Origin of the sequence: Streptococcus constellatus (genome assembly GCF_902167705.1) — a bacterium.
Classification (GTDB): Bacteria; Bacillota; Bacilli; order Lactobacillales; family Streptococcaceae; genus Streptococcus; species Streptococcus constellatus_A.
Genome location: NZ_CABHMZ010000021.1, coordinates 1 through 113,889 on the forward strand (window position 1 = coordinate 1; position 113,889 = coordinate 113,889).

The 113,889-nt window shown below is 39.1% G+C and carries 107 protein-coding genes, 9 pseudogenes, 1 CRISPR repeat array and 1 riboswitch; of the genes and pseudogenes, 102 read left to right on the plus strand and 14 right to left on the minus strand.

The annotated features are described in order from the left end of the window. Window positions 1-142 precede the first annotated feature (142 nt). Window positions 143-676: a DUF402 domain-containing protein gene (locus tag FQ204_RS05940; RefSeq protein WP_144210050.1), complete on the minus strand. Its 534-nt coding sequence runs from the start codon at window positions 674-676 to the stop codon at window positions 143-145. Between the two features lie 86 nt (window positions 677-762). Then, window positions 763-1,539: a recombination regulator RecX gene (recX, locus tag FQ204_RS05945; protein ID WP_144209847.1), complete on the minus strand. Its 777-nt coding sequence runs from the start codon at window positions 1,537-1,539 to the stop codon at window positions 763-765. 37 nt (window positions 1,540-1,576) lie between these two features. Here recX and rlmD point away from each other — a divergent pair, with 37 nt between their 5' ends. Next, window positions 1,577-2,935 (plus strand): 23S rRNA (uracil(1939)-C(5))-methyltransferase RlmD, encoded by a 1,359-nt coding sequence (rlmD, locus tag FQ204_RS05950; protein WP_144209850.1) that lies wholly within the window; start codon window positions 1,577-1,579, stop codon window positions 2,933-2,935. 1 nt (window position 2,936) lies between these two features. Then, window positions 2,937-3,266, plus strand: a pseudogene (locus FQ204_RS10700) (hypothetical protein); the annotation flags it as partial. 312 nt (window positions 3,267-3,578) lie between these two features. Here the strand turns inward: FQ204_RS10700 and FQ204_RS05965 are convergent. Next, window positions 3,579-4,511, minus strand: a complete 933-nt coding sequence (locus FQ204_RS05965) for a nitronate monooxygenase (protein WP_144209856.1) — start codon at window positions 4,509-4,511, stop codon at window positions 3,579-3,581. 309 nt (window positions 4,512-4,820) lie between these two features. On the opposite strand from FQ204_RS05965, the gene FQ204_RS05970 reads away from it, so the two are divergent. The 39 genes and pseudogenes from FQ204_RS05970 to cas2 all read left to right on the plus strand — a co-directional run bounded on the left by FQ204_RS05970 (window position 4,821) and on the right by cas2 (window position 42,821). Then, a complete protein-coding gene (locus tag FQ204_RS05970) occupies window positions 4,821-5,054 on the plus strand; it encodes a DUF1858 domain-containing protein (protein ID WP_003025778.1) in 234 nt (77 codons plus the stop codon). Further along, window positions 5,054-6,418 (plus strand): DUF438 domain-containing protein, encoded by a 1,365-nt coding sequence (locus tag FQ204_RS05975; protein ID WP_144209859.1) that lies wholly within the window; start codon window positions 5,054-5,056, stop codon window positions 6,416-6,418. The genes FQ204_RS05970 and FQ204_RS05975 overlap by 1 nt, the downstream gene beginning before the upstream one ends. 10 nt (window positions 6,419-6,428) lie before the next feature. Further along, on the plus strand, window positions 6,429-6,683 hold the full coding sequence (locus FQ204_RS05980; RefSeq protein WP_003036340.1) for a DUF1912 family protein: 255 nt from the start codon (window positions 6,429-6,431) through the stop codon (window positions 6,681-6,683). Between the two features lie 336 nt (window positions 6,684-7,019). Next, complete coding sequence (locus tag FQ204_RS05985; RefSeq protein ID WP_144209862.1) at window positions 7,020-7,604, plus strand: GNAT family N-acetyltransferase; 585 nt, start codon at window positions 7,020-7,022, stop codon at window positions 7,602-7,604. A 112-nt stretch (window positions 7,605-7,716) separates the two neighbouring features. Further along, entirely contained in the window at window positions 7,717-9,051 is a 1,335-nt protein-coding gene (locus FQ204_RS05990) for an ABC transporter permease (protein ID WP_144209865.1), read from the plus strand. Window positions 9,052-9,077: 26 nt separating this feature from the next. Continuing rightward, window positions 9,078-11,726, plus strand: coding sequence for a valine--tRNA ligase (locus tag FQ204_RS05995; protein WP_144209868.1), 2,649 nt, complete (start codon window positions 9,078-9,080; stop codon window positions 11,724-11,726). 196 nt (window positions 11,727-11,922) lie between these two features. Next, window positions 11,923-14,322, plus strand: a complete 2,400-nt coding sequence (cas3, locus tag FQ204_RS06000) for a CRISPR-associated helicase Cas3' (protein ID WP_144209871.1) — start codon at window positions 11,923-11,925, stop codon at window positions 14,320-14,322. 241 nt (window positions 14,323-14,563) lie between these two features. Continuing rightward, on the plus strand, window positions 14,564-15,301 hold the full coding sequence (gene cas5c, locus FQ204_RS06005) for a type I-C CRISPR-associated protein Cas5c (protein WP_186286688.1): 738 nt from the start codon (window positions 14,564-14,566) through the stop codon (window positions 15,299-15,301). Further along, window positions 15,301-17,181, plus strand: coding sequence for a type I-C CRISPR-associated protein Cas8c/Csd1 (gene cas8c, locus FQ204_RS06010; RefSeq protein WP_144209877.1), 1,881 nt, complete (start codon window positions 15,301-15,303; stop codon window positions 17,179-17,181). Before cas5c ends, cas8c begins: the two co-directional genes overlap by 1 nt. A gap of 264 nt (window positions 17,182-17,445) precedes the next feature. After that, window positions 17,446-20,490 (plus strand): annotated as a pseudogene (locus FQ204_RS06015) (SrtB-anchored collagen-binding adhesin). Between the two features lie 235 nt (window positions 20,491-20,725). Further along, complete coding sequence (locus FQ204_RS06025; RefSeq protein WP_080821326.1) at window positions 20,726-21,052, plus strand: YdcP family protein; 327 nt, start codon at window positions 20,726-20,728, stop codon at window positions 21,050-21,052. Window positions 21,053-21,067: 15 nt separating this feature from the next. Next, window positions 21,068-21,451 carry a YdcP family protein gene (locus FQ204_RS06030; protein WP_144209880.1) on the plus strand — a complete coding sequence of 128 codons (384 nt, stop codon included), beginning with the start codon at window positions 21,068-21,070 and terminating at the stop codon, window positions 21,449-21,451. 96 nt (window positions 21,452-21,547) lie between these two features. Beyond that, complete coding sequence (locus FQ204_RS06035) at window positions 21,548-22,006, plus strand: VOC family protein (protein WP_095905707.1); 459 nt, start codon at window positions 21,548-21,550, stop codon at window positions 22,004-22,006. 90 nt (window positions 22,007-22,096) lie between these two features. After that, entirely contained in the window at window positions 22,097-23,491 is a 1,395-nt protein-coding gene (locus FQ204_RS06040) for an FtsK/SpoIIIE domain-containing protein (protein WP_144209884.1), read from the plus strand. A 183-nt stretch (window positions 23,492-23,674) separates the two neighbouring features. After that, a complete protein-coding gene (gene mobT, locus FQ204_RS06050) occupies window positions 23,675-24,871 on the plus strand; it encodes a MobT family relaxase (protein WP_105309501.1) in 1,197 nt (398 codons plus the stop codon). Between the two features lie 12 nt (window positions 24,872-24,883). Next, a complete protein-coding gene (locus FQ204_RS06055; protein ID WP_021739068.1) occupies window positions 24,884-25,018 on the plus strand; it encodes a DUF3789 domain-containing protein in 135 nt (44 codons plus the stop codon). Then, entirely contained in the window at window positions 25,019-25,240 is a 222-nt protein-coding gene (locus FQ204_RS06060) for a hypothetical protein (RefSeq protein ID WP_002323342.1), read from the plus strand. It abuts the gene before it with no gap. An 86-nt stretch (window positions 25,241-25,326) separates the two neighbouring features. Further along, window positions 25,327-25,569: a DUF3781 domain-containing protein gene (locus FQ204_RS06065; RefSeq protein WP_002347257.1), complete on the plus strand. Its 243-nt coding sequence runs from the start codon at window positions 25,327-25,329 to the stop codon at window positions 25,567-25,569. Then, a complete protein-coding gene (locus FQ204_RS06070; protein WP_002347256.1) occupies window positions 25,566-26,036 on the plus strand; it encodes a GyrI-like domain-containing protein in 471 nt (156 codons plus the stop codon). The genes FQ204_RS06065 and FQ204_RS06070 overlap by 4 nt, the downstream gene beginning before the upstream one ends. Before the next feature lie 200 nt (window positions 26,037-26,236). Beyond that, complete coding sequence (locus FQ204_RS06075; protein ID WP_105309505.1) at window positions 26,237-26,863, plus strand: alpha/beta fold hydrolase; 627 nt, start codon at window positions 26,237-26,239, stop codon at window positions 26,861-26,863. A gap of 88 nt (window positions 26,864-26,951) precedes the next feature. After that, window positions 26,952-27,248, plus strand: a complete 297-nt coding sequence (locus FQ204_RS06080; RefSeq protein WP_144210053.1) for a conjugal transfer protein — start codon at window positions 26,952-26,954, stop codon at window positions 27,246-27,248. Continuing rightward, window positions 27,167-27,670, plus strand: coding sequence for an antirestriction protein ArdA (locus FQ204_RS06085; RefSeq protein ID WP_105309507.1), 504 nt, complete (start codon window positions 27,167-27,169; stop codon window positions 27,668-27,670). The genes FQ204_RS06080 and FQ204_RS06085 overlap by 82 nt, the downstream gene beginning before the upstream one ends. 17 nt (window positions 27,671-27,687) lie before the next feature. Beyond that, on the plus strand, window positions 27,688-28,191 hold the full coding sequence (locus FQ204_RS06090) for an antirestriction protein ArdA (RefSeq protein WP_002323345.1): 504 nt from the start codon (window positions 27,688-27,690) through the stop codon (window positions 28,189-28,191). 118 nt (window positions 28,192-28,309) lie between these two features. Further along, on the plus strand, window positions 28,310-28,708 hold the full coding sequence (locus FQ204_RS06095) for a conjugal transfer protein (protein WP_003061368.1): 399 nt from the start codon (window positions 28,310-28,312) through the stop codon (window positions 28,706-28,708). After that, window positions 28,686-31,136: an ATP-binding protein gene (locus tag FQ204_RS06100; protein WP_144209887.1), complete on the plus strand. Its 2,451-nt coding sequence runs from the start codon at window positions 28,686-28,688 to the stop codon at window positions 31,134-31,136. The genes FQ204_RS06095 and FQ204_RS06100 overlap by 23 nt, the downstream gene beginning before the upstream one ends. After that, on the plus strand, window positions 31,136-33,346 hold the full coding sequence (locus FQ204_RS06105; protein WP_144209890.1) for a CD3337/EF1877 family mobilome membrane protein: 2,211 nt from the start codon (window positions 31,136-31,138) through the stop codon (window positions 33,344-33,346). The genes FQ204_RS06100 and FQ204_RS06105 overlap by 1 nt, the downstream gene beginning before the upstream one ends. Next, window positions 33,343-34,350, plus strand: a complete 1,008-nt coding sequence (locus FQ204_RS06110) for a lysozyme family protein (protein WP_144209893.1) — start codon at window positions 33,343-33,345, stop codon at window positions 34,348-34,350. The genes FQ204_RS06105 and FQ204_RS06110 overlap by 4 nt, the downstream gene beginning before the upstream one ends. A gap of 15 nt (window positions 34,351-34,365) precedes the next feature. Continuing rightward, a complete protein-coding gene (locus FQ204_RS06115; protein ID WP_117576206.1) occupies window positions 34,366-35,268 on the plus strand; it encodes a conjugal transfer protein in 903 nt (300 codons plus the stop codon). Window positions 35,269-35,377: 109 nt separating this feature from the next. After that, window positions 35,378-35,965, plus strand: coding sequence for a TetR/AcrR family transcriptional regulator (locus FQ204_RS06120; protein ID WP_117576205.1), 588 nt, complete (start codon window positions 35,378-35,380; stop codon window positions 35,963-35,965). Beyond that, window positions 35,966-36,745 carry an alpha/beta hydrolase gene (locus tag FQ204_RS06125; protein WP_117576204.1) on the plus strand — a complete coding sequence of 260 codons (780 nt, stop codon included), beginning with the start codon at window positions 35,966-35,968 and terminating at the stop codon, window positions 36,743-36,745. Further along, window positions 36,742-36,966, plus strand: coding sequence for a hypothetical protein (locus tag FQ204_RS06130; protein ID WP_117576203.1), 225 nt, complete (start codon window positions 36,742-36,744; stop codon window positions 36,964-36,966). The genes FQ204_RS06125 and FQ204_RS06130 overlap by 4 nt, the downstream gene beginning before the upstream one ends. A gap of 279 nt (window positions 36,967-37,245) precedes the next feature. Continuing rightward, window positions 37,246-37,674 carry an RNA polymerase sigma factor gene (locus FQ204_RS06135; RefSeq protein WP_008787630.1) on the plus strand — a complete coding sequence of 143 codons (429 nt, stop codon included), beginning with the start codon at window positions 37,246-37,248 and terminating at the stop codon, window positions 37,672-37,674. Continuing rightward, entirely contained in the window at window positions 37,664-37,906 is a 243-nt protein-coding gene (locus tag FQ204_RS06140; protein ID WP_008787631.1) for a helix-turn-helix domain-containing protein, read from the plus strand. Before FQ204_RS06135 ends, FQ204_RS06140 begins: the two co-directional genes overlap by 11 nt. A 375-nt stretch (window positions 37,907-38,281) precedes the next feature. Further along, the gene (locus FQ204_RS06150; RefSeq protein ID WP_004613735.1) at window positions 38,282-38,485 is read left to right on the plus strand and encodes an excisionase; all 204 of its coding nucleotides are present in this window, start codon (window positions 38,282-38,284) and stop codon (window positions 38,483-38,485) included. A 77-nt stretch (window positions 38,486-38,562) separates the two neighbouring features. Beyond that, window positions 38,563-39,753, plus strand: a complete 1,191-nt coding sequence (locus FQ204_RS06155; RefSeq protein ID WP_144209896.1) for a tyrosine-type recombinase/integrase — start codon at window positions 38,563-38,565, stop codon at window positions 39,751-39,753. A 220-nt stretch (window positions 39,754-39,973) separates the two neighbouring features. Then, window positions 39,974-40,822 carry a type I-C CRISPR-associated protein Cas7/Csd2 gene (gene cas7c / locus FQ204_RS06160; RefSeq protein WP_144209899.1) on the plus strand — a complete coding sequence of 283 codons (849 nt, stop codon included), beginning with the start codon at window positions 39,974-39,976 and terminating at the stop codon, window positions 40,820-40,822. A 1-nt stretch (window position 40,823) separates the two neighbouring features. Next, a pseudogene (gene cas4 / locus FQ204_RS06165) lies at window positions 40,824-41,495 on the plus strand (CRISPR-associated protein Cas4). Continuing rightward, on the plus strand, window positions 41,492-42,517 hold the full coding sequence (gene cas1c / locus FQ204_RS06170; protein WP_144209904.1) for a type I-C CRISPR-associated endonuclease Cas1c: 1,026 nt from the start codon (window positions 41,492-41,494) through the stop codon (window positions 42,515-42,517). Before cas4 ends, cas1c begins: the two are co-directional and overlap by 4 nt. A gap of 10 nt (window positions 42,518-42,527) precedes the next feature. After that, on the plus strand, window positions 42,528-42,821 hold the full coding sequence (cas2, locus tag FQ204_RS06175; protein WP_144209906.1) for a CRISPR-associated endonuclease Cas2: 294 nt from the start codon (window positions 42,528-42,530) through the stop codon (window positions 42,819-42,821). A gap of 146 nt (window positions 42,822-42,967) precedes the next feature. Further along, window positions 42,968-43,866: a CRISPR direct-repeat array (repeat unit 32 nt; unit sequence GTCGCACCCTTCGCGGGTGCGTGGATTGAAAT). A gap of 390 nt (window positions 43,867-44,256) precedes the next feature. Here the strand turns inward: cas2 and cysK are convergent. Both cysK and FQ204_RS06190 read right to left on the minus strand, forming a co-directional pair. Continuing rightward, window positions 44,257-45,186 carry a cysteine synthase A gene (gene cysK, locus FQ204_RS06185; protein ID WP_144209911.1) on the minus strand — a complete coding sequence of 310 codons (930 nt, stop codon included), beginning with the start codon at window positions 45,184-45,186 and terminating at the stop codon, window positions 44,257-44,259. Between the two features lie 99 nt (window positions 45,187-45,285). Next, window positions 45,286-45,921, minus strand: coding sequence for a YigZ family protein (locus FQ204_RS06190; RefSeq protein ID WP_144209914.1), 636 nt, complete (start codon window positions 45,919-45,921; stop codon window positions 45,286-45,288). Between the two features lie 56 nt (window positions 45,922-45,977). Between FQ204_RS06190 and FQ204_RS06195 the strand changes: the two genes are divergently transcribed. The 10 genes and pseudogenes from FQ204_RS06195 (at window position 45,978) to trpB (ending at window position 54,738) form a co-directional block, all read left to right on the plus strand. Further along, window positions 45,978-47,279 (plus strand): DEAD/DEAH box helicase, encoded by a 1,302-nt coding sequence (locus FQ204_RS06195; protein ID WP_144209917.1) that lies wholly within the window; start codon window positions 45,978-45,980, stop codon window positions 47,277-47,279. Continuing rightward, window positions 47,276-47,940, plus strand: a pseudogene (locus FQ204_RS06200) (ComF family protein). The gene FQ204_RS06195 and the pseudogene FQ204_RS06200 overlap by 4 nt, the downstream one beginning before the upstream one ends. Before the next feature lie 81 nt (window positions 47,941-48,021). Further along, a complete protein-coding gene (gene hpf, locus FQ204_RS06205) occupies window positions 48,022-48,564 on the plus strand; it encodes a ribosome hibernation-promoting factor, HPF/YfiA family (protein WP_144209920.1) in 543 nt (180 codons plus the stop codon). A 187-nt stretch (window positions 48,565-48,751) separates the two neighbouring features. Then, window positions 48,752-49,300 carry a 16S rRNA (guanine(966)-N(2))-methyltransferase RsmD gene (gene rsmD, locus FQ204_RS06210; RefSeq protein ID WP_186286692.1) on the plus strand — a complete coding sequence of 183 codons (549 nt, stop codon included), beginning with the start codon at window positions 48,752-48,754 and terminating at the stop codon, window positions 49,298-49,300. Continuing rightward, window positions 49,290-49,787: a pantetheine-phosphate adenylyltransferase gene (coaD, locus tag FQ204_RS06215; RefSeq protein ID WP_144209926.1), complete on the plus strand. Its 498-nt coding sequence runs from the start codon at window positions 49,290-49,292 to the stop codon at window positions 49,785-49,787. The genes rsmD and coaD overlap by 11 nt, the downstream gene beginning before the upstream one ends. Further along, window positions 49,768-50,823 carry a SepM family pheromone-processing serine protease gene (locus tag FQ204_RS06220; RefSeq protein ID WP_144209929.1) on the plus strand — a complete coding sequence of 352 codons (1,056 nt, stop codon included), beginning with the start codon at window positions 49,768-49,770 and terminating at the stop codon, window positions 50,821-50,823. The genes coaD and FQ204_RS06220 overlap by 20 nt, the downstream gene beginning before the upstream one ends. Before the next feature lie 138 nt (window positions 50,824-50,961). After that, a complete protein-coding gene (locus tag FQ204_RS06225; protein ID WP_144209932.1) occupies window positions 50,962-51,519 on the plus strand; it encodes a YutD family protein in 558 nt (185 codons plus the stop codon). A 33-nt stretch (window positions 51,520-51,552) separates the two neighbouring features. Further along, entirely contained in the window at window positions 51,553-52,635 is a 1,083-nt protein-coding gene (gene rlmN, locus FQ204_RS06230) for a 23S rRNA (adenine(2503)-C(2))-methyltransferase RlmN (RefSeq protein ID WP_144209935.1), read from the plus strand. Beyond that, window positions 52,628-53,158, plus strand: a complete 531-nt coding sequence (locus FQ204_RS06235) for a VanZ family protein (protein ID WP_144209938.1) — start codon at window positions 52,628-52,630, stop codon at window positions 53,156-53,158. Before rlmN ends, FQ204_RS06235 begins: the two co-directional genes overlap by 8 nt. Before the next feature lie 383 nt (window positions 53,159-53,541). Then, a complete protein-coding gene (gene trpB, locus FQ204_RS06240; RefSeq protein ID WP_144209940.1) occupies window positions 53,542-54,738 on the plus strand; it encodes a tryptophan synthase subunit beta in 1,197 nt (398 codons plus the stop codon). Window positions 54,739-54,907: 169 nt separating this feature from the next. On the opposite strand, the gene FQ204_RS06245 is transcribed toward trpB, so the two are convergent. Continuing rightward, window positions 54,908-55,567 (minus strand): prepilin peptidase, encoded by a 660-nt coding sequence (locus FQ204_RS06245; RefSeq protein WP_144209941.1) that lies wholly within the window; start codon window positions 55,565-55,567, stop codon window positions 54,908-54,910. Between the two features lie 150 nt (window positions 55,568-55,717). Here FQ204_RS06245 and FQ204_RS06250 point away from each other — a divergent pair, with 150 nt between their 5' ends. The 3 genes from FQ204_RS06250 (at window position 55,718) to FQ204_RS06265 (ending at window position 57,107) form a co-directional block, all read left to right on the plus strand. After that, window positions 55,718-56,245: a Dps family protein gene (locus tag FQ204_RS06250; RefSeq protein ID WP_144209943.1), complete on the plus strand. Its 528-nt coding sequence runs from the start codon at window positions 55,718-55,720 to the stop codon at window positions 56,243-56,245. A gap of 263 nt (window positions 56,246-56,508) precedes the next feature. Further along, complete coding sequence (locus FQ204_RS06260; RefSeq protein WP_144209945.1) at window positions 56,509-56,733, plus strand: YqgQ family protein; 225 nt, start codon at window positions 56,509-56,511, stop codon at window positions 56,731-56,733. Next, window positions 56,727-57,107 (plus strand): rhodanese-like domain-containing protein, encoded by a 381-nt coding sequence (locus FQ204_RS06265; RefSeq protein ID WP_144209947.1) that lies wholly within the window; start codon window positions 56,727-56,729, stop codon window positions 57,105-57,107. The genes FQ204_RS06260 and FQ204_RS06265 overlap by 7 nt, the downstream gene beginning before the upstream one ends. A 21-nt stretch (window positions 57,108-57,128) precedes the next feature. Here FQ204_RS06265 and FQ204_RS06270 read toward each other — a convergent pair whose 3' ends face one another. Then, window positions 57,129-57,854 (minus strand): 16S rRNA pseudouridine(516) synthase, encoded by a 726-nt coding sequence (locus FQ204_RS06270; RefSeq protein WP_144209949.1) that lies wholly within the window; start codon window positions 57,852-57,854, stop codon window positions 57,129-57,131. Between the two features lie 176 nt (window positions 57,855-58,030). Between FQ204_RS06270 and typA the strand changes: the two genes are divergently transcribed. The 15 genes and pseudogenes from typA (at window position 58,031) to ileS (ending at window position 72,697) form a co-directional block, all read left to right on the plus strand. Next, on the plus strand, window positions 58,031-59,872 hold the full coding sequence (gene typA, locus FQ204_RS06275; protein ID WP_144209951.1) for a translational GTPase TypA: 1,842 nt from the start codon (window positions 58,031-58,033) through the stop codon (window positions 59,870-59,872). 60 nt (window positions 59,873-59,932) lie between these two features. Further along, window positions 59,933-60,217 (plus strand): DUF3165 family protein, encoded by a 285-nt coding sequence (locus tag FQ204_RS06280; protein WP_144209953.1) that lies wholly within the window; start codon window positions 59,933-59,935, stop codon window positions 60,215-60,217. A gap of 73 nt (window positions 60,218-60,290) precedes the next feature. Beyond that, window positions 60,291-61,643, plus strand: coding sequence for a UDP-N-acetylmuramoyl-L-alanine--D-glutamate ligase (gene murD, locus FQ204_RS06285; RefSeq protein ID WP_144209955.1), 1,353 nt, complete (start codon window positions 60,291-60,293; stop codon window positions 61,641-61,643). A 1-nt stretch (window position 61,644) separates the two neighbouring features. After that, window positions 61,645-62,715, plus strand: coding sequence for a UDP-N-acetylglucosamine--N-acetylmuramyl-(pentapeptide) pyrophosphoryl-undecaprenol N-acetylglucosamine transferase (locus FQ204_RS06290; protein ID WP_144209957.1), 1,071 nt, complete (start codon window positions 61,645-61,647; stop codon window positions 62,713-62,715). Next, window positions 62,712-63,767 (plus strand): cell division protein FtsQ/DivIB, encoded by a 1,056-nt coding sequence (locus FQ204_RS06295; RefSeq protein WP_144209959.1) that lies wholly within the window; start codon window positions 62,712-62,714, stop codon window positions 63,765-63,767. The genes FQ204_RS06290 and FQ204_RS06295 overlap by 4 nt, the downstream gene beginning before the upstream one ends. Before the next feature lie 122 nt (window positions 63,768-63,889). Next, a pseudogene (gene ftsA / locus FQ204_RS06300) lies at window positions 63,890-65,090 on the plus strand (cell division protein FtsA); the annotation flags it as partial. Beyond that, window positions 65,075-65,275: pseudogene (locus FQ204_RS10765) on the plus strand (cell division protein FtsA C-terminal domain-containing protein); the annotation flags it as partial. The pseudogenes ftsA and FQ204_RS10765, both read left to right, overlap by 16 nt. An 18-nt stretch (window positions 65,276-65,293) precedes the next feature. Continuing rightward, on the plus strand, window positions 65,294-66,568 hold the full coding sequence (gene ftsZ, locus FQ204_RS06305) for a cell division protein FtsZ (protein WP_144209963.1): 1,275 nt from the start codon (window positions 65,294-65,296) through the stop codon (window positions 66,566-66,568). Window position 66,569: 1 nt separating this feature from the next. Then, a complete protein-coding gene (locus FQ204_RS06310) occupies window positions 66,570-67,241 on the plus strand; it encodes a YggS family pyridoxal phosphate-dependent enzyme (RefSeq protein WP_144209965.1) in 672 nt (223 codons plus the stop codon). 9 nt (window positions 67,242-67,250) lie between these two features. Continuing rightward, a pseudogene (locus tag FQ204_RS10770) lies at window positions 67,251-67,334 on the plus strand (cell division protein SepF); the annotation flags it as partial. A 96-nt stretch (window positions 67,335-67,430) separates the two neighbouring features. Further along, a pseudogene (locus FQ204_RS06315) lies at window positions 67,431-67,796 on the plus strand (cell division protein SepF); the annotation flags it as partial. 4 nt (window positions 67,797-67,800) lie between these two features. Next, window positions 67,801-68,064, plus strand: coding sequence for a YggT family protein (locus tag FQ204_RS06320; protein WP_144209969.1), 264 nt, complete (start codon window positions 67,801-67,803; stop codon window positions 68,062-68,064). Window positions 68,065-68,068: 4 nt separating this feature from the next. After that, window positions 68,069-68,860: an RNA-binding protein gene (locus FQ204_RS06325; protein WP_144209971.1), complete on the plus strand. Its 792-nt coding sequence runs from the start codon at window positions 68,069-68,071 to the stop codon at window positions 68,858-68,860. Window positions 68,861-68,869: 9 nt separating this feature from the next. After that, on the plus strand, window positions 68,870-69,643 hold the full coding sequence (locus FQ204_RS06330) for a DivIVA domain-containing protein (protein WP_144209973.1): 774 nt from the start codon (window positions 68,870-68,872) through the stop codon (window positions 69,641-69,643). Between the two features lie 261 nt (window positions 69,644-69,904). Beyond that, entirely contained in the window at window positions 69,905-72,697 is a 2,793-nt protein-coding gene (gene ileS / locus FQ204_RS06335; protein ID WP_144209974.1) for an isoleucine--tRNA ligase, read from the plus strand. A gap of 236 nt (window positions 72,698-72,933) precedes the next feature. Here the strand turns inward: ileS and FQ204_RS06340 are convergent, their stop codons facing one another. Then, a complete protein-coding gene (locus FQ204_RS06340; protein WP_144209976.1) occupies window positions 72,934-73,347 on the minus strand; it encodes a MarR family winged helix-turn-helix transcriptional regulator in 414 nt (137 codons plus the stop codon). Between the two features lie 63 nt (window positions 73,348-73,410). Here FQ204_RS06340 and FQ204_RS06345 point away from each other — a divergent pair, with 63 nt between their 5' ends. Further along, the gene (locus FQ204_RS06345; RefSeq protein ID WP_144209978.1) at window positions 73,411-73,860 is read left to right on the plus strand and encodes a GNAT family N-acetyltransferase; all 450 of its coding nucleotides are present in this window, start codon (window positions 73,411-73,413) and stop codon (window positions 73,858-73,860) included. A gap of 114 nt (window positions 73,861-73,974) precedes the next feature. Further along, window positions 73,975-75,099: an AI-2E family transporter gene (locus tag FQ204_RS06350; RefSeq protein WP_144209980.1), complete on the plus strand. Its 1,125-nt coding sequence runs from the start codon at window positions 73,975-73,977 to the stop codon at window positions 75,097-75,099. A 392-nt stretch (window positions 75,100-75,491) separates the two neighbouring features. On the opposite strand, the gene FQ204_RS06355 is transcribed toward FQ204_RS06350, so the two are convergent. After that, window positions 75,492-75,698, minus strand: a complete 207-nt coding sequence (locus FQ204_RS06355; protein ID WP_144209982.1) for a hypothetical protein — start codon at window positions 75,696-75,698, stop codon at window positions 75,492-75,494. Window positions 75,699-76,559: 861 nt separating this feature from the next. Between FQ204_RS06355 and FQ204_RS06360 the strand changes: the two genes are divergently transcribed. Together FQ204_RS06360 and FQ204_RS06365 are read left to right on the plus strand one after the other, a co-directional pair. After that, on the plus strand, window positions 76,560-78,206 hold the full coding sequence (locus FQ204_RS06360) for a phosphoenolpyruvate carboxykinase (ATP) (protein WP_144209985.1): 1,647 nt from the start codon (window positions 76,560-76,562) through the stop codon (window positions 78,204-78,206). A 112-nt stretch (window positions 78,207-78,318) separates the two neighbouring features. After that, window positions 78,319-79,659, plus strand: coding sequence for a hemolysin family protein (locus tag FQ204_RS06365; RefSeq protein WP_144209987.1), 1,341 nt, complete (start codon window positions 78,319-78,321; stop codon window positions 79,657-79,659). 29 nt (window positions 79,660-79,688) lie between these two features. On the opposite strand, the gene treR is transcribed toward FQ204_RS06365, so the two are convergent. Continuing rightward, window positions 79,689-80,402 (minus strand): trehalose operon repressor, encoded by a 714-nt coding sequence (treR, locus tag FQ204_RS06370; protein WP_144209989.1) that lies wholly within the window; start codon window positions 80,400-80,402, stop codon window positions 79,689-79,691. Window positions 80,403-80,580: 178 nt separating this feature from the next. Between treR and treP the strand changes: the two genes are divergently transcribed. The 7 genes from treP (at window position 80,581) to FQ204_RS06405 (ending at window position 88,671) form a co-directional block, all read left to right on the plus strand. Further along, complete coding sequence (treP, locus tag FQ204_RS06375) at window positions 80,581-82,593, plus strand: PTS system trehalose-specific EIIBC component (protein ID WP_144209991.1); 2,013 nt, start codon at window positions 80,581-80,583, stop codon at window positions 82,591-82,593. A 175-nt stretch (window positions 82,594-82,768) separates the two neighbouring features. After that, on the plus strand, window positions 82,769-84,400 hold the full coding sequence (gene treC, locus FQ204_RS06380) for an alpha,alpha-phosphotrehalase (RefSeq protein ID WP_144209993.1): 1,632 nt from the start codon (window positions 82,769-82,771) through the stop codon (window positions 84,398-84,400). 294 nt (window positions 84,401-84,694) lie between these two features. Continuing rightward, on the plus strand, window positions 84,695-85,492 hold the full coding sequence (gene pflA / locus FQ204_RS06385) for a pyruvate formate-lyase-activating protein (protein ID WP_144209995.1): 798 nt from the start codon (window positions 84,695-84,697) through the stop codon (window positions 85,490-85,492). 141 nt (window positions 85,493-85,633) lie between these two features. After that, window positions 85,634-86,569: a manganese-dependent inorganic pyrophosphatase gene (locus FQ204_RS06390; protein WP_144209997.1), complete on the plus strand. Its 936-nt coding sequence runs from the start codon at window positions 85,634-85,636 to the stop codon at window positions 86,567-86,569. A gap of 49 nt (window positions 86,570-86,618) precedes the next feature. Beyond that, entirely contained in the window at window positions 86,619-87,131 is a 513-nt protein-coding gene (locus FQ204_RS06395) for a YiiX/YebB-like N1pC/P60 family cysteine hydrolase (protein WP_144209999.1), read from the plus strand. Further along, entirely contained in the window at window positions 87,124-87,792 is a 669-nt protein-coding gene (locus FQ204_RS06400) for a DUF1803 domain-containing protein (protein WP_144210001.1), read from the plus strand. The genes FQ204_RS06395 and FQ204_RS06400 overlap by 8 nt, the downstream gene beginning before the upstream one ends. A gap of 120 nt (window positions 87,793-87,912) precedes the next feature. Further along, window positions 87,913-88,671 carry a CPBP family intramembrane glutamic endopeptidase gene (locus FQ204_RS06405; protein WP_144210003.1) on the plus strand — a complete coding sequence of 253 codons (759 nt, stop codon included), beginning with the start codon at window positions 87,913-87,915 and terminating at the stop codon, window positions 88,669-88,671. A 115-nt stretch (window positions 88,672-88,786) separates the two neighbouring features. Here the strand turns inward: FQ204_RS06405 and FQ204_RS06410 are convergent, their stop codons facing one another. Next, window positions 88,787-90,232 carry a UDP-N-acetylmuramoyl-L-alanyl-D-glutamate--L-lysine ligase gene (locus FQ204_RS06410; RefSeq protein ID WP_144210005.1) on the minus strand — a complete coding sequence of 482 codons (1,446 nt, stop codon included), beginning with the start codon at window positions 90,230-90,232 and terminating at the stop codon, window positions 88,787-88,789. 85 nt (window positions 90,233-90,317) lie between these two features. On the opposite strand from FQ204_RS06410, the gene FQ204_RS06415 reads away from it, so the two are divergent. From FQ204_RS06415 to FQ204_RS06480, 13 genes are all read left to right on the plus strand, one after another. After that, the gene (locus FQ204_RS06415) at window positions 90,318-91,946 is read left to right on the plus strand and encodes a polysaccharide biosynthesis protein (RefSeq protein WP_144210007.1); all 1,629 of its coding nucleotides are present in this window, start codon (window positions 90,318-90,320) and stop codon (window positions 91,944-91,946) included. A 228-nt stretch (window positions 91,947-92,174) separates the two neighbouring features. After that, a complete protein-coding gene (locus FQ204_RS06420; protein ID WP_144210009.1) occupies window positions 92,175-93,269 on the plus strand; it encodes a cystathionine gamma-synthase in 1,095 nt (364 codons plus the stop codon). A 1-nt stretch (window position 93,270) separates the two neighbouring features. Then, window positions 93,271-94,437 carry a MalY/PatB family protein gene (locus FQ204_RS06425; protein WP_144210011.1) on the plus strand — a complete coding sequence of 389 codons (1,167 nt, stop codon included), beginning with the start codon at window positions 93,271-93,273 and terminating at the stop codon, window positions 94,435-94,437. 69 nt (window positions 94,438-94,506) lie between these two features. After that, window positions 94,507-94,659, plus strand: a riboswitch (M-box (ykoK) riboswitch). 263 nt (window positions 94,660-94,922) lie between these two features. After that, the gene (gene mgtA, locus FQ204_RS06430) at window positions 94,923-97,577 is read left to right on the plus strand and encodes a magnesium-translocating P-type ATPase (RefSeq protein ID WP_144210013.1); all 2,655 of its coding nucleotides are present in this window, start codon (window positions 94,923-94,925) and stop codon (window positions 97,575-97,577) included. 97 nt (window positions 97,578-97,674) lie between these two features. After that, window positions 97,675-98,304 carry a uracil phosphoribosyltransferase gene (gene upp / locus FQ204_RS06440; protein ID WP_003025639.1) on the plus strand — a complete coding sequence of 210 codons (630 nt, stop codon included), beginning with the start codon at window positions 97,675-97,677 and terminating at the stop codon, window positions 98,302-98,304. 88 nt (window positions 98,305-98,392) lie between these two features. Then, on the plus strand, window positions 98,393-99,007 hold the full coding sequence (locus tag FQ204_RS06445) for an ATP-dependent Clp protease proteolytic subunit (protein WP_225791046.1): 615 nt from the start codon (window positions 98,393-98,395) through the stop codon (window positions 99,005-99,007). A gap of 91 nt (window positions 99,008-99,098) precedes the next feature. Beyond that, window positions 99,099-99,368, plus strand: a complete 270-nt coding sequence (locus tag FQ204_RS06450; RefSeq protein WP_144210018.1) for a DUF2129 domain-containing protein — start codon at window positions 99,099-99,101, stop codon at window positions 99,366-99,368. Window positions 99,369-99,450: 82 nt separating this feature from the next. After that, window positions 99,451-100,614, plus strand: a complete 1,164-nt coding sequence (locus FQ204_RS06455; protein WP_144210020.1) for an ABC transporter substrate-binding protein — start codon at window positions 99,451-99,453, stop codon at window positions 100,612-100,614. Between the two features lie 394 nt (window positions 100,615-101,008). Continuing rightward, on the plus strand, window positions 101,009-101,878 hold the full coding sequence (locus tag FQ204_RS06460; RefSeq protein WP_024052038.1) for a branched-chain amino acid ABC transporter permease: 870 nt from the start codon (window positions 101,009-101,011) through the stop codon (window positions 101,876-101,878). A gap of 3 nt (window positions 101,879-101,881) precedes the next feature. Further along, a complete protein-coding gene (locus FQ204_RS06465; protein WP_144210022.1) occupies window positions 101,882-102,832 on the plus strand; it encodes a branched-chain amino acid ABC transporter permease in 951 nt (316 codons plus the stop codon). Next, a complete protein-coding gene (locus tag FQ204_RS06470) occupies window positions 102,832-103,596 on the plus strand; it encodes an ABC transporter ATP-binding protein (protein WP_144210024.1) in 765 nt (254 codons plus the stop codon). The genes FQ204_RS06465 and FQ204_RS06470 overlap by 1 nt, the downstream gene beginning before the upstream one ends. Then, window positions 103,596-104,306, plus strand: coding sequence for an ABC transporter ATP-binding protein (locus tag FQ204_RS06475; RefSeq protein WP_049533463.1), 711 nt, complete (start codon window positions 103,596-103,598; stop codon window positions 104,304-104,306). The genes FQ204_RS06470 and FQ204_RS06475 overlap by 1 nt, the downstream gene beginning before the upstream one ends. A gap of 146 nt (window positions 104,307-104,452) precedes the next feature. Beyond that, a complete protein-coding gene (locus tag FQ204_RS06480; protein ID WP_144210026.1) occupies window positions 104,453-105,109 on the plus strand; it encodes a CBS domain-containing protein in 657 nt (218 codons plus the stop codon). A gap of 63 nt (window positions 105,110-105,172) precedes the next feature. On the opposite strand, the gene FQ204_RS06485 is transcribed toward FQ204_RS06480, so the two are convergent. Continuing rightward, window positions 105,173-106,036, minus strand: coding sequence for a YitT family protein (locus FQ204_RS06485; protein WP_144210028.1), 864 nt, complete (start codon window positions 106,034-106,036; stop codon window positions 105,173-105,175). Between the two features lie 152 nt (window positions 106,037-106,188). Here FQ204_RS06485 and tmk point away from each other — a divergent pair, with 152 nt between their 5' ends. The 7 genes from tmk (at window position 106,189) to nth (ending at window position 110,776) form a co-directional block, all read left to right on the plus strand. After that, entirely contained in the window at window positions 106,189-106,827 is a 639-nt protein-coding gene (tmk, locus tag FQ204_RS06490) for a dTMP kinase (RefSeq protein ID WP_144210030.1), read from the plus strand. Continuing rightward, a complete protein-coding gene (locus FQ204_RS06495) occupies window positions 106,824-107,717 on the plus strand; it encodes a DNA polymerase III subunit delta' (protein ID WP_144210032.1) in 894 nt (297 codons plus the stop codon). The genes tmk and FQ204_RS06495 overlap by 4 nt, the downstream gene beginning before the upstream one ends. A gap of 34 nt (window positions 107,718-107,751) precedes the next feature. Next, window positions 107,752-108,069 carry a DNA replication initiation control protein YabA gene (gene yabA, locus FQ204_RS06500; RefSeq protein ID WP_144210034.1) on the plus strand — a complete coding sequence of 106 codons (318 nt, stop codon included), beginning with the start codon at window positions 107,752-107,754 and terminating at the stop codon, window positions 108,067-108,069. A 2-nt stretch (window positions 108,070-108,071) separates the two neighbouring features. Next, complete coding sequence (gene rsmI, locus FQ204_RS06505; protein WP_144210036.1) at window positions 108,072-108,938, plus strand: 16S rRNA (cytidine(1402)-2'-O)-methyltransferase; 867 nt, start codon at window positions 108,072-108,074, stop codon at window positions 108,936-108,938. A gap of 2 nt (window positions 108,939-108,940) precedes the next feature. After that, window positions 108,941-109,447, plus strand: coding sequence for a methylated-DNA--[protein]-cysteine S-methyltransferase (locus FQ204_RS06510; protein ID WP_144210038.1), 507 nt, complete (start codon window positions 108,941-108,943; stop codon window positions 109,445-109,447). Between the two features lie 19 nt (window positions 109,448-109,466). Continuing rightward, the gene (locus FQ204_RS06515) at window positions 109,467-109,820 is read left to right on the plus strand and encodes an arsenate reductase family protein (protein ID WP_144210040.1); all 354 of its coding nucleotides are present in this window, start codon (window positions 109,467-109,469) and stop codon (window positions 109,818-109,820) included. A gap of 332 nt (window positions 109,821-110,152) precedes the next feature. Next, window positions 110,153-110,776, plus strand: a complete 624-nt coding sequence (nth, locus tag FQ204_RS06520) for an endonuclease III (RefSeq protein ID WP_144210042.1) — start codon at window positions 110,153-110,155, stop codon at window positions 110,774-110,776. Window positions 110,777-110,882: 106 nt separating this feature from the next. Here nth and FQ204_RS06525 read toward each other — a convergent pair whose 3' ends face one another. Beyond that, window positions 110,883-111,476 carry a helix-turn-helix domain-containing protein gene (locus tag FQ204_RS06525; protein ID WP_144210044.1) on the minus strand — a complete coding sequence of 198 codons (594 nt, stop codon included), beginning with the start codon at window positions 111,474-111,476 and terminating at the stop codon, window positions 110,883-110,885. A 273-nt stretch (window positions 111,477-111,749) separates the two neighbouring features. Next, complete coding sequence (locus tag FQ204_RS06530) at window positions 111,750-112,577, minus strand: exodeoxyribonuclease III (protein WP_144210046.1); 828 nt, start codon at window positions 112,575-112,577, stop codon at window positions 111,750-111,752. A gap of 141 nt (window positions 112,578-112,718) precedes the next feature. On the opposite strand from FQ204_RS06530, the gene FQ204_RS06535 reads away from it, so the two are divergent. Together FQ204_RS06535 and FQ204_RS06540 are read left to right on the plus strand one after the other, a co-directional pair. Beyond that, complete coding sequence (locus FQ204_RS06535; protein ID WP_144210048.1) at window positions 112,719-113,171, plus strand: DUF3290 domain-containing protein; 453 nt, start codon at window positions 112,719-112,721, stop codon at window positions 113,169-113,171. Beyond that, a pseudogene (locus FQ204_RS06540) lies at window positions 113,168-113,800 on the plus strand (DUF421 domain-containing protein). The gene FQ204_RS06535 and the pseudogene FQ204_RS06540 overlap by 4 nt, the downstream one beginning before the upstream one ends. Window positions 113,801-113,889: the final 89 nt, after the last annotated feature.

Genomic DNA, 113,889 nt, shown 5'->3' on the forward strand with positions numbered 1-113,889 from the left:
ATGGGAGTAGCTCATAGTTTTTCCTCGGGTTCTGTTTGTGTGGTTACTTACAGTTTACACCAATGAAACGCTATGAGTTTTTTTGTTGAACTATATTTTACAATTTATCACATAAAAAAGGACCAGAGGTCCCTTGGCAACTTTAGCGATTCTTTAGCTCTACATAACGTTTGTACCAAATATTGACATAGGCGGGTGAAAAAGGCCCGCGCTCATTGTTAGTCCAATCTACTAAGATTTTCACATTCTCCTTGAGGATGTAATCTAAATCATTGGAATAGTTCATCTGCCGTTTGTGGCGCTCGTATTCATCTACATCAAGCAATCGCTTTTCACCATTAGTAAAGACTTTGACATCTAAATCGTAGTCTATGTATTTCAACGCTTCTGCATCAAGATAATATGGACTGGCTAGATTGCAATAGTAGGAAATTCCATTTTCGCGAATCATAGCGATAATATTAAACCAATATTTTTTATGAAAATAGACAATAGCTGGCTCACGTGTCACCCAACGTCGACCGTCACTTTCTGTGACCAAGGTGTGGTCGTTAACACCAATAATGGCATTTTCTGTTGTTTTTAGTACCATGGTGTCGCGCCAAGTGCGGTGCAGACTCCCATTATGCTTATAACTTTGAATTGTAATAAAGTCGCCTTCTTTTGGAAGCTTCATCATCTACCAACTTTCTACAATTTATCAGGTTATCGCTTTTATTGTAACATATTTTCATGAAAAAACATAAATAAACCTTACATTTTTTATAGATATTCTTTGAGAGCGCTCGCAATATCGGAGAAATCATAGCCTTTGCGTGCGAGTGCTTGGGTGAGCCGTTGTTTTAAATCATAGCCATCGTATTTTTTGGAATACTTGCGGTATTGTTTGTCTAATTCTTTGTAAAGCAATTCTTGTTGATTTTCTTCATCATCTTCTATCGTGAGGCTTTGGTACGCCACTTTTGCTTCTTCATAGGAAAAACCTTTATTGATGAGCTGTTGTAAGATTTTATCGTGAAGCGCTTTGGTTGGGAGCTTCCCTTGATATTTTTTGAGTAATTTCTGAGCAACTTTTTCTGCTAGGTTTGTAAAATCATGTTGACCTAGCTCATCATCAATGATAGAAGCAGCAATTCCTTTTTGCATTAACTTTTGCTTGAGTGCATACGCACCTTTGTCTCCAGATAAGAGATTAGCATTGATAGCAGCATGGACATATTTGGAATCATCTAGCCAGTTGTCCTTTTTTAAGCTGTCAATAACATGAGCAATCGTTCCCTCTTCAATGTCATGCTTGCGCAAATAATCATTGACTTCTTTTACAGTTCGTTGCTTGAAAGAAAGATGATATAGTGCCAAATTTTTTCCATAAGAAAATTGAGCATATTCTTGAATTTCTGTTAGCTCTTGCTCAGTAATATTCATGCCTTTTGACAACATAAAATGAACAATGGTATCTTCGGTGATATACAGTTTTTCCGTCTCATCCAACTCTAAGAGATAAAGCCGCTTTTTCTTTTCAATTTTTGTAATTTTCATGATTCTATTATACCTCAAAATATGGTAAGATAGGCTTATGAATCTGAAAGTGAAACAAAAAATCCCCTTGAAAATCAAAAAAATGGGAATCAACGGGGAAGGGATTGGATTTTATAAAAAGACATTGGTCTTTGTACCAGGTGCTTTAAAAGGTGAGGATATTTTTTGTCAAATCACGACGGTTAAGCGCAATTTTGTCGAAGCAAAGCTGTTGACGATTAACAAGCGCTCCAAATATCGAGTAGAGCCTCCTTGTGAGATTTATGAAAAATGCGGGGGCTGCCAGATTATGCACTTGCATTATGACAAACAGTTAGAATTTAAGGCGGACTTGTTGCGGCAGGCTTTGAAAAAATTTGCACCTCAAGGTTATGAAAACTACGAGATTCGTCCAACGATTGGTATGCAAGAGCCTCAATATTATCGAGCGAAGTTGCAGTTTCAAACACGGAAATTTAAGGGAGATGTAAAAGCGGGTCTTTATGCGCAGAATTCTCATTATTTAATTTCTTTGAAAAACTGTCTGGTTCAAGATAAAGTCACACAGAAAATCATCAATAAAGTGGCTCTCCTTTTGGGAAAGTACAATTTTCCTATCTATGATGAGCGAAAAAATGCCGGTGTTCGGACAGTCATGATTCGCCGAGCTCGGAAAACAGGTCAGGTGCAGATGATTTTTGTCACGGGAAAGAAGTTGGACTTTTCTCCAATCATTCGCGATTTGTCAGCAGAATTTCCAGAGTTGGAAACAGTGGCGGTCAATTACCATACGACAAAATCAAGTGAAATATATGGAGACAAGACGGAGATCATCTGGGGAAAAGATACCATTCAGGAAGGTGTTTTGGATTACGAGTTTTCCTTATCGCCTAGGGCTTTTTACCAGCTCAATCCAGAGCAAACAGAGGTGCTTTACAGTGAAGCAGTTAAGGCTCTGGATGTCGATTCAGAGGATTGTCTGATTGATGCTTATTGTGGTGTGGGAACGATTGGCTTTGCTTTTGCTAAAAAAGTAAAGTCTCTTCGTGGCATGGATATTATACCAGAAGCTATTGAGGATGCTAAGCGAAATGCCAAGAAAATGGGGTTTGCCAATGCTCATTATGAGGCTGGGACTGCTGAAAGCATTATTCCTCGCTGGTACAAGGAAGGCTATCGAGCAGATGCCTTGATTGTGGATCCGCCACGGACTGGCTTAGATGATAAGCTGCTTGAAACGGTTGTTCGTTATGCACCGAAGAAAATGGTTTATGTCTCCTGTAATGTCTCTACTCTAGCTAGAGATTTGGTGCAATTGAGCAAGGTCTACGATGTTCATTATATTCAATCTGTGGATATGTTTCCACACACAGCCAGGACCGAGGCTGTAGTGAAGTTGATAAGGAAAGAGGATTAGAATGGATATTTGGGAAAAAATGTATGAAGAAGCCAAGAAGCTCTATGATCCGCATGAGGTATCGCCTTTTGTGTACGCTAATCATGTTGTAGCAGCTATTGAAGCAGAGGATGGAAAGATTTATACTGGCTTTTGCTTTGCTCCAACAGCTTGAGGGCTGTTGGAGGTTGCGGATAAAATCAACGAAGTTGATATCAATAAATCTGGTGTTTTTCATCTCTGCGCTGAAAGGGCAGCAGCTTTTAATATGTATCAGTATTCTGGACAGACAAAAATTAAAAGAGTATTGGCTTTTCGTGATAAACCGCCTTATGGCGGAGGCAAGAACGTGCTGAAAACGACGGAAAATAATATAAAGTACTTTTACTGTATGTTAGAATAATATACAAGGCACCTCCTAACAACGAAAGTTCAAAGAATCAGGATGTAAAAATTGCAAAGAAGGTATCCTGTAGCAATGCTATTGATATTTTATAGCGTTTGGTAAATGGGATAGAATGACTTGCTCATGACTGAGTCTAGTTTGAGGCAGATGACAAATAGACGACAGAAGTTGAGCAACTAAAATGAAACGCAAATATTTTTAACTACTTCAGCAATAGAAAAAACTTGTAGAAATCATTTTCTACAAGTTTTTTCTATTTTACAAGGAAATCTCTGTGTTTTCCAGTACTTTTTGTGCATCTGAGACGATTGTTTCAATGATTTCTTTGCATGGTCGGATTTCTTTTATCATACCAGCAATTTGACCGCACATCATGGAGCCGTTTTTGGTATCTCCGTCATATACAGCTTTTGAGAGAGCTCCAATAGTAATCTCTTCCAGTTCCTCACGGCTAGTACCTTTATTTTCAAGTTCTATATAATGATCTGTCATTTCGTTTCGGATACAACGAACGGGTGCACCGCTTCTCCTGCCTGTGACAGCTGTATCTGTATCATTTGCCTTGATAACTGCTTCTTTATAGCTAGTAGCGATTGGGCATTCTTCTGACGCGAGAAATACCGTACCAAGCTGAGCTCCTTGTGCGCCTAAAACGAAAGCAGCAGCAAGTCCACGACCGTCTGCAATACCTCCTGCACCAATCACGGGAATATCAACCGCATCAGCGATTTGTGGCAGCAAAGCCATGGTATTGGTGTTACCGATATGACCACCTGCTTCAGCTCCTTCAGCGATAATAGCGTCAACACCTAATTCCTGCATTTTTTTAGCATGTTTCACGCTGGCAATGACCGGAATAACCTTGATACCTGCTTCTTTGAGAGCGGGCAGAATGAATTTAGGGGTGCCAGCACCAGTTGTCACAACAGGAACTTTTTCTTCGATGATAACATTCACAAGCTCTTCAACGTTTTTCAGCATCAGCATCACGTTAACAGCGAATGGTTTGTCTGTGAGTTTGCGTAACTCACGAATTTCTTTGCGCAATTGTTCACCAGTCATACCACCTGAGGCAATAATCCCCAAGCCACCCGCTTCTGAAACAGCAGCAGCCAACTGATAGTGAGAAATTTGCGCCATAGCACCTTGAAAAATTGGATATTTGATGTTTAGTAAAGTTGTAATAGACATAATATCTCCTTAGTCCTGTTTTTGAAATTATTATATCACGATTATAAAAGCGTTTTCAAATCCGTGGTTTAATAAATTTTCTTTTGTTTGTGAAATATTTTGCTTTGAAAAGAGGGGTTATCAATTATTTTACTTGTGAAAAACACAGAATCATTTTATTATAACAATTACTTATACTATATTAAAAATAGTTATAGATGCTTGATTCAGAAAAATGGAATGAGGCAAAGATAAGGAACGTGTTGATTTTGCTTAGAAAGCAACTGCTTTTTGTGTTATAATAATAGAAAAATGTTCATGAGGTGAAGTATGGACAATATCATTGATGTATCCATTCCTGTGGCAGAAGTAGTGGACAAGCACCCAGAAGTGTTAGAAATTTTGGTGGAACTGGGTTTTAAACCGCTTGCCAATCCAATCATGCGCAATACGGTTGGTCGCAAGGTGTCGTTAAAACAAGGTTCTAAGTTAGAGGGAACCCCTATGGATAAAATTGTCATGACATTGGAAGCAAATGGCTATGAAGTGGTGGGGCTAGACTAATGGCAGATGAACGAATTGAGATTTTAAAATCTATTTTGCTGGATTTGCATCATGGTGCAACAGCAGAAGAGGTTCAAGAGCAGTTTAACAAGCATTTTACAGGCGTTTCGGCTATTGAAATCAGCCTTATGGAGCACGAACTGATGAACTCGGATACGGGTGTAACCTTTGAGGATGTTATGTCGCTTTGCAATGTTCATGCGAATCTTTTTAAGGGAGCGGTGAAAAATGTAGAAGTGGCTGACACAGATCATCCAGGACATCCAGTTCAAATTTTTAAGCAGGAAAATCTGGCTCTGAGAGCGGCTCTGTTGCGGATTCGGCGTCTCCTTGATACCTATGCTCAAACAGATGATGCAGAAATGAGGACAGAGTTAGAAAAGGGACTGATGCGCCAGCTGGGCTTGGTCGGTCAATTTGACATTCATTATCAGCGCAAGGAAGAACTGATGTTTCCGATTATGGAGAGATATGGTCACGATTCACCACCCAAGGTTATGTGGGGCGTGGACGACCAGATTCGAGAGCTTTTTCAGGAAGCAAAGACTGCTGCTGAAGATTTATCCAACCTAGGTATTGAGCAAGTTCGAGCAATATTTGAAAATTTTGCGGCTGAGTTTGAAGCGATGATTTTTAAGGAAGAATCCATCTTGCTTATGATCTTGCTGGAAACATTCACACAGGACGATTGGCTGAAAATTGCAGAAGAAAGTGATGCTTACGGCTATGCAATTATCAAGCCGACTGAGAAGTGGGTACCAGCTCGTCAATCATTCACGGAGGCAGAAAAAGAGGCTGCTGAGAAGACTGGAAGTGAAGCGGCAGCCAGTGATGAGTTGGTGTCAGATGATACTATTCAGCAAGTCATTGAGACACCTGATGGACAGGTCACCATTTCCTTTAAGCCAAAAAAGAAAAAGGCAGAAAACAATTTTGATCGACAGACCCAACAGCCATTTGGACATGGCTATTTGTCAGTGGAAGAGGCAAATCTAATCTTGAATCATCTGCCGATGGAGATTACTTTTGTCAATAAGGAAGATATTTTCCAATACTACAATGACAGCGTGCCAGCAGACGAGATGATTTTCAAGCGGACGCCGAGTCAAGTGGGGCGCAATGTCGAGTTGTGCCACCCGCCTAAGTTTTTGGAGAAAGTTCGCTTTATTTTTAAGGAATTGCGTGAAGGCAAGCGAGACAAGTTTGTTATGTGGTTCAAGTCTGAGTCGCGGGATAAATTTGTTCATGTAACGTATGCGGCAGTAAGAGATGAAGCAGGAGAATTTCAAGGTGTGTTAGAATATGTCCAAGATATTCAGCCTTTCCGTGATATTGAAGAAGATTTCTACCGAGGAGTAGATTAGAAGGAATATGATGACGTACGAACAGGAATTTTTAAAGGATTTTGAAGCTTGGGTCAAAACTCAAGTGGCAATCAACGAAATGGCTCTTCAAGAAAGCCAGAAAGTTTATGAAGAAGACCAAGATGAACGCGCTAAGGAAGCTGCGATTCGTTATGAGAGCCGTCTGGATGCTTATCAGTTTTTATTGGGGAAATTTGCCAACTATCAAGAGGGCAAGGGATTTCATGACCTACCAGACGGACTTTTTGGGCAGAGAAATTATTGATTTTCTCTAGAAAACATGTTAAACTAAATGCATTAGAGGTGTTTTGAATCCCATTTGTCACAGAAAGCGGCACTGCTGAGAAATCCGCACAAATGTCAAAACTGGTTGCTAAGGCTAAAAATGAAATAATGGTGTCTTTTTGTTTACTTTTAGGACTAGGCAACGAGTTGCGGGCTGTACTGGCGTACGCCTAAGCGAGCTAACGACGTAATAGAAGATAAACAAGAAGGCTAGAGCTGCGGGCATCTGCCCGAAATTGGGTGGTACCGCGGAGAGATTCGTCCCTGTCATGTATGGCAGGGACGAATTTTTATAATCGGAATGGGGAGAGGAATTATGATAAATATTTTAGGTCAAATTGAAGACAATAAACTTCCTGATATTGAGACAGAACGGTTGTATTTGCGCCAACGTCTAGTCTCAGATGCTAAAGAGATTTTTGCTTATGCGAGCTTGCCAGAAGTAACTTGGCCAGCTGTTTTTCCACCTGCGGAAAGCGTGGAAGAAGAGGAAAATTATCTCGAAAACATTATGCCAAAGCGCTGGATTGAGCAAAAAATACCGTCTGGTTATGGTATCTGTTTAAAAGGGACAAATAAAGTCATTGGCTCAATTGATTTTAATAATCGCTATGCTGATGATGTTCTTGAAATGGGCTATTTGCTTCACCCAGATTATTGGGGGCAAGGGATTGTGACAGAAGCTGCGCGTGCGCTGTTGGAAGTTGGCTTCACCCTACTCAATCTCCACAAAATCGAAATTGAATGTTATGGATACAACAAAGCAAGCCAGCGTATTGCTGAAAAACTTGGTTTCACCCTCGAATCTCGCATTCGTGACCGCAAAGATGCACAAGGACAACGTTGTGATTTATTGCGTTATGGATTACTGAGGAGTGAGTGGGAGACACAGAAAAAATAAATGAAACTGTGTAAACTTGCATAAGTTAAAATTTGATAACTTGTAAAAAATGTTATTACAAATTGAACTGTTCGGAAAAATCGAATAGTTCAGTAAGAAGGGGGAAAATAGAATGAAAAGAATAGTTTTATACATATTAGCGTTACTGCCTCTTCTTTCAATAGTTTCTTTGTTGCTATTAGCTATTTTGCTTTTTCCGATAACTTTACTTCCAAATAATATTTTACCAGTTGCTCCTATATATATTGTTGAACTTATTTTAGGAATACTACTGGGTTTATATGGATTTAGATTAAGAAGATTGCAAATAGATAATAAACTTCAAATTATCTATTGGATTCTTTTAGGAGTATCAGCTGGAGTGCTGTTACTTTTGAAATATAGATTAATTATTTTATTTCAGCCGATTTTACCTATAGTTTACCTTGCTTTATTTGAGCAAAGATTTCAAGCCATTAAGAAATTTTTTCAAAAAAGTATAGGCGTGTTTGCTTTTTTTAATCTGTTTGACACACTTTTTATTGGTTTATGTTTTTTGATAAAAAATAATGTAAATTATATAGAAAACGTTTTAAGTAGTTTTTTTGAAATTTTTAACGAACTTCATCTATCTCAAAAAGTTTTTGAGACTACTGTCATAATTTTAATAAGCCTATTGTTGTTCATATTTTTACCATTATTAAAAGGAAGTATATCTGTTTGGATTTATAAAAGACAAAATGAAATTTCTGTACAATCAGGGAAGGTACTTTGGAATTCCTATCTAGAGGCATATTTTGGTTCGACGATATCTGTTTTAATGTATCTTAGCTTATTACTACAAGTAAATGATTTATCTTTTAGTACAGTATTTACTCTTTTTTTACCTATGTCAATAAATATTTACTTTTGGATGCAAGTGTATGAAAATATAAACAGAGGTGGAGAAGACAAAGAATCGGAGATATCAAAATGGACATTAATTGGCACAGCGCTATTCATATTGTTTCTTTTAGAGCAAATTGAAAGTGATTTGATTGGAATTTTTACGTGGTTCTTGCCTATTTTCATACCAAGTTTCATTGGTGGCATAAATTTACAACAATCACGAGAAAAATACTCCAAATTTACCAAGACTCTAAAGCTGAAAAAGCATTTACACTGGCTACAGATAGTGAGTTTTAATACACTATTTATATTAAATGTATTATCATCATTATTTACAAAAAAAATAATAAAGAACAATGAAATTGTAGAAATCAATATACTAAAAGATGCAATTGCAAATGCTATTAATTATATGTTGAGTATGATAAATAAATCCACTTCGCCTAATTTTGTTTCTAATATCTTAGCTACTACTATAATAATAGTTTTTTCGTATTCACTTGCACAATGGATGAGTAAAAAAATAATTAAACGTTTGAAAAGTTATTATTTAGATTCGTCAAAAGGATATTTCAATTAATGAAGTTTATAAAAGGAGAAAAACACATGTCAAAACAACTTTCACCAAAATACAATCCAGCTGAGGTTGAGGCTGGACGTTATCAAAAATGGCTTAATGAGGATGTTTTTAAGCCTTCAGGAGATCAAAAGGCCAAGCCTTATTCTATCGTGATTCCACCGCCAAATGTGACGGGGAAATTGCACCTTGGTCACGCTTGGGACACAACCTTGCAGGATATTATCATCCGTCAGAAGCGTATGCAGGGCTTTGATACCCTTTGGCTTCCTGGTATGGACCATGCGGGTATCGCTACACAAGCTAAAGTTGAGGCGCGACTTGCTGAAGATGGTATCTCACGCTATGACCTCGGTCGTGAAAAATTCTTAGATAAGGTCTGGGAATGGAAAGACGAGTATGCTACCACTATCAAGGAGCAATGGGGTAAAATGGGACTTTCTGTCGATTACTCTCGTGAACGTTTCACCCTTGATGAAGGTTTGTCAAAAGCGGTTCGTAAAGTCTTTGTTGAACTTTACAAAAAAGGCTGGATTTACCGCGGTGAATTTATCATCAACTGGGATCCAAAAGCTCGTACAGCTCTTTCTGATATCGAAGTTATCCACAAAGATGTTGAAGGAGCTTTCTACCACATGAATTACGTGTTGGAAGATGGTTCACGTGCCCTTGAGGTAGCAACAACTCGACCTGAAACTATGTTTGGAGATACGGCTGTCGCTGTCAATCCAGAAGATCCTCGCTACAAAGACTTGATTGGTAAAAATGTTATCCTGCCAATTGTCAATAAAGCTATTCCAATCGTGGCTGACGAACACGCTGACCCTGAATTTGGTACTGGTGTGGTTAAAATCACTCCAGCCCACGACCCTAATGACTTCCTTGTTGGTCAGCGTCATAATCTTCCTCAAGTTAATGTCATGAATGATGACGGTACAATGAACGAACTCGCTGGTGAATTTGCTGGTATGGACCGCTTTGAAGCTCGCAAAGCTGTCGTTAAAAAATTGGAAGAAATCGGTGCGCTTGTTAACATTGAAAAAATGACACACTCTGTTGGTCATTCAGAACGTACGGGTGTTATGGTTGAACCACGTTTGTCAACACAATGGTTCGTTAAAATGGATCAATTAGCTAAAAATGCTATTGCCAATCAAGACACTGATGACGAAGTGAAATTCTACCCGCCACGTTTCAACGATACTTTCCTTCAATGGATGGAAAATGTTCACGACTGGGTTATCTCTCGTCAGCTCTGGTGGGGGCACCAAATTCCTGCTTGGTACAATGCTGAAGGTGACATGTACGTTGGTGAAGAAGCTCCAGAAGGTGACGGATGGACTCAAGATGAAGATGTGCTTGACACTTGGTTCAGTTCAGCTCTGTGGCCATTCTCAACAATGGGTTGGCCTGATGTGGACAATGAAGACTTCAAACGTTACTTCCCAACATCAACATTGGTAACTGGTTACGATATCATCTTCTTCTGGGTATCACGCATGATTTTCCAATCATTGGAATTCACAGGACGTCGTCCATTTGAAAACGTACTTATCCACGGTCTTATCCGTGACGAACAAGGGCGTAAAATGTCTAAATCACTTGGTAACGGTATTGACCCAATGGATGTCATCGAGAAATACGGTGCCGATGCCCTTCGTTGGTTCTTATCAAACGGTTCTGCACCAGGTCAAGACATTCGTTTTTCTTACGAAAAAATGGATGCCGCTTGGAACTTCATTAACAAAATCTGGAACATCTCTCGTTACATCTTGATGAACAATGAAGGGTTGACACTTGACCAAGCTAGCGCAAATGTTGACAAAGTTGTTGCTGGTACGGCTGGTAACGTAACTGACCGCTGGATTCTTCACAACTTGAATGAAACAATTGCCAAAGTTACTGAAAACTTTGATAAATTTGAATTCGGTGTGGCTGGTCATATTCTTTACAACTTCATCTGGGATGAATTTGCGGATTGGTACGTTGAATTGACCAAAGAAGTGCTTTACAGCGACAACGAAGATGAAAAAGTGATTACTCGCTCAGTTCTGCTTTACACACTTGATAAGATTCTTCGTTTGCTTCACCCAATCATGCCATTTGTGACGGAAGAAATCTTTGAACAAATTTCTGAAGGTTCAATCGTAACCGCTGAATACCCAACTGTTAACCCAGCCTTTGAAAACGAAGCTGCGCATAAAGGCGTTGAAAGCCTGAAGGACCTGATTCGTGCTGTCCGTAACGCACGTAGTGAAGTGAATGTTGCTCCAAGCAAACCAATTACACTTCTTGTGAAAACAAGCGACAGAGAATTAGAAGCATTCTTCAACGCCAATGTGAACTATATCAAACGCTTTACAAATCCAGAGCATTTGGAAATTGCTTCTGACATTGAGGCGCCAGAATTAGCTATGTCCAGCATCATCACAGGCGCAGAAATCTATCTGCCTCTCGCTGACTTGCTCAATGTTGAAGAAGAATTAGCTCGCCTTGACAAAGAACTTGCCAAGTGGCAGAAAGAATTGGATATAGTTGCCAAGAAACTCAGCAACGAAAAATTCGTCGCCAACGCTAAACCAGAAGTCGTCGACAAAGAACGCGACAAACAAGCCGACTACCAAGCTAAGTATGATGCGACAAAAGAACGGATTGAAGAGATGAGGAAATTGAGCTAGAGGGCTAAAATTACTTGATGCATGAAAACACAGTCGAAAGACTGTGTTTTTATATGGTTATAATATTTGAAAGGGGCGGTGTATTCTTAATAATATATAACAACCCAAAAATGTATCCGTTTTCAAGAGCATAAAAATATGTTATAATATTATTAAAATTATTCTAGAAAGTAATTTTTGAAAGGATGGTACTAGGGTGATTTTAGCGCATTATGAACGTGAAACAGATAAAAAACAGTCATTGGAAGAACATTCCTTTAATGTAGCTAACAAGGCAAAGAAGGCTGCTTCAATTATTGGGCAAGGCGATGTACTTTTCTTGTTAGGTCTCTATCATGATCTAGGGAAGGCAGATCAACTTTTTCAAAAAAAGTTAAAAGAACAACCAAGCTTACACGTTGATCATTCTTATGCAGGGGCAAAATATTTATATAATAAAATTCAAATGCAGCTGTCTACAAAAGGAGTTGATAAGGCGGCACGCATACAATTCAATGATATTATTGCTTATGTTATTGCTGCTCATCATGGAATGTTTGATATTTATTATTATGACGAAGAAGCGGAGTTATACACGTATAATAAGCTCAGAAATCGTATCGCAAGACCGATGACAGACTATCATTTTAACAGTGACGTTACTGATTATACCCTCTTTTTAGAAGAAAAATTGAAAGAGTATGGTTATCATGATTTAGATGATTTGATTTTAAAATCCTTTGAAAATTACCAACAAGTTATATCAAAATTAGATTGTCGGGATGATAGTGAAGAAGCTTATTATCAATCATGCCTCGTGCGACTATATTTATCCTTACTAAAGAATGCTGATATTCTTGACACAATCAATGCTTATGAGCTACTTGTCAATCCTATAAAACAAGAAGAAAAAATAAAATTAAATAAATTCTATCTAAAATCTATTGAGCAAAAATATCGTAGTTTTAGTCATCCAACGAGTAAACTTAATGTCATTCGTACACAAATTAGTGAACGCGTTAAAAGTAGGGGAGAAAATGATTCGGCGGGTATATATCGCCTAGATTTACCTACTGGTGCTGGTAAGACGAATCTTAGTATGAGATATGCTTTTCATCAATTAGTGGATCAAAATAAATCAAGATTTTTCTACATTACACCGTTTTTATCTGTCCTAGAGCAGAACGCTGCTGAAATTAGGAAAATAACTGGTGATGTAGGTATATTGGAGCACCATTCAAATGTTATCCGACAGACTGATGACAGCGATGAAAAAGAAACATTGATGTCTGAGTATCTGATTGATAGTTGGGATAGTCAAGTTGTTTTGACATCAATGGTACAATTTTTTCAAACCTTATTTAAAACAAAATCGTCTAACATTAGACGTTTTTCAAGTCTTATTGACAGCGTCTTAATTTTAGATGAAGTGCAGTCTTTGCCCATTGAAGTGACGACTTTATTCAATCTAACGATGAATTTTTTAAATAAAGTCATGAATACGACAGTTATTCTATGTACAGCTACGCAACCGGCTTACGATTCTAGCGAAATTACTCATAGACTATCTTATGGTGGGAAAAATGGAGAAAGTACGGATATTGTTGATTTAACCGTTGAAGAAAGAGAAGTCTTTTCAAGAACAGAACTTAGAAAATTTGATGAGAACAACCAAAAGTCAAAACTTTCAGATTTAGTAGATTTTGTCTTGGGAAATGATGAATCCATTCTTGCAATTTTCAATACCAAAAAGACAGTTGATAAATTTTATACTCTACTTGAAGAACTGACAGATAGACCAATCTATCAGCTTTCGACAAATATGTGTGCGCAGCACAGGTTGGATATTATTTCAGAAATTAAGAAACAATTAGCGGATGGTGTGCCTATTATTTGTATTAGTACGCAACTGATAGAAGCAGGAGTTGACGTTGACTTTAATCGTGTCATTCGTTCCTATGCTGGAATCGATTCGATTGTGCAAGCCAGTGGACGTTGTAATCGTGAAGGCAAACGTGATAAGGGTCAGGTAACTTTAGTTAATCTGACAAATGAAGAAGAAAATACTTCACGGCTTAAAGAAATAAAAGCCAAGAAAGAGTCAACAGAATATATTCTACATAAAATTTCATCGCCTATTGACGTTTCGACTTTAAATCGAGATTTCTTTGAATACTATTATGCAAACAACAAAAATTCAATGGATTATCCTTTGGAACATGATGGTGAATCAGTTTATGATTATTTAAGTGATAACTCATATCAATATAGAAAAAAATTTAAAGGAAAGTTAAAACAAGCCTTTAAGACAGCAGGTTCAAAAATGAATCTGATAAACAATGATAGTATAGGAGTGCTGGTTCCTTATGGAGATGCGATTGAAAAATTATATATATTAGAAGAATTATGTGAATCCGACTACCCGTCAGTAGAAGACTATCAAACAATAAAATCTCTTTTGAAAGAATTGCAACCCTATACTGTAAATATCCGAGAACATGATCCGATACTTGAAGCGACAAAATCATATCTTCATGGTCAAATTCTTATACTGTCTGACTGTTATTATGATGAGAAAAAGGGAATCGCGTTGGAAACAGGAAGTTTTCTGCTATAAATTTAAATGAAAACAGGCCAACGAAAGTCAGTAGAGGACTTTGTTGACCTGCAATTCATCTTACAAAAACACTAAATATAATTTCAATCCGCATAGATACTACTATGATGGTTAGATTATATCAAAACTATTTAATATAATCAACATTTAATAAAACACTATATATAGAAAAAAATATTTGACTTTTAGAAATTCAAGTGTTAAGATAGAATTATAAAATAACAAGAAGGAGGTTTTGACCTTGTACAGATCGAGAAATTTCTATGCAAGGATTCGCGGAGATAGGGCTCTTTTTACGAATCCGGCAACTAAAGGCGGCAGTGAAAGATCGTCATATTCGGTTCCTACACGGCAAGCTTTGCAGGGGATTGTTGATGGTATTTACCACAAGCCGACATTTACAAATATCGTCACTGAAGTGAAGGTTGTCAATCAAATCCAGACAGAGCTGCATGGTGTTCGTGCGTTGTTACATGATTATAGTGCTGATCTGAGTTACGTGTCTTATTTGAGCAATGTTGAATACCTTGTGAAATTCCATTTCATTTGGAATGAGAATCGTAAAGATTTGATACAAGATAGATTGCCTAATAAGCATGAAGCCATTATGGAACGATCTATTCGCAAAGGGGGGCGACGCGATATTTTCCTTGGTACAAGAGAGTGCTTAGGTTTAGTTGATGAAATCAGTCAAGAAGAGTATGAAACTACCCCTTCTTACTATGATGGAGTTATGATTGATCTAGGTATCATGTTCCATTCTTTTGCCTACCCGACAGATAAAGCTACGCCGCTGAAATCTTATTTTACTAAGACAGTGATGGAAAATGGGGTGATTAAGTTTAAGGCTCAGTCAGAGTGTGAGATTGTCAACACCTTGTCTAGTTACGCATTCAAAACACCTAATCAGATTAAATCAGTGGACAAAGAATACGCAGAATACAAAAAATATGAAGCTATGGAGAAAGGGGAAAGCTAATGGATTTTTTTACTTCTCTCTTAAAAGCCTATGAAAAAGCAGAAGAAATTGATTTGGTTGATCAACAAAAAGGTGAAAATGACCCTGTTTTGCTACCGATTTATCATACCAGTTTGAAATCCAATGGTAAAAATATCATTTCGGTTAAATTGGATGCAGACGGTAGCTTTTATAAGGCAGAGTTCATGAGAATGGCTCAAACCATTATTTTTCCTGTGACAGCAGACTCTGTCGCTCGTTCTGGCAGTAATCCAGCACCTCACCCTCTTGTAGACAAGTTTTCTTATTATGTTTCGGAAGTAAATCAAACACAGTATGATACTTTTCATGAACAATTGAATAACTGGGTTGACTATTGTGAAGAAGGTGAAGTCAAAAATTTTTTGACAAAAATTCAGCAGTTTATCATCCAGCCAGACTTTCTAAATAAGATTCTTCAGTCTTTATTTGGCGAGTATTACAAAAGAGAGGCTTTACAAATTACATATTTAGATTCTGATCAAAAAGAAAAAACGATTGATTTATCTGCTTATTTCTTAGAGTTTTCAATTGAAAAATTTCATGGATTTAAGAATGAATCGGTAACTACTTACAAAGATTTACATCAATCATTTATCTCATTTATAGAAGCTAACTGGGAAAATTTAGGCACTTGTAATATTAGTGGACGAACGGAACAGATTACAAATAAACACAGAGGACTAATGGGAAATGCTAAAATCATTTCGGTTAGTAATAAAGGAGAAGCCTATAAAGGGCGCTTCAAGGAACGAGAAGATGTCTTTAGTGTTGGCTATGAGACCTCTGAAAAAATTCATCTGATGATAAAATACCTATTAGAAAATAAAAATAGCAGTGCTTGGTTAGGTTCGTCACAATATTTGATTAATTGGTTTAGCGATGATTTAGCAAACGAGAGTCAATTGGATATTGTTAAGCCGATGTTTGATGATTTATTTGAAGATGATGAAGACGAAGAAGAAAATACGTTTTTAATTAAACCGAATGAAGAAAATAAGCAAATAGGTTCTTCGTTTATCAAAGGGCAAAAATTATTTGGTAATGATGCTACATATTACATTGCCATATTGAATAAAACGAGTAATGGTCGAATTGCTTTAAAATATTTCCGTCAAATTCAAGTTTCTCAATTATTGAAAAATCTTGAAATATGGCAGGAGCACTATTCTTGGGAAGCAAGAACTAAAATAGGAAACTATAACTTAAAAACACCGTCCTTTAATGAAATCATCAATGCTGCCTATGGCGTGGATAGAGAACGTTATTTAGAGTTAGATAATGATAGTTTCCGAAGTGACCAATATCAGCAGTTAGTAACAGCTTTAATTGATGGACGACCGCTACCAAATACAATTGTTAAGAAATTAGAGGCTAATATTAAACAGCGTCAGAAATATCCTAAACATTGGTATCAAGTACAACAAGTGAGTTTAGCGGTTTTACATAAACAAAACGGAAAGGAGTTTACACCGATGTTAGACCATACAGAAACAGATCGTTCTTATCTATTTGGAAGATTGTTAGCAATTTATGAATTAATTGAGGCACAACGGTATAAAATAGATGGTGGCAGTCAAGATAGAATTACTAATGCAGAACGTTATTGGAATGCTTATACAGGTCAACCAGCCAAGATGATGATCCATCTGGAAAATAAAGTGAAACCTTATGAGGAAGTTTTGAAGCAGAATAGACCTGGTATCTGGCACAAATTAGAGAAAGAAAGAGAAGAAATTATCCAATTATTGACACCGAAATATAACCATAAGGATTTCACAAAGCAATTGGATTATCAATTTATTTTTGGTTACTATGCTGAAAAGCAATTCTTTTATACAAAAAACACAATAAAAATCTGATTATCCGCTAAAACACAGTATCTATCAGCATTTTCAAGGAAACAAACACATCAATTTACTACTTATTTACTACTAACGAATGAGCCTTGATACGCAAGTTTTCCTAGATATGCAAAGATATGGTACAGCACATCAGTATTGAAACAAGAAAAAATTGAATAACTTATAGACTATGGAACGCCTAAAATGACGTTCCTTTTCTATTTCCAGCCGTTCTTATTGGACGGCTATTTTATTACTCAAAATGAAAGGAGCATTAGATTTATGAAAAAGACATGGAAACGATTGTGTACGGGCTTCTTAGCTCTTGCGACTGTCGTTACTGCTTTACCGACTACACCCGTTCATGCAGAAAGTAAGCAATACTGGACGGAGTCAAAAGAGCGTGTCGGTATCGTTGAAAAAGTAATGAATGACGGTTCGATTGGTTCTACCTTTAATGAGGGACATTTGACCGTTGAGGGCGAGGACGCTTACTGTATTGACATCAACACAGACTTTAAGAATGGTTACAAGACCAGAGCTGACGCAAGCTCACGCATGAGTACCGACCAGATAAGCGACGTTGCCTTATCTATCGAATATGTAAAACAGTACACAGACAGCCACAGCGGAATAAGCAAAAATCACGCTTACCTTTTAAGACAGATTGTAGTCTGGCAGAGATTAAGCGTACATCTTGGCTGGCAATGTGATAACGTGCGAGCTTCTTATGATGAAATTCCAAAGGCTACGCAGGACGAAGTTTTCTCTGGTGCAAAAGCCTTTGTCAAAGAGAATAAAGGACGCTATGAATGTGGCGGTTATATCTACTCTGGCGAGGGGCAGGAATTAGGGCAATTCTGGGCGAAACTGAATGTTGGAAATACGAAACTGCAAAAGGTTTCCAGTAATACCAGCATTACAGACGGTAACGGGAATTACTCTATTGCAGGTGCGACCTATGGTGTCTTTTCTGATAAGGACTGCACGAAATAGCTTGCCACCCTTACGACTGATGAAAACGGAGATACAGATATTGCAGAGGTAAAAGCAGGGACAGTTTATATCAAGGAATTATCCGCACCAGCAGGATATAAAGTGGATAAAACAGTCTATCCATTGACAATCAAAGCTGGCGAAACAGCAACCTTGAACGTATCAGATACACCGAAAGTAACGGACACTTTGATTGAGCTTTTCAAGATTGATATGGAAACACAGAAAGACAATCCGCAAGGGAACGCTTCTTTAGCAGGTGCGGAATTTACATGGAAGTATTATGCAGGCTTCTATAATAAAGACAATCTCCCTGCCGAAGCTACTCGTACATGGGTTACAAAGACAATCGCTGAAACAGACAGCGACGGGACAACTCACTACATCACAAAATTAGCGGACGCATACAAGGTATCTGGCGACAGCTTCTATATGCAGGACGGCAAGTCGGTTCTTCCACTTGGAACGCTAACCGTAGAAGAAACAAAAGCTCCAAACGGTTACTTGTTAGACGGTGCGTATATGCAGGCTGGCGATAAGTCCGAACAGATTAAGGACTTATATGTAACACAGATTACCGAGGACGGCGACCTTGCCGTATTGACGGGAAGTAACCATTTTTCCGTATCAGATAAAGTTATCCGTGGCGGTGTGAAAATTCAGAAACGAGATTTAGAAACGGGCGATACCAAACCACAAGGAAGTGCCACTTTGAAAGATACTGCCTTTGACATCATTTCCTTAAATGATCATTCTGTATTGGTTGAGGGCAAGCTCTATAAGAAAAATGAAGTCGTAAAAACTATTCGTACAGACATTGAGGGTATCGCTTCTACTTCTGCCGACCTTTTACCTTATGGAAAATTCCGTATTGTTGAGAGTGAAGCTCCCGACGGTTACTTAACTGACGGTGCAAAACCGATTGACTTTGCAATCACAGAAAATGGAAAAATCGTGGACTTAACCGACGAAGCTCATTCTATCTACAATCAGATTAAGCGTGGAGATATTGAGGGTGTAAAAATCGGTGCAGGCACACATAAGCGTCTTGCTGATGTTCCCTTTAGGATCACAAGCAAGACGACGGGAGAAAATCATATTGTTGTAACTGATGATAACGGGCAGTTCTCCACTTCTGCCGACTGGGCTTCTCACAAGCATAATACTAACGCAGGCAAGACCAGTGAGGACGGTGTGTGGTTTGGGACTTCTGAACCAGACGACAGCAAGGGTGCATTACCTTATGATACCTACATCATTGAAGAATTACGCTCTGAAAGCAACAAAGGTTTTGAACTTATCCCACCTTTTGAAATCGTGGTATCAAGAAATAATCTTGTGATTGATTTAGGAACGCTGACTGATGAATACGAAAAAGAAATCTCTATTCATACCACAGCGACCAGCAAAGACGGCGAAAAGACTATCCTTGCAGGAAAAGAGGTTACAATCGTTGATACTGTCAAATTGGACGGACTTACAAAAGGCACAAAATACCAGTTAAAAGGCTGGCAGATGTTAAAGGAAGAAAACGCTGAGCTTATCATTGACGGAAAGCGTGTAGAAAATGACTATACTTTTATCGCTGATGATGAGGAAATGAAAATAGAAATTACATATACATTCAATGCGTCCGAGCTTGGCGGTAAAAATCTGGTAACATTCGAGGAATTATACGATTTGAGCAATCCAGACGAACCCGTGAAAGTTGCGGAACATAAGGACATTGAGGACGACGGGCAGACGGTACTTATCACAGAGCGTATCATCAAGATACATACAACCGCTACCGATAAGGACGGCAACAAAGAGATTGAAGCAGGAAAAGACGTTACAATCATTGATACCGTAACCTTAGAGGGCTTAGAAGTCGGTACACAGTACAAACTTGTGGGCTGGCAGATGTTGAAAGAAGAAAATGCAGAGCTTCTTATCAATGGAAAGCGTGTAGAAAGTGATTATACGTTTACCGCTGACAGCGAAACTATGAAAGTGGAAGTTGCCTTTACCTTTGACGCTACTTCTCTTGACGGCAAACAGCTTGTAACTTTTGAAGAATTGTACGATTTAAGCAATCCAGACGAGCCGAAGAAAGTTACCGAGCATAAGGATATTGAGGATAAGGGACAGACGATTGCCTTTAAGGAAAAACCAGAAGAACCAGAGAAACCCGAAACACCACAGACACCAGAAAAGCCTAGCAGACCGAGCGACAGTCCCAAAACGGGCGATAACACCAACCTTTACGGACTGCTTGCACTTCTTATGACTTCTGGTGCTGGACTGGCAGGTATCTTCTTCTATAAACGCCGTAAAATGAAGAAATCATAAGGCGGTAACAGTATGAGAAAAGGAAAATCACGCTCTCCGCTGATAACGTATCGGAAGACTTCCGCTTATTCTGGCTTGTCTGCCAACAACCTGCAAGAACACGGATAGTCAAGGGTGCGAAGCATTGATTTTACCCTTTACTATCTGTGGGATTGCTGGTACTTTCCAAACCGCCAGAATAAGAAATCACAATCAAAAAACTTATCAAATATAGAAAGAAACGAGGTAAAACAATATGGAAATGAAATATGTCGTGCCAAATATGGCACAGTCTTTTGGAACTCTTGAATTTGCAGGCGAAAGCGAGCCTATCTTTGAAAGGGATAAAAACAACCGCAAGGTTATAGCCAGACGAAGCTATAACCTTTATTCTGACATACAGAAAGGCGAAAATGTTGTGGTGGAAATTCCCGTGCAGGCTGGCGAAAAGCATTTCAAGTATGAGCAGAAAGTAAAACTTGTCAATCCGAAGTTATACGGCAGAGGTTACGCAATCGGGGATATGGGACATACCGATTATGTGTTAGTTGCTGATGATATTGTAGCAGTTGAAGAAAAGTAAAGGAGTGAAGAATTTATGAGATTATCAAACGGGTTTGTTATTGACAAAGAGAAAACATTTGGAGAATTAAAATTTACAGCGGTGCGTGATGTGTTCTTGCAGAACGAGGACGGAACACCGAGTACACAGCTTAAAAAGCGTATCTATGATTTGAAGTGCAGTCTGCATGGTGGAATTATCCCCGTGTCTGTACCGCCAGAAGTACCGTTAAGGGAATTTCCGTACAATGCAGTCGTGGAACTTGTCAATCCCGTAGCCGATACTGTATCACGAAAAACCTATACGGGTGCAGATGTGGACTGGTATGTAAAGGCAGAGGATATTGTATTGAAGAATAAAGTCAACCAGAACGCAGGCAGTTCACAAAACTCTACACCGCAGGGACAGCCGAAAAAATAGGATTGCTGAATAGATTTTCATTGTAGCGGATATATGGAACTGTTATAATATGGATATGAAGAAATGAACAAATTGAAACTTATGGAGGTAACGGAAATGAAATTAAAAAATCCTATGCTGGTGGTAACAGATATAGACAAATCAGTTGAGTTTTATAAAAAGGTTTTCGGGCTTCATGTGATTATGGATTTTGGAGCAAATAAAACTTTAACGGGCGGTTTGGCTTTGCAGACAGTTGAAACATATAAAGATTTTATCGGGAAAAGCGATATTTCTTTTGGTGGCAATAACTTTGAAATTTACTTTGAAGAAGATAATTTTGATGAATTTGCGGATAAGCTGAAAGAATGTGATGTTGAATATGTCCACCCTATTGTAGAACATTCATGGGGACAGCGTGTTGTTCGTTTCTATGACCCAGATAAACATATTATCGAAGTTGGCGAGAACATGAAAATAGTATGCAAGCGTTTCTTAAACAGTGGAATGACACCAGAACAAGTAGCAGAACGCATGGACGTACCTATGAAATTTGTCAATGCCTGTATGCGTTAAATCCCAGTTTGACAATTTCATATCCTCACACAAAGCAGTTAGTCTTAGGATTGACTGCTTTTTTCGTACCCAGAAAGGAGTGATTGATTTATGCGTATGATTTGGAACAAAGGACACCGTATCAGAGCCAGCGACAAGCACCTTGTCTATCACTTTTCCATAGGGACGCTTCTGTTTGTATTCGTAGCGGTTCTCCTGCTACTGAATATCAAACAGCTCATACGTACCGATTGGGAGCATTTCAGCTTGTTAGAGAATGGCTTGACGCTTTCCCCTTACAACTTCATAACCATACTGGTAGCGATTGGTGTTTGTGCATTGGTCGCTTTTCTGTATTACCGTTTCTGTTACGACGATTTCAAGAAGCTCCTGCACCGTCAAAAGCTGGCAAGAATGATACTGGAAAATAAGTGGTATGAAGCCGATACTGTACAAGACAGCGGTTTTTTTACTGACCTGCAAAGCAGATCAAGGGAAAAAATCGTCTGGTTTCCAAAGATTTATTATCAAATGGAAAAAGGACTGCTTCATATCCGCTGTGAAATTACGCTGGGGAAATATCAAGACCAGCTTTTACGGTTAGAGGATAAATTGGAAAGTGGCTTGTATTGTGAGCTGACCGACAAGACCCTGCATGACGGCTATATCGAATATACTCTGCTTTATGATATGATAGCGAACCGCATTACCATTGATGAAGTACGGGCAGAAAATGGCTGTCTAAAGCTGATGAAAAATCTTGTCTGGGAATATGACGCACTCCCCCACGCTCTGATTGCTGGTGGGACTGGTGGCGGTAAAACCTATTTTCTGCTGACGCTCATTGAAGCCTTACTGCATACCAACGCTGTCCTTTATATCTTAGACCCGAAAAACGGTGACCTTGCAGACTTAGGGACAGTTATGGGAAATGTGTATCATACCAAAGAAGAAATGATAGATTGCGTCCATGCCTTTTATGAGGGCATGGTACAGCGAAGTGAGGAAATGAAACGACACCCGAACTATAAGACTGGCGAAAACTATGCCTATCTGGGACTGCCACCCTGCTTTCTTATCTTTGATGAATATGTAGCATTTTTTGAAATGCTGGGGACGAAAGAAAGCGTAAGCCTGCTTAGCCAGTTAAAGAAAATCGTTATGTTAGGGCGACAAGCAGGATATTTCCTTATCGTTGCCTGCCAGCGTCCAGACGCAAAGTATTTCTCGGACGGTATCAGAGATAACTTCAATTTCCGTGTGGGACTTGGGCGTATCAGTGAATTAGGTTACGGTATGCTGTTCGGTTCAGATGTGAAAAAGCAGTTTTTTCAGAAGCGTATCAAGGGGCGTGGCTATTGTGATGTGGGAACAAGCGTCATAAGTGAATTTTACACGCCTTTAGTCCCAAAAGGACATGATTTTTTGCAGACTATCGGCTCTCTTGCACAAGCAAGGCAGGACGGGACGGCGACGTGCGAAGCGAAAGGCGACGGCACGGACTAGCCGTTGCTGGTGTGGCGTTAGCCACGCCAGCAGGTAAAACCCCTCGGTATCTAACAGAGGGGTACGTTTGCAAATAGACAATAGACAAAAAACATAGGAAACATAAGGCTTCTGGCATGGTTTCCTAGCAAAAATCGGCTGTGAAGTTGCCTTAAAAAACTTCACACTTTACAGATTGGGGGTATGGTTCTGAATGAAGAACAATGGATAAAAGAATTACGGGAGAAACGGATTGCTTACGGTATCTCACAAGGCAGGCTGGCGGTGGCTTCTGGTATCACAAGGGAATATCTCAACAAGATAGAAAGCGGAAAAATGAAGCCGTCAAAGGAACTTCTGGAAACTCTGCATAAAGAACTGGCAAGGTTCAATCCAGAAGCACCGCTTACCATGCTGTTTGATTATGTGAAAATTCGTTTTCCCACGCTGGATATACAGCACATCATCAAAGATATATTAAAACTGAATATCAATTATATGCTCCATGAAGATTACGGGCGTTACAGTTATACGGAGCATTATTCTTTAGGGGACATCTTTATCTATACGTCGGCTGACGAAGAAAAAGGTGTCCTTTTAGAGTTAAAGGGGCGTGGTTGCCGACAGTTTGAAAGTTACCTGCTGGCACAGCAACGAAGCTGGTATGACTTTCTCATGGACGCATTGGTAGACGGTGGCGTGATGAAGCGTATCGACCTTGCTATCAACGACCATACGGGCATTTTGGATATTCCAGAGCTTGCGGAAAAATGCAGGAAACGGGAATATATCGGAAAGTCCAGAAGTTATAAGTTTTACCAGTCGGGCGAGCTTATCAAGCACAGAGAGGACGACAGAGAATATATGGGACGTACCCTTTATCTTGGGTCGCTGAAATCAGATGTGTATTTTTGTATCTATGAAAAGGACTATGAGCAGTATATCAAGTTAGGGACACCGCTTGAAGAAGCCGACATTATCAACCGTTTTGAGATACGGCTTAGAAATGAACGTGCCTATTATGCAGTACGAGATTTGCTGACCTATTATGACGCAGAGCAGACCGCCTTTTCTATCATCAACCAGTATGTGCGGTTTGTTGATGAAGAACCAGACAAGCGAAAAAATGACTGGAAACTCAATGACCGCTGGGCTTGGTTTATCGGCGATAACAGACAGAGTTTGAAGCTGACGACAAAGCCAGAGCCTTATACCTTAGACCGCACGTTGCGTTGGGTACAAAGGCAGGTAGCACCGACCTTGAAAATGCTGAAAAGGATTGATAAAGGAAACGGCACAGACTACATGGAAACAATCGAACAGCAGGCAAAGCTCACAGAAAAGCATGAAATGATAATCAAACAGCAGACGACCCCTGCAAAAGATTTAGTAGAAAGTTAGGAGTGATAAAAAATGTGGGAATTAGTAAAAGACTTCCTGCTGGTATCTATGGGAATGGGTATCGGCGTGGTCTTGATGTGTATGTTAAGCGTCGGCAAAGAAGCCGACTATAAAATGAAACAATTAAGAGAAAGTGAGGACAATTAAATGAATTTCGGGCAAAATTTGTATCAATGGTTTTTATCAAACGCACAGAGCTTAGTGCTTATGGCGATTGTGGTTATCGGTATCTACTTAGGTTTCAAGCGTGAGTTTTCCAAACTTATCGGCTTCTTGGTAGTTGCCTTGATTGCTGTCGGTTTGGTATTCAACGCTGGCGGTGTGAAAGATGTACTGTTAGAGCTGTTCAATAAGATTATCGGTGCATAAAATTTTATTGTGGTGCTGATATGAGAATGATATAATTGGGATATGAAATATACAAATAAATCTGTTGAAAAATGAGGTGTCAAAATATGGCAAATGAATTACTGGAAAACTTGGATAGACTTCATACAACTGAACTTGGCGTTATTAGAATTAAAAAGAACTTATCTTTGAATGTAGAAAACGTGATTGAATGGTGCAAAGAAAAAATCAGTCTTTCTAATGCAGAAATTATAAGAAAAGGGAAAAACTGGTACATAACGATTGATAATTGTATCATTACAATAAATGCGTACAGTTATACCATTATCACTGCTCACAAAGTAAAATGATGAATTATTCTATAAGAGAATTAGACGCATTTTCAGTTATTGGGCAGGAAGTAGAGCTTACGAATTACCAAAAAAGGAATATTCAGATTAGTACGCAGTTTTGGAGAAAGTTTAACAGTAATTTGAAGAAATCATATCTTTCACAATCGGGAAATTGGGTAAAATATGCTTTTATGGAACGGAGAAATGGAAAACTTTATTATTTCTGTTCTATACCAAAGCGAACTATTATTCCAGACAACTTTCTGTATAAAGAAATACCGTCTTATAAGTATTTGGTCATGGAGCATATCGGTGCTATGGAAAAAATATATGAAACTTATGGAAAAATTTATCAGGAAATTATTCCTAATACACCATATACCCCTATAAAAAATATTATCCTGCACTTTGAAAAATATGATTACCGTTTCCATTGGAATAGAGATAATTCAGTTATTGAAATTTGGATACCTATTCAAGATTAAAAACAATTTTATATCCCCACACACAAAGCAGTTAGTTTTAGGATTGACTGCTTTTTTCTTATCAAAATTTCAGATTGGAGTGATGAAATGGTGTCTGTTAGAGCTGTTCAATAAGATTATCGGTGCATAGAATTTTATTGTGGTGCTGATATGAGAATGTTATAATGTGGATATGAAACACAGTATCTAGGAGTGATGAAATGAAATATATAATGCTTCATGGTTTGGGACAATCTTCTGAAAGTTGGAGTGATACCGTAAAAGTATTCAATGATGATTTTGAAGTTTTATGCCCTAATTTATCAGATTGGCTTTCTGGGAAAACACCATGTTATGATACATTGTATCGGACATTGGAAACATACTGTGAACAGTTTGAAGAACCGCTAAATATTTGTGGACTTTCTTTAGGTGGTATTCTTGCTATGCAGTATGCGATAGAACACCCAGAAAAAATGAACTCATTAGTGTTAATAGGCACACAATATGAAATGCCAAAGTATCTGTTAAAAATGCAAAATCTGATATTCCGTATTATGCCTTGTTCAGCATTTGAAAAAATGGGCTTTCAGAAAACAGATTTTATCAATCTATGCAAATCTATGACAGAACTTAATTTTAAACATGAACTGAAAAAAATATCATGTTCGGTACTTGTTGTCTGTGGCGATAAGGATAAGATAAATAAAAAAGCTTCTTTAGAATTGCAACAACAGATAGAAAACGCAGAAATAGCTATTATTGAAAATGCAGGACATGAAGTAAATACAGATACGCCAACACTACTAGGGCAAAAGTTAAATGTATTTTTCAAACAATATGTCTGATAAACAATTTCATATCCATACACACAAAGCAGTTAGTCTTAGGATTGACTGCTTTTTTCTTACCAAAATTTCAGATTGGAGTGATGAAATGAGCGATATTTTTAAGGATATGCAGGCAAACGTCGGCTGTGAATACATTTCCGACCTGCCCTCTTACAAGCGTAAGGTATGGCATGAAATGAAACGACTGAACCCTGCCGACTATGAAGAAAGACAGTTAGAAGATTTTTCTAAATATGTGTTTGGTATGTCGTACCAGACCTTAAAAGATGTGATGAAACAACAGAAAGGACGTGAGGAACAATGCAGGAAACAAGGGTGCTGGTGGAAACGAGAGGAACAACTGGCGAAGAAACAACATCATACTGGTTCGACCTACCGATAGATGTTGCCGAGTTTGAAGAAAAGTTAGGTATCGGTGCAGAAAGTCAAGATTATCGTATTATCGAAAAGGTGTTGCCTTATGCTGATGAAGTCCACGAACACACCAGCGTGTACCAGCTCAACGAATTAGATTTTATGTACCGCCAGCTTTCAAGTGATATGCAGGAAGAATATGTATCACTACTTACGGTGTATGAAAATTTAGAAGCACTTTATATTTGCAGAAATGTGATTACGGTTTATCCCGACTGCAAAAGCATGATAGATGTTGCAAGGCAAAAGCTGATGAACGACCCGACGTTCAAGCATTTATCCGAGGACTGTCAAGAATACTATTTTGACTTTGAAGCCTACGCCTCTCACTTGCAGGAACACGGGAAATTTTTAGTAACGGAACACGGTATCTTTGAACTGCCAGAGTAGGAAATGAGGTGGTGCTTATGATTGATGATATGGCGGTTTACATTGCTAATCTTGGCAAATACAATGAGGGCTATTTAGTCGGTGCTTGGTTCACGTTTCCTATTGACGAGGAAGATGTGAAAGAAAAAATCGGCTTGAATGAACAATATGAGGAATACGCTATCCATGATACCGATAACTTCCCCATTGCGATTGGCGAGTATGTTTCCATTGAAGAACTCAATGAGATGTATGAAATGATAGAGGAACTTCCCGACTATATCGTAGAGTGTCTGGACGAATTTATCAGCCACTACGGGACGCTGGAAGAAGTCGTGGAACACAAGGACGATATTTATTATTATCCCGACTGTGAAACTATGACAGACGTTGCCTACTACTACATAGACGAATTGCAGGCACTTGGCGACATTCCACCCAGCTTACAGAACTACATTGACTATGAAGCCTACGGGCGAGATTTGGATATGGGTGGTTGCTTTATTGAAACAAGCCGAGGTATGTGCGAGATACCATATTAACGCTGGAAGATCAGCGACAAGCATGGTTGTTACTGACAGCGTATTTCTCTTTTAAGGGACAGTCTGAAACATGGCTGTCCTTTTCTATTTAGAAACTTACGAAAGGAGCTGAAAGAACTTGAAAAAGATTAAAAGCTACACGGGTATCTGGAACGTGGAAAAAGTCTTGTATGCAATCAATGACTTTAACTTACCCTTTCCCGTTACTTTTACACAGATTACATGGTTTGTGATTACAGAATTTATCATCATTCTGTTTGGGGATATTCCCCCACTTTCCATGATTGAGGGAGCATTTCTCAAATACTTTGGTATTCCCGTTGCTCTTACTTGGTTTATGTCGCAGAAAACCTTTGACGGAAAGAAGCCGTACAGCTTTTTGAAATCACAGATAACCTATGCCCTGCGACCTAAAATCACTTATGCAGGAAAAGCCGTAAAACTGCATAAGCAGATATTGAATGAAACAATCACGGCAGTAAGGAGTGTGAACTATGTTCCCGATAAAATATATTGACAATAACCTTGTCTGGAACAAGGACAATGAGGTGTTCGCTTACTATGAGCTGATACCGTACAACTATTCTTTTCTATCCGCAGAGCAAAAATTTATCGTGCATGACAGCTTTCGACAGCTCATCGCACAGTCCCGTGAGGGTAAAATTCATGCGTTGCAGATTGCCACAGAAAGTTCCATACGAAGTATGCAGGAGCAGTCAAAGAAGCTGGTAACTGGAAAATTAAAGGAAGTTGCCTATCAGAAGATAGACGAACAGACCGAAGCGTTAGTATCTATGATTGGGGACAATCAAGTGGACTACCGCTTTTTTCTCGGCTTTAAGCTCATGGTTACGGAAGAACAGCTCAATCTGAAGAACATCAAAAAATCGACGTGGCTGACGTTCACGGAATTTCTCCATGAAGTGAACCACACGCTGATGAATGACTTTGTTTCCATGCCGAATGATGAAATCAACCGTTACATGAAAATGGAAAAGTTACTGGAAAATAAAATCTCCCGTCGCTTTAAGGTGCGTCGCTTGGAAATCAATGATTTTGGGTATCTCATGGAACATCTTTACGGTAGGGACGGTATTGCCTATGAAGATTATGAGTACCAGCTACCAAAGAAGAAATTGAACAAAGAAACGCTGATAAAATACTACGACCTTATCCGTCCGACAAGGTGTGTGATTGAGGAAAGCCAGCGGTATTTACGCTTGGAACATGAGGACAAGGAAAGCTATGTGTCCTATTTTACCGTCAATGCGATTGTAGGCGAGCTTGATTTTCCGTCAAGTGAAATCTTCTATTTCCAGCAACAGCAATTCACATTCCCCGTTGATACTTCTATGAATGTAGAAATCGTGGAGAACCGAAAAGCACTTACCACCGTAAGAAATAAGAAAAAGGAATTGAAAGACCTTGACAATCACGCTTATCAAGCAGGAAGTGAAACCAGCTCAAATGTGGTGGACGCATTAGACAGTGTGGACGAACTGGAAACGGACTTAGACCAGAGCAAAGAAAGTATGTATAAGTTAAGCTACGTGATACGGGTGTCTGCACCCGATCTTGACGAGCTGAAACGCCGTTGTGATGAAGTCAAGGACTTTTACGACGACCTCAATGTAAAGCTGGTGCGTCCTGCTGGGGATATGCTGGGGCTTCATTCTGAATTTCTTCCTGCCAGCAAGCGATATATCAATGACTATGTGCAGTATGTAAAATCAGACTTCTTGGCTGGGCTTGGCTTTGGAGCGACCCAGCAGTTAGGAGAAACTACGGGTATCTATATGGGCTATTCCGTTGATACGGGAAGAAATGTGTACCTGCAACCGTCCCTTGCCAGTCAAGGTGTAAAAGGTACAGTTACCAACGCTTTAGCGTCTGCTTTTGTCGGTTCGCTTGGCGGTGGAAAGTCGTTCTGCAACAATCTTCTTGTGTACTACTCTGTTCTCTTTGGGGGACAAGCGGTTATCTTAGACCCAAAATCAGAGCGTGGCAACTGGAAAGAAACGCTCCCAGAGATAGCCCATGAGATAAACATTGTCAATCTCACAAGCGAAAAAGAAAATGCAGGACTTCTTGACCCATTCGTGATTATGAAGAATGTAAAAGACGCTGAAAGTCTGGCAATCGACATCTTAACATTCCTTACGGGTATTTCTTCTAGGGATGGCGAAAAATTCCCCGTGTTACGTAAAGCGGTGCGTTCCGTTACCCAGAGCGACAGTCGGGGCTTGCTCCATGTGATAGACGAGCTACGCAGTGAAGATACGCCCATATCAAGAAATATTGCAGACCATATCGACAGCTTCACGGACTACGACTTTGCACATCTGCTGTTTTCAGACGGTACGGTGGAAAATGCAATCAGCCTTGATAACCAGCTCAATATCATTCAAGTAGCAGACCTTGTGTTGCCAGATAAAGATACCACTTTTGAGGAATACACGACCATTGAATTGTTGTCGGTGTCTATGCTGATTGTGATTAGCACCTTTGCCCTTGATTTTATCCATTCGGACAGAAGTATTTTTAAGATTGTAGATTTGGACGAAGCATGGGCGTTCTTAAATGTGGCACAAGGCGAAACCTTATCAAATAAGCTGGTTCGTGCTGGGCGAGCTATGCAGGCAGGCGTTTATTTTGTTACACAATCTTCTGGCGACGTGTCAAAAGAAAGTCTGAAAAACAATATCGGCTTGAAATTTGCCTTTCGTTCTACTGACATTAACGAGATAAAGCAGACCTTAGAGTTTTTCGGTATCGACAAGGACGACGAGAACAACCAGAAACGCTTGCGTGATTTGGAGAACGGACAATGCTTATTGCAGGACTTATACGGGCGTGTCGGTGTGGTACAGATACACCCAGTCTTTGAAGAATTGCTACACGCCTTTGATACCAGACCGCCTATACAGAGAAATGAGGTGGAGTGATGAAAGAAAGGATAAAAGGTGCGTTCACAAAAAAGAAGATTTTCCACTTTCTCAAAATGGCTCTGTTTGTCGTGGCACTCTCCCTTATCCTGCTTTCACTTTTGGGGACGGTGGCTCATGCGACAGGACTTGTAGACGATACCATAAACGCAGAAAATCTTTACTCAAAATATCCGCTGTCGAATTATCAGCTTGATTTTTATGTAGATAATAGCTGGTCGTGGCTTCCGTGGAACTGGCTGGACGGGATTGGAAAAAGTGTGCAGTACGGGCTTTACTGTATCACTAATTTTGTCTGGACGATAAGCCTTTATTTAAGCAATGCAACGGGCTATGTGGTGCAGGAAGCCTATAAACTTGATTTTATTAACGATATGGCAGACAGTATCGGAAAAAGCATACAGACCCTTGCTGGTGTTACAGCAAACGGTTTTTCCAGCTCTGGCTTCTATGTTGGTTTCCTGCTTCTCATTATCTTAGTGGTGGGACTTTATGTTTCCTATACGGGACTGATAAAAAGAGAAACCAGCAAGGCACTTCACGCTGTTATCAACTTTGTGGTGGTATTCGTGCTGTCCGCTTCGTTTATTGCCTATGCTCCCGACTATATCAAGAAGATAAATGAATTTTCAAGCGACATCAGTACCGCTTCACTTGACTTAGGAACAAAAATCATGCTCCCCAACTCTGACAGCGAGGGCAAGGACAGCGTGGACTTGATACGGGACAGCTTATTTTCTATTCAAGTGGAACAGCCGTGGCTCTTACTTCAATTCGGTAACAGCAACGCAGAGGAAATCGGGACAGACCGTGTAGAAGCTCTTGTATCGGCAAGCCCAGAGGACGAGGACGGGAAAACCAGAGAAGAAGTCGTGAAAACAGAAATCGAGGACAACGACAACAACAATCTGACGATACCACAGGTCGTAAACCGTTTAGGTATGGTGTTCTTCCTACTGTTCTTCAATTTAGGAATAACAATATTTGTATTCTTGCTTACGGGTATGATGTTGTTCAGCCAGATACTTTTTATCATTTTCGCTATGTTCTTGCCTATTAGTTTTCTGCTCTCTATGATACCGAGCTATGAAAGCATGGCAAAGCAGGCAATCGTGAGAGTGTTTAATACCATAATGACACGGGCAGGAATAACGCTCATTGTAACGGTGGCGTTCAGCATTTCCAGTATGTTTTATAACATTTCCACGGATTACCCGTTCTTTATGGTGGCGTTCTTGCAGATAGTATGTTTCGCTGGTATCTATATGAAGCTGGGCGATTTAGTGAGTATGTTCTCTTTGAACGCTAATGACAGTCAAAGCATGGGACGAAGAATTTTCCGCAGACCGTATCTGTTTATGCGACATAGGGCTAGGCGTATGGAACACCGTATTGCAAGGGCGGTAAGTGCTGGCGGTATTTCGGGCGGTGTCGCTGGTGCGGTGGCTGGAAGTGCCGTTGCTGGAAAACGAGCTGAAAGAAAAAATACAGTTTCTAAAGAAAATCGGGGCAATACCACTTCCAGCATGGGACAGCGTGCAGGTTCAAAGGTGGGTGCTGTCTTAGATACGAAAAATAAAGTGAAAGACAAAGCAAACGCTGTCAAAGAGAATATCAAAGATATGCCGACACAGACCGCTTATGCGGTGTATTCCGCAAAGGAAAAGGCAAAGTCCAGCGTGTCCGACTTCAAGCGTGGCATGGTGCAGGAACAGCAGTCCAGACAGACGGGACGATTGGAAAAGCAGGAACAGCATAGACAGAATATCGCTGATAAGCGTATGGAGCTTCAAAAGGCACAAGAAGCAAGGCAGGCACAGCGAAAGGCTGACGGATCAGCGACAACGGGAGCTACCCGTCCCCATGAGCGACCAGCCACAGCTTCAACCCTTTCAAAGCCGAGTGCAGAAAAAATGCAGGAAGTCAAACGCCCTGCCACAGCGACCACTTCAAAGATAAGTGAGCCAGTCAAGACGAATGTTGTAAAAGAGCGTCCGTTATCTTCTGGTGCTTCTGATAGGAAAACGACCCAGCCTACACAGACAGTACATAGGCAGAATGTAGAAAAAGTGGTATCGCAGGAAACACGCCAGAATTACACCAAAGACCGCAGGACAAAGGTTCAGCAGACGCAAACCGTCCAGAAGAACCAGCAGACCTTAGAGAAAACCCGTAACCTTGTAACGAAGAAAGGACAGAAGAAAAAATGAAACTGAAACATATCGCTCTCATTGGCAGTCTGTTTCCTATCCTCTTTTCTCTGGTGCTTTTCTTTGGTGTCCTCATTAGTGCGGACAGCGACGACGAGAACAGCAACTTTTCTTCCGGCATTACGGGTATGAATTTATCCGCAGAAGTCTTGAAACATCAGCCTATGGTGGAAAAATACGCCAGAGAATACGGCATTTCCGAATATGTCAATGTGCTATTGGCTATCATTCAAGTAGAAAGTGGCGGTACGGCAGAAGATGTTATGCAGAGTTCGGAAAGTCTTGGTTTACCGCCTAATTCCTTAGATACGGAAAGTTCAATCAAGCAGGGGTGTAAATATTTTGCGTCCCTGCTTTCTTCCTGCAAAAATCAAGGTATCGACGATTTGAATGTAGCAATACAGTCCTATAACTATGGCGGTGGCTATGTGGGCTATGTGGCAGGAAAAGGAAAGAAACATACCTATAATCTTGCAGAGAGCTTCGCCCGTGAGAAATCGGGTGGAAAGAAAGTAACCTACACCAACCCGATAGCCGTTGCGAAGAACGGGGGCTGGCGATATGGCTATGGAAATATGTTCTATGTGGAATTAGTCAATCAATATCTGACTGTGGCACACTTTGATAATGCGACGGCACAAGCGATTATGAATGAAGCGTTGAAATATCAAGGCTGGAAGTATGTGTATGGTGGCAGTAACCCGAACACTTCCTTTGATTGTAGCGGACTTGTGCAATGGTGCTATGGAAAAGCTGGTATCTCCTTACCGAGAACAGCACAAGCCCAGTATGACGCAACCCAACATCTTCCACTCTCGCAGGCAAAGGCTGGGGACTTGGTATTTTTCCATTCTACTTATAACGCTGGTTCGTATGTAACTCACGTCGGTATTTATGTAGGAAATAACCAGATGTACCATGCAGGCGACCCGATAGGATATGCAGACCTAAGTAGTAGTTACTGGCAACAGCACTTAATCGGTGCAGGACGAGTAAAACAATAGAAAGGACTTGAAAATATGTTTAAGAAAAATAAGAAACAGACAGAAAATGTCAAAGAAAAAAAGGTGCGTACTGTCAAGGTAGGCACACATAAGAAAACCGTGATTGTGTTATGGGTGGTGCTTATCGCAAGCGTGAGCTTTGGGGTATATAAGAATTTTACCGCTATCGACCAGCACACGACCCACGAAAAAGAAATCATTGAACTTCGCTTGCAGGACACCAACGGGATAGAAAATTTCGTGAAGAACTTTGCGAAGTCTTATTACACATGGAATAACAGCAAAGAAGCGATTGAAGCAAGGACGCAGGCAATCAGCGGTTATCTGACAAAGGAATTGCAGGACTTGAATATAGATACCATTAGAAACGATATACCGACCAGCTCTACGGTTACAGATGTGATTGTATGGCATATCGAGCAATCGGGAACGGACACTTTTTCTGCTACCTACGAAGTAGATCAGCAGATAAAAGAGGGAGAACAGACAAACAATGTGAAAGCAACCTATACCGTAAAAGTTCATGTGGACGCTGACGGGGATATGGTAATCGTTCAAAACCCTACCCTTGCACCAGCAGTTGAAAAATCAGACTATGAGCTTAAGACACCAGAAGCAGACACAAGCGTAGACGCTGATACTGTCAATGACGCTACCGCATTTCTGGAAACATTCTTTAAGCTCTACCCAACAGCCACAGAAAAAGAGCTTGCCTACTATGTAGCTGGAAATGTGATTGAACCTATCGGCAGGGACTACTTTTATTCTGAATTGGTAAACCCTATCTTTACAAAGAACGGGGATAATGTGAAAGTCAATGTAGCGGTAAAATTCATTGATAATCAGACAAAAGCGACGCAGGTATCACAGTATGAGCTTGTGTTACATAAGGATAGTAACTGGAAGATTGTAAATTAAGCTTTTAGCTTGCACTTATAAAATACAGTTGTATTAAATTGTAGAAAGTGATAAAATGAACACATAAACATACCGTTTATTTTATCACTTAAATTAAAGGAGAAAAAATATGCCTAAAATTTTTTCAGACGCAAGGAAACAGTCTTTGTATAAAATTATAAAACAAAATTGTATTAATTTAATTAGAGAAAAAGGATATAAACAGCTTAATATTAGAGAGTTAGCAAAAACCACAGGCATTTCAACGGGTACATTTTACAATTTTTATAACTCAAAAGAGGATTTAATTTTATCTATTATGGAAGAGTCGCAGCACAACTTGGAAAATCGTTTTTTTAAGATTTTAGAATGTAATGGAAAAATAACAAAATCGGAATTTATAGATTTATATTCATTCTTTTTTCTGAGAGATGAAAAAAACATTTTTCGATATTTATCAAGAGATGATTTAACTGCTATTCTTTTACGAACAGAAAGAAATCAATCTTTTGAAACCATAAGAACTTCTATGAAAAAAAATATTAAATATATAGATAAGCCAAAGAAAAATATTAACTTTAATGCTGTTATAAATTTTATACAGCTTGTTAATCTTTGTTTACAAAACAGTGATTTATTAGTCAAAGAGGAAATTGAAAGTACAGTAAAAAAACTATTAGAAAATATTACAGAACAGATTTTTGAGGAGGAAATATAAATGAAATTCCATGAGTTTGGAGATAAAGAAAATCAGCATATTATGTTAATTCATGGCGGTGGAAATTCATGGTGGAATTATTTAAGACAAGCAAAAGCATTGTCTAAAGAGTATCATGTTATTTTGCCAACTCTAGATGGACATGGAGAAGAATATAATACAGAATATGTCTCTACAATAGATAGCGCCCAAAAACTAATCTCGTATATAAATCAAAATTGTAATGGACAGCTTTTTCTGCTTTGTGGTGTATCTTTAGGGGGGCAGATTGTGATAGAAATGCTTTCTCTTAAAGCTGATATTTCTCAAAAAGCTATCATAGACGGAAGTATTTGTTATCCACAACCCAAATTGGAAAAATTTTGTATTGCCACAGTCCGTCTTTTTGGGGGATTGATGTTTAGTAGATTTTCGTGCAAATGTCAAATGGTTTTGCTACGATTGTTTCCTAATATGAGATTTACAAAAGAAATTGAAAATTATTATATACATGATATGCCCTTATTAAAGAAGAATACACTTTATAATATGTATCGCACATACATGGCAGAATATCAGTTAAAAGAAGATATTTCTAAAACGAAAGCACAAATTATGTATTGTTATGGTTCAAAAGAAATGAAATGTGTAAAGAAGTCGGCACAACTCTTTAAAGAATTAGTTCCTTCATGTCAAATATACGAAGCGAAAGGATATAATCATGGATATTTAGCAATATATTTGCCTGACGAGTGGTTGAAAGTAGTTGTACCCTTTTTAAATACAAAGGAGAGCTTATGATAGGATTGAAAAAACGAGATATTAAAAAAGCACTGAAAGCTGGTGCAAAAGCTGGCGGTGTATCATTGGCTGATGTTCGGGCTGATATTGAAGCGACGATTGATGAAGCTATGAACAGCACCGACCCAGAAGTGCAGGCAAATTTCAGAAAGTATTTTGGAAACAAACACCCTACGCCAGAAGAATATATTTACAAGATTACAAAAAAGACAAAAGTTTAACAGAAATCAAGTGCTGTAAGGGGGCTTGTATTATGGAAAGTTTTAAGCATAATCTTATACGGTCATACACTACCTAACAGCATTTTATCAACAACTGAATATCTCACAGCTTTAATAGCTCGTACAGACTATATGTTTTGTGCGGGCTTTTTTTGTACCCGAAAAAATTTTTTCACTTTTTTTCAAATTTATGCAACAAATCACACCTTGCTGTACAGATATGGTGCGGAAAGAGGGATAAACACTTTTCACGTCATAACAGAAAGGGGGTGTGATGATATGAAACCGTCGGACTTCCAAAAGACAATACAATGTCAATTCGACTGCAAGCTCAAACGTGTAGTAAAAGGTATTGTCCGTAATTATCGCAAAGAATTAAAGCGACGAAGAAATAAGGAAATTTCCTATTGTGAACTTCCAGAAATCGTCGTGGAAAAGCTGGCAGTCTGGGACGAATATGAAAGCGATTATACCGCCTTTGATGTATGTGGTATTGAGGTTCGTGTCCTTGATGATGATTTAGCAGAAGCGATTAAGTATCTGTCTGAAAAAGACAGAGAAATCTTGTTGATGTATTTCTTCTTAGGCATGAGCGATACAGAAATCGGCGACAGATTAAAGATTAACCGTTCAACGTCGTTCCGCAGTAGGAAGAACTCACTTGAAGAAATCAAGAAAAAATTAAAGGAGAACATGAATGATGAATAACACACGCCCGTCATTTTACCTTATCTCGTCGGCTGTGGACGGCAACGTAAATGCGATTGAAAAGATACTGGCATTGTATGACCCGTACATATCAAAATGTTGTTTGCGTCCGTTCTACGACAAATATGGTAATGTCTGCATAGTCGTAGACATGGAATTAAAAGGACGTATCAGAGAAGCACTTATTAAAATGATTTTGGACTTTGATATTCCTTTAGAAACCGAAGAATAACAAGCAGTAACCGCAGAGCATGATTTGTTTAATCCCCTCTTTCCTGCTCTGCTCCCTGCTTTTACATGAAAGCATACCGCTTTCGCCACAGCTCTTTGAAAACTGAATAAAGCAGACAGATACGTTTGTGAGATAGCGAGCCACGGGAACTGTACGCCACGACCTTTTCAAAAGAAAGCGAGCGATCCACGCAGTGATCCGAGAGCGACCGTTGGAAAAGTCGCTTTGCCACGACCTATCCTCACAGAATAATGATACGTCCGCATGGTGCGGTTCTGCCCACAAGAATGGGAATAGTTGAGATACTAACGGAGCTTTCCAAAGCCGTCTGCCTGCTTGAAAAAAATGACACACAGTAAAGGGGGTGCATAGATTATGAACAATACTGATGTGCCTATCTGGGAAAAATATACGCTGACGATTGAAGAAGCATCCAAATACTTCCGCATTGGCGAAAAGAAATTGCGTAAATTAGCCGAAGAAAACATTGACGCTGGCTGGGTTATCGTGAACGGTAACCGTATTCAGATTAAGCGAAAACAATTTGAAAAAATCATAGATACATTGGACGAAATCTAATGTCATTGAGCCGTAGATATGGTATAATAAATGTAGCGTATCACGGCTCATTCCATGACGGAAAGGAGCTTTACACTATGTCTAATGTGAAACGAAAAGACAGTAAAAATCGCAATTTGCGTAATGGAGAGAGCCAGCGAAAAGACGGAAGATACGTTTATAAATATACCGATATATACGGAAAGCCACAATTTATTTATTCTTGGAAACTTGTACCGACAGACAAGACACCTGCTGGAAAACGTGATGATATATCGTTGAGGGAAAAAGAAACACAGATAAAAAAAGACCTTAACGACGGTATCGACACAGCAGGCGGTAAAATGACAGTCTGCCAGCTCTACGACAAGAAGAACAGCCAAAGAAAGAACATCAAAAGGGCTACTGAAAAAGGACGACAGTATCTTATGAACGCTCTGAAAAATGACCCGTTGGGTATGAGAGCGATTGATACCGTCAAGCAGTCGGACGCTAAAGAATGGGCTATCAGAATGAGTGAAAAAGGATATGCCTACAAAACGATTGATAACTATAAGCGTTCCTTGAAAGCGTCATTTTACATGGCGATACAAGACGACTGTATCAGAAAGAACCCGTTTGAATTTAGGCTAAGTGATGTTCTGGAAGATGATACGGAGCAGAAAGTTATCCTTACACCAGAGCAGGAAGAACGCCTGCTTGCCTTTATGGAAACGGATAAGATTTACAGCAAGTATTATGATGAGATTGTGCTTCTGCTGGAAACGGGACTTCGTATTTCTGAATTTTGCGGACTGACGACGCATATTGATATGCAGAACAGAATACTCAATATAGACCACCAGTTATTGAAAGATAGCGAAATCGGCTACTATATTGAAACGCCAAAGACCAAAAACGGAAAACGGGAACTTCCATTGACAGAACGGGCTTATCAAGCAATCCAAAGAATACTAAAGAACAGAGGAAAAGCACAACCGCTGATTGTAGGTGGTTACAGCAATTTTCTATTCTTAAACCGTGAGGGCTTGCCTAAAGTTGCAGGAAACTATGAGGGCATGGTGCGAGGACTGATTAAGAAGTATAACAAGTATCACACGGACAAGTTACCGAACATCACACCACATTCATTCCGACATACTTATTGTACGAATATGGCAAACAAAGGAATGAACCCTAACACTCTGCAATATCTCATGGGACACGCTAACATAACCATGACACTTGGCTATTATGCACACGGTACATTTCAATCTGCAAAAGCAGAACTGGAAAGACTGGCTTGTTAATATCGGAGCTTATATTTACTACTCATTTACTACTTTTGGTTGCATTTTCATGCTGGTAAATGCCAGCTTATGCAAGGTATCTTCCAAAAAGAAAATACCGATAAAGCCCTAAAATACGGGATATATCGGCATTTACCAACTTATGAAAAGATAATCAGAAATTTAGTAAGTTTTTCCTTTTAAACAAGCAAAAAATGAAGGTGAAAGCGAGGAGTAACAAATGTTAGAACATAAAATTGATTTTATCGCAACAGTTGAAGTGAGAGAAGCTAACGCAAACGGGGATCCGTTGTCAGGGAATATGCCTAGGACGGACGCAAAAGGTCATGGCTTGATGAGTGATGTTTCTATTAAGCGTAAAATTAGAAACCGCATGCAAGATATGGGGCAATCAATTTTTGTGCAAGCAGGAGATCGTATTGAAGACGATTTTAAATCTTTAGAAAAACGCTTTTCCAATCAATTTACTTCTAAAACACCTGATAGTGAAGTTGAGGAAAAAGCTAATCAATTATGGTTGGATGTCCGTTCTTTTGGTCAAGTCTTCACTTACTTAAAAAAATCAATAGGTGTGCGTGGTCCTATTTCTATCAGTATGGCAAAATCTCTAGAGCCAATTGTGATTTCTAGTTTGCAAATCACCCGTAGTACTAATGGTATGGAAGCTAAAAATGAAAGTGGACGTTCATCCGACACTATGGGAACAAAACATTTTGTGGATTATGGTGTATATGTTATCAAAGGCTCTATCAATCCAAATTTTGCTGAAAAAACAGGATTTTCTGATGAAGATGCTGAAGTTATTAAGCAAGCTCTGATTAGTTTATTTGAAAATGATGCTTCATCAGCTCGCCCAGAAGGTTCAATGCGTGTGAGAGATGTTTTCTGGTTCACACATTCTAGTAAACTAGGTAATGTTTCAAGTGCTCGTATCTTTGATTTGTTAGAATTTGACAAAGAAAAGCAAGACAAGGATAGCTATGAGGAGTATGCTATTCATCTTAATCAAGAGAAGTTGGCAGATTATGAAGCTAAAGGACTGAAAGTTGATATCTTAGAAGGACTTTAATATGGTCTATTCAGAAAATGACTACCTCATGCTATCGGGGATTCAGCATTTCCAGTTTTGTAAAAGACAATAGGGCTTAATTCACATTGAGCAGCAATGGGCGGATAATGAGGCGACAGCACATGGTCAAATTTTGCACCAAAAGGCAGATAATCCTTACATTAAAGAAAAACGTAAGGATATGATCACTTCACGAGCTATGCATGTTTCATCAAAAGCACTTGGTCTTTATGGTATTCTTGATGTCGTAGAATTTTATAAAGATGAAAATGGTGTCAATTTGAAAGGTAAACAAGGAAAGTGGCTGCCTTGTATTGTTGAGTATAAACGTGGAAAACCTAAAAGGGATATCCGTGACATTGTTCAGTTGGTAGCACAAACTATTTGTCTTGAAGAAACCTTGGAATGCCACATTGAGACAGGCTGTCTCTATTACCATAGTGTAAATCAAAAAAAGGTCATTGAAATTACTAAAGAATTGCGTCAGGAAGTTTTTGATTTAGCTGCGCAAATGCATTATTATTATGACAATAAAATCATAGATAAAGCAGAGTATTTTAAAAATTGCCCGTTATGCTCTTTGGCTGATATCTGTATGCCACGCTTAAGCAAAAAAACTCGTAACGTCAATAATTACATTAAACAGTCTTTGATGAGTGAGGATAGCTTATGAAAAAATTATTGAATACTTTGTATCTTACCCAAGATAATTTTTATTTAACGCGTGAGCGAGATAATATTGTTGTCAAGCAAGAAGGAAAGGTTGTTAGTCGCTTTCCTTATCGCATTATTGATGGTATTGTGTGTTTCTCATACTTGGGTGTCTCACCATCTTTGATTGAATTGTGTGCACAAAATCAAATCAATCTCTCTTTTCATACTCCTCAAGGACGTTTTTGTGGTCGCTTTGTAGGACCAACCAATGGAAATGTTTTGCTCAGGCGTGAGCATTATCGTTTAGCAGATAATGATCTTTCAACGGAATATGCCAAGCGCTTTATCTTAGCAAAGGTATCCAATTCTAGAAAATATTTGCTTCGTTTCAAACGTGATCATCGAGATAGAATTGATAATCAGCTATTTGAAGAGATTAATACAGAATTAACATGGGCTTTAGAAATGATTCAATCGGTGCCGAATAAGGAAACTTTACTAGGAATTGAGGGACAAGCAGCTAATCAATATTTCCGAGCATTCAATGAACTAGTTTTAGCTGACAAAGACACATTTCAGTTTAAGGGACGTACACGACGACCGCCCCAAGATTGTGTTAATGCTCTTATGTCGTTTGGCTATAGTTTATTAACCTACGAGTGTCAATCTGCTTTAGAGGCTGTTGGATTGGATAGCTATGTTGGTTTTTATCATACAGACAGACCAGGGCGTGCCAGTTTAGCTCTTGATTTAGTAGAGGAATTTCGTTCTTATATTGTTGATCGTTTTGTTTTTTCTTTAATAAATAAAGGACAATTAAATAAAATGCACTTTGACATGAAGGAAAATGGAAGTGTTATTTTAACCGAAAAAGGACGTGCTATCTTTATTGAAGCTTGGCAGAAGCGTAAACATACAGAAGTTGAACATCCTTTCACAAAAGAAAAAGTTAAATTGATGTTGGTACCTTATGTACAGGCGCAGTTATTAGCCAAAGCAATCCGTGGAGAATTAGAATCGTATCCACCATTTTTAATCTAGGAGTAGACTTATGATGGTTTTAGTAACTTATGATGTTAATACGGAAGAAACAGCAGGTAGGAGACGTTTACGACATGTGGCAAAACTTTGTGTTGATTATGGTCAACGTGTACAAAACTCAGTTTTTGAATGCTCATTAACTCCAGCCGAATTTGTAGAGATAAAAAATGAACTATTAACAATCATTGACCAAGAATCAGATAGTGTTAGATTTTACTTACTTGGCAAAAATTGGCAAAATCGTGTTGAAACGATTGGTCGAGATGATAGTTATGACCCTGATGTGGGGGTATTGCTTTTATAAAAACTTGTGTGCGAGCCTAGGTTACACATCAAAACCTGTGACATTCGCGCATCAACTTAGAATTATAGTGGCAAAAACCTCGTTTTATTGGGGAAACTAGCTCAATAGATTCTTGATTTTAGCCACAAACAGTGTAACTATGCGCTGTCGCACCCTTCGCGGGTGCGTGGATTGAAATGGCAAGGAGCAGTTAGCTACATTTATCCAAAATAAGTCGCACCCTTCGCGGGTGCGTGGATTGAAATCAATCAAATAACAACATTGCATCACGTTTTAATTCGTCGCACCCTTCGCGGGTGCGTGGATTGAAATTGGTTTATTAACGGATGCTGAAATGCAGATTTTGTCGCACCCTTCGCGGGTGCGTGGATTGAAATTTAAACATCGGGCGTCAATGAGTCCTGCTTTTAAGTCGCACCCTTCGCGGGTGCGTGGATTGAAATTGCAGAAACAGAACGACGTTTTTTGAACCACGTTACGTCGCACCCTTCGCGGGTGCGTGGATTGAAATACAACTAAAAACGGAGTTCCTATTCAAACTAACTCGTCGCACCCTTCGCGGGTGCGTGGATTGAAATACAAAAAGAAAAAGAGGTTGCAGAGTGGCTAGCCAGTCGCACCCTTCGCGGGTGCGTGGATTGAAATAAAGAATATGGGATAATAGAAATAGATAAGTAGGGCGTCGCACCCTTCGCGGGTGCGTGGATTGAAATACTACTTGGCCAGCCGGTGAATAATACCAAGTATCGTCGCACCCTTCGCGGGTGCGTGGATTGAAATTAAAATCCTTGGTAAAGTATATGGAGAATTAACGTCGCACCCTTCGCGGGTGCGTGGATTGAAATTTTTTGCCCGACATAATAATCCATGAATTGCTCATGTCGCACCCTTCGCGGGTACGTGGATTGAAATCGTACACTACACTCACTTCCATGTTACAACGTGGCGTCGCACCCTTCGCGGGTACGTGGATTGAAATTGGGCTGTCGTTACCGTCGTTGAGAAGTGCTAGAGTCGCACCCTTCGCGGGTGTGTGGACTGAATATGCTTATAAGCCTTTGCTCCCTTTCAAAAAGTATGCTACATTTTTTAAGTGTCTTAGTCTTTGACAATGCTAAAATTTTGCAGAAGTGTCCTGAAATCTTAACAGTATTTTTTGAAATTCTCTTACTTGGTGGAAAGAACGATTTACTTAGTGAGAGAGTGTACCAAAACTTGAGATTGGATAAATAGCGGTCCCACTTACATCAACATCTGAGGTCAGAAAGGTTCTTACTTAGTGTATACATTTTAGGTGGAGTACCTGAAATAAGAAAGTTACCAACATCTTCCAACCTCCCCACCCATCAAAAAAGAACAGCTCTGTTTGAGCTGTTCTTTTTAAACTGTTAGCAAATCCGAATTTAAAGTTTGTATTGTGTATATTTCTCAACTTCTAAACCTCAAAATTATAGAGAGCGGTTGAGAGGTAGCGCTCGCCATTATCTGGAGCAAGAGCTAGGACTTTTTTGCCTGTGCCTAGTTTTTTGGCGACTTCAAGTGCGGCATAGATAGCTGCGGCAGAAGAAATTCCTACAAGAAAGCCTTCTTGTCCACCGACACGGCGTCCCAGGTCGAGCGCTTGATCAGAAGTAACGCGGACAATACCGTCATAAGCTTGGGTGTCCAGTGTTTCTGGGATAAAACCAGCTGAAATTCCTTGAATCTTGTGTGGTCCAGGTTTTTCACCGGACAGGATAGCGGACTCATCGGCTTCAACTGCGTAAACTTGTATATTCGGATTGACTTTTTTGAGAGCGTGAGAAACGCCAGAAATGGTACCACCCGTGCCAACTCCTCCGACAAAGGCATCCAATCCTTTTTCACCGAAAGCAGCGATAATTTCAGCTCCTGTTGTTCTTTCGTGTACTTCAGGATTAGCTGGATTGTTGAACTGTAGCGGCAGCCATCCGTTGCGTTCTTTGGCGATTTCTTCAGCTTTGGCAATCGCACCTTTCATTCCCTCACTTCCGGGAGTGAGCACCAATTCGGCGCCATAAGCTTGGATAATTTTGCGACGCTCTACACTCATGGTTTCTGGCATAACAATAACAACCTTATAACCTTTAGCAGCACCAACCCAAGACAAACCGATTCCGGTATTTCCGCTCGTTGCTTCGACAATGGTTGCACCTGGTTGAAGCAAGCCCTCTTGCTCAGCGGTCTCAATCATGCTGAGAGCAATGCGATCTTTGACAGACGACCCTGGATTGAAAGCCTCTAGCTTGACATAGACATCAGCAGCGCCTTCTGGAACCAGCTTGTTCAATTTCACAATAGGAGTATTTCCGATGAGTTCTGTAATGTTATGATAAATTTGTGCCATAAAATAATACCTCAATTCTGTTGATACAATCAGTATAAAACGAAAAAGAGTCTTTGTAAAATATAAAAAAACTATCAAGTCGATAGCTTTTTTTAATATTTAGGATAAAGAAATGGGAACCTCAACTTTCCGCAATCCCTGCTCAATAATGTCAATTTTTCCATTAAACAGTTCAATCAAACTTTTTATAACGCTCTCCTTATCGTCTTTGTCAACGAAAATAGTCGTTTGTACTTGATCTGTAAAAGTTGTATCCTGTTCCTGCAACTGTTTGGCTTTAAGAAAATTTGGCAATTCTTGATATTGACTGTAGGAAAGAGTAAGCCTTAGTCCAAGTTGTTCTTTTATGTGGACACTTCCGATTTCTTTGATAGCTAGGGCAACGCTGCCAGCATAAGCCCGAATGAGTCCACCTGCTCCTAACTTGATGCCCCCAAAATAGCGCGTCACGACAGCACAGACGTTGGTTAGTTGATGATTTTCTAAGACGCCTAGCATAGGCACGCCAGCAGTTCCACTGGGTTCACCGTCATCGCTGCTTCGCTTCATTTCGCTCCGCTCTCCTAAAATAAAGGCAGAGCAGTTATGAGTAGCTTTGTAGTGTTCTTTTTTGATAGCCTGAATAAACTCTCGCGCTTCATCCTCTGTTGTCACACGCTTAATGTGACAGATAAAGCGCGATTTTTTGATTTCTTCTTGGACTTGACCGTCCTCTTTGATTGTTCTAAATTCCATATCTTCATTTTACAAAAAAACTTTTATTTTGCCAAAGTTTTTCCGAATAAATAGATATGACGGAATTACAAGATTGTTTAGGTCGTATTTTTACAAAAAGTCAACTGTCGCCAGAATTGCAATTGCAAGCACAAAGCTTAGCTGGAATGGTAGAAGAAAAAGGGAAGTTAAACTGCAATCGCTGTGGGCAAGCAGTTGATAAAGGAAAATACCAACTGCCCATAGGTGCTTATTATTGCAGATCTTGCTTGATCTTAGGAAGGGTCAGAAGTGATGAAACTCTCTACTATTTTCCACAGGAAGAGTTTCCTAAAGCGAATGTTTTGAAATGGCAAGGGAAGTTGACAGAATTTCAAGCTAAGGTTTCTCAAGGACTTTTAGAGGCGGTTGCCAAGCGAAAAGATAGCTTGGTTCACGCAGTCACAGGAGCCGGAAAGACGGAAATGATCTATCAGGTGGTGGCACAAGTCATCAATCAAGGCGGAGCCGTCTGCTTGGCTAGCCCCAGAATTGATGTCTGCTTAGAACTTTATCGTAGACTGAAAGTAGATTTTGCCTGTGATATTTCACTCCTGCACGGTGAATCAGAAGCATACTCCCGCAGTCCTCTCGTGATTGCCACCACACATCAGCTTCTCAAATTTTACCGAGCATTTGATCTTCTTATTGTTGATGAGGTGGATGCCTTTCCTTATGTGGACAATCCGATACTTTATCATGCAGTTCATCATGCAGTCAAAGTAGAGGGAACGAAGATTTTCTTGACAGCAACTTCCACAGATGAACTGGATAAAAAAGTAGCTAAAGGAGAATTGACTCGTTTGAGTCTACCCAGACGTTTTCATGGCAATCCTTTGATTGTTCCTCAAAAAGTTTGGTTGGCAGATTTTCAAAAATATCTTGGTCAAAAGAAGCTAGTTCCCAAGTTAAGGCAGTTTATTCAAAAGCAAAGAAAAACAGAATTTCCACTTCTTATTTTTGCTTCCGAAATCAAAAGAGGGCAGGAGCTGGCAAAGATTCTCCAAAGTAATTTTCCTAATGAAAAAGTTGGTTTTGTAGCCTCGACGACTGAAAATCGGTTGGAAATTGTAGAGAAATTTCGTCAAAAAGAAATCACGATTTTGGTAACGACGACGATTTTGGAACGTGGGGTGACTTTTCCTTGTGTAGATGTTTTCGTGGTGGAAGCCAGCCACCGTCTGTTTAGTCGCAGCGCTCTAGTACAAATCTCTGGACGCGTTGGCCGCAGTATGGATCGACCGACAGGCGAGTTAATCTTTTTTCATGACGGTACGACTATGGCGATAGAAAAAGCGATTAAAGAAATTCAGGAGATGAATCAGGAGGCTGGTTTATGAATTCATGTGTTTTATGTGAAAATCCACTAGAAGAAAAGCTGAAATTCTGTGATTTATTGACCTTGAAGAAGCCAAAAGCAAGAGCTTGTGATGACTGTTTTGAAAAATTTCAGCGGATTTCAGGGCAGCATTGCCCGAAGTGTTATCGTGACGGGCAAGTGAAATCTGCATGGATTGCCAAGTGTGGAGAGAAAAAGGAAAAGAAGTTCGCCACAAAAGCTGCTTTGTGTATAACGAAGCGATGAAAGACTTCTTCAGTCAATACAAATTTCAAGGAGATTATGTCCTCTATTCTGTATTTGCTGAAGTTTTGCAAAAGGAATTAAAAGGTTACAGCGGTTATATGCTGGTTCCCATTCCTGTAAGTGCCGAAAAGTATCAGACAAGAGGGTTTAATCAAGTAACAGCTCTTCTTGAGGGCACAAAGCTGCCATTTAAGGAAGTTTTAGAAAAGCATGATACAATTGCTCAATCAGGCAAGACGAGAGAGGAGCGATTGCAAAGCCAGCAGTGTTTTAAAGTGAAAGACAATGTTCAAGTTCCGACAAAAGTTCTTTTGATAGATGACATTTATACAACGGGCTCAACCCTACAATTAGCCAAGGAAATGTTAGTGGAAGCAGGAGTGAAAGAAATTATGACATTTTCATTGGCAAGATAACAAAAAATTTGCAAAAAAAGAATGAAAGCGTTATAATAAAATTAAAGAAAAACAAAAAATGCTTAGAAAGAAGGTACTTATATGATTAAATATAGTATCCGTGGTGAGAACCTAGAAGTGACGGAAGCTCTTCGTGATTATGTAGTTTCTAAACTTGAAAAAATCGACAAATATTTCCAAGCTGATCAAGAATTGGATGCGCGTGTAAACTTAAAAGTCTATCGTGAAAAAACAGCCAAAGTTGAAGTAACCATTCCACTTGGTTCTATCACTCTTCGTGCAGAAGATGTTTCCCAAGATATGTATGGTTCTATTGACTTGGTGACAGATAAAATTGAACGTCAAATTCGTAAAAATAAAACAAAGATTGAGCGTAAAAACCGTAATAAAAAATCAACCAGTCAGTTGTTTACAGATGCTGTCGTTGAAGAAGTGGAAACTGCACCTGCAAAAGTCGTTCGTTCCAAACAAATTGACTTAAAACCAATGGACTTAGAAGAAGCTCTTCTTCAAATGGATTTATTGGGACATGACTTCTTCATCTATACTGATGTAGAAGACAACACAACCAATGTTTTGTATCGTCGTGAAGATGGTGACGTTGGCTTGCTTGAAGTGAGATAAACAATCAGTCCTCTGATTTATATCAGGGGATTTTTATGTGGTCTGCAATCAGCTCAAGATAATTGCAAAAAACTATATTGAAAAATCATCATGTTTGAACGGCATTTCAAAAGTTAGACAGAAAAACCAATCGACTTACAGTTATCACAGAAGAAAAACTGATACATTCTTTCGAGATTTTGTTATAATATTCTTTATGAGAGTTGTTGCAGGGAAATATGGGGGGCATCCTCTTAAAACATTAGAAGGCAAAACGACTAGACCCACGACAGACAAGGTTAAAGGAGCTATCTTTAATATGATTGGTCCTTATTTTGATGGAGGACGGGTTCTGGACTTGTATGCTGGAAGTGGTAGTTTAGCGATTGAAGCTATTTCGCGAGGCATAACATCAGCTGTTTTGGTTGAAAAAGACCGCAGGGCGCAAGCGATTATCAGCCAAAATATCAGCATGACTAAGGAAAAAGAACGATTTGAACTTCTTAAAATGGACGCCAATCGAGCACTTGAATTGGTCACAGGACAGTTTGACTTAGTTTTGTTAGATCCACCTTATGCAAAAGAGCAGATTGCTGTAGATATTGAAAAAATGGTTGAACGAGAGCTTCTGAGCGATGATGTACTGGTTGTTTGTGAGACAGACAAGTCGGTGGAATTACCAGAGGAAATCGCAGGACTAGGCATCTGGAAGCAAAAAATATATGGAATTTCAAAGGTGACGGTTTATGTCAGATAAAATTGGATTATTTGCGGGTTCTTTTGACCCGATTACAAAGGGGCATATTGACTTGATTGAGCGAGCTAGTAAGCTCTTTGATTGCCTTTATGTTGGTATTTTTTATAATCTTGAGAAAAAGAGTTTTTTTAGTATTGAAGCAAAAGAAAAAATGGTAGTAGCTGCTCTGGCTCATTTGGAGAATGTAAAAATTGTCACTTCTCATGATGAATTGACAGTGGAAGTGGCAAGAAAGCTAGGAGTGACAACTTTTGTACGAGGATTACGTAATAGTCAAGATTTGGATTATGAGGGGAATCTCAACTTTTTCAATCATGAATTAGCGCCTGAGCTGGACACTATTTTTTTGATTAGCAAACCAGCTTATCAGCATCTCAGCTCATCAAGAATTCGTGAATTGATTGCTTTTGAGCAGGATATTTCAAAGTATGTGCCCGAAAGTGTCGTAAAGGAGTTAAAGAAACAATATGGAAAAACCAAGAAATAAATTTAAAAAATGGCCGATAGTGGCTGTGGTGGGATTGGTTCTACTTTTCGTATCTTTTGTGGTTCCCTTGCCTTATTATATTGAGGTGCCAGGTGGTGCAGCAGATGTCCGTCAGGTATTGCGCGTGGATAACAAAGAAGATAAAGAAAAAGGTTCTTATAATTTTGTAACGGTTGGGATTCAGCATGCGACCTTTGCTCATTTGGTTTATGCTTGGCTGACACCTTTTACAGATATTTATTCGGCGAAGGATTTAACTGGCGGAACTTCTGATAAAGAATACCTACGGATCAATCAGTTTTATATGGAAACATCACAAAACCTAGCTAAATACCAAGGCTTGAAAAAGGCAGGTAAGGATATTAGCCTGAAATATTTGGGTGTCTATGTCTTGCAAGTCACCAAGAATTCAACCTTTAAGGGTATTTTAAATATCGCAGATACTGTGACGGGCGTGAATGATAAAACGTTCAGCAGTTCAAAAGAATTGATAGACTATGTTGGAGCGCAAAAAATTGGCAGCAAGGTCAAAGTGAATTACGTAGAAGACGGTCAGAAAAAATCTGCTACGGGTAAAATCATCAAACTTGAAAATGGGAAAAATGGGATTGGCATTAGTTTAATAGACCGAACAGAAGTTACCAGTAGCATACCGATTGAGTTTTCAACAGCAGGAATTGGTGGTCCGAGTGCAGGCTTGATGTTTAGCTTAGCAATTTATACGCAAATTGCAGATCCAACATTGAGAGACGGCAGAAATATTGCTGGGACGGGCTCAATTGATCGCGAAGGAAAAGTTGGCGACATTGGTGGAATTGATAAAAAAGTTGTTTCGGCAGCAAAAAATGGCGCAGAAATTTTCTTTGCACCAAATAATCCAGTTACCAAGGAAGACAAAAAAGCTAATCCTAAAGCGAAAACCAACTATGAAACAGCTTTGGAAGCTGCTAAAAAAATTAAGACCAATATGAAAATTGTACCCGTGAAAACTTTGCAAGATGCCATTGATTACCTAAAAATCACGAAAAAGTCGTAAGAATAATGAAAATGAAAGAGCAAGTCAATGCTAGAAATCTGACTTTGCTCTTTTCTTCATTCCACATTTCAACTGTCAAAAACACTTCTTTTTATGGTAAAATAAGGTTAATACAAGAATAAATGATAAAGGATAACTATGCGAAAAGAAATTGCACCTGAATTATATAATTATAATAAATTTCCTGGACCAGAATTTCGGCAAATAGGAACAAAAGTGTTGACTGAGACAATCGAATTTGATTTGGTGGACAACTACAAAGAAGGTTTTGATGTCACAGCTTTTAATCAGCGTTTTTCAGATATTTTAACAAAATTTGATTATATTGTTGGCGATTGGGGCAACGAGCAATTGCGTTTGCGTGGATTTTATAAAGATGACAAGGCAAATGAAAGTGAAGAAAAAATCAGTCGCTTAGAAGATTACTTGTTAGAATACTGCAATTATGGCTGTGCTTATTTTGTTTTGGAAAATTTGAAACCACGTCGAGCGTCGTTTGATAAAAAATCTCATCACAAAAAGGAAAATGAAACCAAACCACGCCGTTCTAAGCAAGTTCGCTCCTATAAGGAACAGGAGCAGCCTAAACGTGAAAATCGTCCGCGCAACAGACGCCAAAATCAAAAATCAAAAAGAACAAATGCAGAAAAGCAGCAGACAAACAGTCAACGTCACTTTGTCATTCGTCAAAAATAGCGGAAATCGAGAATGGGAACAGAGAGGAAGAAAATGAAACCATCAATTTATAGTTTGACCCGTCAGGATTTGATAGATTGGACAGAAAGTAAAGGAGAAAAGAAATTTCGAGCTACTCAGATTTGGGAGTGGCTTTATCGCAAACGGGTTCAGTCTTTTGCAGAAATGACCAATATTTCAAAGGATTTGTTGGCAAAATTAGAAGATGAATTTGTCGTGAATCCACTGAAACAAAGAATTGTACAGGAGTCGGCAGACGGCACAGTGAAGTATCTTTTTGAACTGCCTGACGGCATGCTGATTGAAACTGTTTTGATGCGTCAGCATTATGGTCTGTCGGTCTGTGTAACCACTCAGGTGGGTTGCAATATTGGCTGTACATTTTGTGCTAGCGGGCTGATTAAAAAGCAGCGTGACTTGAATAATGGGGAAATTATGTCTCAGATTATGCTGGTGCAAAAATATTTTGACGAGCGTGGACAAGGTGAGCGCGTCAGCCATATTGTGGTTATGGGGATTGGAGAACCTTTTGACAATTATGACAATGTTCTTAAGTTCGTGCGAACTGTCAATGATGACAAAGGGCTGGCTATCGGAGCTCGTCACATTACGGTTTCTACTTCCGGCCTAGCGCATAAAATTCGTGATTTTGCAAATGAAGGAGTGCAGGTTAATTTAGCTGTTTCTCTTCATGCGCCTAATAATGAATTGCGCTCCAGCATTATGAAAATCAATCGTGCCTTTCCAATTGAGAAGCTATTTGCAGCGATTGAATATTATATTGAAACGACCAACCGCAGGGTTACTTTTGAGTATATCATGCTAAATGAGGTCAATGACGGAGTAGAGCAGGCACTAGAATTAGCTACTTTGTTGAAAAATATCAAAAAGCTATCATATGTCAATTTAATCCCTTACAATCCAGTTAGCGAGCACGATCAATATAGTCGCAGTCCCAAAGAACGTGTAATGGCTTTCTACGATACTCTAAAAAAGAATGGCATTAACTGTGTTGTTCGTCAGGAGCATGGCACAGATATTGATGCAGCCTGTGGTCAATTGCGCTCCAATACGATGAAGCAAGATAAGGAGAAAGCTCTTACCAAACATGCTTAAGTTTAGTAATTTGTTGAAAACGGATGGTGAATTAACCGTTAGGGGACGTACTTTTCTTACTTGGGGAAGCATGTTCTACATTTTCTTATTGTGTCTGATGTGTTTCCTTCCTCAAGTGCCAGAAAAGGGAATGGAGACACCAGGGATTCAGCAGTTTGGTCGTGTCGTAGTCCTTCTCATTCCCTTCAATTCTTTTGTCAATCTTGGGCAAATTACTTCTCTATATCAATTGATTAAGGTTTTCGGGCAAAATGTAATGAATGTTTTTCTGCTTAGTCCACTGATTTTTCAACTTCTCTGGCTTTTTCCTAAGTTGAGGAGCACTAAGCGTGTGCTATTTGCCAGTTTTGCAATGAGTCTTTTTATCGAATGCACGCAGATTTTGTTAGATATTTTAATTGATGCCAATCGTGTTTTTGAAATAGATGATTTATGGACAAATACATTAGGCGGATATCTGGCTTTTCTATTGTATAAAACTTGTGTCAGCCATCGGAAAGATAAGTTTCTGACTTCTAAGTAAAAATAAGGGGCATTGTTCGGATTTAGGATGCTTTTCCATGATTTTTTCATTATTTTATTGACAGAATGGTAGAAAAACTCTATAATAATGCTCAAACATCAGAAAAGTAGTAAATTGATACTTCCAGAGAGTTGTGCTAGGTGTAAACAAGTAGTAGATATTTATGAAATGGGCTGATGTAAATGATATGAATTTGAAACAATAAAAATTCGGTGTGCACACCTTATAGTGCAACTTGTTGATAGACAAGATAGAGATATGCGGATAAGGTCTACTTTTCCCATAATTGAGGTGGCACCGTGTTCATACGCCCTCACACAGTTTTTGTGTGGGGGTATTTTGTTGTTTAAATTCAAGAATACTAAAGATTGTGAGGAAGTATCATGATAGAAAACAAAGGATATTTTGGTCAATTTGGTGGTAGCTTTGTACCGGAACCGATTCAAGTTTTATTAGATGAGCTAGAGGGGACATTTGAAAAGTATAAAAAAGATCCAGAGTTCCTAGCAGAATATCATCATTATTTAGCAGATTATGCAGGTCGAGAGACACCGCTTTATTTTGCAGAAAGTTTGACGGACTATTTAGGAGGTGCAAAAATCTATCTCAAACGAGAAGACTTGAATCACCTAGGTTCTCATAAATTAAACAATGTTTTAGGGCAAATTCTCCTAGCAAAACGAATGGGTAAGAGCAGAGTTATCGCAGAGACTGGAGCTGGTCAACATGGAGTAGCAACAGCTGCAGCGGCTGCTAAGTTTGGCATGAAATGCGATGTGTATATGGGAGCAGAAGATGTGGAACGCCAGCGATTGAATGTTTTCCGAATGGAAATGATGGGAGCAACTGTCCATGCGGTCGAAACAGGGACTAAAACATTAAAGGATGCGGTGGATGCTGCTTTTGCTGCTTGGATGACAGATTTAGATGCTTTTTATGTCCTAGGTTCGGCTGTTGGTCCTCATCCTTATCCAACGATTGTGCATGAGTTTCAAAAGGTTATTAGTCAGGAATCCCGCTGTCAAATTCTAGATAAGGAAGGTCGCCTACCAGATTATATTATTGCCTGTGTCGGCGGAGGTTCTAATGCAATTGGAGCATTTTCTGAATACGTGGCAGATAAAGAAGTCAATTTAGTTGGTGTTGAAGCAGCTGGTCATGGCTTGAATACAGACAAGCATGCGGCTACAATGACTAAAGGGTCCATTGGAGTTGTTGATGGCATGAAAACGTATGCTGTATTTTCAGAAGATGGTCAGGTAGCTCCTGTTTATTCTATTTCCGCTGGATTGGACTATCCGGGAGTTGGTCCTGAACATGCCTTTTTTAAAGATTCAGGTCGAGTTGAGTATGTGGCTGCGACAGATGATGAAGCAGTAGATACACTATTATTGTTGACGCAAAAAGAAGGGATCCTTCCTGCCATTGAAAGTTCCCACGCTATTGCAGAAGCAGTTAAACGCGCGCCACAATTGAGTAAGGACAAGATTATCATCGTCAATGTATCTGGTCGTGGCGATAAAGATGTAGCAGCTATTGCTGACTACTTAGAAAAAAGAAACACGAAAAATCAAGAGTGAGATAGACGACCAGAATTGCTAGTACAATCATCTCCCAAAAATATGAAATCTGGGAAGATTACGTAAAAAAACTAAAATTTGAAAATTGTAATCATCGCTCTCTTATTTCGAGACTCCGGTAAATCTGGATTCATTCATCCCAGCCTCATGATAGGACGTCATTCTAATTTTATTGAAGCAACAACTCATACAGAAGTAGAACAATCACTCCAATCAAAAGACAGGGGACAAATGCTAACCTGTCTTTTTTCTTTTTTAAGCCAAAGAGACATAATCCCACTAAGCTGGCAATTTGAATCAGCCAAAGAATCTCTGTCAACTTGAAAATAGTTGAGCAAGACGCGAGAAAAAGAAAATCTCCTGCACCGATACGCAAATCAACGAAATGAGCCAAAATTCCAAGAGCTAAAAAAATAGTCATCAAAAGATTGAAATTTGTTAAAAAGAGAAGAAGAAAATGGAAAAATAACCAAACAAGCAGAGGATATTCTTGTTCTCTTTGATCATAAAGGGATAAGGTTACGCCCATTACAAGTAGGACAAGCTGACCGATGTTTAGATAGCCCATAGAAGTTGCAAGAAAGAGGAAACCGATAGCGATTTCCAAGACCAAATAGCGGATGGGAATTTTTGAGCCGCAAAAACGGCAACGCAGTCGATTGATAAGCTGTGAAAGGACAGGAATTAAATCACGAGGTGCTAATTTCTGTTCACAAGCATTACAATGACTGGAAGGACCGATAATAGACTGTCCAGGAAAGCGATCAACAACCAGCTCTAAAAAAGAAGCCACAATGCTTCCAACCAAGAAAAAATAAAAATGAATCATACTTTTTTATTCGCAAATAATTCTAAAAAATTGCAACTTTTCTAATAAAAGAAATTTCTGAGTTCAATCATTTGACTTTCTTATTTAGAAACATTATAATTAAATTATAATAAAAATTAGAATCATTCTAAATAAAAGAGAGGTAAAATAATGGTTAATGTAAAAAATGAAGCAGTTAAAGATGTTGCAACTTTCTCAAACGTTGAGTCTTTGAATAAGTCTCTTCCAAAAACAAAAGCAGTCTTGAACCAAGTGGTAGCGGATTTATACACTGCTCACATTGCTCTTCACCAAGTGCATTGGTACATGCGTGGAGCTGGTTTCATGGTTTGGCATCCTAAAATGGATGAGTACATGGAAACCTTGGATACAACCTTGGATGAAGTGAGTGAACGTTTGATTACTCTAGGTGGAATGCCGTATTCAACTTTGAGTGAATTTATCCAACACAGCAATATTGAAGAAAAAGAAGGAAAATTCAGCAAGAGTGTCGAAGAAAGTTTGGAACGTGTCATCGAAATCTTCTGTTACTTAGTAGGTCTTTACCAAGAAGCTCTGGACGTAACAGATGAAGAAGGAGACGATGTAACAAATGACATTTTTGTCGGTGCTAAAGCAGATCTTGAAAAGAATATCTGGATGTTAACAGCTGAAATCGGTCAAACTCCAGGCTTGTAAGCAAATTTTTGAGAGTAAAAAATAAATTTTTAAAATCTTTTAGAATTTAAGATAAGTTTAAGGAGGTAGCGTTATACTAATATCATCAGATGAAGACCTCCTAACTTTATTTGATAAAAATCCTAAACTTTTCTTTTTCATAATAATCTCCCTAAAAGAGTCACCTAGTGGGTGGCTCTTTTGTCTGTTTTTGAATACTTAAAGAGATGAACGTCTTCTTTTTAACCTTGAAATGCTCCTGAAATTCTGGTAAAATAAAGCTCATGAAAACACTTTATGATGTGCAGCAATACCTCAAAAGTTTTGGCATTATTATCTATATGGGGAAGCGCTTGTATGATATTGAAATGATGAAAATTGAGCTGGAGAGGATTTATGATGCGGGCTTGATAGAAAAAATGGATTACCTAGAAGCTGAGAGTATCTTGCGAAGAGAACATCAATTAGAATTACAATATCTGAAAAAGAATGAGGAGAAAACATGTTAAATTGGATTTTATTGGCAATTATTGTTGGGATGTTAGGCTGGATGGGCTTTAACTATGTCCGTGTCCGGCGTGCAGCTAAGGTGGTAGACAATGCAGAATTTGGTAATATGATTCGTCAAGGTCAGTTGATTGATTTGCGCGATCCAGCTGATTTTCGCCGAAAACATATTTTAGGAGCGCGGAATATCCCGTCACAGCAGTTAAAAACGAGTTTGGGAGCTATTCGTAAGGACAAGGCTGTTTTGCTATATGAAAATAGCCGTGGACAACGTGTTATGAATGCAGCTATTCTATTGAAAAAACAAGGTTATCAAGATATTTACATCCTCTCTACAGGATTAGATGGCTGGAAAGGAAAAATCAAAAGTGAGTAATCCAAAGGGGATTGCTCACTTTTAATAGCTTTTTTCTAGATAGTGCCTCACGATTTTGAGTTCTGCTTGGTTCAATGCTCGGTATTCTCCTGTAGCTAAGTTTGGATCTAATTCAAAATCTCCGAAATGCGTCCGTTTAAGAGAAGTAACTTTGACACCGACAGTTAAAAACATCTTTTTGATTTGGTGAAATTTTCCTTCAGAAATAGTGACAGTAGCACGGCTTTTGTTTGAGCTAGAAGAACGAATTGTAAGAATGGCTGGTTTACAACTTGTTCCGTCAAGAAAAACGATGCCCTTTTGAAAGGATTGTACTGCTCGGTCGTCTAGGAGACCATTAACTTCAACCTCGTATGTTTTTGTAACGTGATATTGAGGATGAAGCAATTGAAAACCGAGCGGACCATTGTCAGTGATTAACAATAGTCCAGAAGTATCTCGATCGAGCCGTCCAACAGAATATAACTTATCATTAAAATCTTCCGGTCTGATGAGATCTAGAACCGTTTGAGATTTGGCATCAGAGTTAGCTGTCACGACACCAAGTGGTTTGTTCATCATAAAATACTGATGAGGCTTGCCCAGAATAGGTTGTTCCTCTATCGTAATCGTTTGCAAGCCTGTATCAACATTTTGACTAAGTTTTCGAGCAGGGCAGTCATCTACCAAGATTTTCTTTTTTAGGAGAGCTTGCTTCATCTTTTTACGGCTAATGTGAGCTTGAGCTAGTAGAACATCTAAACGCATACAGTTTCCTTTGTTTTTTCTTATCATATCATAATTTTGCAATAAAGAATGTAAATAAATTTGTAGGACATTGATTTTCTAATGAAAACATTTACACCTAGTTTAACCGTGTTTTTTGCCTTAATCTGTGGTATAATTGTTCAGTTAGAAATAAAACTTAAGATTTAGAGGATAAAATGACAAAATTAAGAGAAGATATTCGCAATATCGCTATTATCGCTCACGTCGACCACGGGAAAACAACGCTGGTGGACGAATTATTGAAGCAATCACATACTTTGGACGAGCGCAAAGAGTTGCAAGAACGCGCAATGGACTCTAACGATCTTGAAAAAGAACGTGGAATTACCATTCTTGCTAAAAATACAGCGGTTGCTTATAATGGCGTCCGCATCAATATTATGGATACACCGGGGCACGCGGACTTTGGTGGAGAAGTTGAGCGGATCATGAAAATGGTGGACGGGGTTGTTCTGGTCGTTGATGCCTATGAAGGAACCATGCCACAAACTCGTTTTGTGTTAAAAAAAGCTCTTGAGCAAGATTTGGTGCCGATTGTTGTCGTTAATAAAATTGACAAACCGTCTGCACGCCCTGCAGAAGTAGTGGACGAGGTTTTAGAACTTTTCATCGAGCTGGGGGCAGATGATGACCAATTGGATTTCCCTGTTGTGTATGCTTCTGCCATCAACGGAACGTCTTCTATGTCAGACGATCCTGCTGACCAAGAGCACACTATGGCACCGCTTTTTGATACTATTATTGATCATATTCCAGCACCAATGGATAATTCAGACGATCCGCTTCAATTCCAAGTTTCTCTTTTGGACTACAATGATTTTGTAGGTCGTATCGGGATTGGTCGTGTTTTCCGTGGGACTGTAAAAGTTGGAGACCAAGTGACACTTTCTAAACTAGACGGCACAACGAAAAACTTCCGTGTCACCAAGCTATTTGGTTTCTTTGGACTAGAACGTCGTGAAATCGATGAAGCTAAAGCCGGCGATTTGATTGCCGTATCTGGTATGGAAGATATCTTTGTTGGTGAAACGATTACTCCGACAGATGCAGTAGAGCCATTGCCAATTCTTCACATTGACGAACCAACGCTGCAAATGACTTTCTTGGTGAACAATTCACCATTTGCTGGTCGTGAAGGAAAATGGGTAACATCTCGTAAGGTTGAAGAACGCCTGCAAGCGGAATTGCAAACGGACGTTTCACTTCGTGTGGATCCAACTGATTCACCAGATAAATGGATTGTATCCGGTCGTGGAGAATTACACTTGTCAATCCTGATTGAAACCATGCGCCGTGAAGGTTATGAGTTACAAGTGTCGCGCCCAGAAGTTATCGTCAAAGAAATTGACGGTGTACAATGCGAGCCATTTGAGCGTGTGCAAATTGACACCCCAGAAGAATACCAAGGTTCAGTTATCCAAAGTCTTTCTGAGCGCAAGGGTGAAATGTTAGACATGGTGGCTACCGGAAACGGACAAACACGTTTGATTTTCCTTGTGCCTGCGCGTGGCTTGATTGGGTACTCGACTGAATTCCTTTCTATGACGCGTGGTTACGGGATTATGAACCATACCTTTGACCAATATCTACCATTGATTCCAGGTGAGATTGGTGGACGCCGTCGTGGAGCTCTCGTGTCAATTGATACAGGAAAAGCAACGACTTACTCTATCATGTCTATTGAAGAACGTGGAACCATTTTTGTCAATCCAGGTACAGAGGTTTACGAAGGAATGATTATTGGTGAAAATTCACGTGAAAATGACTTGACGGTTAATATTACAAAAGCCAAACAAATGACCAATGTTCGGTCTGCAACGAAAGACCAAACAGCGGTTATTAAAACGCCTCGTATTTTGACATTGGAAGAATCACTTGAATTCTTGAATGATGATGAGTACATGGAAGTTACACCAGAATCAATCCGTTTGCGGAAACAAATTCTTGATAAAAATCAACGTGCCAAAGCTGCTAAAAAGAAAAAATCAGCTGAATAATGAAAGAGTGGTTTGCTTTGTTGCTAATATATGAAGCGGATAGGCTAGAAAGGAGCAGAAATGTTTTATTTGATCTTTGGGATTCTCATCCTATTATTTTACATTTTTGCTGCTCCACAGAGCATTAAAGGGACTTTAAATGTAGTAGTTTTAGTGATTGCCCTAGTCGCTTTTATCATTTTATTAGGATTGGCAGTATTTCAGATTTTTCAATTACCGTCTGAATTTTTCGTAGGAATTGCAATGATTGGCGTAGCCTATTTTTCTCTACGTGATATTTCAAAATTGTCACAAAAAGATAAAAAAGTATCGTTTCGCTCAAAACTTCGTAACAGACAAGAATAAAAAGCCGTAAAGGCTTTTTTATTTTCTGAAAAAAAGGTAAAATAGATACAGAAGAATTAAAAAGAGGCGTGTTATGAAGCACATTACAAATTTTGCAAATAAGAAGGTTTTAGTTTTAGGTTTGGCCAAGTCTGGTGAATCCGCTGCTCGTTTACTAGATAAGTTGGGAGCGATTGTCACAGTAAATGACGGGAAGCCGTTTGAGGAAAATCCTGCTGCTCAGTCTCTCCTTGAAGAAGGCATCAAAGTTGTCACAGGGGGGCATCCTTTGGAGCTCTTGGACGAAGAGTTTGAACTGATGGTCAAAAATCCCGGTATTCGTTACGACAATCCTATGGTAGCGAGAGCTTTGGAAAAGAAAATTCCAGTCATCACTGAAGTCGAGTTGGCTTATTTGATTTCAGATGCTCCAATCATTGGAATCACTGGTTCTAATGGAAAAACAACGACGACAACAATGATTGCGGAAGTCTTGACTGCAGGTGGTCAAAATGGTTTGCTTTCTGGGAATATTGGCTTTCCAGCCAGTCAAGTTGCAACCACTGCAACCAAAAATGATACGTTGGCCATGGAGCTGTCTTCTTTTCAACTCATGGGCATTGAAACCTTTCACCCAGAGATTGCAGTGATTACCAATCTGATGCCAACTCACATTGATTATCATGGCTCTTTTGAAGAATATGTCGCTGCTAAATGGAACATTCAAGAAAACATGAACAAATCTGACTTCCTCGTGTTGAATTTCAACCAAACATTAGCGAAAGAATTGGCTGCAAAGACGCAAGCGACTGTTGTGCCATTTTCAACGACGGAAAAGGTAGACGGCGCTTATTTAGAAGGAAACGTCTTGACATTCCGTGGCGAGTCAATTATGACAACGGATGAGCTTGGTGTACCAGGTAGCCATAATGTTGAAAATGCCCTTGCAACTATTGCAGTTGCGAAACTGCGTGGCATTGACAATCAAGTCATCAAAGAAACATTGGCAGGTTTCGGTGGCGTTAAACACCGCCTTCAATATGTTGGTGAAATCAACCATGTAAAATTTTATAACGATAGCAAATCCACGAATATTCTTGCAACGCAAAAGGCCTTGTCTGGTTTTGACAATAGCAAGGTTATCTTGATTGCTGGTGGACTGGATCGTGGCAATGAATTTGACGAATTGGTGCCAGATATTCAAGGATTGAAGAAAATGGTTATTCTTGGAGAATCTGCAGCACGTGTCAAGAGAGCAGCAGATAAAGCAGGTGTTAGCTATATGGATGCTGCTGATGTGAAAGATGCGACGCAAAAGGCTTTTGCTGAAGCTCAAGCAGGTGACATTGTTCTTCTCAGTCCTGCAAATGCTAGCTGGGACATGTATCCAAATTTTGAAGTTCGTGGCGATGAGTTTATTACAACATTTGAAGAATTAAAGGGTTAAGATGAAAAAGATTATATTTACAGGTGGAGGAACGGTTGGTCATGTGACTCTAAACCTTTTACTCATTCCAAAATTTCTAGAAGCAGGCTGGCAAGTCCACTATATCGGTGACAAGCATGGGATTGAATACCAAGAAATCCAGAAGTCGGGATTGAATATAACTTTTCATTCAATAGCAACAGGAAAATTACGCCGTTATTTTTCTTGGGAAAATATGCTGGATATTTTCAAAGTAACTTGGGGGATTTTACAATCCTTAGGAATTATGATAAAGGTTCGTCCACAAGCTCTTTTTTCTAAAGGTGGATTTGTGTCGGTTCCTCCAGTAATTGCAGCGCGTTTATCTAGAGTACCAGTTTATGTGCATGAGTCAGATCTCTCTATTGGCTTGGCCAATAAAATTGCTTACAAATGTGCGATAAAAATGTATTCTACTTTTGAGCAAGCCCATGCGTTGACAAAAATTGAGCATGTAGGAGCTGTGACAAAGGTAGGAGAAAAAATAACTGCTCCAAATGAGCAGATTCAAGCGATTCAGCAGCATTTTGATGAAAACCTTCCGACACTTCTTTTTGTTGGTGGGTCAGCCGGAGCAAGGGTTTTTAATGATTTTGTAACGGCAAATAAAGCAGAGCTAACTCAGCATTACAATATTATCAATTTATCAGGCGATGCTCATTTAGATGAATTATCAAATCATCTGTACCGAATTGCCTATGTGACTGACCTCTATCAACCGTTGATGAATTTAGCAGATGTCGTTGTTACGCGTGGCGGATCTAATACAATTTTTGAGTTATTGGCTATGGCAAAACTCCATGTGATTGTTCCTTTGGGACGTGAAGCAAGTCGCGGTGATCAGATTGAAAATGCAGATTATTTTGTAAAAAAAGGCTATGCTAAAAAATTAGACGAGCCTCAACTGAATTTGGAAAATCTCCAAAAAGTGATGACAGAGTTGCTTGAGCAGAGAGAATGTTATGAAGAAAACATGAAACAGTCTCACGAAATAAAATCGTTAGATGAATTTTATAACCTTTTAAAAAATGACATAGATAAAGGAAGAAAATGACAAAAAAGAAGCAAGAGGATCAGAAAGAACAGGAAAAACAACTTTCTGAATGGCAAAAAAGAAACAAGGAATATCTTGAAAAAAAGGCTCAAGAAGAAGCTGAAAAAGAGAAAGAATTGGCAGAGCAAAAAAAGCAGCATTTGCCAAATCCTGAAAAATCAGATGTAGGCGAGGAAGATGAAAAACCAGAAGTAACATCTGATACTCAAGAAGCAGAATCAGAGGACTTAGAAGAATCCACTGAGACAGAGTTCTCCGAGGAAGAACAAGATGAGCCTCTTGATAAAACAGCCTTGAGAAAAAAGAAGAAAGCGGAACGCAAACAAGCAAAACGCAAAGAAAAAGAGGGTAGAGAAAAAATCGCACCTCGTCATGTTTACCGTGCTCTTCCAGTCTTGATTCTAAGTTCTGTTTTGTTGATTTTAGCTGTTTATTTTATCAGTCCCTATTCAAAATTAAAGAACATAGAGGTGACGGGAAATAAACAGATTTCTAAAACAGAGGTCTTGGAGGCCTCTAGTATTCAAAAAGACGATTACACCTTGACGACCTATTTGAGCCAAAAAGCTCATGCTAAGAATATCAAACAGTCAAATTTATGGGTTGAAAAAGCAGAAATAATCTATCAGTTTCCTATTACATTCAAAATTAAAGTGACAGAATATAAAGTTGTCGCTTATGATTATTCTGGAGAGCAATATTTCCCAGTATTATCTAGCGGGGAGGAAATTGCTAACCCAGTTAATAAATCCCAATTACCTAAAAGTTATATGACACTTGATTTTTCAGATAAAGCTATGCTTAAGAAATTTGTGCAACAATTATCAGGTGTTTCTGATGCTATCAAATCGGAAATCCAAACAGTTCAGCATACACCAAGTAAAGCGACCGAAGATTTGTTGACACTCACCATGACAGATGGAAATAAAATTCTAGTTCCCTTGTCAGAAGTGGGCAAAAAGCTACCTTATTATGAAAAAATAAAACCACAACTAACAGAAACAAGTACTGTAGATATGGAAGCAGGAATATTTAGTTATCGAATTAGCTAAAATAATGCAGAAAATCTAACCACTTTTTAAATTTTTGTGTTATAATATGCTTTGAATAACTATACTTTTTTGATAGTTAAATTGATAAGTGAGAAACTTGGTAGACAGAGAGGAATGGTCTAATGGCTAGAGATGGCTTTTTTACAGGATTAGATATCGGAACAAGCTCCATTAAGGTCTTGGTAGCAGAACACGTAAACAATGAATTAAACGTAATCGGAGTCAGTAATGCAAAAAGTGCTGGTGTAAAAGATGGTATCATTGTAGATATTGAAGCAGCAGCAAGTGCTATAAAATCGGCAATTTCACAAGCAGAAGAAAAAGCAGGAATTTCCATTAAGTTGGTGAACGTTGGTTTGCCTGCTAACTTGTTACAGATTGAAGCAACACAAGGTATGATTCCTGTGACAAGTGAAACAAAAGAAATTACAGATGCAGATGTTGAAAACGTTGTGAGATCTGCTTTGACAAAAAGTATGACTCCAGACCGTGAAGTTATTACCTTTATCCCAGAGGAATTCATCGTAGATGGTTTCCAAGGAATTCGTGATCCTCGCGGAATGATGGGAATTCGTTTAGAAATGCGTGGTCTTCTATATACAGGCCCACGTACCATTCTTCATAATTTGAGAAAAACAGTTGAGCGAGCAGGAGTTCAAGTAGAAAATATTATCATTTCTCCACTTGCCATGACAAAATCCGTTCTGAATGAAGGAGAACGTGAATTTGGTGCAACTGTCATTGATATGGGTGGTGGCCAAACAACAGTAGCTTCTGTTCGCAACCAAGAACTGCAATTTACCAATATCTATCAAGAAGGTGGCGAGTATGTCACAAAAGACATTTCTAAGGTTTTAAAAACATCTAAGAAGTTGGCAGAGAGCTTGAAATTTAACTATGGAGAAGCATACGTACCTGCCGCTAGCAATGAGTCTTTCCAAGTGGAAGTAATTGGTGAAGTGGAACCGGTTGAAGTAACAGAGCGTTATTTAGCAGAAATTATTTCAGCACGTGTTAAACATATTTTTGAACAAATCAAGCAAGATTTAGAGAGAAGACATTTATTAGAACTTCCAGGTGGGATTGTGATTATCGGAGGTGGTGCAATTTTACCAGGTGTGGTAGAATTGGCACAAGAAGTTTTCGGTGTTCCCGTTAAATTATATGTTCCAAATCAAATCAGTATCCGTAATCCAGCTTTTGCTCATGTCATCAGTTTGTCAGAGTATGCAGGAAACTTATCTGAAGTGGATGTTTTAGCACAAGCTGCTGTTCATGGTGATGAACTTTTACGGCATCAACCAGTTGAATTCTCTCGTTCAACACAGCAAAGTCAGTCGTTCAATCCGTTGCAACGCTTTACTCAATCTCAACAGTCAACTACGACTTTGAACGATGAAGCAACAGAAGAAGTTGAACGTCCAGAGCCACTTCCAACACAACCTCAACAGCCAAAAGAAAAATTGACAGATCGTGTTCGAAATCTACTTGGTAATATGTTTGATTAAAGGAGAAGGTAATACATTATGACATTTTCATTTGATACAGCTGCAGCACAAGGAGCAGTAATTAAAGTTATTGGTATCGGTGGTGGTGGCGGTAATGCCATTAACCGCATGATTGATGAAGGAGTATCAGGCGTTGAATTTATCGCTGCCAATACAGATGTGCAAGCTCTTAGTGGTTCAAAAGCAGAAACCGTTATTCAACTTGGTCCAAAGTTGACGCGTGGTCTTGGTGCTGGAGGACAGCCTGAAATCGGTCGTAAAGCGGCTGAAGAAAGCGAAGAAGTATTGACAGAAGCTCTCACAGGAGCTGACATGGTCTTTATTACTGCTGGCATGGGCGGTGGCTCTGGTACAGGTGCTGCACCAGTTATTGCTCGGATTGCCAAGGGAGTTGGCGCTTTGACAGTAGCTGTAGTAACTCGTCCTTTTGGTTTTGAAGGAAGCAAACGCGGTAACTATGCGATTGAAGGAATCAATGAACTTCGTGAGCATGTAGACACACTTCTCATCATTTCAAACAATAATTTGCTTGAAATTGTTGATAAGAAAACTCCTCTTCTTGAAGCTTTGAGCGAGGCAGACAATGTTCTTCGCCAAGGTGTACAAGGAATTACAGACTTAATTACAAGCCCAGGACTTATCAACCTTGACTTCGCTGATGTGAAAACCGTTATGGAAAATAAAGGCGATGCTCTTATGGGAATTGGTATAGGTAGTGGTGAAGAACGTGTTATCGAAGCTGCACGTAAGGCTATCTATTCACCGCTTCTTGAAACAACGATTGATGGAGCTGAAGATGTCATCATCAACGTTACAGGTGGTCTTGATATGACCTTGATTGAAGCAGAAGAAGCATCAGAAATCGTCAATCAAGCAGCTGGTCACGGTGTGAATATCTGGTTAGGTACTTCTATTGACGACAGCATGAAAGATGAAATTCGTGTGACAGTTGTTGCAACAGGTGTCCGCCAAGAAAAAATTGATCGAGTAAGTGGTGTTCGTCCAGTTGCTCAACAAAATTCTTATGCAGCTGGAACTCGTGAAAATCGTCATTCTAGAGGAAGTCAAGGCTATGATCGTAACTTTGACCTGACAGAAAACCTTGAAGTTCCAAAGCCAAGTCGTCAACGGGCAGAAGCTCCACAAGCTTCAGCATTTGGTAATTGGGATTTGCGTCGTGAGAATATTGTTCGTTCAACAGAAGCAAATACAGCGCCAGCTGTAGAGCGTTATGAAGATACTAGTTCTGATGACGATGAATTAGAAACACCACCATTCTTTAAAAATCGTTAAAATGGATTTAGAAAAGAATACACATCAAGTTTTGGAAAATGTAGCGCAAGCTACGCAAAAAGCCAATCGCTCAGAAAAATCAGTAGAAGTAATAGCTGTCACCAAATATGTTGACAGCTCTACTGCTAAAGAGCTGGTTAAAGCAGGAATTCATCATATCGGTGAAAATCGAGTAGATAAATTTCTAGATAAATATCAGGCTCTAAAAGATGAACATGTAACTTGGCACTTAATTGGTACGCTTCAAAGGCGGAAAGTGAAAGATGTCATCAATTATGTTGACTATTTCCATGCCTTAGATTCAGTAAAATTAGCTCAAGAAATTAACAAAAGAGCAGAACATATCATTAAATGCTTTTTACAAGTAAATATTTCCAAAGAAGCTAGCAAACATGGTCTTACTGTAGAGGAAATTGATGCTAGTTTACCTGAGCTAGAAAAACTTGAAAACATTCAGATTGTAGGTTTGATGACCATGGCACCGATTGAAGCAGATGAAGCTGCATTAAATGTCATCTTCCAACAAGCCTATCAACTACAACAAAGATTACAACGTAAACAGTTATCCAATATGCCTTTTACTGATTTAAGTATGGGAATGAGCCGCGATTATGAAATAGCCATCGCAAATGGTTCGACTTTTGTCAGAATTGGTACCGCATTTTTTAAATAGGGAAGTATTATGTCTCTTAAAGATAGATTTGATAAATTCATTGATTACTTTACGGAAGATGGTGAAGATGCCGGCGTTCAAACGCCTGAGCTACCACCACGTGTGAGTAGTCAATCTGTGACACCTACCAAAGAAAGAACAGTACATACAGCGAGTAGTTCTTCACAGTCTTCTGCAAAATCAGGAGCAAATGAAAACATCACTCGTCTTCATGCGCGTCAGCAAGAATTGGCACAACATCGCACGATTTCAGATGATAAAGTGACAATCAATGTTCGTTATCCAAGAAAATATGAAGAAACAACTGAAATTGTTGATTTGTTAATTGTTAATGAAAGCATTTTGATTGATTTTCAATATATGACAGAAGTACAAGCTCGTCGTTGTTTGGATTATCTGGATGGTGCTCGTTATGTGCTTGCTGGAAGTATAAAAAAAGTTGCAAGCACAATGTACCTGCTAACGCCAATCAATGTTATTGTAAATGTTGAGGACTTAAAATTACCTGAAGATTTGCAAAATGGCGAATTTGATTTTGATATGAAACGTAGATAAAAGCATGGTTTGGATTGTAAATATACTTTATAATTTAGTAAGATTGTATTCATTCATTTTAGTGGTGTATGCTCTCTTATCATGGTTTCCAGGTGCCTATCAAACGTCGTTTGGTCAGTTGATTTTGCGGATAGTAGAGCCTGTTTTAAAACCATTTCAACGTTTCAACCTACAATTTGCTGGGATTGATTGGACGGTTCTTGTCGTTATCTTTCTTCTGAATTTTGTTTCCGGCATCATTTTGAATGTCCTTTTGCTTTTAGCTTAAATTCATGAAGAATACCAAACATTTATACCAACATTTTGCAGAAGAAGATCGTGAATTTGTTGATAAAAGTTTAGAACAGATGCAGCGCGTTGAGGATTCTTATTCTTTTGAAGTGACTTCGTTTGTAAATCCACATCAAGTTGAAGTTTTGCGAAATCTTGGGAATCACTTGCAATTGCAAATATTTTCAAGTTCGGATTATTATACGAGTGAATTTGCTAAAGTCATTATTGCTCCTCTCTACTATGAATTGCAATTAAGTGATTTTGAAATGGATTTGTTAGAAATCAGCTATGTGAATAAATTTCACCACTTAACCCATTCACAAATAATGGGAACGTTATTGAATCAATTAGGAATTGAACGCAAAGTTTTTGGTGATATTCTTGTTGCTTCTGGTAGAGCACAAATTATGGTAGATAGAAAATTCACCCAATTTTTCATCGATCATATCTCAAGGATAGCAAAGATACCTGTAAAATTGAAGCAAGTGGATTTTTCACAACAGATAGCTGTTCAAGCAGATTCAAAGCTAAGAGATGTGCTTGTCTCTAGTATGCGTTTGGATAAAGTGGTGGCTGCTTCATTTCGTTTATCGCGAAGCATTGCCGCTCGGCTGATAGCAACAAAGCAAGTTAAGGTAAACTATTCCATGCTGGATAATCCCAGTCATCATTTGTTATTGAATGACTTAATTAGTGTACGAGGATATGGGAGAGTAAAAGTTTTAAGAGAAAATGGCTTTTCAAAAAATGGAAAGTATAAGTTAACTGTTGAATTATTGTCTAGTAAGTAAGGAGAAAATATGGCTATTACATCATTAGAAATTAAAGATAAAGCTTTTGCTCACAAATTTAGAGGATATGATGTTGACGAAGTTGATGAATTTCTTGACATCATTGTCCAAGATTACGAAGATTTAGTTCGTGTCAATCATGAGCAAGAGTCAAAAATTAAAAATCTGGAAGAACGTTTGACCTATTTTGACGAGATGAAGGATTCCCTTAGCCAGTCTGTATTGATTGCACAAGATACGGCAGAACGTGTGAAACAAGCGGCAAATGACCGTTCTGAAAACATTGTTCATAAGGCTGAGCAAGAAGCCCAACATTTGTTGGACGAGGCAAAATACAAGGCTAATGAAATTCTTCGTCAAGCGACAGACAACGCTAAGAAAGTGGCTGTTGAAACAGAAGAGTTGAAAAATAAAACGCGTGTCTTCCACCAACGTTTAAAATCAACAATTGAAAGTCAATTAAGCATTGTAAATTCTTCAGAATGGGAAGATATTCTTCGTCCAACAGCTACTTATTTGCAGACAAGCGATGAAGCCTTTAAAGAAGTTGTTCAGTCTGCTTTAGGTGAAGTCGTAACGACTCCAGAAGAGGATGAAGTGGATGTGACACGTCAATTCTCCCCAGAAGAAATGGAAGAATTACAAAGACGTATTGAAGAAGCAAATCGTGAATTAGCAGAAACACAAGCATTTGAAACTTTAGACGAGTCTGTTTTGGGTTTACATTTAACAAATGATGAAAGATCAGAAGCTACTTCAACAGAATCTGTAGATATTTTATAAGAAAATGTAAAAACAAGATGTTAACAAAATATTCGCAGCGAGCAGGTGACGGTGAGAGACCTGTAATCCCTTTTGTTAGGATTATCATTTTACAAACTTAGATCTGAAAACAGTAAGATTTAACGCTTAACTCACGTTACGAGTAAGAGGGATAGGAATATTATTCTTGTCTAAATGAAGGTGGTACCACGAATTTTCGTCCTTTGGATGAATTTGTGGTTTTTTATTTTAATTTGTTACTAATATGAAAAAGGAGAATTTATGAAATTAAAGGAAACTCTTAATCTTGGGAAAACTGCTTTTCCAATGCGTGCTGGCTTGCCAAATAAAGAACCTCTTTGGCAAAAAGAGTGGGAAGATGCAAAATTGTATCAACGTCGTCAAGAATTGAACGAAGGGAAACCGCACTTCACACTTCATGATGGGCCTCCGTATGCTAATGGAAATATTCACGTTGGTCATGCCATGAATAAGATTTCAAAAGATATTATTGTGCGTTCAAAATCCATGTCTGGCTACTATGCACCTTACATTCCAGGTTGGGATACTCATGGTCTTCCAATTGAGCAAGTCCTAGCGAAGCAAGGTGTGAAACGCAAAGAAATGGATTTGGCAGAGTATTTGAAGCTTTGTCTCGATTATGCACTGAGTCAAGTGGACAAGCAACGTGAAGATTTCAAACGCTTAGGTGTTTCTGGTGATTGGGAAAATCCGTATGTGACGTTGACCCCAGATTATGAAGCTGCTCAAATTCGTGTTTTTGGAGAAATGGCGAAAAAAGGCTATATTTATCGTGGTGCGAAGCCTGTTTATTGGTCATGGTCATCTGAGTCTGCTCTGGCTGAGGCAGAAATTGAATATCATGATTTGATTTCCACTTCTCTTTACTATGCAAATAAGGTAAAAGATGGCAAAAATGTGCTGGATACAGATACTTATATTGTAGTTTGGACGACAACACCATTTACCATTACAGCTTCTCGCGGTTTGACAGTAGGTGCTGACTTTGATTATGTTGTAGTAAAACCAGCTGGGGAAAGTCGTAAATTTGTTGTTGCTGCTGATCTGCTCAATAGCTTGTCTGAAAAATTCGGCTGGGAAGATGTGGAGGTCTTGGCAACTCATCGCGGCGCTGCACTGAATCATATCGTGATAGAGCATCCGTGGGATGAAGAAGTAGATGAGTTGGTGATTCTTGGTGACCACGTTACGCTGGATTCAGGTACAGGAATTGTCCATACTGCTCCTGGTTTTGGTGAGGACGACTACAATGTTGGGATTGCAAATGGATTAGAAGTGGCTGTTACGGTCAATGAACGTGGCATCATGATGGAAAATGCTGGTCCAGATTTTGCAGGACAATTTTATGACAAGGTAGTGCCAACGGTTATTGAAAAATTAGGGAATCTTCTTCTCGCTCAAGAAGAAATCTCTCACTCCTATCCATTTGACTGGCGGACGAAAAAGCCAATTATCTGGCGAGCAGTACCGCAATGGTTTGCTTCAGTTTCAAAATTCCGTCAAGAAATTTTGGACGAAATTGAAAAAGTGAAGTTCCATTCGGAATGGGGCAAGGTTCGTCTTTACAATATGATTCGTGATCGTGGAGATTGGGTCATTTCACGTCAGCGTGCTTGGGGAGTGCCGCTTCCAATCTTTTATGCGGAGGACGGTACACCGATTATGACAGAGGCAACGATTGAGCATGTGGCTGAGCTCTTTGCTGAGCATGGTTCGATTGTTTGGTGGCAACGGGAAGCAAAAGACTTGCTGCCAGAAGGATTTACTCATCCAGGGTCACCAAATGGTGCATTCACTAAAGAAACGGACATCATGGACGTGTGGTTTGATTCAGGTTCTTCTTGGAATGGCGTAGTTGTGAATCGTCCAGAATTGACTTATCCTGCAGACCTTTATCTTGAAGGATCTGACCAATATCGTGGTTGGTTCAATTCTTCCCTGATTACTTCTGTTGCAAATCATGGAGTGGCTCCTTATAAACAAATTCTTTCACAAGGGTTTGCTTTGGACGGCAAAGGCGAGAAGATGTCTAAGTCTCTCGGCAACACCATTGCTCCAAGTGATGTTGAAAAACAATTTGGGGCTGAAATCTTGCGTCTTTGGGTGACGAGTGTGGATTCTAGCAACGATGTGCGTATCTCAATGGATATTCTTGGTCAAGTGTCTGAAACCTACCGAAAAATCCGTAACACTTTGCGCTTCTTGATTGCCAATACCTCTGATTTTAATCCAAAAGAAGACGCTGTTGCTTATGATGACCTTCGCTCTGTTGATAAGTACATGACTGTTCGATTTAATCAACTTGTCAAGACAATTCGTGAAGCATATTCCGACTTTGAATTTTTAGATATTTATAAAGCGATTGTAAACTTCGTGACAGTTGATTTATCAGCTTTCTATCTTGATTTTGCAAAAGATGTTGTCTATATTGAAGCAGCTAAATCATTGGAACGCCGTCAAATGCAGACCGTCTTTTACGATATTTTAGTAAAAATTACAAAATTATTGACCCCAATTCTTCCACATACAGCAGAGGAAATCTGGTCTTACTTGGATCATGAGCCAGAAGAATTTGTTCAGTTAGCGGAATTGCCAGATGGTTTGACTTTCCCAAATGAGGAAGAACTGTTGGATACTTGGACAGCCTTTATGAACTTCCGCAGTCAAGCGCAAAAAGCTTTGGAAGAGGCACGTAACGAAAAAGTGATTGGAAAATCCTTGGAAGCTCACTTAACTGTTTATCAAAATGAAGTAGTGAAAACGTTGCTTGAAGCAGTTAATAGCGATGTTGCGCAACTTCTCATTGTTTCTAAATTAACAATCGCAGATGAAATGGCTCCTGAGCATGCTGTTGCTTTTGAGGATGTAGCCTTTACAGTTGAACATGCAGAGGGTCAAGTTTGTGAACGTTGCCGTCGGGTAGATGAAACAGTCAAAGAACGCAGCTATCATGCAATTGTTTGTGACCACTGTGCAGAAATCGTTGAAGAACATTTTGCGCAAGCAGTTGCAGAAGGATTTGAAACGAAATAATCAAAAGGGAGTGGGATAAAAATCGGTAATTTCGAAGAAATTTGATTTTGTCGTCCCACCCCCGCACAATTGAGTAGGGCTGTAAAGGTTGATTTATCAACCGCATAGAGCTCACTCAACCACTGCGACTTGCAAGAAACTCATAAAAATCTGACGAGGTTAAGGACTTTTATCCCAGCCTCTTCATTTTTTTGATTTAAAAGTTGCAAATGCAACTAATGTATGTTATACTAATTTCATTGAGAATTTTCTATTTTATTGAGAATGGCTTCTAGTTGAAAGAGCTCGGAAGATGTCAGATTTTTCATGACAGATTGAATATAGATTGTTTCAAATCCAATCAATCGGTCGTAGACTTGCAATGCCTTTGTCGTAGGGTAAAGTTCTTTAAATTTCTTATTTTGAGAATTGACTTTCTTTGTGATAAATCCTTTTTCTGCTAATTTTTTCAGAGAACGACTAAGTGTTGTTTTATCGATTTTCACCATATTAGAAAGTTGAGACTGATTCAATCCTTCGTGTTCAACAATGCGGATAAGGATAAGAAAGAGATTATTATCTAAGTTGTATTGGCTGGCTTCATGATTCATATTCATCATGGCTTGACGAGAAATCATGCCCATTTGACGAAAGAGATGACGATAGTCCATAACAGGCTCCTTTTATAGTTGCATTTACAATTATTATATAATAAAGAGGAAGGGAAAACAAGTATGTGGTACAAAAAGACGTTTGAGGAATTAACCACCTTAGAATTTTATAAATGTTTGAAATTGCGTTTAGAAACATTTGTGGTGGAGCAAAAGAGTGTTTACAATGATTTGGACGAGAACGATTTAGTAGCCGTTCATATTTTTCATGAAAATGAATCCGAAGAAGTGGATGCTTATGCGAGAGTATTTGAGACGGGAAAAACGATTCACTTTGGTCGTATTGTAACAGCGGCATCTGCTCGCGGGCAAGGACTTGGGCGCGAGTTGATCCAAGAAATTATGGAGACTTGTGCTGAAAAATGGCCCGAAAAAGAGATTCGGATAGAGGCGCAAGAGCAGGTTGTTGGTTTGTATGAAAAATTTGGATTTGAAGCTATCAGCGAACCCTTTATCCTAGAATCACGAGTTCATGTTACCATGATTTATAAGCAAGCAAGAATAATGAACTAGTTTTTGAAATTGTGAGATAGAAGTACATCTTCTTAAAAAATAATTTGTTTCATTTTTAGAAAAGCACTCATTTTTATTAGAAAATATGATAGAATAACTGGTAGGAGGAACAATATGTTTCATAAAAGTAAGTTATTTTTTTGGACAACAGAAGTCTTGCTATTAACCATTATCTTTTTTATCTGGCGACAAATGGAAGGCCTGATTTCCCCTTTTGTGAGTGTTTTAAATACGGTTTTAATTCCTTTTCTAATCGCAGGTTTTTTATATTATGTGACCAATCCGTTGGTGAAATTTTTGGAAAAAGAACTGAAAATTAAGCGGATTTTTGGTGTTTTAATTACCTTGGTGCTTTTGTTTGGGCTTATTACCTTGGGAATTATCTATCTCTTGCCGATTTTAATTACACAGTTGACGAGCTTGATATCTTCCGGCCAAAATGTTTATGGAGAATTGCAAAATTGGATTAACCAGCTATCACAACATGCTCTCTTTAAAAACTTAAATATCCAGTCTATGATTAGGCAATTAAATCTGTCTTATGTGGATATTCTACAAAATATTTTAAATAGTGTCACGAATAGTTTGGGGAGTGTTGTTTCAGCGGTGGTGAATACCTTTTTGATTCTCATCATGACCCCTATATTTTTGGTTTATTTCTTAATTGACGGAGATAAGTTGCTTCCAATGTTGGAAAGAACTGTTCTGAAGCGAGATAAGCTGAATATCACCAAATTATTGACCAATCTTAATGCAACGATTGCTCGATATATTAGTGGGATTTCGATTGACGCTTTTATTATTGGGACATTAGCTTTCATTGGGTATAGTGTTATCGGCTTGAAATATGCTTTAATTTTTGCTATTTTTTCTATGATTGCCAATCTTATTCCTTATGTGGGACCAAGCATTGGCTTGATTCCCATGATGATTACTTATTTGATTACTGATCCGAAAAAAATGGTGATTGCTGTACTTTATATGTTGATTGTACAACAAATTGATGGCAATATTCTCTACCCGCGGATTGTAGGTGGCGTGATGAAGGTGCATCCTATTACCATTATGGTTCTCCTACTTTTGTCAAGTAATATTTATGGGATTGTTGGGATGATTGTGGCAATTCCGACTTATTCCATTTTGAAAGAAATTGCGAAGTTCTTGGCGAATTTATATGATAATCATCGAGCTGCACAAGAACAAAAGAAAAACGAAGAGTATGGGATTATCAACAAGTAAGGAAGAAAGCAAAATCGATATTGCGAAAAAATTGATTTTGTCATCTCACCTTCAACCACTGCTCCGTTAAAAAAACAATATCTTGTAAGAGTCTGGGAAATTTTTGTTCCAGACTTTTTATTTTAAAGTTATCTGGATGAAGATTCGAGATGGAAAAGACCTCTTTTCCTCTTTTTTATAATGCGTTTTATGTACGAAAAAAACGTACCTAAGTTGACTCAACAGGTACGCTATGGTATACTATGTATACAGCGCTATATTGAGTGTTTGTTGGGACTTGTTACACTATCGCTTTGGTCGGTTGAGAGTGTAGCAAGTTTTTTATTTTGTAAGGTCTATCTCAACCTTACGAGTTAAGTATATCATAATCTAAATATTATGTCGATACTTTTTTAAAATTTTTCTAAATTTTTTTCGATAAGTCGCGAAAGTTCTGTTAAATCTTCCTTTGTGGCGAGATTTCTAATAAATCCGCGAGCATTTGAACGTCTGCTCAAATAATTTTTATGCTCTTTATTTTTTTCAGCCCATCGTTGATTAGCAGCTTTTTGCTGACTTGGGTTTAAATACCCTTTTCGTTTTTTTGTTTCTTCTGGCATGTGTCTCCTTTCTTATTTATTCTTTCTTTGATTAACATAAAGAAAACCAACAAAAGAAATTATAAAGAAAATAAATACTAATATAATTTTCATTTTATTATTAGATATGATATACTAACAGTAGCGGGAGGGCTTACGCCCTCACTACTGTTAGAGCCTATTTGAACCGCTTGAATTTCGACCTCTTGCGTTCTTTGGGCTCTTTCTTTAATGCTATAATCATGCTAGCTGTTCTACTCAATAGCGAGTCGACAGCTGCAATCATTACAGCAACATCAGAAAGCTTCATATCATGCTCCTTTCTGTTTTATTTTATAAGGTCTATCTCAACCTTACGAGTTAAGTATATCATAATCTAAATGTTATGTCAATGTTTTTTTAAAATACTTACAAACTCAATCATATCAACGCTTTAGCTCATCTAAAAAATATTTAGATGAGTTCTTTTTTATTTTTTCTTCTATTGAAAGGCTAAAAAAGAGGATGATAGACGCAGGACACAAAAAATACATTGACAATAGCTGTCAAGCATGGATAAAATGGGTGAACAAAGAAACAGAGGTAGAATTTTAAGTTCGGAAATACCGCCCCATATTTTTTAAACGAGGGCAGGGATTGTTCGGAATAAAAGAACGCTGCCCTCTTTTATGCAAAAAATTCCCTTTTTGAAATGACAAGAAAAGCTTTACACCAATGATTTTCTTGTTTCGAACGATAAAAAAGGACCTTGTCCAGACAGGTCGTAAGAATGGCGGGGACAACTCCCCCAGAAATGTTGGTGTTATAAGGTTTCCGTTTTATTAAAACTAAAAATGTATTTTTATGCTAAAATAGAACTAATAAGATAGAGGAGGTACACTTATGGTAACACGTCGTAAATATTCTCCGCAGGAGATAAGAAAAGATTCTTCTTATTTCTCACCTTTGAAAGCAATCATTGAAACAGCTTTTTATGAAAATCAGGTTGTTGCAATAAAAACCGTAGAAGAAGCTTATCAATTGGCTTCCGCAGCTGCTGGGACAATTGTCTTAGATATGCCCGTGATTCATACGAAGGAACTAGGCTTACCTTCTTATGCTCGTGTTTTATTAACGAATTCTGGCGCAGTTGTTGGTCGAACGGCTGAGGCTCGACGGATTTTTGGTAGAGATAGCGAGGAAGATGAGAAATTGCTTTCAATAGTACGCAGTGCAATTTATCAGGCTCATCATCGAAAATTTTATAAGGCAGATGCAGTTGTGGGGCTTGATGAAGCCTTCATGGTTTGTGCTCATCTCATGGTTCCTGAAGATGAAATCAACAATCTCTATTCTTGGCTATTAAACTTTCAAATTTTGGATGAAGAATTTAAAAATCGTTTGAGAGTTTCTAAAAAATATGACGAAAATGATATATTTGTCTTTTTCGACCCCAAATGGAAGCATCCAGATTATCCTAAAGGACTGGTTTATTTTGATACTCAGCATAATTGTGTCATTATTTTGGGCTTAAATTACTTTGGTGAGTTGAAAAAAGCGACTTTAACCTTAGCTTGGGCAACAGCTGCTAGAAATGGTTATGTGGCTTGTCATGGCGGCTTGAAAATTTTTAAACAAGAAGATGAAAAACAAGACTATGTAGCTTCTTTCTTTGGTTTATCTGGTTCAGGAAAATCCACGCTGACGCATGCCAAACATAATGGAAAATATGATATTAAGGTTTTACATGATGATGCCTTTATTATTTCTGTAAAAGATGGCTCTTCCATTGCTTTGGAGCCGTCCTATTTTGATAAAACGAATGACTATTCTATTGGGCATAGGGAGCAGGACTTTTTTGTAACAGTTCAGAATTGTGGTGTGACACTGGATGACAATGGATTAAAAAAATTAGTGACAGAGGATATTCGGAATGGAAATGGTCGGACAGTCAAGTCTCGTTTTGCAACGCCAAATCGGGTTGATCGAATTGATGAGCCTATTCAAGCCATTTTCTGGATTATGAAAGATGATTCTCTCCCACCGTTGGTCAAAATCAACGATCCGCTGATGGCTTCTACGATGGGTTGTACATTGATGACCAAGCGTTCCAATGCTGAAAATGTGACTGGCAAGCATGATGATTTGGTGATTGAACCTTATGCCAATCCATTTAGAGTCTATCCCTTGGTGGAAGATTATCGGAAATTCCGTACACTCTTTGAATCTGGTGTCAACTGCTATATCATCAATACCGGATTCTATATGGGAAAGGGAATTTCAAAAGAAATCAGCCTGAATATCATTGAAAAAATTGTTGATGAAACGGCAGATTTTAAACCATTTGGACCGTTGGAAGGATTCGAATACATGGAATGTGAGGGCTATCCGATTCCAAATTTTGATTCTCGTTATAAACAGTTAATCAGGGAAAGAATGCAAATACGGCTGAACTTCTTGCTTGCCTTTAATCAAAAATACCCTAAAACAGCACTTCCTGTTGATGCAATCTCACGTCTAGAAACCGTTTTGCAAAATCTAGATTCTTAATAAATCATTTTCTTTGTAATTTCCTCCAAATTTTTCTTTTTAACACTCCCTGTGCAAGAAGTCAAAAAGTATGCTATAATTAAGATTACTTATATATGAGGAGAGAACATTCATGGAAGACCCTAGCAGTCAGACCTTGTTACTGCAAGCTTTACTATTACTGGTTTTAACACTATTAAACGCCTTTTTTTCAGCAGCCGAGATGGCGATGGTATCTTTAAACCGCGCTCGTGTGGAGCAAAAGGCTGAAGAAGGCGATGCAAAGTACATTCGCTTATTGAAAGTTTTGGAAAATCCCAATCACTTTTTATCTACCATTCAAGTTGGGATTACCTTGATTACGATTTTGTCAGGGGCTAGTTTGGCCAATACACTCGGTCAGGAAATTGCTTCTTGGATGGGAAATTCCGAGACCGCAAGAGCTATTGCCAGCTTCTTATCTGTTGCTATTTTGACTTATATTTCCATTGTTTTTGGGGAATTGTATCCAAAGAGAATTGCTTTGAATCTTAAAGATTCCTTGGCAGTTCGCACAGCGCCAGTCATCATTTTCTTAGGAAAAATTGTCAGTCCCTTTGTTTGGTTATTATCCGCTTCCACCAATCTGCTCAGTCGGATAACACCGATGACCTTTGATGATGCAGATGAAAAGATGACACGTGATGAGATTGAGTACATGCTGACCAATAGTGAAGAAACGCTGGATGCAGATGAGATTGAAATGCTGCAAGGAATTTTTTCGCTAGATGAAATGATGGCACGTGAAGTGATGGTGCCTCGGACTGATGCTTTTATGGTAGATATCAATGATGATACCAAGGAAATTATCGAAAGCATCTTGAAGCAGAATTTTTCTCGGATTCCGGTCTATGATGATGACAAGGATAATGTTATCGGGCTTATTCACACCAAGCGTCTATTAAATGAAGCTTTTACCAATGGATTTGAGAACATTGTCTTGCGAAAGATTTTGCAAGAGCCGCTTTTTGTACCAGAAACGATTTTTGTAGATGACTTGCTGACAGAGTTGCGGAATACGCAAAATCAAATGGCGATATTGCTAGATGAATATGGTGGTATGTCTGGTCTTGTAACGCTAGAAGACTTATTGGAAGAAATTGTCGGTGAGATAGATGATGAAACAGATAAGGCTGAAGTAGAAGTGTATCAGGTTTCTGACCATACTTATTTCGTCCTTGGAACCATGAGTTTGAATGATTTTAATGAGTATTTTGCAGTAGAACTGGAAAGTGATGACGTTGACACCATTGCGGGCTATTATTTGACGGGTGTTGGCTCCATACCGGATGCGAAAGAACGTTTGAGCTATGAAGTAGAAAGTCAGAATAAAAAGCTCATTTTAACCAATGATAAGGTAAAAAATGGACGCGTGACGAAGCTCAAAGTGGAAGTTTCTGAAATAGTAGAAGAAGAAAAAGAAGTTGAGAAATAATCTCAGCTTCTTTCAATTTTCTAGGTCAATTACTTTTTTTGGCGCTTGGCAAAGTCAACAAAACGGAATTTTTCAAGTTTGTGGCGGCTATCTGTGAATTGGAATTGCTGTCCATTTGCGAGATAGACTTTGGACTTGACAGAAACGACATGTTGGTCATTTTCGATATCCAACAAAATTTTATCGCGGTTTGTGGCTAGATCAATTGTGATTTCTTTTTGGGCATAAGCAATGTGCAGTCCTAGTTTTCCTTCTAAATAAGCATAAATCGACTGTTCTGCTATTTCTCGAGACATGGAAGGGACAAGGCTTTTATCAAGGTAATCAATATCTAAGACGGAAGCGACGCCATCTACAACTCTCTGGCGGACGATCCGCCATACCAGACGGTACTCAGGGAAGCCTGTGAGATTAGATAATTTTCTATCAACCGTGATTTTTTCTAACTGGATGACATTTGTTTTAGAATTTATCCCATGTTGTTGCACAAGTTCTTGGTAACTAGTCAGATTGGAGACGGGAAAGTCAATCTGTTCTTGTTTAATGACCTTAGAGCCTTGCCCTTTCAGTTTTTTGATAAGACCAGCTTTTTGAAGTAAATCAAGTGACTTACGAATCGTATCACGGCTGACTTTGTAAGTCTGAACTAGGTCGTGCTCGCTAGGGAGATAATCGTTCATCTGGTATGTTTCATTAAGAATATCCTGTTCTAAGAGTTTAAAAATTTGCTCATACTTCTTCATATTTCTCTCACTTGTTTGGTTTTTATCATACAACTAAATATATTTTATCAAAAAAGAGCCTTTTTTACTACAAACAACTTGCCAACATCTTTGGTATCGTTTACAATAGGTGTATCAATCAATTGTACAATGATGAAAAAAGAAGGAGGGCGTTAGGGCAAACCTAAATAAACAGAAAATGGGAAAATTTGAGAAAGATGCCAAGGTTTTACTAGAGGCCATTGGTGGCAAGGAGAATGTCTCAGCAGTCAGCCATTGTGCGACTCGGATGCGTTTTGTACTAGCTGATGAGAAGAAGGCAGATGTAAAAGCAATTGAAGCGATTCCAGCTGTAAAGGGAACTTTTACTAATGCTGGTCAATTTCAAGTTATCATCGGAAATGATGTTCCGATTTTTTACAATGATTTTACAGCTGTATCAGGGATTGAAGGTGTTTCAAAAGAGGCGGCAAAAGCAGCAGCTAAGAGCAATCAAAACCCAGTACAGCGCGTGATGACCATGCTAGCGGAAATTTTTACCCCGATTATTCCAGCCATTATCGTTGGTGGGTTGATTCTTGGCTTCCGTAATATTTTGGAAGGTGTACAGATTCAGGCGCTCGGTCAAAAAATCGTTGATGGCGTAGCACAGTATGCGAAAGATGGGACACCAATTTACAATACGATTGTGGATGTATCACAGTTCTGGAGCGGAGTAAACTCATTCTTGTGGCTGCCGGGTGAAGCGATTTTCCACTTCTTACCGGTTGGTATTGTCTGGTCTGTTTCTCGTAAAATGGGAACCAGCCAAATCCTCGGTATCGTTTTGGGAATCTGTCTGGTGTCCCCTCAGTTGCTCAACGCTTATGCAGTGGCTGGTACGCCAGCTTCAGAAATTGCTAAAAACTGGGTGTGGGATTTTGGTTTCTTTACTGTCAGAAAGATTGGCTACCAAGCCCAAGTTATTCCAGCTCTTCTTGCAGGATTGTCTCTGTCTTATCTGGAAATCTTCTGGCGCAAACGCATTCCAGAAGTTGTGTCTATGATTTTTGTGCCATTCCTATCCTTGATTCCGGCACTGATTTTAGCGCATACAGTACTTGGTCCCATCGGTTGGATACTTGGACAATGGTTGTCAACAGCGGTGCTTGCAGGTCTGACTGGTCCTGTTAAATGGCTCTTTGGTGCAGTATTTGGTGCTCTCTATGCGCCGTTTGTTATTACGGGTCTTCACCACATGACCAATGCCATTGATACACAGCTTGTTGCAGATACAGGTGGTACTGCTCTATGGCCAATGATTGCCTTGTCCAATATTGCTCAAGGTTCAGCTGTATTTGCATACTATTTGATGAACCGTCATAATGAACGTGAAGCACAAATTTCTCTGCCAGCAACCATCTCAGCTTATCTGGATGTTACAGAGCCAGCCCTTTTCGGGGTCAACGTGAAATACGTTTACCCATTTGTGGCAGGAATGATTGGTTCTTCTATTGCGGGGCTCTTATCTGTAACCTTTAACGTCACAGCTAATGCTATCGGAATCGGTGGGATTCCAGGTATCTTGTCTATTCAAGCAAAATACATGCTGCCATTCTTCCTCATTATGTTGGTAGCTATTGCAGTACCGATGATTTTGACTTTCTTCTTCCGCAAGGCAGGCATGTTTACAAAGACAGAAGATGAAAGTGTCAAATCACCGCAAATTGAAGCCATTGACGAAGCAAAAGAAGCAGCTCCAAAAGTAGATTTTGCAGAAATTGCCAGCCCACTTGCTGGAGAAGTCAAAGAATTAAGCCAAGCAACTGATCCAGTCTTTGCTCAAGGTGTCATGGGACAAGGTGTTGTGATTGAACCTAGTGAAGGTGAACTTGTTGCGCCGGTAAATGGTGTCGTATCAGTGCTTTTCCCAACCAAACATGCTGTGGGAATCGTTTCTGATGAAGGTGTCGAATTGCTCATGCATATCGGTATGGATACGGTGAATTTGGAAGGAAAAGGTTTCGAAGCTCATGTAGCTCAAGGCGATAAAGTTAATGTGGGTGATAAGTTGATTTCCTTTGACATAGCAGCCATCAAAGAAGCAGGCTATGTGACAGAAACGCCTGTGATTATCACCAACCAAGATCAATTCCAAGCAGATGAACGTGGTCAACTTCCACGGACGATTGGACGCAGTGATAAACTCATGACAGCCACACGAATTGGCTAACATTCACCGCAGACAGGCTGAACTAGGAGAATGACTGACTGGTCAAAGTGTAGTCGGCAATTAAATGTTCTTCTCTGATCAGTGTGACGTTTGAAGAAATTCGCAATATAAAACTATAAAGGGGTGGGAGCGTAAGCCCCATCTCTTTCTTTTGTAAAATAGAAAAGGAAAACAAATGGCATTAGATAAAAGAAAAGTAGTGTATCAAATCTATCCAAAATCTTATAAAGATACCACAGGAAATGGTATTGGAGATTTGCAAGGAATCATTGAGAAAATTCCTTACCTTGCTAAACTGGGAGTGGATATGGTCTGGCTCAATCCTTTCTATCCTAGTCCACAGCATGATAATGGATACGATATTTCTGATTATACTGCGGTAAATCCACTCTTTGGAAGTATGGACGACTTTGAAGAAATGATTCAAGTTGGAAAAGAATATGGCATTGACTTTATGCTAGACATGGTGCTCAACCATTGTTCGACTGAGCACGAATGGTTTCAAAAAGCCTTAGCGGGAGACAAATATTATCAGGATTTCTTTTTCCTACGCGATGAGCCAACAGACTGGCTGTCTAAGTTTGGTGGTAACGCCTGGGCGCCGTTTGGAGACACAGGTAAGTATTATCTGCATCTTTTTGATGTGACACAGGCGGATCTCAACTGGCGCAATCCTCATGTCCGTGAAGAACTTTTCAAAGTTGTCAATTTTTGGTGGAACAAGGGTGTCAAGGGTTTTCGCTTTGATGTCATCAATTTGATTGGAAAAGACGAGATATTGGAAAATTGTCCTGAAAATGACGGGAAGCCAGCTTATACAGATAAGCCCATTGTACATGACTACCTACACATGATGAACGAGGCTACGTTCGGTCAAGATGATTCATTTATGACAGTTGGAGAAATGAGTGCGACTACTATTGACAACTGCATTCTCTATACAGCTCCGGAGCGACATGAGCTGTCCATGGCTTTTAACTTCCACCATCTCAAGGTAGACTATGAAAATGGTCAAAAATGGAGCTTGAAAAAATTTGATTTTGAGGAGCTCAAGCGTCTTTTCCACACATGGGGCAAGGAAATGAGTGACCATAACGGATGGAGTGCTCTATTTTGGAACAACCACGACCAACCTCGCGCCTTAAATCGTTTTGTAGATGTTCAGCATTTCCGCAATGAAGGAGCGACTATGCTTGCAGCAAGTATTCATCTATCTCGTGGCACACCATATATCTATATGGGAGAAGAAATTGGCATGATTGACCCTGACTATGATAGCATGGAAGATTATGCAGATGTCGAATCTTTAAACGCTTATCAAATGCTATTAAATGACGGCAAAACGCCAGAAGAAGCATTTAAGATTATTCAGGCTAAGTCCCGTGATAATTCTCGTACTCCTATGCAGTGGGATATGAGCGCAAATGCTGGTTTTACGACAGGCACTCCTTGGTTAAAAGCAGGCAAGTCTTATTCCGAAATCAATGTTGAAAATGAAGTTCATGGTCCGATTTTCACTTTCTACCAAAAACTAATTGCTCTCCGTAAAGAAATGCCTCTTATTGCAGAAGGGAACTACCAACCGGCTTATGAAGATAGCCAGCAAGTTTATGCTTTTGAGCGTCAATTGGGGGATGAAAAACTTCTGGTGCTCAATAATTTCTACCCAGATCCGATTACGGTAGATGTCTTGCCAGACTATCAGAATGGTGAAGTCCTCCTTTCTAATTATGAAGAAGCTCAAACAGCAGCAGTTGTGACCTTAAGACCTTATGAAAGTTTGGCAATTATTGTAAATAAACGCTAAATACAAATAAATTGTAAAATCGACTGAATCATTCAGCCGATTTTTTTAAGTTGCCAGGCTATGTAATCTTTCTATTCTCATGATATCATGTAGAAAAAATAAATCTTAAAAAATTGGCAACTGTATAGCAGTTTTCACCAACTACAATATGTACTATCAATCCTTATTCTTTTGAAAAATATTGAAAATAAAACTGAAAAACAGATTATTTTCTAAAAAATAGACAAATTGTTCCTCTATCTAGAAAAGAAGTGTTATAATAGTAATATAAAACGTTTTCAAGAGGATAAGGCGATGGAAAAAGAAGTAATTGATTATGGAAAAGTAACAGGTATGGTCCATTCGACTGAAAGTTTTGGAGCTGTTGACGGACCTGGTATTCGTTTCATTGTCTTTTTGCAGGGTTGTAAAATGCGTTGTCAATATTGCCACAATCCAGATACATGGGCAATGGAAACAAATAATTCAAGAGAGCGAACGGTGGAAGACGTTTTGCAAGAAGCGCTTCGTTATCGTAGTTTTTGGGGTAAAAAAGGTGGGATTACAGTAAGTGGTGGTGAAGCCCTCTTACAGATCAATTTTGTGACAGCCCTCTTTACCAAAGCTAAAGAGCTGGGGATTCATTGTACTTTAGATACTTGTGCGATGCCTTTTCGCAATACACCAGAATATCTCAAAGTTTTTGATCGACTGCTTGAAGTGACTGATTTAGTGTTGCTGGATATTAAGGAAATCAATGATGCTCAGCATAAATTTGTAACAGGGCATACCAATAAAAATATTTTGGAATGTGCAAAATATCTGTCTGATAAAGGTGTTCCAATGTGGATTCGTCATGTTTTGGTTCCAACTTTGACAGATCGTGATGACGACTTAAAAGAGTTAGGTGAGTTTGTCAAAACCTTAAAAACAGTTGATAAATTTGAAGTGCTGCCGTATCATACAATGGGAGAATTCAAATGGCGTGAATTGGGTATTCCTTATCCATTAGAAGGCATAAAACCACCAACTGCTGACCGAGTAAAGAATGCCAAAGAACTCATGAAAACAGAATCCTATACCGAGTATATGAACCGTGTGCACAATAGTTGATAAAAACAAAGTGAGATGTTGATGAGCACTCAAAAAGTTAGACAGGAAATCTAACGATTGGGTGCTTTTCTACCCCTCTCTTTGTGAAAAACTCAAAAATATGCTAAAATAAGGTGTATAAAAAGTTTACGAGGTACTATCATGTCTAAAATTTTAGTTTTCGGTCATCAAAATCCAGATTCAGATGCTATTGGGTCATCTGTAGCATTTGCTTATCTTGCGCGTGAGGCTTATGGATTGGATACAGAAGCAGTTGCTTTGGGAGAACCAAATGAAGAAACAGCTTTTGTCTTGGATACTTTTGGTGTAAAAGCACCGCGTGTGGTGACATCTGCAAAAGCAGAAGGCGTTGAGCAAGTTATTTTAACAGACCACAATGAATTTCAACAATCTATTTCTGACATTGCAGAAGTAGAAGTGTACGGCGTTGTGGATCATCACCGTGTAGCGAATTTTGAAACAGCCAGCCCACTTTATATGCGTTTGGAGCCTGTTGGTTCAGCTTCTTCTATTGTTTATCGCATGTTTAAAGAATCTGGCGTAGCTGTACCAAAAGAACTGGCTGGTCTAATGCTATCAGGTTTGATTTCAGACACTCTTCTTTTGAAATCACCAACTACACATCCAAGTGATAAAGTCATTGCTCCAGAATTGGCTGAACTGGCTGGTGTGAATTTGGAAGAATACGGTTTGGCTATGCTTAAAGCTGGAACGAACTTAGCCAGCAAAACAGCAGAAGAACTGATTGATATTGATGCTAAAACATTTGAATTAAACGGAAATCAAGTTCGTGTGGCACAAGTCAACACAGTTGATATTGCAGAAGTCTTGGAACGCCAAGCTGAACTGGAAGCAGCTATTGAAAAAGCAAATACGGCTAATGGTTACTCTGACTTCGTTTTGATGATTACCGACATTGTCAACTCAAACTCAGAAATCCTAGCAATCGGTAACAATATGGACAAAGTAGAGGCAGCTTTCAATTTTGTTCTTGAAAACAACCACGCTTTCCTTGCTGGCGCTGTTTCTCGTAAAAAACAAGTTGTTCCGCAATTAACAGAAAGTTTTAATGCTTAAGAATAGAATAAAAAGGGAGTTTCGGCTCCTTTTTTGATACAATAGTTCTATGAAGATTCAGGATTTACAAAACGGGGATTTATTATTTGTATCCAGTCAATCTGATATGGCAGAAGCTATTCAGCGATCAACTGGGCGGTATAATCATGTGGCAATCTTTTTTGACGGCTGGATGTACCATGCGACAAGTGAGCAAGGGGTCATAAAGCAGCCGATAGAAGAGTTTTTACAGGTTGATGAATGCTATGCTGTTTATGCTTTTCCTGACATAGATGTGAAAGCTGTCTGGAAAAGAGCAAAGCAGCATCTTTCCAAGCCTTATAATAATAGCTTTTATCCAAATACGACAGGTTTTTACTGTTCTGAATATATTGCGGAAGTCCTGCCCATTTTTGAAACCATTGCTATGCAGTTCGGTGATAAAGAAGAGGAAATTGCTCCTTTTTGGCAGCAGTATTACAAGGAATTGGGGCTAGCTGTTCCTCTTCATCAGCCGGGAACCAATCCTAGCCAATTGGCTCAATCTGAAAAATTAGTTTATAAAGGAAGATTAGATGATTAAAGTAATCAATCCCAGTCGCTTAACCCGTCAGCCCTTTTTTCACGAATTGATAAATTACTTAGACCGACATGACGATGTTACTTTGCGAGAGATAAAGCGTGAATTTGCAAACTTTTCCAATATTGATCGCTCCATAGAAGATTATATTAAGGCAGGCTATGTACTTCGGGAAAATAAACGCTATTATCAAACTCTTCTTCTGTTGGAAAATATGACGGATTTGTCTTTGGATCAGGAAGTATTTGTGCGAGATGACAGTCCTCTTTATCAAGAATTGCTGAATGTGCGTTTTGAGACACATTTAACCAATCAAACAAACCAAGCTATTTTAGTAGAAAAAACAGATTTTCTCAGAGAACAGTTGACGCTTTCCAATTATTTTTATAAGGTGAAGCAACAATATTCATTGACCAATCAGCAGCAAAAGCTCTATGAGTTGGTAGGAGATGTGAATCCTGAGTATGCTTTGAAATATATGACGACTTTTCTATTAAAATATGGTCGAAAAACTGAGCTGATACAAAAACGGCGCGATATTTTTGTAGATGCTCTGGTGATTTTAGGCTACATCGTGCCTAACGAAACAGGAAAATACAAATTAAAGTTGGATTTTGATAAGGAAACATTGACCTTTCGTGTAAAGGAGTCGGCAGACTTTTAAAATAAACACCATAGAATAATAAAATTTTAAGATTTTTTTGATAAATTTATAGATATAAGAGTTAAGTTTAGCAAGATTTGGTAGTCACTAAATCATTTCGTTTCATGAAAGGAATATATAGTGAATTTTTTAGCAAAAATTCGGCCCTCTCAACCGTTGAAGTATCTGAAATGGTTTGATATTGTCATCGTGACAGCTTTGCTATTGGGGCGATTTATCTATCGCTCGACAGAGCTCTATCTTGCCAACTTGTCTCCGTCCACTACAGCAGCAATAGCAGATGCAACTAGTAAAACAGCAAATGACGGGGCAGCTTATGTTAGCAACCTAGAATGGCAGCTCCTTATGTTAGCTTTGACGATAGCCTACTTAGTACTTCGGCGTTTTGATTTTAAGCAGTTGCCGATTCGTCTATCGTGGTCGGTACTCTTTTGGGTTCCCTTTATCTTTGCGGTGATGGGGATTTTGGCAGACACGGTGACAACCCTTAGCGGAGAATATAATTATTTTAATCCGCAATTATGGAAATACATTGATCTGCTAGAAATTTTCCGTAAGTTTACTGATTTGACACCGATGCTGATTCTCTATGCTTTGCTCAATGGCTTTTACGAAGAATTTTTCTTCTTGGGGCTGTTGACCTCCGTAAAAGACAAATATAAGTGGTGGGTTCTTCTGTATTCGACGCTCATTCGTGTTTCTTTCCATACCTATCAGGGAATGCTCTGGGCGCTGACGATTGGTGTTGGTTTTGGACTTCTCTATTATTTCCTTTACAAATACAAGGTTAAAAATCTCTTGCCTTTCTTCCTCGTACATGCTCTTGCAGATATGTATGGATCAAGTCTAATGTATGTTTTGATCAGTTGGAGAAAATAAAATCATAAAGCAAAATCATGATTCCAAAAGAACCGCGATTATCTCACTTCTTGTACTAGCATGAACTTGTGAACTAATAAAGGTCGAGAACGTTTGTCTCGACCTTTATTAGTTTTTATAAATATTTTTCAGCTATGGCATAATCACCTAGATAGTCAGCTTTTTTACCATTTATAATTTGGTAGCAATCAGCGCCTTTGCCTGCTAGAATGACAGCATCGCCTTCTTTACTAGTTAAGCCAAGGGCTTTTTTAATAGCTTCTTCGCGCTCAGCAATCATGTCAACATCAAAGGACATGTAAGAAGCAATTTCTTTTGCAATGGCAATTGGATCTTCGTAATTTGGATCATCTGCGGTTAAAATCACCGTTAGTTCAGGATGTTGATTCAGCAAGAGGCCAAAGTCCTTGCGGCGACTTTCGCCTTTATTTCCAGTTGCACCAAGTACCAAAACAATCCTACCTTTTTGATGTTCTTGAACGACAGATAGGAGATTGGCGAGGCTGACACCATTGTGTGCGTAGTCTACAAACACTTTGGCACCATTTTTTTGAGTCAGCACTTCCATACGTCCAGGTACGCGTGTGCTTGCAATTCCCTTCTTGATGTCCGCAATGGAAGCACCCAAGCGGAGACAAGCAAGTCCAGCGGCAAGCGCATTTTCTTGGTTGAAACGGCCGATTAGCTGAATGTCAAATTTTTCTGTTAGGATTCCGCTTGTTTCAAAAGAGAAGGCTTGTGAGTGATGAATTTGATTGTCTGAATGCTGTCCGTAGAAATCATGTTCCATAGAAGCGACTTGCTCAGCCAAAACTTCAAAATAATCCATTTCGCTATTAACGACAACAGCTCGGCTATTTTCCATGAGAAGCCGTTTATGATAAAAATAGTCTTCAAATGTCGGGTGTTCAATTGGTCCGATGTGATCAGGACTAATATTGAGAAAAACGCCAACATCAAAGGTTAAACCGTAAACCCGCTTTTTCAGGTAAGCCTGACTGGAAACTTCCATGATGAGATGAGTTCGCCCATTCTCAACAGCTGTCGCCATCATTTTGAACAAATCCAAGCTTTCCGGTGTTGTCAAAGTAGATTTGAAGAAATGTTTTCCATCAAGCGTCGTGTTCATGGTAGACAAGAGAGCTGGCTTGTGACTTTGCTGGAGGATATGATAGGCAAAATAAGCAGACGTTGTCTTTCCTTTGGTTCCTGTAAATGCGAGCAGTTTGAGTTTATCTTGTGGATTTCCATAAAATTCCATGGCAAGAAGGCTCATGGCTTGCTTTACGTCATTGACTAGAATCACTGGGATAGTGACTTCAAAATCCGTCTCACTGACATAGAACTGTAAGCCTGATTCAACAGCTTTTTCCAAAAATTCTTTTTTAAAATTGTCACCTTTGACAAAGAAAAGAGTTGAAGCAGTAACTTCGCGACTGTCGTAGCTGATATCATCAAATGTGAAATCAGTGGCTTTATAATGGAAATGTCCTTGGTCAATAATTTCACGGAAATTGTGATCGTTTTTTAAAATGTTTAATGCGTTTTCAATTGTTATCATATTTCTATTGTAAACTTAATGGCGAGGTTTTACAAGCGGAAAGGAAAAGTTTATAATAAGATGAGACTATTTTTAGAGGTTATGTATGGACCAACAAACAACAAATCAACAAAAGCAAATGCTTTTAGGGACAGCTTGGCTAACAGCTAGTAACTTTATCAGCCGTTTTTTAGGGGCAATTTATATTATTCCTTGGTATATCTGGATGGGGAAACATGGTGCAGAGGCCAATGGCTTGTTTACCATGGGCTACAATATTTATGCCTGGTTTCTTCTGATTTCCACAGCAGGTGTACCTGTCGCAGTCGCTAAGCAAGTCGCCAAGTACAATACGATTGATCAAAAAGACCATAGTTTTACTCTCATTCGTGAATTTTTGAAATTCATGCTCTTGCTGGGAGTCGTTTTTGCAGTGATTATGTATCTCTTATCACCGTTCTTTGCGCGTGTATCAGGTGTCGGAAAAGAACTGATTCCAGTTATGCAGAGTTTGTCATGGGCTGTGCTGGTCTTTCCAGCTATGAGCGTTATCCGTGGCTTTTTCCAAGGGTTTAACAATTTGAAACCATATGCAATCAGTCAGATTGCTGAGCAGGTGATTCGTGTGATTTGGATGTTGCTTGCAACATTCTTCATTATGAAATTGGGCTCTAAAGACTATGTTGCGGCAGTTACACAATCAACATTTGCTGCATTTATCGGAATGTTTGCCAGTATGGCGGTTTTGGTTTATTTTCTTTGGAAAACCAATCTCTTGTCGTCTATCTTGCATAAACCGACTAATAGCGCTAATATCAACAGTCGTGCTCTTTTGGTTGATACAATTCGTGAAGCTATTCCATTTATCATCACGGGTTCGGCTATTCAGCTTTTCCAAATCATTGACCAGATGACTTTCATCAACTCTATGAAGTGGTTTACCAATTATAGTAATTCACAGCTGGTGGTCATGTTTAGCTATTTCTCAGCCAACCCCAATAAAATTACCATGATTTTGATTGCGGTAGCAACTTCTATCGGTGGTGTTGGGATTCCACTATTGACAGAAAACTATGTCAAAGGCGATTTGAAATCGGCGGCACGACTTGTTCAAGATAACCTTAGTATGTTGCTGCTGTTTCTTTTACCAGCAACGATTGGCTCTGTCTTAGTGGCGCGGCCATTATACACGATTTTCTATGGGCGACCAGATAGTTTAGCTTTAGGTTTGTTCATTTTTGCTATGTTACAGACAATTATTCTTGGGATTTATACTGTCCTGTCTCCAATGATTCAAGCGCTTTTCCAAAATCGTAAAGCGATTATCTATTTTGGCTATGGAGTTCTTGTTAAGCTCATTTTGCAAATTCCATTTATTTATCTGTTCAGAGCTTACGGACCGCTTCTGGCAACGACAATCGGACTCATCGTTCCAATCATCCTGATGTACCAACACATTCGCCAAGTGACAGGACTCAATCAAAAAATTCTTTTGAAACGGAGTTTATTGATAGGAATCTTAACGGCGGTTATGGCTCTTTTGATTGCCATTGTGGAAGTCGTACTTGGATTTGTTTTTCATCCAAGTGGACGCATTTCTAGTATGCTTTATTTAGCTATTATTGGTGGCTTGGGGATTGCCATTTATGGAGCAATGGCTTTGCGAGTTCGCTTGCTAGACCGATTTATTGGTGAGAAAGCCCAAACCTTGCGTCAAAAATTTCATATTCATTAAAAGGCTGCAAGGCTTTTTAATGTTGTAGAAAATTTATAAAAATTAAGCTATAATGAAAATAGCTATTCTTGCAATCAAGTTCTATAATCTTTTGAATAGTCAGTATAGTTTAAAACTATATCTAGCTCTTGAAAAGAACAAAACACAGTATTTTCGTAAGATGTTACAATAGAGTCACTTAGAATAATAAAGGTTGATTGATTCTATTTCGATCTTATGGAGGTTATTATGGATAAAAAATTACAATTAGATACTCTTTTAGCTCATGCTGGTATTAAAACAGATGAAGCAACAGGTGCATTGACAACTCCTTTGCATTTTTCAACGACCTATCAGCATCCAGAATTTGGAAAATCTACAGGTTATGACTATACGCGCACGAAAAACCCAACGCGAAGTAGCTTGGAAAAAACCTTAGCTGCTATTGAAAGTGCGGATTATGCATTAGCCACTAGCTCAGGAATGAGCGCCATTGTTTTGGCCTTTAGTGTTTTTCCAGTTGGAAGCAAGATTCTAGCGGTTCGTGACCTTTATGGCGGCTCTTTTCGCTGGTTTCATCAAGTAGAGCAAGAAGGTCGCTTTCACTTTACATATGCAAATACGGAAGAAGAATTGCTTGCGGCTTTAACAGAGGATATAGATGTAGTGTATCTGGAAACCCCGACCAATCCGTTAATGCTTGAGTTTGATATTGCGGCTATTGCAGAAAAAGCTCATGCAAAAGGTGCAAAGGTTATTGTAGATAATACGTTTTATACTCCAATCTATCAGCGACCATTGGAAAATGGTGCTGACCTCGTTCTTCATTCAGCGACCAAGTATTTAGGTGGGCACAACGACGTCTTAGCAGGAGCCGTTATGACGAGTGACAAAGAGCTTTATGAGGATCTATTCTACAATCTCAATACGACAGGAGCTGTTTTGTCTCCATTTGATAGTTATCTCTTGCTTCGAGGTTTGAAAACCTTGTCTTTGCGTATGGAGCGTTCAACAAAAAATGCGCAAGCTGTAGCAGCTTTTTTGAAAGATTCGCCAGCAGTAAAAGAGGTTCTCTATCCAGGAAAGGGTGGCATGGTTTCCTTTAAAGTAAAGGATGAAGCAGTTATTCCACAGCTGCTAAATACGCTAAAAGTTTTTACCTTTGCAGAAAGCTTGGGCGGTGTAGAAAGCTTGATTACTTATCCTGGGACACAAACACACGCAGATATTCCAGCTGACGTGCGGAAATCCTATGGTTTAACGGATGACTTATTGCGATTGTCCATTGGTATTGAGGATAGCCAAGATTTGATAACAGATTTAAAATTTGCTTTGGAGGTATAATATGAGCAAATACAATTTTCAAACAGCACCGAATCGCTTATCTCACCACACTTATAAGTGGAAAGAGACAGAGACAAATCCTCAATTGCTGCCAGCATGGATTGCAGATATGGACTTTGAGGTCATGCTGGAAGTGAAAAATGCGATTCATGACTATGCAGAGCAGTTGGTTTATGGCTATACTTATGCGAGTGATGAGCTGCTCCAAGCGGTGCTGGATTGGGAAAAGAGCGAACATCAATATTCGTTTGATAAGGAAGATATTGTTTTTGTAGAGGGTGTTGTGCCAGCTATTTCCCTTGCGATTCAAGCCTTTACCAAAGAAGGGGAAGCTGTTCTAATCAATTCTCCTGTCTATCCCCCCTTTGCTCGTAGCGTTCGCTTAAACAATCGAAAATTAGTATCCAATTCTCTCAAAGAAGAAAATGGTCTATTTCAAATTGACTTTGAGCAGTTGGAAAAAGAGATTGTCGAAAACAATGTGAAATTGTATCTTCTTTGCAATCCGCACAACCCAGGAGGACGCGTCTGGGAAAAAGAAGTTTTAGAAAAAATAGGTCGTCTCTGCCAAAAGTATCATGTTATTTTGGTCTCAGATGAAATTCATCAAGACTTGACCTTGTTTGGTCACCAACACCTTTCTTTTAACACGGTTTCATCAGATTTTAAAGAATTTGCTATTATACTGTCCAGTGCTACTAAGACTTTTAATATTGCAGGTACCAAAAATTCCTATGCCATTATTGAAAATCCTTCATTACGTGCGCAGTTTAAACGTCAGCAGCTTGCCAATAACCACCATGAAGTTTCAAGTTTAGGTTACATTGCGACAGAAACGGCTTATCGCTATGGCAAACCTTGGTTGGTAGCATTGAAAGCCGTTTTAGAGGAAAATATTCAATTTGCGGTGGATTATTTTGCCAAAGAAGCTCCGCGTTTAAAAGTGATGAAGCCACAAGGAACGTATTTGATATGGCTTGATTTCAGTGACTATGGTTTGACAGATGATGAACTCTTTACTTTACTGCATGACCAAGCAAAAGTCATTCTCAATCGAGGAAGCGATTATGGAAGTGAGGGCGAACTTCATGCAAGGCTGAATATTGCAGCTCCTAAGACCTTAGTAGAAGAGATTTGCAAGAGAATCGTGCGTTGTTTGCCGCAATAAGAATGAAAAGAAATTTTCAGAAACAACCATTTTGGGTTGACAATCATTCTTAAGTGGAGTATAGTTAGTATGAAAAATCGGTAGGTGAGGCTACCATAGGGATACGGATGACTACCGCAAAGTAGTGGAGACACTACGCGTTGGTTAGCAGTTGAGATCGCTAAGGTTTCGACTAATGTCATTTCACCGCCCTACGGAGTTAAAGCTTGAACGGTAACACAAGACATACAGTCCTGCCATGTTTTTTCATGGTAGGATTTTATTGTTTTTTAGCTGATTTTTTAAAAGGAAAATGCAAGGGAAAGGAGTGAGGAATATGCCAAATGATGATCACCCGAGTCAACAGAAAATCAGTCGATTACCATACGTGAGCTTTCCTCATGCTCCCTTTGGAATCGACTCTAGCAAATGAATGACATCTGAGCAAAAAGACTGTGTACAGTTATTTTGTTGCTTGGATGTGTCTTAGATAGAGGAGAAAATCAGTGAAAACAGCAAAAGAAAGATTAACAGATGCTCTTCGCATGTCTGTACTGGATACGATGACTTTTTTCAACACTTCCAGAGCAGGACTGACAGAAGAGCAAGTTGAAGAAAATCGCGACTTATATGGCGAAAATGAATTGACAAAAGGGCAAGAAGATTCAATTTTTAAAAAGATTTATGAGTCTATTATCAATCCTTTTACCGTTATTCTCTTACTTATTGCATTGGTATCCTTGGTGACCAATGTTTGGCTGGCAAAGCCAGGGCAAGAAGATCCGACGACATTTATCATCATCGTTGTTCTTGTTTTGTTGTCTGGCAGTATTCGCTTTGTGCAAGAATTGCGGAGCGACAAAGCAGCCAGCAATCTTTCACGTATGATTGTCAATACAGTGACAGTTGTTCGTGAGGGAAAAGAACAAGAAATTCCAATTACAGAATTAGTGGTGGGAGACATTATTCGCTTGAGTGCAGGAGATATGCTACCAGCAGATGTGCTAATTTTGGATTCACGCGACTTCTTTGTGCAACAGTCAGGTTTGACAGGTGAAAGTGACGCTGTTGAAAAAATGGCGCTGGATAAATGTGAGACAAAAGAAGCAGATAGCTTGCTTGAGTCTGAAGCACTTGCTTTTATGGGAACCAATGTGATTTCTGGTCGTGCCAGCGCACTTGTACTTGTTGTCGGGGACGATACCAAGATGGGCGCCATTGAGCAAACGCTTAATACGTATGACGAACCAACTTCATTTGAGCGGGAAATGAACAGTATTTCGTGGCTGCTCATTCGTCTCATGCTGGTACTTGTGCCCGTTGTCTTTTTCATCAATGGTCTGACAGACGGGGATTGGCTCGAAGCTGGGGTGTTTGCATTAAGTGTCGGTGTTGGTTTGACACCAGAAATGCTGCCGATGGTCATTACTGCAAGCTTGGCTAAGGGTTCGATTCTTATGGCAAAAGAAAAAGTTGTCATCAAGAAACTCAATGCCATTCAAGATTTGGGAGCGATTGATATTCTTTGCACGGATAAAACAGGGACATTGACGCAAGATGAAATCGTCTTGGAATATCCGCTGGATATTCATGGAGAGCTTGATTTAGCCGTTCTTCGCAGGGCGTATCTCAATTCGTATTACCAAACAGGGCTAAAGAACCTGATGGATCGTGCTATTATCAATCGGACAGAAAAAGAAGCAGAAAAGCACGAAATTGTTCGTAATTTAGACCAAACTTTTAAGAAGATTGATGAATTGCCTTTTGACTTTGAGCGCCGTCGTATGAGTGTGCTGGTGCGAGATGATGAAAATGTCGTTAGCATGGTGACAAAAGGTGCTTTGGAAGAAATGCTAGCCATTTCAAAATATGTCGAAGACAAAGGGAAAATCCTTCCTTTGACAGAGGAAATTCGTCAAGAAATTTTAACAGAAGTAGCACAGTTAAATGAGCAAGGTCTGCGCGTGCTGGGGGTTAGCTATCGCTCAGACTTAGATGCTGACTATGAATACACAGTAGAAGATGAGTCTGATATGATTTTGACGGGTTATCTTGCTTTCCTTGACCCGCCAAAACCTTCTGCAGCGCCTGCTATCAAGGCTTTAACAGAATATGGCGTAGCAACCAAAATTTTGACAGGGGACAATGAAAAAGTCACAGAAGCAGTCTGTGAAAAAGTTGGCTTAGATGCAGAACATATCCTACTTGGCTCCATGATTGAAACGATGTCGGATGACGAATTGAGCAAAGTTGTTGAAACCACAACTGTTTTTGCTAAATTATCTCCTGACCAAAAAGCGCGCATCATTTTACAGCTGAAAGCAAACGGGCACAAGGTTGGTTATATGGGAGACGGTATCAATGATGCTCCTTCTATGAAAGTGGCTGATGTAGGGATTTCAGTTGATACAGCTGTCGATATTGCCAAAGAAACAGCTGATGTTATCTTGTTAGATAAGGACTTGTTGGTGCTTGAAAAAGGCTTGGTGGAAGGTCGAAAAGTCTATGCCAACATGACCAAGTATATCAAGATGACGGTCAGTTCTAACTTCGGGAATATCTTTTCCTTGTTAATTTCAAGTATTTTCTTACCATTTTTGCCTATGGCGCCGATTCATCTGATTGTGCTAAATTTGGTGTATGATATTTCTTGTATCGCTTTGCCGTTTGACAATGTCGACCGTGAATTTTTACAAAAACCGCGCATTTGGAGTGCTAAATCCATTACGCGCTTCATGGCTTGGATTGGTCCGATTAGTTCGATTTTTGACTGTATGACCTTTTTGATTTTGTTTTTTATCATTGCACCGATGATGACTGGCTCTGTTTATCATCATGGGATGTCTAGCGATTTCATCACCATTTTCCAAACAGGCTGGTTTATTGAGTCCATGTGGACCCAAACGATGGTTATCTACATGTTGCGCTCACCCAAATTGCCATTTATTCAAAGCAGACCGGCTTTGTCTGTAGTCATGACGACCCTAGCAGCAGTATTCTTTGTCACCTTGTTACCCTATGGTCCTTTTGCAGCTCTTTTAAAAGTCGCTCCATTAAATGGTACCTATTTCTTATTCTTAATCCTCATCATGGTTTTCTATATGACAAGTGTCACGTTTGTGAAGCATCTTTATATTAAGAAATACCATGAATGGTTGTAAGCAGTTGAGAATCTTTGAAAAGGCTTGTTTGTCACGAGCTTTTTTCATGTTTTTTTGATATAATAAGAAGAATAAATTGAAAGAAGGAAAAACAATCATGGAAAAATTTCAAGTGATCGCACATCCGCTCATTCAGCATAAATTGTCTATCTTACGTCGTACGGATACGTCTACTAAAGCCTTTCGTGAGTTAGTAAATGAAATTGCTATGCTGATGGGCTATGAAGTTTTACGTGACTTACCATTAGAAGATGTGGAAATTGAAACGCCGATTACAAAGACGGTTCAAAAACAATTGGCTGGTAAAAAATTAGCCATTGTCCCAATTTTACGTGCAGGTATTGGTATGGTGGACGGCCTTTTGAGCCTTGTGCCAGCTGCTAAAGTCGGACATATCGGAATGTATCGTGATGAAGAAACTCTAAAACCAGTTGAATACCTTGTCAAATTACCAGAAGATATTAGTCAACGTCAAATCTTCGTGGTAGATCCAATGCTGGCGACAGGAGGTTCTGCTATTTTAGCCATTGATTCATTGAAAAAACGCGGAGCACATAATATTAAATTTGTCTGCCTTGTTTCAGCGCCAGAAGGTGTGAAAGCTTTACAGGAAGCTCACCCAGACGTGGAAATCTTTACAGCAGCCCTCGATGATCACTTGAATGAAAACGGCTATATCGTTCCAGGATTGGGAGATGCAGGAGATCGTCTTTTCGGTACAAAATAATGAGTTTTATGTTTGACCTTTTTTGACCAAAAGGCTATAATAGTCTCATATTTGAAAAATCTCGCTAAAAATTGTTAGTCAGATTAAAATATCAGATGAAAAGGAGAATACAATGATTCCTGTAGTTATTGAACAAACAAGTCGTGGGGAACGTTCGTACGACATTTACTCACGCCTTTTAAAAGATCGCATTATTATGCTAACTGGAGCAGTTGAAGATAACATGGCCAATTCTATTATTGCCCAATTGCTTTTCCTTGACGCCCAAGATAGTACAAAAGATATTTATCTTTATATCAATACACCGGGTGGTTCTGTATCGGCTGGTCTAGCGATTGTTGATACTATGAACTTCATCAAATCAGATGTCCAAACAATTGTCATGGGGATGGCTGCTTCCATGGGAACCATCATCGCTTCAAGTGGTGCTAAAGGCAAACGCTTTATGCTGCCAAATGCAGAGTACATGATTCACCAACCAATGGGTGGAACTGGCGGTGGTACCCAACAAACCGATATGGCGATTGCAGCTGAACACTTGCTGAAAACACGGAATAACTTGGAAAAAATCCTTGCGGACAACTCAGGAAAAACGGTTAAGCAAGTGCACAAAGATGCAGAACGCGATTATTGGATGAGTGCTCAAGAAACCTTGGATTATGGTTTCATTGATGAAATCATGGCAAATAATAATTTAAACTAATCATTTGTTTATTACTGTATGAAAAATGTCCTCTGATGGGCATTTTTTTGATATACTTATAAATGATAAAAATAATTTAGAAAGAAAATTCATGTTTAAAAAAGAAGAACGCACAGGGATAATTGTGTATTTGTATTATAATCGAGATGTGAAAAAAATAGAAGCTATTGGGGACATTGTCTATCATTCTAAAAAGCATCGTTACCTCCAGCTGTATGTAGATACTGCGCAAGTAGATCGTATTGTTGAGAAACTATCTAAAGAAAAATATGTCAAACAAGTACGAGTCTGCCATATTCAAGAATTGGACACAGACTTTGTTGGAAGCCTGTTTAGAGATAAAGAAAACGTAAACATATAAAAAAATCTCATTTACCACTTGACAATTGTCAGATAATTCGGTATATTCTTAACATATCATTTCGGAACGAGGAGATAAGAATATGAAGAAAAAATTTGCTCTATCATTTGTTGCCCTTGCAAGCGTTGCCCTTCTTGCCGCTTGTGGGGAAGTAAAGTCAGGTGGTTCCAATGCAACTGGTACAAAAGTTGCTGATAAGACCATTAAAATTGGATTCAACTTTGAAGAAACGGGTGCAACAGCAGCATACGGGACAGCTGAACAAAAAGGTGCCCAACTTGCTGTTGATGAAATCAACAAAGCAGGCGGTATTGATGGCAAGAAAATTGAAGTTGTTGACAAAGATAATAAATCTGAAACAGCAGAAGCTGCTTCTGTCACGACTAACTTGGTAACCCAATCAAAAGTAAATGCAGTTGTAGGACCTGCGACTTCTGGTGCAACAGCAGCAGCTATTCCCAATGCAACAAAAGCAGGTGTGCCTTTGATTTCACCTAGTGCTACTCAAGATGGCTTAACAAAAAATCAAGACTACCTATTCATTGGGACTTTCCAAGATAGTTTCCAAGGGAAAATCATTTCTAAGTATGTCACAGAAGAGTTAAAAGCGAAAAAGGTTGTACTTTACACAGATAACTCAAGTGACTACGCTAAAGGTGTCGCAAAAGCTTTCCGTAATGCCTACAAAGGTGAGATTGTTGCAGATGAAAAGTTTGTCGCTGGTGATACGGATTTCCAAGCAGCTCTTACCAAGATGAAAGACAAAGATTTTGATGCGATTATCGTCCCTGGATACTACACTGAAGCTGGTAAAATTGTCAACCAAGCGCGTGGTATGGGAATTGATAAGCCAATCGTTGGTGGTGACGGCTTTAATGGCGAAGAGTTTGTTCAACAAGCAACACCAGCTAAAGCTTCAAATATCTACTATATCTCAGGCTTCTCTTCAACAGTTGATGTCTCAGATAAAGCAAAGAAATTCCTTGAAGCTTACAAAGCTAAATACAACAATGAAGAACCTTCAACATTTGCAGCGCTAGCATACGACTCTGTTTATCTTGTTGCCAATGCTGCCAAGGGTGCTAAAACATCTGTTGACATCAAAGACAATCTTGCCAAAACAAAGAATTTTGAAGGTGTAACAGGTGACACTAGCTTTGACAAGAATCATAACACTGTCAAAACAGCCTTTATGATGACCATGAACAATGGGAAGGTCACAGCAGCTGAAACGGTTAAGCCGTAATCCTTCGCAAGAAATTGCTTAAAATATATTTTATAGTGTATAAAAGAGTAACTATTTATGGTGAACATCGTAGATAGTTACTTCTCTTTATATAGAAAAAAAGAAAATAGACAGGACAAGAGTCTTAGTCTTAAGAATATGATTCATTATGGTTTGTAAGACCTAGTGATTGATTGTTAGAGATGTTTTAAGCTGTTGAAAATCAATCAACTGTGAAGTGAGAGCTACAAGACCTGATGGTCGCTTTTGCTCAAACTTAGAATAGGTGAGTGAGAAAAATCAATTTTTTTTGAAATGATGACTTGACTCGCTCCCTTTTTCACGATAGGATAAGAAAGATGTGAATCATCATATCGTCCTTTCATCTATATTATATTTAGAAAGTGTGGTGGCCATGCTCCAACAACTTGTTAATGGTCTGATTCTGGGAAGTGTCTATGCTTTGCTCGCTCTCGGTTATACCATGGTTTATGGGATTATCAAACTCATCAACTTCGCTCATGGAGACATTTATATGATGGGAGCTTTTATGGGGTATTTCCTGATTAACTCTCTTCATCTTAATTTTTTCCTTGCTTTGATTTTGGCGATGGTTGGGACAGCAGCTTTAGGCGTGCTGGTTGAGTTTTTGGCTTATCGTCCATTGAGAAATTCAACCCGAATTGCAGCTTTGATTACTGCGATTGGTGTTTCGTTTTTCTTGGAATATGTGATGGTCTATTTTGTGGGAGCCAATACTCGTTCATTCCCACAAGTGATTGAAACGGTTCGTTATAATTTTGGACCGATTAGTCTGACTAATATCCAATTGATGATTTTGGTTATTTCCTTGATTTTAATGGTATTGCTGCAAGTTATTGTTCAAAAGACCAAAATGGGAAAAGCCATGCGGGCAGTTTCTGTCGATAGTGATGCGGCGCAGTTAATGGGAATCAATGTTAATCGTACAATTAGTTTCACTTTTGCTTTAGGTTCTGCTTTGGCAGGAGCAGCAGGTGTACTCATCGCGCTTTATTATAATTCCCTTGAGCCTTTGATGGGAATGACACCAGGGTTGAAATCGTTTGTCGCTGCAGTACTTGGTGGGATTGGTATTATCCCAGGAGCAGCATTGGGAGGCTTTGTCATTGGTCTATTAGAAACCTTTGCAACAGCTTTTGGTATGTCAGACTTCCGTGATGCGATTGTGTATGGCATTTTAATCTTAATCTTGCTTGTTCGTCCTGCAGGTATTCTTGGTAAGAATGTGAAAGAGAAGGTATAGACTATGAAAAAGAATGTAAAAGTAAATATTTTATGGTTTGTGCTCCTTCTTGCTGGTTACGGTTTGCTGACTCTCCTTGTCAGTGCTGGAGTTTTGAATGATTTTTATCTACAAATCTTACAGCAAATCGGCATTAACATTATTTTAGCAGTAGGCTTGAATTTGATTGTCGGTTTCTCAGGTCAATTTTCTCTGGGACATGCTGGCTTCATGGCAATTGGTGCTTATGCAGCTGCGATTATTGGCTCAAGATCTGCCACTTATCCTGCTTTTTTTGCAGCTATGGTGTTAGGGGCATTGATTGCAGGAGCAGTCGCTTTGGTTGTCGGGATTCCTACTCTTCGTCTGAAAGGCGATTACCTAGCAATTGCAACGCTTGGGGTTTCTGAAATCATTCGGATTTTAATCATCAACGGAGGCGATTTGACTAATGGAGCTGCGGGTATTCTGGGTATTCCTGCTTTTACCAATTGGCAAATGGTGTATTTCTTTGTAGTTATCACAACTATTTTAACCATCAATTTCTTGCGTAGCCCGATTGGACGAGCAACCTTGTCAGTTCGTGAAGATGAAATTGCAGCAGAGTCTGTAGGGGTCAATACCACTAAAATCAAAGTGATTGCTTTTGTTTTTGGGGCAATGACAGCTAGTATCGCAGGCTCACTCCAAGCAGGATTTATCGGATCTGTTGTGCCAAAGGATTATACGTTCATCAATAGTATCAATGTCTTGATTATCGTCGTCTTTGGTGGTCTGGGCTCTATGACAGGGACCATTGTTGCAGCGATTGTCTTGGGAATTTTAAACATGGTACTTCAAAACGTAGCAAGTATTCGTATGATTATCTATTCTCTTGCTTTGATTTTAGTGATGATTTTCCGTCCGGGAGGACTTCTTGGAACATGGGAATTGAGCCTATCACGCTTCTTTAAAAAAGATAAGGAGGTCAACTAATGGCGCTTCTTGATGTAAAAAATCTAACAAAAAATTTCGGCGGGCTGACTGCTGTTGGCGATGTGACCTTGGAGCTGAATGAGGGCGAATTAGTCGGTCTCATTGGTCCAAATGGCGCGGGAAAAACAACTTTGTTTAACTTACTGACGGGTGTTTATGAGCCAAGTGAAGGAAGCGTAACCTTAGACGGTCATTTGCTAAATGGCAAGGCTCCTTATAAGATTGCTTCCTTAGGACTCAGTCGGACATTCCAAAATATTCGCCTGTTTAAAGATTTGACAGTCTTGGAGAATGTCTTGATTGCTTTTGGAAATCACCACAAAGCACATGTTTTTGCTAGCTTCTTTCGTTTGCCAGCTTTCTATAAAAATGAAGCAGAATTGCGCGAGAAAGCATTGAAATTACTAAAAATCTTTGACTTAGACGGTGAGGCAGAAACGCTTGCTAAGAATTTAGCTTATGGACAACAACGTCGTTTGGAAATCGTGCGTGCTCTAGCAACAGAGCCTAAAATTCTTTTTCTTGATGAGCCTGCTGCGGGAATGAATCCTCAGGAAACAGCAGAATTGACAGAGTTAATCCGTCGCATTAAAAATGAATTTCAGATTACAATTATGCTGATTGAGCATGACATGAGCTTAGTCATGGAAGTGACAGAGCGGATTTATGTATTGGAGTACGGTCGTTTGATCGCACACGGAACTCCTGACGACATTAAAAATGATAAACGTGTTATTGAAGCTTATCTTGGAGGTGAGGCCTAATGTCTATGCTAAAAGTTGAAAATCTTTCTGTCCACTATGGCATGATACAGGCTGTCCGAGATGTCAGCTTTGAAGTCAATGAGGGCGAAGTTGTTTCTCTCATTGGTGCCAATGGTGCTGGAAAAACGACGATTCTTCGGACCATTTCAGGACTGGTTCGTCCAAGTGCAGGAAAAATCGAGTTTTTGGGAAATGAAATTCAAAAAGTCCCTGCTCAGAAAATTGTAGCAGCAGGACTTTCTCAGGTACCCGAAGGACGCCATGTATTTCCTGGCTTGACCGTTATGGAAAATCTGGAAATGGGTGCTTTTCTAAAAACAAATCGCGATGAAAATCAAGCGAATCTAAAAAAAGTCTTCTCACGCTTTCCGCGTTTAGAAGAACGTAAAAATCAAGATGCTGCAACTCTTTCTGGAGGAGAGCAGCAGATGCTTGCTATGGGACGAGCACTTATGTCTACTCCCAAACTCTTGCTTTTAGATGAGCCTTCAATGGGACTGGCTCCTCTCTTCATTCAAGAAATTTTTGATATTATTCAAGATATTCAAAAGCAAGGCACAACTGTTCTATTGATTGAGCAAAATGCTAACAAAGCCCTCTCAATTGCCGACCGTGGCTATGTTTTAGAAACAGGAAACATCGTCTTGTCTGGTACAGGAAAAGAATTGCTTGCTTCTGATGAAGTCCGCAAAGCTTATCTTGGTGGGTGAAAAAAGGAGAAAGAAGTGGTTTTCTACTTCTTTTTTATTCACTAATATTATTCTTGAAAACATAAGCAAGTACCTTGAAAGCGTTTGAAATAAACTAGAAAATACAGTATAATAGAACTGAAAAATCAGAGATAAAGGAGATTTCCATGGCAGTTAAAGATTTTATGACGCGAAAAGTGGTGTATATTAGCCCAGATACGACAGTAGCGCATGCGGCGGATATTATGCGTGAGCAAGGATTGCACCGGCTTCCGGTTATTGAAAATGACCAATTGGTTGGTTTGGTGACTGAAGGAACGATTGCAGAAGCAAGCCCTTCAAAAGCAACGAGCTTGTCCATTTACGAGATGAATTATTTGCTAAATAAGACCAAAATCAAAGATGTCATGATTCGCGATGTGGTGACGGTTTCGCAATTCGCTAGCTTGGAAGATGCTACTTACTTGATGTTGAAAAATAAGATTGGGATTTTACCAGTTGTAGACAATCATCAGGTTTACGGTGTCATTACAGATCGTGATGTTTTCAGAGCTTTTCTTGAAATTGCTGGTTATGGAGAAGAAGGCATCCGTGTTCGTTTCATTACAGAAGATGAAGTCGGCGTACTGGAAAAGATTGTGCATTTGATTGTTGATGAAAATCTCAATATCTCCAATGCTGTCAATATTCCACGCAAAGATGGAAAAATTATTATTGAAGTTCAAATTGATGGCAATGTTGACCTACCAGCTTTGAAAGCGAAATTTGAAAAACATGATATTCAGGTAGAAGATATTACCCGCACCTCTGCCAAAGCCTTATAATAATAAAAACGCATGGAATCAGTAATACAACTGGTAGCATGCGTTTTTATAATGAGTGCAAGATTATTTTTGAATCGGTTGCTTATTGACATCTAAGGTAAAGCCTTCGCCAAGGATTTCATGGGCATCTGTAATGGTAATAAAGGCATGTGGATCGACGCTATGAATAACTTTTTTCATGGATTGCATTTCGTTTCGTCCAACAACGCAGTAAATGAGTTTCAAATCATTCTCGCTATAGTAGCCTTGCCCATTTATAAAAGTAATTCCGCGACCGAGATCTTCATCAATTTTCTTTGCCAATTCTTCTGGACGGCTAGTGACAACCATGAAGCCTTTGCCGGCATAACCGCCTTCACCAATCAAGTCAATCACTCGTGAAGCGATAAAGACAAAAATCAAGGTATAAGTCACTAGGCGAACATCTTTAAAAACAAGTATAACGAAAATAAGGACGCAGAAGTCTACAGTAAACATCAATTTTCCCATGGAGATGTTCGTGTACTTGTTAGCAATTCGAGCAATAATATCGGTACCGCCAGTTGTGCCGCCAGCATTGAAAACAATTCCTAGTCCAACGCCAGCAATAATCCCTGTCAGGAGCGCCACAATAACGAGGTCGCCTTCAAGGTTAATCACAAAAGGAATTTTCTCAAAAATTGCCAGCCAAGCAGAGACAGCAAACGTACCTAAAATACTAGAATACAATAGGCGCGAGCCAAAAATTTTCCAGGCAACAATAAAAAGAGGAATGTTGATGACGAGATTCATTAGTGAAACAGGAATCTTAAAAAGATAGTATGTAATGAGGGTCACCCCAGTTGCCCCACCCTCGTACAAATGATTCGGGATAATGAGGTAATTGATTGCAAAAGCAAAAATTCCAGCTCCTAGAATAATCGTTAGATAATTTTTAAACTTTGACATGACAGCCTCCCAGTAATTTCTGTATCTTCTATTGTATCAAATCTTGAAAACTTATGTACAATTTTGAAACTAATTTTTAAAGTTTTTTTGTCGGTGATTTTTCTCTCTTTTTTTGATAAAATAGAGGATAGAAAAATTAGAAATGAGTTACTATGTCAAAAGGAATGTTCATCTCTTTAGAGGGACCAGATGGTGCAGGAAAATCAAGTGTTTTAGAAGCTTTGATTCCGATTTTAGAAGCGAAAAGTCAGTCGTTTGTCACAACGAGAGAGCCCGGAGGAGTAGCGGTTGCTGAAAAAATCCGTGATATTATTTTAGATCCCAAGCATATAGAAATCGATGAAAAAACAGAATTGCTACTTTATATTGCCAGTCGTAGGCAGCATTTGGTAGAGCGTATTGTACCAGCCTTAAATCGTGGGGAGCTTGTGTTAGTAGATCGTTTTATTGATAGCTCTGTTGCTTATCAAGGATTTGGTCGCGGGCTCAAGGTAGCTGATATTGACTGGCTGAATGATTTTGCGACAGACGGTCTAAAACCGGATTTGACCCTTTATTTTGATATTGAAGCAGAAGAAGGCTTAGCCCGCATTGCTAAGAGCAAGGAGCGTGGAGCAGATCGGCTGGATCGTGAAAGTGTGGAATGGCACAGACGAGTTCGTGAGGGGTATTTGTCTATTCTTGAAAAAGAGCCTAATCGTGTGAGAAAGATTGACGCCAGTCAGCCACTTGAAAAAGTAATTTCTGATGCAGTGGCAGTGCTAGCAGAGCATGTTGAGAGTCTAAGATGAAAATAGAAGAATTAGCTCAGTTACAACCCGTTCTGTTTGAGCGTTTTGCACAAATTTTACAGCAGAATCGTCTGAATCATGCTTATCTGTTTACAGGGGCTTTTGGCAGTTTTGAAATGGTCCAATGTTTGGCACAGAGCTTGTTTTGCACCAATAAAAATGGCGTCTTGCCTTGTGGGGAATGCCGAAATTGTCGTTTGATAGAGGAAGAAGATTTTTCAGATGTGACGGTTGTTCGACCAATCAATCATATCATAAAGACAGAGCGAGTTCGAGAATTGGTACGCAATTTTTCGCAGTTGGGATTTGAAAGTAACAAGCAAGTTTTTATCATTTGTGATGCGGAAAAAATGCATGTCAATGCGGCTAATTCATTGTTGAAAGTGATTGAGGAGCCACAAAGTGAAGTGTATATTTTCTTGCTGACAGCGGATGAAAATCTTATCCTGCCTACGATTAAAAGCCGAGCGCAGCGATTTCATTTTCCGAAAAATGAAGCATATTTGCTAGAAAAATTAGAACAAGCTGGAGTGATAAAGACGCAAGCAGAACTGCTAACAGCCTACAGTCAGACAGAAGAAGAAGCCCTGCGTTTGGCAGCTAGTCCAGCATTTTTTGAGCTGGTTAATGAATGTGAACGTTTTGTATCTCTTTGCTTACATCAAAAAGAGACTGCCTATTTGCAGGTTGCAAAGTTGGCTAGTCTGGCTGATGATAAGGAAAAGCAAGGACAGGTTTTGAAAGTGCTGGAAATTTTGTTCGCTAAGGAAATGGCAACAAAATGTGGACGCTATTACTTAGACGGTATAGTTACAGCAAGGAAAATGTGGCAAGCTAATGTTAGTTTTCAAAATGCACTAGAATATATGGTGTTACAAGAAAGAAGTTGATGTACTGTGTTAGCGCAGGAAAATGGTAGTGAGGATGAATAAAAAAGAATTATTTGATGCTCTTGATGAATTCTCTCAAAATCTGCTTGTTACTTTGGCAGAGGTAGAGGCGATTAAGAAAAATCTGAAAAGCGTGGTGGAAGAAAACGTAGCGCTACGCTTGGAAAATGATAAATTAAGAGAGCGATTAGGTCAAGTGGAGCACGCAGCAACACCAAAAACGAAAAAAAATCGAGATAATCTGCGCAAACTCTATGAAGATGGATTTCACGTATGCACGGATTTTTATGGTCAACGCCGTGAAAATGATGCAGAATGTATGTTTTGTGATGAATTACTTTTTAGGGAGTAAGCATGCAGATTCAAAAAAGTTTTAAAGGTCAGTCTCCTTATGGAAAGCTCTATCTGGTAGCTACTCCGATTGGGAATATGGACGATATGAGTATCCGTATGATAAATACTCTGAAAGAAGTCGATTTCATTGCAGCAGAAGATACCAGAAATACGGGTCTTTTGCTGAAGCATTTTGATATTGCTACGAAGCAGATTAGCTTTCACGAGCATAATGCCAAAGAAAAAATTCCTGATTTGATTGGTTTGCTGAAAAGTGGGCGGGATATTGCTCAGGTTTCGGATGCTGGTTTGCCTAGCATTTCGGACCCAGGGCATGATTTAGTCAAAGCTACTATTGCTGAGGAAATCGCAGTAGTGACTGTGCCTGGTCCCAGCGCGGGAATTTCAGCCTTGATAGCAAGTGGTCTAGCTCCGCAACCTCATATTTTTTATGGATTTTTGCCACGCAAGGCTGGTCAGCAAAAAGAGTTTTTTTCTGATAAAAAAGCCTACCCAGAGACGCAGATCTTTTATGAATCTCCTCATCGGGTTAAGGCTACTTTAGAAAATATGCTTAGTATCTATGGAGATCGCTCCGTTGTTCTGGTACGGGAATTAACTAAGATTTATGAGGAATATCAGCGTGGATTGATTTCCGAAGTGATAGAGTCTATTTCGGAAAATCCACTCAAAGGAGAATGCTTGTTAATCGTAGAAGGTGCGAGTGAAGAAGCGCTTGATCTGTCAGAAGCGGATTTGTTAGCAGAGATTGAACAGCTAGTAGCGGCAGGAACAAAGAAAAATCAAGCTATCAAGGATGTGGCGAAAAAATATGGTTGGAATAAGAGTGAATTATATGCTCGTTATCATGAGCAAGTCAGTGAGTAAAAATGACTTTTTATAAACAAATTTATCTCTCTCCTTTGGGAGAAATGTCCCTTGTTGCTAATGAAGCAGGGCTTGTTGGAGTCTGGTTTCTCAAGCAGAAATATTTTGAGCGTGGTTTAGAGGGGAATTTACTCTTAGCAGAAAATGAGGTTTTAAAAGAGACGCAGATTCTGCTAGATTGCTATTTTAACGGAGATTGTCCAGACTTTTCGAGTCTTGTTTTGGCTCCTGTTGGGACGGATTTTCAACAACGGGTCTGGGCTTATCTGCAAACTATTCCTTATGGGAGAACGGTTACCTATGGTCAGATAGCAAAAGAGTTAGATGTTCGCTCGGCGCAGGCTGTTGGTGGTGCTGTAGGAAAAAATCCTTTTTCAATCATCGTTCCCTGTCATCGAGTGCTGGGAAGTCAAGGGCAATTAACTGGCTATGCTGGGGGATTAGACAAGAAAATGTGGCTTTTAGAGCATGAAGGCGTAGAGCTGAGCGAGAAAGCTTTAGATAAATGATACAAATGGAGAAAATGATATGTTACGATTTATTGAATATCCAAAATGTTCGACCTGTCGCAAAGCCAAGGCTGAATTAAACCAGTTGGGTTTGGACTTTGAAGCAGTAGATATTGTCAAGGAAACACCGAGTAAAGAGGAAATTCTAACTTGGATGGAAAATTCTGATCTGAACCTCAAATCGTTCTTCAACACTAGCGGACTCAAATATCATGAGCTAGGTTTGAAAGATAAACTATCAGGATTGTCAACCGAGGCAGCCGCAGAGCTTCTAGCAACAGACGGCATGCTTATCAAGCGTCCAATCTTAGAAAAAGATGGAAAAATCCTGCAAATAGGCTACCGCACAGAGTATGCAACATTAGATTTGTAAAATAAAAAGAAGTGAGACGACAAAATGGATTCCTTTGAAATCGTAATTGTTGCCTCACTTCTTTTTAAGCTCTATATTTTGGTATCATTGGTGTTCGTGTTATAATGTTTTTATATCTTGAGAAAATCTCTTCAAACTTGGATAGACCTTACAGCCTTGGAGACGGCAAAGCAAGAAAACGAAACTTTTGTCAATCTTGCCGAAGACTTTGTTATTAACTTCATCAGTTTCTTCCCCAATCTCGCAAGCTCCACTAGAATTTGTGACCTGTCTGTTTCCTAGTTTGCTTTTTGATTTTCATTGAATATTAGTAAAGAACGAAAAGAGGAAAAATGGTTTTATCAAAAAAACGTGCACGAAAGGTAATTGAGGAAATCATCGCCCTATTTCCAGATGCTAAGCCTAGCTTGAATTTTACCAATCATTTTGAATTATTGGTAGCAGTTATGCTGTCAGCTCAAACGACTGATGCAGCAGTCAACACAGTTACGCCAACCCTTTTTGAAGCTTATCCGACTCCGTTAGAAATGGCTGCGGCATCAGAAAGCGAAATTGCCAGCTATATTGCTCGTCTGGGGCTTTATCGCAATAAGGCTAAGTTTTTGAAAAAATGTGCGCAGCAATTGCTGGATAACTTTGATGGTCAAGTCCCACATACACGAAAGGAACTGGAAAGTCTTGCGGGTGTGGGACGCAAAACAGCCAATGTGGTCATGAGTGTTGGCTTTGGCATTCCAGCTTTTGCAGTGGATACCCATGTGGAGCGGATTTGCAAACACCATGATATTGTCAAAAAGTCCGCTAGTCCTTTAGAAGTCGAACAACGTGTGATGGAAGTTCTGCCCAAAAATGAATGGCTTCCAGCTCACCAAGCTATGATTTGCTTTGGCCGTGAAATCTGCCACCCAAGAAATCCTGAATGTGACCAGTATCCGCAATTGTATCATTTTGATTGAGAAAAGGAAAACTTAAAGGGTTTTAAATTATTCTTTTCTAATCATTAGTTGAGTCGAGATGTTTTTACTAATCAAGAATGAAGAGATGAGATTTGAGTCTGGTCTCTTATTTTATAGGAAACAGCCAAAGGCAAATGCTAGTGATGAGGAGGGCAATGATGACAGTAGCACCCGAAAATGCTAGAACAATAAGTATTTTTTGATAAGGGGCTTTAGCATCTTCGCGGATTTGTTCAATATCTGATAGGCTTTTCCCTTCATCATAAGCCACGAGTTCTCGGTAAGTTCTGAGGTTGTGCTTGTTCTTGAAACGATCAATTTTATGAGCATAAAACATACTGATAATCCAGATGAGAAATGAAAATGCTGCGCCGTACCATTCAAGATAAAGAATAAGAGGAATGGTGACCGTTATAGATAAAAGTAAAAAGATAACAAAGAGTTTACTGTCTGTAACGTATTGTTTGTAATCGGTTTGATGAATAATTTCTTTCATAGTTTGAATATCTCCTTTTATAAGTGTATCTAATGAAATGTCAAATACTTGGCTAAGTAGCAATAAGTTTTGAATATCTGGATAGGTTACATCGCGCTCCCAGTTGGAGATAGATTGACGACTGACGAAGATTTTATCTGCCAATTCATCTTGGGATAAGTTTTTTTCTTTTCGGTATCGTTGGATCTGTTTTCCTACTTCCATAGGCACCTCACTTTCTGGTTTTATTATAAATTTTCAAGAAAATTTTGTCTATCAAAGATCTTTGACATATTATGAAATCAAGCTTTTCACCAGTATCTCTCATGGTTACTTGACACTTGTGTCAACATAAAAAGGCTGAAATAAAAATCCTCAACCTTAAAAATACTATGGAATAAATCAACGACCTAGTGATTGATTGCTTAAAGCACTGTTTTGAGGGGGTGGACCTACAAACTAAATGTTTGTTTCATTTGGTTCTGTCCAACTCTCTTTTTACAACTCAATCTCCAGCACAATCGGTGTATGGTCTTGTCTGCTGCCAGAGTCAATCATTTCTGACTTGGTTACTTTGTCTGCGATTCGATTGCTGGTTAACCAGTAGTCAATTCTCCAGCCGCTGTTGTTGATCTTGCTAGTTTTACTACGTTGTGCCCACCAGCTGTAAACATTTGGCACATCACCATGAAGATAGCGGAAAGTATCGGTAAAACCACGATTTAAAAGATTAGTAAAACCAGCCCGTTCTTCGTCAGTGAATCCTGGAGAACGACGGTTGCTAGAAGGATGAGCAAGGTCAATTTCGTTGTGAGCTACGTTGTAGTCGCCTGTCGCAAGGACAGGTTTTTCTTTGTCTAAAGCCGTCAAGTAGTCAGCATATTTTTCATCCCAGATTTGCCGCTCCTCTAAGCGTTTCAAGCCGTCGCCTGCATTTGGAGTATAGACTTGCGTGACAAAAAATTTGTCAAATTCCAGAGTAATGATGCGCCCTTCGGCATCCATAGTAGAAGGTGCGCCGATTTCTGGGAAAGTGATGATTGGTGACAGGTTAGTTTTATAGAGAAACATAGTTCCAGCATAGCCTTTACGAGCAGGCTCAACAGATGAACGCCAGGTATGTTGATAATCGGGGAAAAGCTCCTCCAAGATTGTTAAGTGCTTTTTGGTCGGTCCTTTGGCAGACAGTTTGGTTTCTTGAATGGCAATAATATCTGCGTCTAATTCTACTAAAGTTTGCAACACGGCTTGAGAGAGTTGCGCGCGTGCAGAGTCACTAGTCAAAGCAGCGTTGATAGAGTCAATATTCCAAGAGATTAGTTTCATAAGTTTTCCTTTTCTACTAGATGAATTTGAACGTTTTCTAATTCACTATATTATAACAAATTTTTGCTCATTTACATTGATAAAGGTTCTGAAAAGACTTATAATGACTATGGAAAATAAAAAGAAAAGGATTGAAAAAACATGAAATTTTACTCGTATGATTATGTTTTAAGTCAAATTAGCACCTCCAACTGGTTGCTCATTGGATTATTTACGATGTTGCTGTTACTGACAGGATTTTTCTCTTTAAAAGCCTATAAAAACAAGCGAGACAGTAAGTATCGCGAGTTGGTGATTATTTTGGTATTGAGTGTGGTGACCTTGGTGTTCATCAGCATTAGCAATTACCAGCATCACCAGGCTTCGGACGATCAGTTCCGAACATCATTGCATTTCATCGAGGTTGTGTCTAAGGAGTTGAATGTGGATAAGTCAGAAGTTTATGTCAATACTTCAGCTGCGACAGACGGGGCTATTGTCAAGGTCGGCAATCATTTTTACCGCGCCATTAGTGGCAGTGACCCAGATACGTATTTACTAGAAAAAATGGAATTGCACAATGCAGATGTAACATTGGTGGAGGTTGAAAAATGACATTTTCTTATGTAGATGTTGCGATAAAATTAGCGCTTGGACTTTTGTCTTTAGTTTTTGTTATCAATGTATCTGGCAAAGGCAATTTGGCACCCAACTCGGCTAGCGATCAAGTGCAAAATTACGTTTTAGGGGGAATTATTGGTGGAGTGATTTATAATCCAGCCATTACGATTCTCCAATATTGTGTGATTTTATTGATTTGGATGATTTTAGTCTTGAGTTTGAAATGGTTGAAAACCAATAATCACTTTGTCAAGCGTGTGATTGATGGAAAGCCGATTGTCTTGATTAAACGCGGTCAATTAGATGTAGAAGCCTGTCGTTCTGCAGGATTAGCTGCTTCAGACGTGGCACTCAAACTGCGTGGACAAGGGATTTACCAGATTAAGCAAGTCAAGCGAGCCGTCCTTGAGCAAAATGGTCAGTTAATTGTGGTTCAATCTGGTGAAGAAAATCCAAAATAGCCTGTGATTACAGACGGAGTGATTCAGACTGATGTGTTGGAATCCATTGATAAGACGGAAGAATGGCTGCTGGAAAAAATGAAAAATGAAGGATATGACAATTTGTCAGATATTTTTCTTGCTGAATATGAAAATGGAAATTTGAATGTAGTGACTTATTAAGAGATAAATTGCAAGAATAAGTGCAACATTTACTCTAACTCATCCACTAGAGCTTCATAAGCAGTTCTGTAAGCTAAACATTTTCGTGG

Bases quoted from the DNA above. Each gene is read 5' to 3' on its own strand.
- FQ204_RS06190 (WP_144209914.1), bottom strand. From the start codon at position 45,921: ATGGAATTTAGAACAATCAAAGAGGACGGTCAAGTCCAAGAAGAAATC.
- FQ204_RS06260 (WP_144209945.1), top strand. From the start codon at position 56,509: ATGAAAACACTTTATGATGTGCAGCAATACCTCAAAAGTTTTGGCATT.
- cas2 (WP_144209906.1), top strand. From the start codon at position 42,528: ATGATGGTTTTAGTAACTTATGATGTTAATACGGAAGAAACAGCAGGT.
- tmk (WP_144210030.1), top strand. From the start codon at position 106,189: ATGTCAAAAGGAATGTTCATCTCTTTAGAGGGACCAGATGGTGCAGGA.
- FQ204_RS06465 (WP_144210022.1), top strand. From the start codon at position 101,882: ATGAAAAAGAATGTAAAAGTAAATATTTTATGGTTTGTGCTCCTTCTT.
- murD (WP_144209955.1), top strand. From the start codon at position 60,291: ATGAAGCACATTACAAATTTTGCAAATAAGAAGGTTTTAGTTTTAGGT.
- FQ204_RS06155 (WP_144209896.1), top strand. From the start codon at position 38,563: ATGTCTAATGTGAAACGAAAAGACAGTAAAAATCGCAATTTGCGTAAT.
- FQ204_RS06485 (WP_144210028.1), bottom strand. From the start codon at position 106,036: ATGTCAAAGTTTAAAAATTATCTAACGATTATTCTAGGAGCTGGAATT.
- yabA (WP_144210034.1), top strand. From the start codon at position 107,752: ATGAATAAAAAAGAATTATTTGATGCTCTTGATGAATTCTCTCAAAAT.
- FQ204_RS06135 (WP_008787630.1), top strand. From the start codon at position 37,246: ATGAAACCGTCGGACTTCCAAAAGACAATACAATGTCAATTCGACTGC.
- FQ204_RS06065 (WP_002347257.1), top strand. From the start codon at position 25,327: ATGGCAAATGAATTACTGGAAAACTTGGATAGACTTCATACAACTGAA.
- FQ204_RS06030 (WP_144209880.1), top strand. From the start codon at position 21,068: ATGAGATTATCAAACGGGTTTGTTATTGACAAAGAGAAAACATTTGGA.
- cas1c (WP_144209904.1), top strand. From the start codon at position 41,492: ATGAAAAAATTATTGAATACTTTGTATCTTACCCAAGATAATTTTTAT.
- FQ204_RS05985 (WP_144209862.1), top strand. From the start codon at position 7,020: ATGATAAATATTTTAGGTCAAATTGAAGACAATAAACTTCCTGATATT.
- FQ204_RS06125 (WP_117576204.1), top strand. From the start codon at position 35,966: ATGAAATTCCATGAGTTTGGAGATAAAGAAAATCAGCATATTATGTTA.
- FQ204_RS06320 (WP_144209969.1), top strand. From the start codon at position 67,801: ATGGTTTGGATTGTAAATATACTTTATAATTTAGTAAGATTGTATTCA.
- FQ204_RS06355 (WP_144209982.1), bottom strand. From the start codon at position 75,698: ATGCCAGAAGAAACAAAAAAACGAAAAGGGTATTTAAACCCAAGTCAG.
- cysK (WP_144209911.1), bottom strand. From the start codon at position 45,186: ATGGCACAAATTTATCATAACATTACAGAACTCATCGGAAATACTCCT.
- rlmN (WP_144209935.1), top strand. From the start codon at position 51,553: ATGAAACCATCAATTTATAGTTTGACCCGTCAGGATTTGATAGATTGG.
- FQ204_RS06280 (WP_144209953.1), top strand. From the start codon at position 59,933: ATGTTTTATTTGATCTTTGGGATTCTCATCCTATTATTTTACATTTTT.
- FQ204_RS05970 (WP_003025778.1), top strand. From the start codon at position 4,821: ATGGACAATATCATTGATGTATCCATTCCTGTGGCAGAAGTAGTGGAC.
- FQ204_RS05975 (WP_144209859.1), top strand. From the start codon at position 5,054: ATGGCAGATGAACGAATTGAGATTTTAAAATCTATTTTGCTGGATTTG.
- FQ204_RS06080 (WP_144210053.1), top strand. From the start codon at position 26,952: ATGAGCGATATTTTTAAGGATATGCAGGCAAACGTCGGCTGTGAATAC.
- FQ204_RS06025 (WP_080821326.1), top strand. From the start codon at position 20,726: ATGGAAATGAAATATGTCGTGCCAAATATGGCACAGTCTTTTGGAACT.
- FQ204_RS06510 (WP_144210038.1), top strand. From the start codon at position 108,941: ATGACTTTTTATAAACAAATTTATCTCTCTCCTTTGGGAGAAATGTCC.
- FQ204_RS06290 (WP_144209957.1), top strand. From the start codon at position 61,645: ATGAAAAAGATTATATTTACAGGTGGAGGAACGGTTGGTCATGTGACT.
- FQ204_RS06365 (WP_144209987.1), top strand. From the start codon at position 78,319: ATGGAAGACCCTAGCAGTCAGACCTTGTTACTGCAAGCTTTACTATTA.
- FQ204_RS06395 (WP_144209999.1), top strand. From the start codon at position 86,619: ATGAAGATTCAGGATTTACAAAACGGGGATTTATTATTTGTATCCAGT.
- FQ204_RS06225 (WP_144209932.1), top strand. From the start codon at position 50,962: ATGCGAAAAGAAATTGCACCTGAATTATATAATTATAATAAATTTCCT.
- FQ204_RS06195 (WP_144209917.1), top strand. From the start codon at position 45,978: ATGACGGAATTACAAGATTGTTTAGGTCGTATTTTTACAAAAAGTCAA.
- FQ204_RS06415 (WP_144210007.1), top strand. From the start codon at position 90,318: ATGGACCAACAAACAACAAATCAACAAAAGCAAATGCTTTTAGGGACA.
- FQ204_RS06455 (WP_144210020.1), top strand. From the start codon at position 99,451: ATGAAGAAAAAATTTGCTCTATCATTTGTTGCCCTTGCAAGCGTTGCC.
- FQ204_RS06295 (WP_144209959.1), top strand. From the start codon at position 62,712: ATGACAAAAAAGAAGCAAGAGGATCAGAAAGAACAGGAAAAACAACTT.
- FQ204_RS06105 (WP_144209890.1), top strand. From the start codon at position 31,136: ATGAAAGAAAGGATAAAAGGTGCGTTCACAAAAAAGAAGATTTTCCAC.
- FQ204_RS05995 (WP_144209868.1), top strand. From the start codon at position 9,078: ATGTCAAAACAACTTTCACCAAAATACAATCCAGCTGAGGTTGAGGCT.
- FQ204_RS05990 (WP_144209865.1), top strand. From the start codon at position 7,717: ATGAAAAGAATAGTTTTATACATATTAGCGTTACTGCCTCTTCTTTCA.
- treR (WP_144209989.1), bottom strand. From the start codon at position 80,402: ATGAAGAAGTATGAGCAAATTTTTAAACTCTTAGAACAGGATATTCTT.
- cas7c (WP_144209899.1), top strand. From the start codon at position 39,974: ATGTTAGAACATAAAATTGATTTTATCGCAACAGTTGAAGTGAGAGAA.
- FQ204_RS06330 (WP_144209973.1), top strand. From the start codon at position 68,870: ATGGCTATTACATCATTAGAAATTAAAGATAAAGCTTTTGCTCACAAA.
- FQ204_RS06035 (WP_095905707.1), top strand. From the start codon at position 21,548: ATGAAATTAAAAAATCCTATGCTGGTGGTAACAGATATAGACAAATCA.
- FQ204_RS06100 (WP_144209887.1), top strand. From the start codon at position 28,686: ATGTTCCCGATAAAATATATTGACAATAACCTTGTCTGGAACAAGGAC.
- FQ204_RS06150 (WP_004613735.1), top strand. From the start codon at position 38,282: ATGAACAATACTGATGTGCCTATCTGGGAAAAATATACGCTGACGATT.
- FQ204_RS06140 (WP_008787631.1), top strand. From the start codon at position 37,664: ATGATGAATAACACACGCCCGTCATTTTACCTTATCTCGTCGGCTGTG.
- FQ204_RS06340 (WP_144209976.1), bottom strand. From the start codon at position 73,347: ATGGACTATCGTCATCTCTTTCGTCAAATGGGCATGATTTCTCGTCAA.
- FQ204_RS06235 (WP_144209938.1), top strand. From the start codon at position 52,628: ATGCTTAAGTTTAGTAATTTGTTGAAAACGGATGGTGAATTAACCGTT.
- FQ204_RS06310 (WP_144209965.1), top strand. From the start codon at position 66,570: ATGGATTTAGAAAAGAATACACATCAAGTTTTGGAAAATGTAGCGCAA.
- hpf (WP_144209920.1), top strand. From the start codon at position 48,022: ATGATTAAATATAGTATCCGTGGTGAGAACCTAGAAGTGACGGAAGCT.
- FQ204_RS06250 (WP_144209943.1), top strand. From the start codon at position 55,718: ATGGTTAATGTAAAAAATGAAGCAGTTAAAGATGTTGCAACTTTCTCA.
- FQ204_RS06410 (WP_144210005.1), bottom strand. From the start codon at position 90,232: ATGATAACAATTGAAAACGCATTAAACATTTTAAAAAACGATCACAAT.
- trpB (WP_144209940.1), top strand. From the start codon at position 53,542: ATGATAGAAAACAAAGGATATTTTGGTCAATTTGGTGGTAGCTTTGTA.
- FQ204_RS06070 (WP_002347256.1), top strand. From the start codon at position 25,566: ATGATGAATTATTCTATAAGAGAATTAGACGCATTTTCAGTTATTGGG.
- FQ204_RS06420 (WP_144210009.1), top strand. From the start codon at position 92,175: ATGGATAAAAAATTACAATTAGATACTCTTTTAGCTCATGCTGGTATT.
- rsmI (WP_144210036.1), top strand. From the start codon at position 108,072: ATGCAGATTCAAAAAAGTTTTAAAGGTCAGTCTCCTTATGGAAAGCTC.
- FQ204_RS06535 (WP_144210048.1), top strand. From the start codon at position 112,719: ATGAAATTTTACTCGTATGATTATGTTTTAAGTCAAATTAGCACCTCC.
- FQ204_RS06265 (WP_144209947.1), top strand. From the start codon at position 56,727: ATGTTAAATTGGATTTTATTGGCAATTATTGTTGGGATGTTAGGCTGG.
- FQ204_RS06350 (WP_144209980.1), top strand. From the start codon at position 73,975: ATGTTTCATAAAAGTAAGTTATTTTTTTGGACAACAGAAGTCTTGCTA.
- ileS (WP_144209974.1), top strand. From the start codon at position 69,905: ATGAAATTAAAGGAAACTCTTAATCTTGGGAAAACTGCTTTTCCAATG.
- ftsZ (WP_144209963.1), top strand. From the start codon at position 65,294: ATGACATTTTCATTTGATACAGCTGCAGCACAAGGAGCAGTAATTAAA.
- FQ204_RS06130 (WP_117576203.1), top strand. From the start codon at position 36,742: ATGATAGGATTGAAAAAACGAGATATTAAAAAAGCACTGAAAGCTGGT.
- FQ204_RS06325 (WP_144209971.1), top strand. From the start codon at position 68,069: ATGAAGAATACCAAACATTTATACCAACATTTTGCAGAAGAAGATCGT.
- FQ204_RS06360 (WP_144209985.1), top strand. From the start codon at position 76,560: ATGGTAACACGTCGTAAATATTCTCCGCAGGAGATAAGAAAAGATTCT.
- FQ204_RS06480 (WP_144210026.1), top strand. From the start codon at position 104,453: ATGGCAGTTAAAGATTTTATGACGCGAAAAGTGGTGTATATTAGCCCA.
- upp (WP_003025639.1), top strand. From the start codon at position 97,675: ATGGAAAAATTTCAAGTGATCGCACATCCGCTCATTCAGCATAAATTG.
- typA (WP_144209951.1), top strand. From the start codon at position 58,031: ATGACAAAATTAAGAGAAGATATTCGCAATATCGCTATTATCGCTCAC.
- recX (WP_144209847.1), bottom strand. From the start codon at position 1,539: ATGAAAATTACAAAAATTGAAAAGAAAAAGCGGCTTTATCTCTTAGAG.
- FQ204_RS06530 (WP_144210046.1), bottom strand. From the start codon at position 112,577: ATGAAACTAATCTCTTGGAATATTGACTCTATCAACGCTGCTTTGACT.
- treP (WP_144209991.1), top strand. From the start codon at position 80,581: ATGGGAAAATTTGAGAAAGATGCCAAGGTTTTACTAGAGGCCATTGGT.
- FQ204_RS06525 (WP_144210044.1), bottom strand. From the start codon at position 111,476: ATGGAAGTAGGAAAACAGATCCAACGATACCGAAAAGAAAAAAACTTA.
- FQ204_RS06075 (WP_105309505.1), top strand. From the start codon at position 26,237: ATGAAATATATAATGCTTCATGGTTTGGGACAATCTTCTGAAAGTTGG.
- FQ204_RS05965 (WP_144209856.1), bottom strand. From the start codon at position 4,511: ATGTCTATTACAACTTTACTAAACATCAAATATCCAATTTTTCAAGGT.
- FQ204_RS06425 (WP_144210011.1), top strand. From the start codon at position 93,271: ATGAGCAAATACAATTTTCAAACAGCACCGAATCGCTTATCTCACCAC.
- FQ204_RS06115 (WP_117576206.1), top strand. From the start codon at position 34,366: ATGTTTAAGAAAAATAAGAAACAGACAGAAAATGTCAAAGAAAAAAAG.
- FQ204_RS06055 (WP_021739068.1), top strand. From the start codon at position 24,884: ATGTGGGAATTAGTAAAAGACTTCCTGCTGGTATCTATGGGAATGGGT.
- cas8c (WP_144209877.1), top strand. From the start codon at position 15,301: ATGGATTTTTTTACTTCTCTCTTAAAAGCCTATGAAAAAGCAGAAGAA.
- FQ204_RS06245 (WP_144209941.1), bottom strand. From the start codon at position 55,567: ATGATTCATTTTTATTTTTTCTTGGTTGGAAGCATTGTGGCTTCTTTT.
- pflA (WP_144209995.1), top strand. From the start codon at position 84,695: ATGGAAAAAGAAGTAATTGATTATGGAAAAGTAACAGGTATGGTCCAT.
- nth (WP_144210042.1), top strand. From the start codon at position 110,153: ATGGTTTTATCAAAAAAACGTGCACGAAAGGTAATTGAGGAAATCATC.
- FQ204_RS06390 (WP_144209997.1), top strand. From the start codon at position 85,634: ATGTCTAAAATTTTAGTTTTCGGTCATCAAAATCCAGATTCAGATGCT.
- FQ204_RS06120 (WP_117576205.1), top strand. From the start codon at position 35,378: ATGCCTAAAATTTTTTCAGACGCAAGGAAACAGTCTTTGTATAAAATT.
- FQ204_RS06090 (WP_002323345.1), top strand. From the start codon at position 27,688: ATGATTGATGATATGGCGGTTTACATTGCTAATCTTGGCAAATACAAT.
- treC (WP_144209993.1), top strand. From the start codon at position 82,769: ATGGCATTAGATAAAAGAAAAGTAGTGTATCAAATCTATCCAAAATCT.
- FQ204_RS06470 (WP_144210024.1), top strand. From the start codon at position 102,832: ATGGCGCTTCTTGATGTAAAAAATCTAACAAAAAATTTCGGCGGGCTG.
- FQ204_RS06495 (WP_144210032.1), top strand. From the start codon at position 106,824: ATGAAAATAGAAGAATTAGCTCAGTTACAACCCGTTCTGTTTGAGCGT.
- FQ204_RS06345 (WP_144209978.1), top strand. From the start codon at position 73,411: ATGTGGTACAAAAAGACGTTTGAGGAATTAACCACCTTAGAATTTTAT.
- coaD (WP_144209926.1), top strand. From the start codon at position 49,290: ATGTCAGATAAAATTGGATTATTTGCGGGTTCTTTTGACCCGATTACA.
- FQ204_RS06400 (WP_144210001.1), top strand. From the start codon at position 87,124: ATGATTAAAGTAATCAATCCCAGTCGCTTAACCCGTCAGCCCTTTTTT.
- FQ204_RS06060 (WP_002323342.1), top strand. From the start codon at position 25,019: ATGAATTTCGGGCAAAATTTGTATCAATGGTTTTTATCAAACGCACAG.
- rlmD (WP_144209850.1), top strand. From the start codon at position 1,577: ATGAATCTGAAAGTGAAACAAAAAATCCCCTTGAAAATCAAAAAAATG.
- FQ204_RS06515 (WP_144210040.1), top strand. From the start codon at position 109,467: ATGTTACGATTTATTGAATATCCAAAATGTTCGACCTGTCGCAAAGCC.
- FQ204_RS06110 (WP_144209893.1), top strand. From the start codon at position 33,343: ATGAAACTGAAACATATCGCTCTCATTGGCAGTCTGTTTCCTATCCTC.
- FQ204_RS06270 (WP_144209949.1), bottom strand. From the start codon at position 57,854: ATGCGTTTAGATGTTCTACTAGCTCAAGCTCACATTAGCCGTAAAAAG.
- mobT (WP_105309501.1), top strand. From the start codon at position 23,675: ATGGTTCTGAATGAAGAACAATGGATAAAAGAATTACGGGAGAAACGG.
- FQ204_RS05940 (WP_144210050.1), bottom strand. From the start codon at position 676: ATGAAGCTTCCAAAAGAAGGCGACTTTATTACAATTCAAAGTTATAAG.
- FQ204_RS06220 (WP_144209929.1), top strand. From the start codon at position 49,768: ATGGAAAAACCAAGAAATAAATTTAAAAAATGGCCGATAGTGGCTGTG.
- FQ204_RS05980 (WP_003036340.1), top strand. From the start codon at position 6,429: ATGACGTACGAACAGGAATTTTTAAAGGATTTTGAAGCTTGGGTCAAA.
- FQ204_RS06460 (WP_024052038.1), top strand. From the start codon at position 101,009: ATGCTCCAACAACTTGTTAATGGTCTGATTCTGGGAAGTGTCTATGCT.
- FQ204_RS06040 (WP_144209884.1), top strand. From the start codon at position 22,097: ATGCGTATGATTTGGAACAAAGGACACCGTATCAGAGCCAGCGACAAG.
- FQ204_RS06475 (WP_049533463.1), top strand. From the start codon at position 103,596: ATGTCTATGCTAAAAGTTGAAAATCTTTCTGTCCACTATGGCATGATA.
- FQ204_RS06450 (WP_144210018.1), top strand. From the start codon at position 99,099: ATGTTTAAAAAAGAAGAACGCACAGGGATAATTGTGTATTTGTATTAT.
- FQ204_RS06085 (WP_105309507.1), top strand. From the start codon at position 27,167: ATGCAGGAAACAAGGGTGCTGGTGGAAACGAGAGGAACAACTGGCGAA.